Origin of the sequence: Pseudomonas sp. AP19 (genome assembly GCF_001728855.1) — a bacterium.
In the GTDB taxonomy this organism is placed as follows: Bacteria; Pseudomonadota; Gammaproteobacteria; order Pseudomonadales; family Pseudomonadaceae; genus Aquipseudomonas; species Aquipseudomonas fluorescens.
In genome coordinates this window covers 1-96,361 of the sequence record NZ_LXJP01000026.1, presented here as the reverse complement: position 1 = coordinate 96,361, position 96,361 = coordinate 1, and the positions used below count along the sequence as shown (strand labels likewise).

The 96,361-nt window shown below is 60.2% G+C and carries 87 protein-coding genes and 4 pseudogenes; 48 read left to right on the top strand and 43 right to left on the bottom strand.

The window, feature by feature from the left end; genetic code table 11:
- Nucleotides 1-96: 96 nt before the first annotated feature.
- The 11 genes from A7D21_RS18895 (at nt 97) to A7D21_RS18845 (ending at nt 15,061) form a co-directional block, all read left to right on the top strand.
- Entirely contained in the window at nt 97-378 is a 282-nt protein-coding gene (locus tag A7D21_RS18895) for a peptidylprolyl isomerase (RefSeq protein WP_069552349.1), read from the top strand.
- Nucleotides 379-508: 130 nt separating this feature from the next.
- The gene (locus A7D21_RS18890; protein ID WP_069552348.1) at nt 509-2,371 is read left to right on the top strand and encodes an extracellular solute-binding protein; all 1,863 of its coding nucleotides are present in this window, start codon (nt 509-511) and stop codon (nt 2,369-2,371) included.
- Nucleotides 2,371-3,429 carry a microcin C ABC transporter permease YejB gene (locus A7D21_RS18885; RefSeq protein ID WP_053255684.1) on the top strand — a complete coding sequence of 353 codons (1,059 nt, stop codon included), beginning with the start codon at nt 2,371-2,373 and terminating at the stop codon, nt 3,427-3,429. The genes A7D21_RS18890 and A7D21_RS18885 overlap by 1 nt, the downstream gene beginning before the upstream one ends.
- Entirely contained in the window at nt 3,429-4,451 is a 1,023-nt protein-coding gene (locus A7D21_RS18880; RefSeq protein WP_053255683.1) for an ABC transporter permease, read from the top strand. The genes A7D21_RS18885 and A7D21_RS18880 overlap by 1 nt, the downstream gene beginning before the upstream one ends.
- A 10-nt stretch (nt 4,452-4,461) precedes the next feature.
- Nucleotides 4,462-6,033, top strand: a complete 1,572-nt coding sequence (locus tag A7D21_RS18875; RefSeq protein WP_053255682.1) for an ABC transporter ATP-binding protein — start codon at nt 4,462-4,464, stop codon at nt 6,031-6,033.
- Between the two features lie 40 nt (nt 6,034-6,073).
- A complete protein-coding gene (locus A7D21_RS18870) occupies nt 6,074-7,471 on the top strand; it encodes a sigma-54-dependent Fis family transcriptional regulator (protein WP_069552347.1) in 1,398 nt (465 codons plus the stop codon).
- Between the two features lie 297 nt (nt 7,472-7,768).
- Nucleotides 7,769-9,160, top strand: coding sequence for a GntP family permease (locus A7D21_RS18865; protein ID WP_053255680.1), 1,392 nt, complete (start codon nt 7,769-7,771; stop codon nt 9,158-9,160).
- A gap of 7 nt (nt 9,161-9,167) precedes the next feature.
- The gene (locus A7D21_RS18860) at nt 9,168-9,941 is read left to right on the top strand and encodes a 3-hydroxybutyrate dehydrogenase (protein WP_053255679.1); all 774 of its coding nucleotides are present in this window, start codon (nt 9,168-9,170) and stop codon (nt 9,939-9,941) included.
- Nucleotides 9,942-10,109: 168 nt separating this feature from the next.
- Nucleotides 10,110-12,062, top strand: coding sequence for an acetoacetate--CoA ligase (locus A7D21_RS18855; protein WP_069552346.1), 1,953 nt, complete (start codon nt 10,110-10,112; stop codon nt 12,060-12,062).
- 142 nt (nt 12,063-12,204) lie between these two features.
- On the top strand, nt 12,205-14,742 hold the full coding sequence (locus A7D21_RS18850) for a PAS domain-containing protein (protein ID WP_053255677.1): 2,538 nt from the start codon (nt 12,205-12,207) through the stop codon (nt 14,740-14,742).
- Nucleotides 14,743-14,785: 43 nt separating this feature from the next.
- Nucleotides 14,786-15,061, top strand: coding sequence for a peptidylprolyl isomerase (locus A7D21_RS18845; RefSeq protein ID WP_003174397.1), 276 nt, complete (start codon nt 14,786-14,788; stop codon nt 15,059-15,061).
- Between the two features lie 128 nt (nt 15,062-15,189).
- Here A7D21_RS18845 and A7D21_RS18840 read toward each other — a convergent pair whose 3' ends face one another.
- The 8 genes from A7D21_RS18840 to A7D21_RS18805 form a co-directional block, all read right to left on the bottom strand.
- Complete coding sequence (locus A7D21_RS18840) at nt 15,190-16,095, bottom strand: sugar kinase (protein ID WP_069552345.1); 906 nt, start codon at nt 16,093-16,095, stop codon at nt 15,190-15,192.
- 583 nt (nt 16,096-16,678) lie between these two features.
- The gene (locus tag A7D21_RS18835) at nt 16,679-17,887 is read right to left on the bottom strand and encodes an amino acid deaminase (protein ID WP_069552344.1); all 1,209 of its coding nucleotides are present in this window, start codon (nt 17,885-17,887) and stop codon (nt 16,679-16,681) included.
- A gap of 9 nt (nt 17,888-17,896) precedes the next feature.
- Nucleotides 17,897-18,661: an IclR family transcriptional regulator gene (locus A7D21_RS18830; RefSeq protein ID WP_069552343.1), complete on the bottom strand. Its 765-nt coding sequence runs from the start codon at nt 18,659-18,661 to the stop codon at nt 17,897-17,899.
- A gap of 167 nt (nt 18,662-18,828) precedes the next feature.
- Nucleotides 18,829-19,218 carry a RidA family protein gene (locus tag A7D21_RS18825; protein ID WP_069552342.1) on the bottom strand — a complete coding sequence of 130 codons (390 nt, stop codon included), beginning with the start codon at nt 19,216-19,218 and terminating at the stop codon, nt 18,829-18,831.
- A 14-nt stretch (nt 19,219-19,232) separates the two neighbouring features.
- Nucleotides 19,233-20,015: an amino acid ABC transporter ATP-binding protein gene (locus tag A7D21_RS18820; RefSeq protein WP_069552341.1), complete on the bottom strand. Its 783-nt coding sequence runs from the start codon at nt 20,013-20,015 to the stop codon at nt 19,233-19,235.
- Complete coding sequence (locus tag A7D21_RS18815) at nt 20,012-20,674, bottom strand: amino acid ABC transporter permease (RefSeq protein WP_053255671.1); 663 nt, start codon at nt 20,672-20,674, stop codon at nt 20,012-20,014. The genes A7D21_RS18820 and A7D21_RS18815 overlap by 4 nt, the downstream gene beginning before the upstream one ends.
- 11 nt (nt 20,675-20,685) lie before the next feature.
- Entirely contained in the window at nt 20,686-21,348 is a 663-nt protein-coding gene (locus A7D21_RS18810) for an amino acid ABC transporter permease (RefSeq protein ID WP_053255670.1), read from the bottom strand.
- A 52-nt stretch (nt 21,349-21,400) separates the two neighbouring features.
- Nucleotides 21,401-22,249, bottom strand: coding sequence for a transporter substrate-binding domain-containing protein (locus A7D21_RS18805; protein WP_053255669.1), 849 nt, complete (start codon nt 22,247-22,249; stop codon nt 21,401-21,403).
- A gap of 334 nt (nt 22,250-22,583) precedes the next feature.
- Here A7D21_RS18805 and A7D21_RS18800 point away from each other — a divergent pair, with 334 nt between their 5' ends.
- Together A7D21_RS18800 and A7D21_RS18795 are read left to right on the top strand one after the other, a co-directional pair.
- Nucleotides 22,584-22,832: a hypothetical protein gene (locus A7D21_RS18800; RefSeq protein ID WP_053255668.1), complete on the top strand. Its 249-nt coding sequence runs from the start codon at nt 22,584-22,586 to the stop codon at nt 22,830-22,832.
- 93 nt (nt 22,833-22,925) lie between these two features.
- Nucleotides 22,926-23,258, top strand: a complete 333-nt coding sequence (locus A7D21_RS18795) for a thioredoxin domain-containing protein (protein ID WP_053255667.1) — start codon at nt 22,926-22,928, stop codon at nt 23,256-23,258.
- Here A7D21_RS18795 and A7D21_RS18790 read toward each other — a convergent pair.
- The 3 genes from A7D21_RS18790 to rpiB all read right to left on the bottom strand — a co-directional run bounded on the left by A7D21_RS18790 (nt 23,239) and on the right by rpiB (nt 26,683).
- Complete coding sequence (locus A7D21_RS18790; RefSeq protein WP_069552340.1) at nt 23,239-24,804, bottom strand: TerC family protein; 1,566 nt, start codon at nt 24,802-24,804, stop codon at nt 23,239-23,241. The genes A7D21_RS18795 and A7D21_RS18790 overlap by 20 nt on opposite strands.
- Before the next feature lie 373 nt (nt 24,805-25,177).
- Nucleotides 25,178-26,158 carry a sugar-binding transcriptional regulator gene (locus A7D21_RS18785; RefSeq protein ID WP_053255665.1) on the bottom strand — a complete coding sequence of 327 codons (981 nt, stop codon included), beginning with the start codon at nt 26,156-26,158 and terminating at the stop codon, nt 25,178-25,180.
- Nucleotides 26,159-26,221: 63 nt separating this feature from the next.
- The gene (gene rpiB, locus A7D21_RS18780) at nt 26,222-26,683 is read right to left on the bottom strand and encodes a ribose 5-phosphate isomerase B (protein WP_016969738.1); all 462 of its coding nucleotides are present in this window, start codon (nt 26,681-26,683) and stop codon (nt 26,222-26,224) included.
- A gap of 283 nt (nt 26,684-26,966) precedes the next feature.
- Here rpiB and A7D21_RS18775 point away from each other — a divergent pair, with 283 nt between their 5' ends.
- The 7 genes from A7D21_RS18775 (at nt 26,967) to dhaL (ending at nt 34,354) form a co-directional block, all read left to right on the top strand.
- The gene (locus A7D21_RS18775) at nt 26,967-28,454 is read left to right on the top strand and encodes a sugar ABC transporter ATP-binding protein (RefSeq protein WP_053255664.1); all 1,488 of its coding nucleotides are present in this window, start codon (nt 26,967-26,969) and stop codon (nt 28,452-28,454) included.
- Nucleotides 28,451-29,428: an ABC transporter permease gene (locus tag A7D21_RS18770; protein WP_053255663.1), complete on the top strand. Its 978-nt coding sequence runs from the start codon at nt 28,451-28,453 to the stop codon at nt 29,426-29,428. Before A7D21_RS18775 ends, A7D21_RS18770 begins: the two co-directional genes overlap by 4 nt.
- Before the next feature lie 58 nt (nt 29,429-29,486).
- Nucleotides 29,487-30,494, top strand: coding sequence for a substrate-binding domain-containing protein (locus A7D21_RS18765; protein ID WP_053255662.1), 1,008 nt, complete (start codon nt 29,487-29,489; stop codon nt 30,492-30,494).
- 155 nt (nt 30,495-30,649) lie between these two features.
- A complete protein-coding gene (locus tag A7D21_RS18760) occupies nt 30,650-31,405 on the top strand; it encodes an SDR family oxidoreductase (RefSeq protein ID WP_069552339.1) in 756 nt (251 codons plus the stop codon).
- Between the two features lie 26 nt (nt 31,406-31,431).
- Complete coding sequence (locus A7D21_RS18755) at nt 31,432-32,547, top strand: alcohol dehydrogenase catalytic domain-containing protein (protein ID WP_069552338.1); 1,116 nt, start codon at nt 31,432-31,434, stop codon at nt 32,545-32,547.
- A gap of 154 nt (nt 32,548-32,701) precedes the next feature.
- Nucleotides 32,702-33,703: a dihydroxyacetone kinase subunit DhaK gene (locus tag A7D21_RS18750; protein ID WP_069552337.1), complete on the top strand. Its 1,002-nt coding sequence runs from the start codon at nt 32,702-32,704 to the stop codon at nt 33,701-33,703.
- 3 nt (nt 33,704-33,706) lie between these two features.
- Complete coding sequence (dhaL, locus tag A7D21_RS18745) at nt 33,707-34,354, top strand: dihydroxyacetone kinase subunit DhaL (protein WP_069552336.1); 648 nt, start codon at nt 33,707-33,709, stop codon at nt 34,352-34,354.
- On the opposite strand, the gene A7D21_RS18740 is transcribed toward dhaL, so the two are convergent.
- Nucleotides 34,311-35,207 carry a LysR family transcriptional regulator gene (locus A7D21_RS18740; protein WP_069552335.1) on the bottom strand — a complete coding sequence of 299 codons (897 nt, stop codon included), beginning with the start codon at nt 35,205-35,207 and terminating at the stop codon, nt 34,311-34,313. The two genes, dhaL and A7D21_RS18740, sit on opposite strands and share 44 nt — an antisense overlap.
- Before the next feature lie 150 nt (nt 35,208-35,357).
- On the opposite strand from A7D21_RS18740, the gene A7D21_RS18735 reads away from it, so the two are divergent.
- The gene (locus A7D21_RS18735; protein WP_069552334.1) at nt 35,358-36,893 is read left to right on the top strand and encodes an MFS transporter; all 1,536 of its coding nucleotides are present in this window, start codon (nt 35,358-35,360) and stop codon (nt 36,891-36,893) included.
- Nucleotides 36,894-37,007: 114 nt separating this feature from the next.
- On the opposite strand, the gene sohB is transcribed toward A7D21_RS18735, so the two are convergent.
- Nucleotides 37,008-38,033 (bottom strand): protease SohB, encoded by a 1,026-nt coding sequence (sohB, locus tag A7D21_RS18730; protein ID WP_053255655.1) that lies wholly within the window; start codon nt 38,031-38,033, stop codon nt 37,008-37,010.
- A gap of 194 nt (nt 38,034-38,227) precedes the next feature.
- Between sohB and A7D21_RS18725 the strand changes: the two genes are divergently transcribed.
- The 3 genes from A7D21_RS18725 (at nt 38,228) to A7D21_RS18715 (ending at nt 39,868) form a co-directional block, all read left to right on the top strand.
- Entirely contained in the window at nt 38,228-38,938 is a 711-nt protein-coding gene (locus tag A7D21_RS18725) for a histidine phosphatase family protein (protein WP_053255654.1), read from the top strand.
- A 56-nt stretch (nt 38,939-38,994) separates the two neighbouring features.
- Nucleotides 38,995-39,309, top strand: coding sequence for an SCP2 sterol-binding domain-containing protein (locus A7D21_RS18720; protein ID WP_053255653.1), 315 nt, complete (start codon nt 38,995-38,997; stop codon nt 39,307-39,309).
- A 223-nt stretch (nt 39,310-39,532) separates the two neighbouring features.
- Nucleotides 39,533-39,868 (top strand): hypothetical protein, encoded by a 336-nt coding sequence (locus A7D21_RS18715; RefSeq protein ID WP_053255652.1) that lies wholly within the window; start codon nt 39,533-39,535, stop codon nt 39,866-39,868.
- 21 nt (nt 39,869-39,889) lie between these two features.
- Here A7D21_RS18715 and A7D21_RS18710 read toward each other — a convergent pair whose 3' ends face one another.
- Both A7D21_RS18710 and A7D21_RS18705 read right to left on the bottom strand, forming a co-directional pair.
- The gene (locus A7D21_RS18710) at nt 39,890-42,532 is read right to left on the bottom strand and encodes a glucosidase (RefSeq protein WP_069552333.1); all 2,643 of its coding nucleotides are present in this window, start codon (nt 42,530-42,532) and stop codon (nt 39,890-39,892) included.
- Between the two features lie 144 nt (nt 42,533-42,676).
- Entirely contained in the window at nt 42,677-44,086 is a 1,410-nt protein-coding gene (locus A7D21_RS18705) for an OprD family outer membrane porin (protein WP_053255650.1), read from the bottom strand.
- A 287-nt stretch (nt 44,087-44,373) separates the two neighbouring features.
- On the opposite strand from A7D21_RS18705, the gene A7D21_RS18700 reads away from it, so the two are divergent.
- Nucleotides 44,374-45,750, top strand: coding sequence for a VOC family protein (locus A7D21_RS18700; protein WP_053255649.1), 1,377 nt, complete (start codon nt 44,374-44,376; stop codon nt 45,748-45,750).
- Nucleotides 45,751-45,885: 135 nt separating this feature from the next.
- On the opposite strand, the gene A7D21_RS18695 is transcribed toward A7D21_RS18700, so the two are convergent.
- Nucleotides 45,886-46,125, bottom strand: coding sequence for a DUF465 domain-containing protein (locus A7D21_RS18695; RefSeq protein WP_053255648.1), 240 nt, complete (start codon nt 46,123-46,125; stop codon nt 45,886-45,888).
- Nucleotides 46,126-46,300: 175 nt separating this feature from the next.
- Here A7D21_RS18695 and tkt point away from each other — a divergent pair, with 175 nt between their 5' ends.
- Nucleotides 46,301-48,361 carry a transketolase gene (gene tkt / locus A7D21_RS18690; protein ID WP_069552332.1) on the top strand — a complete coding sequence of 687 codons (2,061 nt, stop codon included), beginning with the start codon at nt 46,301-46,303 and terminating at the stop codon, nt 48,359-48,361.
- A 69-nt stretch (nt 48,362-48,430) separates the two neighbouring features.
- Here the strand turns inward: tkt and uvrA are convergent, their stop codons facing one another.
- The 8 genes from uvrA to A7D21_RS18650 all read right to left on the bottom strand — a co-directional run bounded on the left by uvrA (nt 48,431) and on the right by A7D21_RS18650 (nt 60,316).
- Nucleotides 48,431-50,950 (bottom strand): excinuclease ABC subunit UvrA, encoded by a 2,520-nt coding sequence (uvrA, locus tag A7D21_RS18685; RefSeq protein ID WP_069552331.1) that lies wholly within the window; start codon nt 50,948-50,950, stop codon nt 48,431-48,433.
- A complete protein-coding gene (locus A7D21_RS18680; protein ID WP_069552330.1) occupies nt 50,947-52,659 on the bottom strand; it encodes an ATP-binding protein in 1,713 nt (570 codons plus the stop codon). Before A7D21_RS18680 ends, uvrA begins: the two co-directional genes overlap by 4 nt.
- A 120-nt stretch (nt 52,660-52,779) precedes the next feature.
- The gene (locus tag A7D21_RS18675; RefSeq protein ID WP_218188691.1) at nt 52,780-55,872 is read right to left on the bottom strand and encodes an error-prone DNA polymerase; all 3,093 of its coding nucleotides are present in this window, start codon (nt 55,870-55,872) and stop codon (nt 52,780-52,782) included.
- A complete protein-coding gene (locus A7D21_RS18670) occupies nt 55,848-57,263 on the bottom strand; it encodes a DNA polymerase Y family protein (RefSeq protein ID WP_053255643.1) in 1,416 nt (471 codons plus the stop codon). Before A7D21_RS18670 ends, A7D21_RS18675 begins: the two co-directional genes overlap by 25 nt.
- Nucleotides 57,264-57,270: 7 nt before the next feature.
- Nucleotides 57,271-57,885, bottom strand: coding sequence for a translesion DNA synthesis-associated protein ImuA (gene imuA / locus A7D21_RS18665; protein ID WP_053255642.1), 615 nt, complete (start codon nt 57,883-57,885; stop codon nt 57,271-57,273).
- Entirely contained in the window at nt 57,885-58,502 is a 618-nt protein-coding gene (gene lexA / locus A7D21_RS18660) for a transcriptional repressor LexA (RefSeq protein ID WP_053255641.1), read from the bottom strand. The genes imuA and lexA overlap by 1 nt, the downstream gene beginning before the upstream one ends.
- Before the next feature lie 56 nt (nt 58,503-58,558).
- The gene (locus tag A7D21_RS18655; protein WP_141718242.1) at nt 58,559-59,722 is read right to left on the bottom strand and encodes an alpha/beta fold hydrolase; all 1,164 of its coding nucleotides are present in this window, start codon (nt 59,720-59,722) and stop codon (nt 58,559-58,561) included.
- A gap of 6 nt (nt 59,723-59,728) precedes the next feature.
- Nucleotides 59,729-60,316: an NUDIX domain-containing protein gene (locus tag A7D21_RS18650; RefSeq protein ID WP_053255640.1), complete on the bottom strand. Its 588-nt coding sequence runs from the start codon at nt 60,314-60,316 to the stop codon at nt 59,729-59,731.
- A gap of 139 nt (nt 60,317-60,455) precedes the next feature.
- Here A7D21_RS18650 and A7D21_RS18645 point away from each other — a divergent pair, with 139 nt between their 5' ends.
- Nucleotides 60,456-61,607: a diguanylate cyclase gene (locus tag A7D21_RS18645; protein ID WP_053255639.1), complete on the top strand. Its 1,152-nt coding sequence runs from the start codon at nt 60,456-60,458 to the stop codon at nt 61,605-61,607.
- Between the two features lie 86 nt (nt 61,608-61,693).
- On the opposite strand, the pseudogene A7D21_RS36640 reads toward A7D21_RS18645, so the two are convergent.
- A pseudogene (locus A7D21_RS36640) lies at nt 61,694-61,859 on the bottom strand (SDR family NAD(P)-dependent oxidoreductase); the annotation flags it as partial.
- 126 nt (nt 61,860-61,985) lie between these two features.
- Between A7D21_RS36640 and A7D21_RS18640 the strand changes: the two are divergent.
- On the top strand, nt 61,986-62,912 hold the full coding sequence (locus A7D21_RS18640; protein ID WP_053255637.1) for an alpha/beta hydrolase: 927 nt from the start codon (nt 61,986-61,988) through the stop codon (nt 62,910-62,912).
- Nucleotides 62,913-63,104: 192 nt separating this feature from the next.
- On the opposite strand, the gene A7D21_RS18635 is transcribed toward A7D21_RS18640, so the two are convergent.
- Nucleotides 63,105-64,265 (bottom strand): alpha-hydroxy acid oxidase, encoded by a 1,161-nt coding sequence (locus A7D21_RS18635; protein ID WP_069552328.1) that lies wholly within the window; start codon nt 64,263-64,265, stop codon nt 63,105-63,107.
- A 121-nt stretch (nt 64,266-64,386) separates the two neighbouring features.
- Here A7D21_RS18635 and A7D21_RS18630 point away from each other — a divergent pair, with 121 nt between their 5' ends.
- Complete coding sequence (locus A7D21_RS18630; RefSeq protein ID WP_069552327.1) at nt 64,387-65,172, top strand: DeoR/GlpR family DNA-binding transcription regulator; 786 nt, start codon at nt 64,387-64,389, stop codon at nt 65,170-65,172.
- Here the strand turns inward: A7D21_RS18630 and A7D21_RS18625 are convergent.
- Genes A7D21_RS18625 through A7D21_RS18615 form a run of 3 tightly spaced genes read right to left on the bottom strand, consistent with a single transcriptional unit; the run spans nt 65,137 to nt 66,520 of the window.
- Nucleotides 65,137-65,865 (bottom strand): DUF72 domain-containing protein, encoded by a 729-nt coding sequence (locus A7D21_RS18625; protein ID WP_141718241.1) that lies wholly within the window; start codon nt 65,863-65,865, stop codon nt 65,137-65,139. The two genes, A7D21_RS18630 and A7D21_RS18625, sit on opposite strands and share 36 nt — an antisense overlap.
- Complete coding sequence (locus tag A7D21_RS18620) at nt 65,862-66,293, bottom strand: hypothetical protein (protein ID WP_053255634.1); 432 nt, start codon at nt 66,291-66,293, stop codon at nt 65,862-65,864. Before A7D21_RS18620 ends, A7D21_RS18625 begins: the two co-directional genes overlap by 4 nt.
- Nucleotides 66,294-66,295: 2 nt before the next feature.
- A complete protein-coding gene (locus A7D21_RS18615) occupies nt 66,296-66,520 on the bottom strand; it encodes a hypothetical protein (RefSeq protein ID WP_053255633.1) in 225 nt (74 codons plus the stop codon).
- A 202-nt stretch (nt 66,521-66,722) separates the two neighbouring features.
- On the opposite strand from A7D21_RS18615, the gene A7D21_RS18610 reads away from it, so the two are divergent.
- Nucleotides 66,723-67,226 carry a DUF4142 domain-containing protein gene (locus A7D21_RS18610; RefSeq protein WP_069552326.1) on the top strand — a complete coding sequence of 168 codons (504 nt, stop codon included), beginning with the start codon at nt 66,723-66,725 and terminating at the stop codon, nt 67,224-67,226.
- A gap of 26 nt (nt 67,227-67,252) precedes the next feature.
- Nucleotides 67,253-67,813: a type 1 glutamine amidotransferase domain-containing protein gene (locus A7D21_RS18605; protein WP_053255631.1), complete on the top strand. Its 561-nt coding sequence runs from the start codon at nt 67,253-67,255 to the stop codon at nt 67,811-67,813.
- 60 nt (nt 67,814-67,873) lie between these two features.
- Here the strand turns inward: A7D21_RS18605 and A7D21_RS18600 are convergent, their stop codons facing one another.
- Complete coding sequence (locus tag A7D21_RS18600) at nt 67,874-68,080, bottom strand: hypothetical protein (protein ID WP_053255630.1); 207 nt, start codon at nt 68,078-68,080, stop codon at nt 67,874-67,876.
- A 160-nt stretch (nt 68,081-68,240) separates the two neighbouring features.
- On the opposite strand from A7D21_RS18600, the gene A7D21_RS18595 reads away from it, so the two are divergent.
- Both A7D21_RS18595 and A7D21_RS18590 read left to right on the top strand, forming a co-directional pair.
- Complete coding sequence (locus tag A7D21_RS18595) at nt 68,241-68,798, top strand: ATP-dependent Clp protease proteolytic subunit (protein WP_069552325.1); 558 nt, start codon at nt 68,241-68,243, stop codon at nt 68,796-68,798.
- A 220-nt stretch (nt 68,799-69,018) separates the two neighbouring features.
- Entirely contained in the window at nt 69,019-69,321 is a 303-nt protein-coding gene (locus tag A7D21_RS18590) for a hypothetical protein (RefSeq protein WP_069552324.1), read from the top strand.
- A 59-nt stretch (nt 69,322-69,380) separates the two neighbouring features.
- Here the strand turns inward: A7D21_RS18590 and A7D21_RS18585 are convergent, their stop codons facing one another.
- Entirely contained in the window at nt 69,381-70,697 is a 1,317-nt protein-coding gene (locus A7D21_RS18585; RefSeq protein ID WP_069552323.1) for an OprD family porin, read from the bottom strand.
- 203 nt (nt 70,698-70,900) lie between these two features.
- Nucleotides 70,901-71,296 carry a helix-turn-helix domain-containing protein gene (locus A7D21_RS18580; protein WP_053255626.1) on the bottom strand — a complete coding sequence of 132 codons (396 nt, stop codon included), beginning with the start codon at nt 71,294-71,296 and terminating at the stop codon, nt 70,901-70,903.
- A 91-nt stretch (nt 71,297-71,387) separates the two neighbouring features.
- Here A7D21_RS18580 and A7D21_RS18575 point away from each other — a divergent pair, with 91 nt between their 5' ends.
- Nucleotides 71,388-72,302 (top strand): aromatic alcohol reductase, encoded by a 915-nt coding sequence (locus A7D21_RS18575; protein ID WP_069552322.1) that lies wholly within the window; start codon nt 71,388-71,390, stop codon nt 72,300-72,302.
- Here A7D21_RS18575 and A7D21_RS18570 read toward each other — a convergent pair.
- Both A7D21_RS18570 and A7D21_RS18565 read right to left on the bottom strand, forming a co-directional pair.
- On the bottom strand, nt 72,277-72,822 hold the full coding sequence (locus A7D21_RS18570; RefSeq protein WP_069552321.1) for a putative natural product biosynthesis protein: 546 nt from the start codon (nt 72,820-72,822) through the stop codon (nt 72,277-72,279). The genes A7D21_RS18575 and A7D21_RS18570 overlap by 26 nt on opposite strands.
- 62 nt (nt 72,823-72,884) lie before the next feature.
- Complete coding sequence (locus A7D21_RS18565) at nt 72,885-73,268, bottom strand: DUF2946 domain-containing protein (RefSeq protein ID WP_053255623.1); 384 nt, start codon at nt 73,266-73,268, stop codon at nt 72,885-72,887.
- A 194-nt stretch (nt 73,269-73,462) separates the two neighbouring features.
- Here A7D21_RS18565 and A7D21_RS18560 point away from each other — a divergent pair, with 194 nt between their 5' ends.
- Together A7D21_RS18560 and A7D21_RS18555 are read left to right on the top strand one after the other, a co-directional pair.
- Nucleotides 73,463-74,071, top strand: coding sequence for an SCO family protein (locus A7D21_RS18560; RefSeq protein ID WP_053255622.1), 609 nt, complete (start codon nt 73,463-73,465; stop codon nt 74,069-74,071).
- Nucleotides 74,071-74,556 (top strand): copper chaperone PCu(A)C, encoded by a 486-nt coding sequence (locus A7D21_RS18555; protein WP_053255621.1) that lies wholly within the window; start codon nt 74,071-74,073, stop codon nt 74,554-74,556. Before A7D21_RS18560 ends, A7D21_RS18555 begins: the two co-directional genes overlap by 1 nt.
- Before the next feature lie 129 nt (nt 74,557-74,685).
- Here A7D21_RS18555 and A7D21_RS18550 read toward each other — a convergent pair whose 3' ends face one another.
- On the bottom strand, nt 74,686-75,015 hold the full coding sequence (locus A7D21_RS18550) for a DHCW motif cupin fold protein (protein WP_053255620.1): 330 nt from the start codon (nt 75,013-75,015) through the stop codon (nt 74,686-74,688).
- A 140-nt stretch (nt 75,016-75,155) separates the two neighbouring features.
- On the opposite strand from A7D21_RS18550, the gene A7D21_RS18545 reads away from it, so the two are divergent.
- Complete coding sequence (locus A7D21_RS18545) at nt 75,156-75,638, top strand: HIT family protein (RefSeq protein ID WP_069552320.1); 483 nt, start codon at nt 75,156-75,158, stop codon at nt 75,636-75,638.
- 135 nt (nt 75,639-75,773) lie between these two features.
- Here the strand turns inward: A7D21_RS18545 and A7D21_RS18540 are convergent, their stop codons facing one another.
- Together A7D21_RS18540 and A7D21_RS18535 are read right to left on the bottom strand one after the other, a co-directional pair.
- The gene (locus A7D21_RS18540) at nt 75,774-76,247 is read right to left on the bottom strand and encodes a GNAT family N-acetyltransferase (RefSeq protein ID WP_069552319.1); all 474 of its coding nucleotides are present in this window, start codon (nt 76,245-76,247) and stop codon (nt 75,774-75,776) included.
- 12 nt (nt 76,248-76,259) lie between these two features.
- Entirely contained in the window at nt 76,260-76,694 is a 435-nt protein-coding gene (locus tag A7D21_RS18535) for a GNAT family N-acetyltransferase (RefSeq protein ID WP_053255617.1), read from the bottom strand.
- A gap of 611 nt (nt 76,695-77,305) precedes the next feature.
- Here A7D21_RS18535 and A7D21_RS18530 point away from each other — a divergent pair.
- From A7D21_RS18530 to A7D21_RS18510, 5 genes and pseudogenes are all read left to right on the top strand, one after another.
- Nucleotides 77,306-79,993, top strand: a complete 2,688-nt coding sequence (locus tag A7D21_RS18530) for a phosphoenolpyruvate carboxylase (protein WP_069552318.1) — start codon at nt 77,306-77,308, stop codon at nt 79,991-79,993.
- Between the two features lie 64 nt (nt 79,994-80,057).
- Nucleotides 80,058-81,113, top strand: a complete 1,056-nt coding sequence (locus tag A7D21_RS18525; protein WP_069552317.1) for a D-isomer specific 2-hydroxyacid dehydrogenase family protein — start codon at nt 80,058-80,060, stop codon at nt 81,111-81,113.
- 27 nt (nt 81,114-81,140) lie between these two features.
- Complete coding sequence (locus tag A7D21_RS18520; RefSeq protein WP_069552316.1) at nt 81,141-81,794, top strand: RraA family protein; 654 nt, start codon at nt 81,141-81,143, stop codon at nt 81,792-81,794.
- A gap of 38 nt (nt 81,795-81,832) precedes the next feature.
- Nucleotides 81,833-82,216: pseudogene (locus A7D21_RS18515) on the top strand (cytosine permease); the annotation flags it as partial.
- A gap of 502 nt (nt 82,217-82,718) precedes the next feature.
- A complete protein-coding gene (locus tag A7D21_RS18510; RefSeq protein ID WP_069552314.1) occupies nt 82,719-84,062 on the top strand; it encodes a hypothetical protein in 1,344 nt (447 codons plus the stop codon).
- A 199-nt stretch (nt 84,063-84,261) separates the two neighbouring features.
- On the opposite strand, the pseudogene A7D21_RS34480 reads toward A7D21_RS18510, so the two are convergent.
- Together A7D21_RS34480 and A7D21_RS18505 are read right to left on the bottom strand one after the other, a co-directional pair.
- Nucleotides 84,262-84,702: pseudogene (locus A7D21_RS34480) on the bottom strand (transposase); the annotation flags it as partial.
- Nucleotides 84,703-84,868: 166 nt separating this feature from the next.
- The gene (locus A7D21_RS18505) at nt 84,869-87,151 is read right to left on the bottom strand and encodes an NACHT domain-containing NTPase (protein ID WP_141718239.1); all 2,283 of its coding nucleotides are present in this window, start codon (nt 87,149-87,151) and stop codon (nt 84,869-84,871) included.
- 893 nt (nt 87,152-88,044) lie between these two features.
- On the opposite strand from A7D21_RS18505, the gene A7D21_RS18500 reads away from it, so the two are divergent.
- From A7D21_RS18500 to A7D21_RS18485, 4 genes are all read left to right on the top strand, one after another.
- On the top strand, nt 88,045-88,302 hold the full coding sequence (locus A7D21_RS18500) for a hypothetical protein (protein WP_053255609.1): 258 nt from the start codon (nt 88,045-88,047) through the stop codon (nt 88,300-88,302).
- Between the two features lie 233 nt (nt 88,303-88,535).
- On the top strand, nt 88,536-89,027 hold the full coding sequence (locus A7D21_RS18495; RefSeq protein WP_069552312.1) for a GNAT family N-acetyltransferase: 492 nt from the start codon (nt 88,536-88,538) through the stop codon (nt 89,025-89,027).
- A gap of 15 nt (nt 89,028-89,042) precedes the next feature.
- Nucleotides 89,043-89,471 carry an N-acetyltransferase gene (locus A7D21_RS18490; RefSeq protein ID WP_069552311.1) on the top strand — a complete coding sequence of 143 codons (429 nt, stop codon included), beginning with the start codon at nt 89,043-89,045 and terminating at the stop codon, nt 89,469-89,471.
- 74 nt (nt 89,472-89,545) lie between these two features.
- Nucleotides 89,546-90,439, top strand: a complete 894-nt coding sequence (locus A7D21_RS18485; RefSeq protein ID WP_069552310.1) for an AraC family transcriptional regulator — start codon at nt 89,546-89,548, stop codon at nt 90,437-90,439.
- Here the strand turns inward: A7D21_RS18485 and A7D21_RS18480 are convergent.
- Nucleotides 90,381-90,968: a LysE family translocator gene (locus A7D21_RS18480; protein WP_053255605.1), complete on the bottom strand. Its 588-nt coding sequence runs from the start codon at nt 90,966-90,968 to the stop codon at nt 90,381-90,383. The two genes, A7D21_RS18485 and A7D21_RS18480, sit on opposite strands and share 59 nt — an antisense overlap.
- 103 nt (nt 90,969-91,071) lie before the next feature.
- Nucleotides 91,072-91,503, bottom strand: coding sequence for a helix-turn-helix domain-containing protein (locus A7D21_RS18475; protein WP_053255604.1), 432 nt, complete (start codon nt 91,501-91,503; stop codon nt 91,072-91,074).
- A 107-nt stretch (nt 91,504-91,610) separates the two neighbouring features.
- Here A7D21_RS18475 and A7D21_RS18470 point away from each other — a divergent pair, with 107 nt between their 5' ends.
- Complete coding sequence (locus A7D21_RS18470; protein WP_053255603.1) at nt 91,611-92,309, top strand: SDR family oxidoreductase; 699 nt, start codon at nt 91,611-91,613, stop codon at nt 92,307-92,309.
- A 77-nt stretch (nt 92,310-92,386) separates the two neighbouring features.
- On the opposite strand, the gene A7D21_RS18465 is transcribed toward A7D21_RS18470, so the two are convergent.
- The gene (locus A7D21_RS18465) at nt 92,387-93,832 is read right to left on the bottom strand and encodes a mechanosensitive ion channel family protein (RefSeq protein ID WP_069552309.1); all 1,446 of its coding nucleotides are present in this window, start codon (nt 93,830-93,832) and stop codon (nt 92,387-92,389) included.
- A gap of 168 nt (nt 93,833-94,000) precedes the next feature.
- Nucleotides 94,001-94,867 (bottom strand): pirin family protein, encoded by an 867-nt coding sequence (locus tag A7D21_RS18460; RefSeq protein ID WP_069552308.1) that lies wholly within the window; start codon nt 94,865-94,867, stop codon nt 94,001-94,003.
- A 348-nt stretch (nt 94,868-95,215) separates the two neighbouring features.
- On the opposite strand from A7D21_RS18460, the pseudogene A7D21_RS18455 reads away from it, so the two are divergent.
- Nucleotides 95,216-96,361, top strand: a pseudogene (locus A7D21_RS18455) (type IV secretion protein Rhs); the annotation flags it as partial.

Below are 96,361 nucleotides of genomic sequence, written 5' to 3'. Positions count from 1 at the left end.
CTCAACCAACCAACCAACAAATCATTGGAACTTTGCCAGGAAATAACCGCCTGAATCCGGTACGCTCACCCTTTTTACATCAAGGAGTTACTCCCCATGGCCAAAGCCACCGCCCGTCACATCCTCGTTCCCACTGAAGAAAAGTGCAACCAACTCAAAGCCCAGATCGAAGGCGGCGCTGATTTCGCAGAAATCGCCAAAGCCAACTCCAGCTGCCCATCCAGCCGCGACGGCGGCAACCTGGGCTCGTTCGGCCCAGGCCAAATGGTTAAAGAATTCGACACCGTCGTCTTCAGCGCCCCGGTCAACACCGTGCAAGGCCCGGTAAAAACCCAGTTCGGTTACCACCTGCTGGAAGTCACCAGCCGCCAGGACTGATCCAGTCTGCGCTGACGCTCTAAACAACGGCCCGCCTTTTGGCGGGCCGTTGTGCATGTGGTGACGGGCGACGCTTAAGCCGTTAACGTACCCGTCCCTATTCTTCTTCACCTGGCGTTCAAGGCTGATAATGCGATTGGCTTTTTCCCTGAAACTCCTCGGCGCTGCCCTGGGCCTGCTAATGGCCAGCACCGCCGCGACTGCAGCCCCGCAAACTTACTTGACCGTGTACGGCGAACCCGCCAAATACCCCGCCGGTTTCACCCACTTCGACTACGCCAACCCTGACGCCCCCAAAGGCGGCAGCCTGCGACGCTCAGCCATCGAAATCGGGCGTTTCGACCATGTGTTGCCGTATATCGACAAAGGCATCGGCGTCTCCCAGGTCGACGGCTGGCTGTACGCCCCGCTGGCCCAGCGGTCCCTGGATGAGCCCTACACCGTTTACGGCCTGGTTGCAGAGAAGATGGAACGCTCGGACGACGGCCTGTCGCTGCGTTTCTACCTCAACCCCAAGGCGCGTTTTGCCGACGGCAAGCCGATCACCGCCGAAGATGTGCGCTACAGCTTCGACCTGCTGATGACCCAAGGCAGCCTGCGTTTTCGCACCCTGTTCGCCGACGTCAAGCACGTCGAAGTCGAAGGCGAGCGCCAGGTGCGTTTTGACTTTTCCAGCAATGAAAACCGCACCCTGCCCCTGGATATCGCCACCTTGCCGGTATTCCCCGAACACTGGTGGAAGACCCGCGATTTCGCCAATGGCGGCGGCTATGAAGCCCCGCTGGGCAGCGGCCCGTACAAAATCAGCAAGATCGACTCCGGCAGCACCATCACCTTTACCCGCGACCCGGACTGGTGGGGCAAGGACTTGCCCGTCAGCCGTGGCCTGTACAACTTCAATCACTTGAGCCTGGAGTATTTCGGCGATACCGAGGTGGCGCGCCAGGTACTGCGCGGCGGCGCCTACGACTTCAATCGCGAGTTCTCCGCCACCGGTTATTCCATCGGTTACAACGGCCCGGCCCTCGACGACGGCCGCCTGCAACGTGCGCACCTGGCCAAAGAAATGCCGCAACCGGCCCAAGGCTATGTGTTCAACGTACAAAAGCCGATGTTCAAGGACCGCCGGGTGCGTCAGGCGCTGGCGATGCTGTGGGACTTCGAATGGGCCAACCGTCAGATGATGCGCAACCTGTACATTCGCCAGCAAAGCTATTTCTCCAATAGCGAGCTGGCGGCGAGCCAATTGCCGACCAAAGAAGAGCTGGCGATTCTGGAACCCCTGCGTGGGCAGATTCCCGACGAAGCCTTCACCCAGGTGTTCAAGGCGCCGGTCACCGACGGCAGTGGCATGATCCGCGACAAGCAGCTGCAAGCCCTGGCCTTGCTCGAAGCGGCCGGCTGGACACCGGATGGCGACAAGCTGGTGAATGCACAAGGCGAACCGCTGGAGTTCACCTTCCTCAATGCCCAACCCGGCCTGGAACGTCTGTTGCTGCCCTACAAACGCAACCTCGCGCAGATCGGCATTACCCTGAATATCCGCCGCATCGACTCCTCGCAATACGTCAACCGCATGATGGCGCGGGACTACGACATGATCGTGATTGGCTTCCCGGTGACCACCTCGCCCGGCATGGAGCTGTACAACTACTTCGGCTCCCAGGCGGCCTACGACCCCGGTGCCAATAACTACATGGTGTTGAAAGACCCGGCCGTCGACACCCTGATCAACGGCCTGGTCAAGGCCAACACCCACGCCCAGATGCTCACTTACGCCCACGCCCTGGACCGTGTGCTGCAATGGAGCTACCTGTGGATTCCGAATTACTACCCGCCCGGCACTTCCGCCGCGTGGTGGAACCGCTTCGGGCGCCCGGCCATCGAGGCCAAAAACGACGAAGCGCTGGAAACCTGGTGGGAAATCAGCCCCACGCCACTGACGAATGAGCAAATGAACGCCGAGTTGAAAAAACGCGCAGGTGCCCGCTGATGTTTGCCTATATCGTGCGGCGCCTGCTGCTGATCATCCCGACGCTGGTGATCATCCTGCTGGTGAATTTCGTGATCGTCCAGGCCGCGCCCGGCGGGCCGGTCGAACAGGCTATTGCGCACTTGCAAGGGATCGGCGGGGGCGGCATCGGCGGCTCTTCCGGCGAAAGCATCAGCGGCTCGCGGGCCAGCCGTGGCCTCGACCCCAAGCTGATCAAGGACATCGAAAAACAATACGGCTTCGACAAGCCCGCCCCGGAACGCCTGTGGTTGATGCTCAAGAACTACGCCCGGCTGGACTTCGGCAACAGCTTCTTCCGCGGCAAGACTGTGATCGACCTGATCCTGGAAAAGATGCCGGTGACCATTTCCCTGGGTTTATGGGCCACCTTGATTACCTACCTGGTGTCGATCCCCCTGGGCATTCGCAAAGCCGTGCGCCATGGCAGCAGCTTTGACGTGTGGAGCAGCACCGCCATCGTCATCGGCTACGCGATGCCGGCGTTCCTGTTTGCGATGTTCCTGATTGTGCTGTTCGCCGGTGGCACGTCGCTGAACTGGTTCCCGGTGCGCGGGCTGGTGTCGGAGAACTTCGACGAACTGAGCACCGTCGGCAAGATCGCCGACTACTTCTGGCACCTGGTGTTGCCCGTCACCGCGCTGGTGATCGGCGGGTTTGCCACCCTGACAATCCTCACCAAAAACTCATTCTTGAATGAAATCACCCGCCAGTATGTGGTCACGGCCCGCGCCAAAGGCTTGAGCGAACGACGTGTGCTCTATGGCCATGTGTTCCGCAACGCGATGCTGCTGGTGATCTCGGGGATTCCCCAGGCGTTTATCAGCGTGTTTTTCGCCGGTTCCCTGCTCATCGAAGTGATCTTCTCCCTCGATGGCCTGGGCCGCATGAGCTACGAAGCCGCCGTGTCGCGTGACTACCCGGTGGTGTTCGGCTCGCTGTTTATCTTCACGTTGTTCGGCCTGCTGATAAAACTCATCGGGGACCTTTGCTACACCCTGGTGGACCCGCGTATCGACTTCGCGGCGAGGAACGCCTGATGCTTAATCTATCCCCGGTGGCGCGTCGGCGTTTCGAGCGATTCAAGAAAAACCGTCGCGGTTGGTGGTCGCTGTGGCTGTTTATCGGCCTGTTTATCCTGACCCTGGGCGGCGAATTGATCGCCAATGACAAACCGCTGCTGCTCAGTTTCAAGAACGAGCTGTATTTCCCGGTGTTCAAGCGCTACACCGAGCAGCAGTTCGGCGGGCAGCTGCCGTTCCAGGCCGACTACCGCAGTGACTACGTGCAAAAGCTGATCAAGCAGGACGGCGGCTGGATGCTGTTCCCGCCGATCCCGTTCAGCGACGACACCCCCAACTACGAACTGACCCGCCCTGCCCCCAGCCCGCCCTCGGCGGTGAACTGGCTGGGCACTGACGATCAGTCGCGCGATGTGCTGGCGCGGGTGATCTTTGGAGCACGGGTGTCGATCCTGTTTGCACTGGCGTTGACGGCCATCAGCGCCGCCATCGGCATTGCCGCCGGGGCCTTGCAGGGTTACTACGGCGGCTGGGTGGATCTGCTGGGCCAGCGCCTATTGGAAGTCTGGTCCGGATTGCCGGTGCTGTACCTGCTGATCATTCTGTCGGGCTTTGTCGAGCCGAACTTCTGGTGGTTGCTGGGGATCATGGCGCTGTTTTCCTGGCTGGCCCTGGTGGACGTGGTGCGCGCCGAGTTCCTGCGCGGGCGCAACCTGGAGTACGTCAAGGCCGCCCGCGCATTGGGCCTGGGTGACGGCAAGATCATTCGCCGGCATATCCTGCCGAATGCCATGACCGCCACCCTGAGTTACCTGCCGTTTATTTTGACCGGAGCGATCTCCACGTTGAGCGCCCTGGATTTCCTCGGTTTCGGCATGCCGGCGGGCAGCGCGTCGCTGGGCGAGCTGATTGCCCAGGGCAAGCAAAACCTGCAAGCGCCGTGGCTGGGCCTGACGGCATTTTTCACCCTGGCGCTGATCCTGTCGCTGCTGGTCTTTATTGGCGAGGCATTACGTGATGCCTTCGACCCACGTTCATGAGTGACTGCAGATGAACCTGATCGAAATCCGCGACCTCAGCGTCGCCTTCAGCGGCCAGACCGTCGTACGCAACCTGAGCCTGGACGTACGCCCCGGCGAGTGCCTGGCATTGGTGGGCGAGTCGGGCTCGGGCAAGTCGGTGACGGCCCATTCGATTTTGCAATTGCTGCCCGAAGCCGGCACGGCAACCACCGGCTCCGTGAAGTATCGCGGCCAGGAGTTGATCGGCGCGCCAGCCGGCACGTTGCAAAAGCTGCGTGGCAACCGCATTGCGATGATCTTCCAGGAGCCGATGACCTCCCTCAACCCGTTGCACAGCATCGAAAAGCAAATCGGCGAAACCCTGCTGTTGCACAAGGGCCTGGGCGGCAAGGCAGCGCAGGCGCGGATCCTCGAACTGCTTGAACTGGTGGGCATCCAGAAGCCCCAGGAACGGCTCAAGGCGTATCCACACCAGCTCTCCGGCGGCCAGCGCCAGCGCGTGATGATCGCCATGGCCCTGGCCTGCGAGCCGGAACTGCTGATCGCCGACGAACCCACCACCGCGCTGGACGTGACCGTGCAGCGCAAGATCCTGCTGCTGCTCAAGTCCCTGCAACAACGGTTGGGCATGTCGCTGCTGCTGATCAGCCATGACCTCAACCTGGTGCGCAGCATTGCCCAGCGCGTGTGCGTGATGCACGCCGGTGAGATTGTCGAGCAGGCCGATTGCCAGACGCTGTTCACCGCACCGCAGCATCCTTACAGCCGCCTGCTGCTGGATGCCGAGCCTGCCGGTGATGTGCTGTGCAGCGACGAGCGCGAGACGGTGTTGCAGGTCGACAACCTGACCGTGCAGTTCCCCCTCGGCGGCGGGCTGTTCCGGCGCAAAACTTACCTGCGCGCCGTGGACGGCATCAGCCTCAGCGTGCAGCGCGGCAAGACCCTGGGGATTGTCGGCGAGTCCGGTTCAGGCAAGTCGACCCTCGGCCAGGCGATCCTGCGCTTGCTCGACTCCACCGGCAGCATCCGCTTCCAGGGCCACGCCCTCGACCCCCTGAACAACCAGCAAATGCGCCCGTGGCGCAAGCAGATGCAGGTGGTGTTCCAGGACCCGTTCGGCAGCCTCAGCCCGCGCATGTCGGTGCAACAGATCATCAGCGAAGGCCTGGAAGTGCACGCGCCGTGCAGCCTGGCCGACCGCGATGCGCAAGTGATTCAGGTGCTCAAGGACGTGGGCCTCGACCCCGCCAGCCGTCATCGTTACCCCCATGAGTTTTCCGGTGGCCAGCGCCAACGCATCGCTATCGCCCGCGCCTTGGTGCTCAAGCCGGCGCTGATGTTGCTGGACGAACCCACGTCCGCCCTCGACCGCACGGTGCAGAAGCAGGTCGTGGCGTTATTGCGTGAACTGCAGGAAAAATACGCCCTGACCTACCTGTTTATCAGCCATGACCTGGCGGTGGTACGCGCCATGGCCCACGACATGATCGTGATCAAGGATGGCAAGGTGGTGGAGCGCGGCGCGAGCCATGACGTGTTCGAGGCGCCGCAGCACGCGTACACCAAGGAGCTTCTGGCGGCAGCGCATATTCCTTTGTAGGAGCGCGACCCTCTTCATATTTTGTGTTGGCGGCGGGTGCATGAATAGCAACGAAAGCCTCAAGGATTACCAACGGGTGCGCGGCCTGGCCATCCAGTCGCTGTTCGAGATCATCGAGCAGTCCAGCGAAGGCACAGTGATTGTCGACCGTGACGCGACTATCGTCTGGATGAACGAGCGCTATGCCAAGCGCTTCGGCCTCAAAAGCGCCGACGATGCCATTGGCCAGCCGTGTGAGCAGGTGATCGCCAACAGTTTGTTGCGCCAGGTCGTGCGCAACGATCAGCCGATTTTGCTGGATATCCAGGACACGCCCAAGGGCCCACTGGTGGTGATGCGCCTGCCGATTCACGACGATGCCGGCGCGGTGATTGGTGCGATTGGGTTTGCGCTGTTTGATGAGTTGCGCAACCTGTCGCCACTGATCGAGCGCTACCTGAGCATGCAGCAGGAACTGGCCTCCACGCGGTCGTTGCTGCGTTCGCGGCAGAGCAAATACAACTTCGCGCACTTTATCGGCACCAGTGCGGCCAGCCTGGAAGTCAAACGCCGAGCGCGGCGCAGTGCGAGTGCCGAGTCACCGGTGTTGCTGCTGGGCGAAACCGGAACTGGCAAGGAGCTGCTGGCCCAGGCGATCCATGGCGCCTCGCCGCGTGCGCACAAAGCCTTCGTCAGTATCAACAGTGCCGCGATTCCCCACGACCTGCTCGAAGCCGAGTTTTTCGGCACCGCGCCGGGCGCGTTTACCGGGGCCGACCGCAAAGGCCGTCCCGGTAAGTTGCAGATCGCCCACGGCGGCACGCTGTTTCTGGATGAAATCGGTGATATGCCGCTGGCGCTGCAAAGCAAACTGCTGCGGGTGTTGCAGGAGAAGGAATACGAAGCGGTAGGCTCCAACGACATGCTACACAGCGATGTGCGGGTGATTGCCGCGACGTCCATGGACCTCGAAGCGGCGATCAAGCGCGGTGAGTTTCGTGCAGATTTGTATTACCGGCTGAATGTGCTGCCCATCCAGGTGCCGCCCTTGCGGGAGCGACTGGATGATATTCCAGCATTGAGCGAGGCGATTCTGGAAGAGCTGCGCAGCCAGCATGAACTGGACCGCGAGGCCCTCGCGCTGTTGGCACAGCACGCGTGGCCGGGGAACATCCGTGAGTTGCGCAATGTGTTGGAACGCGCGGCGTTGTTGAGTGATGACCTGATGCTGGATGCCAGGGAGATTCGCGCGGCGATTGGGACGTTTAGCCCGGTGACGCGTGGCCCGGTGGAAACCCTCGAGGGTGAGACGTTTGCGGCGGCGCGGGAGCGCTTTGATCGGCAGCTGATTGCAGCGGCGTTGAAGGCCTGTGACGGCAATGTGGTGGACGCGGCCAAGCGGTTGGGGCTGGGCAGATCGACGCTGTACAAGAAAATGGTTGCCCTTGGCATCGCCTAGTCTCAAAACAGAGAAACAATTCTATTTATGAAGACAATCTAATGTTGGAGCGGGCTTGCTCGCGAATGCGGTATTTCAGCCAGCTCATCTAGCACTGACACACCGCTTTCGCGAGCAAGCCCGCTCCCACATTGGGCCTTCACTTGTCTCTAGATAGAGACAAAATTCTGACCCGCCGATCTAAAATCAAATAATATTCTTATATTTCAACACGTTAATGTTTTGGCACACATCTCGCTATAGCCCCTCTCCAAAGCACCACCCCACAACAATAACAATCCGATTTGGAGACACACCATGAGTGTGATCATTGCCCTGGCAGCCCTCGCGCTGTTGATGCTGGCAGCCTACCGTGGCTACAGCGTTATCCTGTTTGCCCCCATCGCCGCCCTCGGCGCTGTGCTCCTCACCGACCCGTCCGCCGTCGCCCCTGCCTTTACCGGGGTGTTCATGGAGAAAATGGTCGGCTTTATCAAATTGTATTTCCCGGTGTTCCTGCTTGGCGCGGTGTTCGGCAAGCTGATCGAGCTGTCGGGCTTTTCGCGCTCGATTGTTGCCGCCGCGATCCGTTTGCTTGGCACACGCCAGGCGATGCTGGTGATCGTGCTGGTCTGCGCCCTGCTCACCTACGGCGGCGTGTCGTTGTTTGTGGTGGTGTTTGCGGTCTACCCGTTCGCAGCGGAGATGTTCCGCCAGAGCAATATCCCCAAGCGCCTGATCCCGGCAACCATCGCCCTTGGCGCGTTCTCGTTCACCATGGACGCCCTGCCCGGCACGCCGCAGATCCAGAACATCATCCCCAGCACCTTCTTCAATACCACCGCGTGGGCTGCGCCGTGGCTGGGCTTGATCGGCACGATCTTCGTGTTCTGCACCGGCATGCTCTACCTGGCGCGCCAGCGCAACAAGGCCCAGCGTGCCGGCGAAGGCTATGGCACCGAGCTGCGTAACGAGCCGGAAACCGCCGAGAACCTCACCTTGCCCAACCCATGGATCGCGCTGTCGCCGCTGATTCTGGTGGGCGTGATGAACCTGCTGTTCACCCACTGGATTCCGCAGTGGTATGGCAAGACCCATAGCCTGAGCCTACCGGGCATGAGCGCGCCGGTGACCACCGAAGTCGCCAAGCTCACGGCAATCTGGGCGGTGCAGGCGGCGTTGCTGGTGGGCATTGTCATGGTGCTGGTGTTCGGCTGGTCGGCGATTCGCGACAAGCTCGCCGAAGGCAGTAAAAGCGCGGTCAGCGGTGCGCTGCTGGCGGCGATGAACACCGCATCGGAATACGGCTTTGGTGCGGTCATCGCCTCACTGCCGGGCTTTCTGGTGCTGGCGGACTGGCTCAAGGGCATCCCCAATCCGCTGGTCAACGAAGCGATCACCGTGACCTTGCTGGCCGGTATCACCGGCTCGGCCTCGGGCGGCATGAGCATCGCCCTGGCGGCGATGTCCGAAAGCTTTATTTCCGCGGCTCATGCGGCCAATATCCCCCTTGAAGTGCTGCACCGGGTAGCGGCCATGGCCAGCGGCGGCATGGACACCCTGCCCCACAACGGCGCGGTGATTACGCTGCTGGCGGTGACCGGGCTGACCCACCGCGAAGCCTACAAGGATATTTTCGGCATCACGATTATCAAGACCCTCGCGGTGTTCGTGGTGATCGGTACTTTCTACGCCACCGGCATTGTGTGAGGTTGACATGACGAACTTGAACGGCAAGACCGCCCTGGTCACCGGCTCCACCAGCGGCATCGGCCTGGGCATAGCGCTCAGCCTGGCCAAGGCCGGCGCCAACCTGATCCTCAACGGCTTCGGCGACGCCAGCGCGGTGATCGCCCAGGTGCAGGCGTTCGGCGGTAAAGTCGGCCATCACCCGGCAGACGTCAGCGACCCGGCGCAGATCGCCGACATGCTGGCCTATGCCGAGCGTGAATTCGGTGGCGTGGATATATTGGTCAACAACGCCGGCATTCAGCACGTGTCGGCGGTGGAGGATTTCCCGGTGGAACGCTGGGATTCGATCATCGCGATCAACCTGTCGTCGGTATTCCACAGCACGCGCTTGAGCCTGCCGGGCATGAAGGCCAAAGGCTGGGGGCGTATCGTCAATATCGCCTCGGTGCACGGCCTGGTCGGTTCGGTGGGCAAGGCCGCGTATGTGGCGGCCAAGCATGGCGTGATCGGCCTGACCAAAGTGGTGGGCCTGGAGACGGCCACCAGCAACGTCACCTGCAACGCCATCTGCCCGGGCTGGGTGCTGACGCCGCTGGTGCAGAAGCAAATTGATGACCGTGCGGCCAACGGCGTTGATCCGCAGCAGGCGCAGCATGATTTGCTCGCGGAGAAACAGCCGTCGCTGGAGTTTGTGACACCGCCGCAGTTGGGTGAGCTGGTGTTGTTTCTGTGCAGCGAGGCCGGTGCCCAGGTGCGCGGCGCGGCGTGGAATATCGATGGCGGCTGGCTGGCGCAGTAAACCCCCGCTATTCCACACGCAGGCGTTTTAAAATGTGGCAGCGGGCTTGCTCGCGAAGGAGGCGCGTCAGCCAGTTTGTAACTGACCCACCGCATTCGCGAGCAAGCCCGCTCGCACATTTGCTCCGTGCTGTTGGGTAGATTTCATCTAAGCACAAGAGATTGCGCAATGTCCGAGATCCTCTGGCAACCTTCCCCCGAACGTATCGCCAACACGCGGATGGACCAGTTCCGTCGCTTCGTCAACGACCGCTACAGCGTGCAACTGCCCGACTACCCGGCCCTGCACCAGTGGAGCATCGACCAGCGCGCCGACTTCTGGCAGGCCATCGTCGGGTTCTTTGACGTGCAATTTCGCAGCCCACCCTCGGTGACGCTGATCGAAGACCGTGAAATGCCCAGCGCCCAGTGGTTTCCCGACGCCACGCTGAACTTTGCCGAACACCTGCTGCGCCGCCGTGATGATCACCCGGCCGTGGTCGCCATCAGCGAGGACGGCCAGCGCGAACAGCTGACTTACGCCGAACTGGCTAGCCACGTCGCCGGCCTGCAACACAGCCTGCGCGCAGCGGGTGTCGGGGTGGGCGACCGCGTGGCCGCGTGCATGCCCAACACCTGGCAAACCCTGGTCGGCATGCTCGCCACCAGCAGCCTCGGGGCGATCTGGTCCTGTTCATCGCCGGACTTCGGCACCCAAGGCGTGATCGACCGTTTCGGCCAGATCGAACCCAAGGTGCTGATCACCTGCGCGGGTTATCGCTACGCCGGCAAGGCCATCGACCAAAGCGCCAAGCTGCATGAAATCCTCGCGCGCCTGCCGTCCCTGCAACAGCTGATCATCGTGCCGTATGCCCGGCCACAGGCGACAGCCGCGGATTATCAGACCCACGCCAAGGTCACGCTGTGGGACGACTTTTACCAACCCGGCGGCGAACCTGAATTTGTCGCAGTGCCGTTCAATCACCCGCTGTACATCCTCTATTCCAGCGGCACCACCGGCGTGCCCAAGTGCATCATCCACGGCACCGGCGGCGTGTTGCTCACGCACCTCAAGGAACACGGCCTGCATGCCGACCTGTCGCGGGATGACTGCCTCTTTTACTACACCACGTGCGGCTGGATGATGTGGAACTGGCTGGTGTCGGTGCTGGCCCTCGGCGCAACCGCCGTGCTGTACGACGGCTCGCCCTTTCACCCCGGCCCCGAACGGCTGATCGACCTGATCGATGCCGAGACAATCAGCGTATTCGGCACCAGCCCGAAATACCTCGTCACCCTGGAAAAAGCCGGCCTGCAACCGCGGCTGAGTCATGATTTGAGCAGTCTCAAAGGGCTGATTTCAACCGGCTCGCCGCTGTCGCCGCAGAGCTACGACTACGTGTACCGCGACATCAAAAGCGAGCTGTGCCTGTCGTCGATGTCGGGCGGCACCGATATCGTCTCCTGCTTTGTGATCGGCAACCCGGTGCTGCCGGTGCGGCGTGGCGAAATGCAGTGCAAGAGCCTGGCGATGGCCATCGAAGTGTGGAACGACCAGGGCCAGCCGCTGATTGGCGAAAAAGGCGAATTGGTCTGCACTCGGCATTTTCCGGCCATGCCGATCGGGCTGTGGAATGACCCGCACCAGCACACGCTGCGCGCGGCGTATTTCAGCCAGTTTCCCGGTGTATGGGCCCAGGGCGACTACGCCGAACAACGCCCCAATGGCAGCCTGCTGATTCATGGGCGCTCCGACGCGGTGCTCAACCCGGGCGGTGTGCGCATCGGCACGGCGGAGATTTATCGCCAGGTGGAAAAGGTCCCGCAGGTCCTGGAAAGCCTGGCCATCGGCCAACGCTGGCAGGACGATGTGCGGGTGGTGCTGTTTGTGCGCCTCAATGAGGGCATTGAACTCGATGACGCCCTGGAGCAACAGATTCGCCAGGTGATTCGCGCCAACACCACGCCGCGCCATGTGCCGGCGAAAATCCTCGCCGTCACCGATATCCCGCGCACCATCAGCGGCAAGATCGTCGAACTGGCGGTGCGCAACGTGGTGCACGGTGAACCGGTGAAGAACACTGACGCGTTGGCAAACCCGGAGGCGCTCGCGCAGTTTCGTGATCGACCGGAGCTGGCATAAACAAGAAAGGTTTCCGCCCTGAAGCACTCAGTTGAAGACAAACCCCCAATGCATGCTATTTTTCGAGGGGTAGTCAGCCGTTCCCGTGTCGCGGGATAATCGGTTTTGTCGTCTTTCAAAGTGTCGGGTTTAGGGTTTTTTCATGAACGTAACATCCACCGGAAGCGAAGCCGCCGCATTGATTGCACGGCTGGACTGGGCGCGAAGCCCCCTCGGTGAATCCAGTGACTGGCCGCAAAGCCTGCGCACCGCCGTCGATATCGTGGTCCACTCACCGATGCCGATGCTGCTGCTGTGGGGCAGCCAGCTCACTCAACTCTACAACGACGGCTTCGCCGCGCTCGCGGGCAACAAACACCCCGGCGCCATGGGCCAACCCGCGCATGAGACCTGGCCGGAGCTGGAAAACTTTACCGCACCGATCTACGACGCCGTCCTCACCGGCCAAGTGCGCACCTTCACCGAACAGCGCTTCGTCCTGCAACGCAACCATCGCGACACCGACATCTGGCTCGACCTGACCTACAGCCCGGTCCGCGATGAAAGCGGCACCGTCGCCGGCATTCTGGTCACCGCCATCGAGACCAACGAGCGCCGCAGCAAAGCCCTCGAACTGCAACAGCGCTCCGATGACAGCCTCAAGGCCCAGCACAGCACCGAACAACGCCTGCAATTGGCCCTGGCCGCCACTGATGCGGTGGGAACCTGGGACTGGGACATCGGCGAAGACCGCTTTATCGCCGACGCCCATTTCGCCTATTTGCATGGCGTCAACCCGAGTGACGCCGGCCTGTTGCCGATCAGCGACTACCTGCAAGGCGTGCACCCCGAAGACCGCGGCATGGTGGCGCGCAGCATCAAACACTGCATCACCTTTGGCACCGAATACGCCGAGGAATACCGCTTGCTGCAAGCCGACGGCCAACTGCGCTGGGTGTTCGCCCGTGGTCGCTGCTACAAGGACCCGCAAGGCCGCCCGGCACGCTTCCTTGGCGCCGCGCTGGACCTGACCGAACGTAAACACACCGAGCACGCGCTGCGCCAAAGCCAGACCGAGCTGCAACTGATCATCAACGCCATGCCGGTGCTGATCGGCTACGTCGACCACGAACAGCGTTTTCGCCTGAACAACAGCGCCTACCTCGACTGGTATGGCATGACGCCCCAGGAGCTGTACGGCAAGACCATCCGTGAGGTCATCGGCGACGAGCTGTATGCCGGGCGCGAAGACAAGATCGCCGCCGCGCTCAAGGGCAAGGCGTGCAGTTTCATGACCGTTACGCCCCATCACGACGGCCGCCCGCGCCACGCGTTGATGAAGTACCTGCCACGCTTCAGCAATGACGGCTCGGTGAACGGCTTCTATATCTTTGTTATCGATGAGACCGAACGCAAACTCACCGAAGAGGCCTTGCGCCACCTCAACGAGAACCTCGAAGAGCGCGTCGCCCAGCGCACACAGGCGCTGGCTGAAGCCAACCAGCGCCTGCAAAACGAAATGTTCGAACGCGAGCGCGCCGAAGACGCGCTGCGTCACGCGCAGAAAATGGAAGCCGTGGGCCAGCTCACCGGCGGCATTGCCCATGATTTCAACAACATGCTGACCGGGATTATCGGCAGCCTGGACTTGATGCAGCGCTACATCAGTGCCGGGCGCAGCGACGAAATCGGCCGCTTTACTGACGCCGCCGTATCGTCCGCCCATCGCGCGGCCGCCCTCACCCATCGGCTGCTGGCGTTCTCACGCCGCCAGTCGCTGGACCGCCGCCCGCTGGACCCCAACCAGCTGGTAGCGTCCCTGGAGGATCTGTTCCAGCGAACCAAAGGCGCGCATATCACGCTCAAAGTGCAACTGGGCCGCGATATCTGGCCCGTGAATACCGATGCCAGCCAGTTGGAAAACGCCCTGCTCAACCTGGTGATCAACGCACGCGACGCCATGCCCGACGGCGGCGAATTGCTGATCGAAACCGCCAACAGCTACCTCGATGGCAGCGACATCACCACCCTGGAACCGGTGAAGGCCGGCGACTACGTGATGCTGGGCGTGTGCGACAACGGCACCGGCATGGCACCGAAAATCCTGGCCAAGGCGTTCGACCCGTTTTTCACCACCAAGCCTATCGGCCAGGGCACAGGCCTTGGGCTGTCGATGATCTATGGGTTTGCCCAGCAATCCGGTGGCCACGTGACGATCCAAAGCGAGCCCGGCCAGGGCACCTGCGTGCGCCTGTACCTGCCGCGCCTGTATGGCACCGCCCTGGAAAGCCACCTGCCGCAGCATTTGAGCGAGGCCCCGTTGGCGCTGGCCGGTGAGTCGGTGGTGGTGGTCGAGGATGACCCGGCGGTGCGCATGCTGGTGGTCAATGTGCTCGATGAGTTGGGTTACACCGCACACCAGGCAGCGGACGCACGCACGGCGCTGCCTTTGCTGGAGTCGGATTTGCGTGTGGACCTGCTGGTGACCGATGTCGGCTTGCCGGGCATGAACGGCCGGCAACTGGCGGAAATCGCCCGTCAGCACCGGCCCGGCCTGCGCGTGTTGTTCATGACCGGTTACGCCGAAAAAGCCGCCGAGCGCCAGGGCTTTCTGGAAGACGGCATGGACATGGTCGCCAAACCGTTTTCCGTTGACCTGCTGGCAACAAAAATCCGCAGCATGATCAGCGTCGACGAATGAGTTCAGGCATAATCGCGCGCCGCCGCACACCTGGTAGAAATCAATGAAAGCCCAAGCCCGTCACATTCTGGTGAAGACCAGCGAAGAAGCCGAACAGCTCAAGCAGCGCATTGCCAAGGGCGAAGCGTTTGATGTGCTGGCCAAGAAATACTCGACCTGCCCGTCCGGCAAGCGCGGCGGTGATTTGGGTGAAGTGCGGCCAGGGCAGATGGTCGGGGCCATTGATGCGGTGATCTTCAAGAAGCCGGTGAAGGTGGTGCATGGGCCGATCAAGAGCAAGTTTGGCTATCACCTGGTGCAGGTGTTTTACCGCGACTGAGGGTTGGGCTTTAGACCGCTTTCGCGAGCAAGCCCGCTCCCACAGTTGACCGAGTTCCTTCAGTTGAAATGCAATCAAATGTGGCAGCGGGCTTGCTCGCGAACCGCCGCGGGCGGCTATTCCACCGACTATCTTGGGATCAGTGCACCCGGCACTTGAATCACCCGGCTCGCCAACCGATGCCCCGCCAAGGCCGCCGCCTCTGGCGAACCACCCGTGAGCCGACTGGCCAAATACGCCGCACTGAACGAATCCCCCGCCGCCGTCGTATCCACCACGTTCTCGACCTGCAACGCCGGCACGGCAAAGCGCTCGCCTGCGCAACGGATCAGACACGCCTGCGCCCCGCGCTTGAGCACCACTTCCGCAATGGCCGGGTACGCCGCAAACACCTGCTCACTGTCGGCGTACCCAAACAGCGCACGCTCGTCATCTTCGGTCAGCAAAGCGATATCCACCTCGGCGAGCACCCGGTGATACGCCGCGCGCGCCGCCTCGACACTGGCCCACAGACGCGGCCGGTAGTTGTTGTCGAAGACCACCTTGCCGCCGCGACGGCGGGTTTCGATCAGGCTTTGCAGTAAGCGTTCACGCCCGATTTCACCCAGCACCGCCAAGGTGATACCGCTGAAATACACCACGTCGTAATCCGGCAAGGCCGCCAGGATCGGTTCGGCGGCCGGCGTGGTGAAGCAATCACGCACGGCGGCTTCATTGCGCCAGTAGAGAAATTTGCGTTCGCCGTTGGCGTCCGTCTGGATGCAATACAACCCCGGCAAACGGCCGGGCAAGCGCTGAACCCTGTCCAGGCCCAAGCCTTCGTCGCGCCACTGTTGGCACATGGCATCGCTGAAACTGTCATCGCCCAAAGCGGTGACGTAGTCGACCGTGCCGACAGCGCCCAGCTCGCGGCGCAGGTACACGGCCGTGTTCAGGGTGTCGCCGCCGAAGCTCTGCTGCAGGCTGCCGTCGGCGCGGTGCTGCAATTCGATCATGCATTCGCCGATCAGGGCGATGCGCGGTTGTGTGTTCATGCCTTTGATCTCTGGTGTGGCTGATGGCTCCTTCGCGAGCAAGCCTGCTCCCACGGTTGACTGCATGCCTTCAGATACAACGCGGTCAATGTGGGAGCTGGCGTGCCTGCGATGGCCGCTAATCTCTGGTGTGGCTGATGGCCCCTTCGCGAGCAAGCCTGCTCCCACAGTTGACTGCATGCCTTCAGATACAACGCGGTCAATGTGGGAGCTGGCTTGCCTGCGATGGCCGCTAATCTCTGGTGTGGCTGATGGCTCCTTCGCGAGCAAGCCCGCTCCCACGGTTGACTGCATGCCTTCAGATACAACGCGGTCAATGTGGGAGCTGGCGTGCCTGCGATGGCCGCTAATCTCTGGTGTGGCTGATGGCTCCTTCGCGAGCAAGCCCGCTCCCACAGTTGACTGCATGCCTTCAGATACAACGCGGTCAATGTGGGAGCTGGCTTGCCTGCGATGGCCGCTAATCTCTGGTGTGGCTGATGGCCCCTTCGCGAGCAAGCCTGCTCCCACGGTTGACTGCATGCCTTCAGATACAACGCGGTCAATGTGGGAGCTGGCTTGCCTGCGATGGCCGCGACTCGGTCTAGAAGCAGGTCTGCAGCGACTCGATCACCTGCAACTGCTCATCCACCAGGCAGCCCACTTGCCACTTGTCGAAGGTCAGGCACGGGTGCGAGGTGCCGAAGGAAATGATGTCGCCGATACGCAGCTCAACCCCTGGTGCCACGCGCATGAACGCGTGCTGGTCCATCACTGCGGTGACTTTGCAGGCGCTCACGTCATCGCCTTCGGCCGGCAGGATACCGGCCTTGTAGCGCTTGAGCGGCACCGGCAACCCGGCGTCGTAGGCCACGTCGCGCTTGCCCAGGGCAATCACCGCAAAGCCGGGCTCGGGCAACGATTGCACGTGCGCCCAGACTTCCAGCGCAGGGCGCAGGCCTTCATTGAGGTCGCTGCGGCGGTCGAGCACGCAGCATTGCGCGTCTTTGTAGATACCGTGGTCGTGGGCCACGTAGCTGCCGGGGCGCAGCACGCTGAGGAAACGGCCGGCGGCGTTTTGCGTCTCGAAGGACTCGGCGATCAGGTCGTACCAGGCCGAACCCGACGCGGTAATGATGGGCTTGGGCAGGTCGAAAGCGCCATTGTTTTGCAGGTCCACGGCCAATCGCACCAGGCTGGCGGCGAACTCGCGGATGCCACTGATAGCGTGTTCGCCGTGGATGACACCTTCGTAGCCTTCGATGCCGGTAAGGGCCAGGGCCGGCTGGGCCTTGATCGCCTTGGCGAGCTCACGCACTTCCTGCTCGCTGCGGCAACCGCAGCGGCCGCCGACCACGCCGTACTCGATCATCACGTTCAGGCGCAGCCCACGGGCGGCGAAGAACAGGCCCAGGTCGGCGACGTTGTCCGGGTGGTCGACCATGCAGTGGAAGTCGAAATCAGGATCGGCCAACAGGTCGGCAATCAACGCCATGTTCGGCGCGCCGACCAGTTGGTTGGCCATCAACACGCGGCGCACGCCACCGGCATAGGCGGCACGGGTCTGCACCGCATTGGCCAGGGTAATGCCCCAGGCGCCTTGGGCGAGCTGGCGCTGGAACAGTGCGGGCATCATGCTGGTTTTGCCGTGGGGCGCGAGTTCTGCGCCGCTGTTGCTGACAAACGCTTGCATCCAGCGAATGTTGTGTTCCAGGGCGTCACGGTGCAGCACCAGGGCCGGCAGGCTGACGTCGCGGACCAAGTGGGCGCCAATCGCGGCGGCGCCTTTTTCAACGGCGTTGAAGGCAGACATGGAAAACTCCTATTCGTTGATGCGGCGGGCCAGGTGGTTGGCGCTGTCGATCAACACCCGGCGATAGTCGTTGTAATTTTTAATCGCGTCGGCCCGTGGGGCGACGATGCACAAGGTCGCAATGCTGATGCCTTGCGCGTCGCGAACCGGGGCAGCGAAGCAATGGGTAAAGGTGTCGGCCACGCTGTCGAAGGAGAAGAACCCATCGAGCGTGGCCTGGCGGATCTGCGCCAGGAAGGTGTCCAGCGCCAGGCGCTGGCCGTCCGGCAGGATGAAATCGTCGTCGTCGATCAGGTCGATGATTTGCTGGTCGCTCAAGTGCCCCAGCAACAGGCGCCCGGAGGCGGTCCACGGAATCGGCGCGTTTTCGCCGATGTCCGACGAAATACGGAAATGCCGCTCACCTTCGCGCATCAGCGCCACCGTGTATTTGCGCCCGTTGAGCAGGCACATCTGTGCGGTTTCGTGGGTTTGGCTGACGATTTCCTGCAAGGCGTGGTCGGCCTCGCGGGTCAAGTCGAAATGGCGCAGGTGCGCCTGGCCGAGGAAGTACAACTGGCGGCCGAGGTAGACGTGGCCGTCCTTGCCCACCGTTTCCAGAATGCGCCGTTCCAGCAGCGACGCGACCAACTCATAGACGGTGGATTTGGGGCTGCCGATGCCGCTGGCAATATCATTCGGGCGCAGGGGCTGGCCGATTTCCTTGAGAAAATCGAGGATATCAAAAGCACGGTCCAGGCCTTTGGCGCGGCGTTTGATGGTGTCTTCGGTCATGGCAGTAATCGGTCCCGTCAAATGTGGGTGCTGCACAGTGATCCCCTGTGGGAACGGGCTTGCCCGTGATTGCGGTGGGTCAGTGCCAGATGGGCTGGCTGACACGCCGTCATCGCGGGCAAGCCCGCTCCCACATGGGATCTCCTATGGTTTCAAGCATGGGGCATTTAGCCTTTTTTCTTGTAGGCCACGCAATCAATCTCGACCTTGCAGTCCACCATCATGTTGGCCTGCACACAGGCGCGCGCCGGGGCGTGTTCCGGGGTGAAGTATTCGCCGAAGACCTTGTTGAAGCTCCAGAAGTCCCGTGGGTCTTCCAGCCACACACCCACGCGCACCACGTCTTTGAGTTCGTAGCCAGCCTCTTCCAGAATCGCCACCACATTGCGCATGGTCTGGCGGGTCTGCTCGATGATGCCGCCGTTGATGATTTCACCGTCCACCGCTGGCACCTGGCCCGAGACGTAGAGCCAGCCGTCCGCTTCCACCGCACGGGCGAAAGGACGTGGCTGGCCACCGCCGGCGGTGCTGCCGGTGCCGTAACGAGTAATGGTCATAACGTTGCTCCTGATTAAAAACGAATGTTCTTCAAAAATTCCGCCAGGCGCGGCGATTGCGGACGCTCGAAGATCTCCTTCGAGGTGCCCTGCTCTTCAATACGGCCCTGGTTCATGAATACGATCTTGTCCGACACTTCATAGGCAAAACGCATTTCGTGGGTGACCAGCAACATGGTCATGCCCTCCTCCGCCAGGCCCTTGATCACGCTCAGCACCTCGCCAACCAGTTCCGGGTCGAGGGCCGAGGTGACTTCGTCGAACAGCATCAAGCTGGGGTTCATCGCGATTGCACGAGCAATCGCCACACGCTGTTGCTGGCCGCCGGACAATTGCCCGGGGAAGTGGTTGCGCCGCTCCAGCAGGCCGACACGGTCGAGCCATTTTTCGGCCAGGGCCACGGCTTCGTCCTTGCCCATTTTCTTCACCTTGAGCAGGCCCAGAGTGACGTTTTGCAACGCCGTCAGGTGCGGAAACAGGTTGAACTGCTGGAACGCCATGCCGGTCATCGCGCGGTGCTGGGCAATCACCCGCTCAGGGTGACGCACACGCTTGCCGGCGATTTCGCTGTAACCGATCGACTCGCCATCCAGGGTGATCTGGCCGCCCTGGAATTCTTCGAGCAAGTTGACGCAACGCAGCAGCGTGGTCTTGCCCGAGCCGCTGGAGCCGATCAAGGTCACCACGTTGCCGCGCTGCATGGACAGGTCGACGCCTTTGAGCACTTCCACCTGACCGTATTGTTTGCGCAGGCCGCGAATGTTCAGCAGCGGTGAGGGGGTATGTGGTTGGTTCATGGCAAGGCCACCCGCTTTTCAATGTAGCGCCCGAATAATTCGATGGCGTAGTTGATGACAAAGAACAGAAACCCGGCGAACAGGTAGAACTCCAGGGTCATGAACGTACGCGCGATCACTTGCTGGGTGCTCAGCAGTAACTCAGCCACGCCAATCACCGAGAGCAAGGTCGAAGCCTTGACGATTTCCGTGGAGGAATTGACCCAGGTCGGCAGGATCTGGCGCAGCGCCTGAGGCAACAGCACGTAACCCAGGGACTGGTAGAACGTCAGGCCAATCGCCTTGCCCGCTTCCAGTTGCCCACGGGGGATGGCTTGCAACGCGCCGCGCACGATTTCCGAGACGTGCGAGCCGCAGAACAACGTCAGCCCGACCGCCCCGGCCTGGAACGCGGTGATCTGCCAACCGAGCGCCGGCAGCATGTAGAAACACGCCAGCACCAACACAAACACAGGCGTGCCACGGATCAGGTCCACGTACAGACGAAACGGCGCACGCATCCAGAATTTGCCGTAGGTCAGGATCAACCCCGCGAAGATACCGATCAGCGTGCCAAAGATAATCGCCAGCACCGAGCAATAAATACTGGTCTGAAACCCCGCCCAAAGGGTATCCCGGGCGATCCACAACTCATGCAGCCAGCTGGGGGACTCGTACATGGAAACCCTCCTTAACGACGGATCGCCAGACGCTGTTCCAGGTAACGGAGCAGCATGGCGATGAAATAACAGGCGGCCACGTAGAGCGCGGTCGTGACCATCCAGGTTTCAATCACCCGGTAGCTTTCGACGTTGATCTTGCGGGCGTAATAGGTCAGCTCCGGCACCGCGATAGCGGCGGCCAACGAGGTGTCCTTGAACAGCGAAATAAAGTTGTTCGACAACGCTGGCAACACGTTGCGCAGCATCACCGGCACGGTGATGTAGGCACGAATGCGCCACTCGCCCAGGCCAATGGCCAAGCCGGCTTCACGCAAGCCCTTGGGAATATTCAACAGCCCGGCACGGAACACTTCGGTCAGGTAGGCACCGGCATACAGCGACAGGGTGATGATGAAGGACGGGATTTTGTCGAGACGAACCCCCAGCGACGGCAGGGCAAAGTAGATCAACAGGATCAGCACGAGGATCGGCGTATTGCGGATCACCGTCACGTACACCGAGGCGAAGACGCGCAACGCCCGGTGCCTGGACAGCATGGCAAATGCCATCATCAAGCCGATCACACAGCCAATCGCGATCGACAGCAATGCCAGCTCAAGGCCCAGACCGAGCCCCGCCAGCAAGCTGGGGAAATCACGCCACACGGCGGCAAAGTTCAACTGATAGTTCATGGTCGGCAGTACCTGAAGCGGGGCGCAACACGCTGCGCCCCCGGTTTACACATCACTTGAATTCAACAGGGAAACCAATCGCAGGCTCTGGCAGGTCCACACCGAACCACTGCTTGAACGACGCTTTGTAGGTCGGGAATTCCACGCCGGTCATGGCCTCATGCAACGCCGTGTTGACGAAGTTCAGCCAGTCCTGGTCGCCACGCTTGACGGCGCACGCGTAGGTTTGCGGGCTCCAGGCGTAGGTCGGGCTGCGGTAGCGGCCCGGGTTCTGCACCATCAGGTACTTGACCGAGGATTGGTCGGTGGCGGCAGCATCGGCGCGACCGGAGTTCACGGCCTGGTACATCAGGTCAACGCTGTCGTACTGATCGACCTTGGCTTTGGGCAGCGCCTGGTGCACCAGCTCTTCGGCGTAGACGTTTTGCAGCACGGCCACGGTGACGCTGTCGCCTGCGGCTTGCAGGTCTTCGATTTCTTTGTATTTGCTGTTGTTCGGCAGCAGCAGGCCCACGCCTTCGCGGTAGTACGGCAAGGTAAAGGCAACCTGCTGGGCACGGCTGGCGGTGACGGTGATGAACTGGCAACTCATGTCGACCTTGTTGGTCAGCAGGTTGGGAATGCGTGCGTCGGACGACTGCACCACAAATTCGACCTTGCTTGGATCGTTGAACAATCCTTTGGCCACGATGCGGCCGATGTCGATATCAAAACCTTGCAACTTGCCATCCGCTCCCTGGAAGTGCCACGGCGCATTGGTACTGCCTGTACCCACGATGAGATGCCCACGCTTGAGCACATCATCGAGTTTGCTGTCCGCCGCATGCACGACGCTTGCGAGGGAAGCCGATGCGGCGAAGAGAAAAACACACGCTTTAAACACGGAAGGTCGGTGATGCATGACAAGCACTCCAGGAGTTGTGTATTCCGCTATACCGGAACCTAGTATGTAACAACGGAATAGACAGCAGAAAGTGTGCCACACGCAGTAACAGGAAAATATGCCGAGGATAAATTCGTTATAAATCAGAAAGATAATTTCTGATGAGCTGTACAGCGGGATGCCATCATGCGCAATCAGATTGCTACCCAAGGCCCCACACCACCGTGACAGGCCCCAACCGGGTGCACCACCACAGTGTTACCGCGCACCCTTGCGGCGCGGGCGCACCCTGCAAAAATCTCCAGGCTGGACTAGCCTTGGCACATCCAAGCCAACACGGACGACCTCTGCGATGAAGCTCAGCCTCACTCTGGTTTTGCTGTCATGCCTAGCAGCCGGCAGCGCCTCGGCGGCTAACGACCGCCGCGAATGCACGGAACAACTGCGCAAACTCAAGGAAGCTTTCAATACCAACTACACCAGCCAGAACCACCATGACTATCGGCGGGCAAAGGCGTCCAGGGACAATGAGGAATACCAGAAATGCGCGAATCAGGCGCGCAAGGCCCGGGAACGCATGGAGCGCACCGACGATGCGTGAGCGGCGTCACCTGTGAAGGTTGACAGTAGACGGTGGTGATCTCGCGATTTAGCGTACCCGCAACCATTCGGCCGGGCTCGCAAGGAGATCATCATGGGCGTTGCAAAAACGGTTATTCACGCGCACAACGAATACCAACGAATCCTGAATGAACACCCGCTGGTTATTGTGTTGTTCACGTCCCCCTACTGTCAGGCGTGCTTAGGGGCTGACCTGCGCTTTAATCGCATCGCCGACAAATACGCCGGGCGTGTAAAAAGCATGCTCCTGGACACCACCCAAACCCCGCCGATTGACGGGGTTAGCGGCACCCCAACGCTGGTGGTCTACAAAAATGCCCTTGAGGTCGAAAACCTCAAGGGCATCGGTGCCCCCCATGAACAGGAAGCCGTCCTGGAAGACGTGTTTAAAGACTACGCGCCCTAGGCGTCAGCAGCACTTGCGTCACCCGCCGCTCTTCCACCGCCGCCACGGTCAGGCGCCAGCCTTCATGCTCAAGGCTGTCACCGACCATCGGCAGGCGATCCAGCAGGCTCATCACCAAGCCTGCCAGGGTCTGATAATCCTCGGTGGCAAGCGCATTGAAACCGGTACGCTGACGAACCCGATTGAGGTTCAAGGCGCCATTGACGCGAAACCCCTCGCCCTCCTCGACACTATCCGGCCCCTCGATTTCGCTGGCGTCCGGCAACTCACCGGCGATCGACTCGAGAATGTCGGTCATGCTCAACACGCCCATGAAATCCCCGAATTCGTTGATCACGAAGGCGATGTGGGTCGACTCCTGGCGCATCTGTTCCAGGGCGTTGAGGATCGAAAAGCTCTCCAGCAGGTTGATCGCCCGTCGCGCCAGGTGCTCCAGGTTCGGCTCGTTGCCCGCCAGGTATTCCTTAAGCAATTCTTTTTTGTGCACGAAACCCAGTGGCTCATCCACCGCGCCGTTACGGATCAACGGCAGGCGCGAGTAGGACGAATGCATCAGTGTGCGGCGGATCGTCTCGGGATCGTCCGCCAGATCGATACAGTCCACCTTGGCCCGTGGCGTCATCAAGGTGCGAATCGGCCGCTCGGCCAGTTGCAGCACGCCACTGATCATCACGCGCTCGCGGCGATCAAACAGCGGACCCTGGGTTGCATCCGGTTCGCCCAGCAAGTCGGCGACGTCGTCACCCACCTCTTCCACCGCCAGGCTTCGGCCGCCGAGCAAGCGCATCACCGCATGAGCGGTACGCTCACGCACCGGCAACACGCCTTGCGCCGACTTCTTGCGACGGGCACGGGCAATCTGGTTGAACAGCTCGATCAGAATCGAGAAACCAATCGCCGCGTACAGGTAGCCCTTGGGAATATGGAAGCCCAGGCCTTCGGCGGTCAGCGCGAAACCAATCATCATCAAAAAGCCCAGGCACAACATGATGACCGTCGGGTGCGCGTTGACGAAACGGGTCAGCGGCTTGCTCGCCACGATCATCAGGCCGATGGACACGATCACCGCGATCATCATCACGGCCAGCTCATCCACCATGCCCACGGCGGTAATCACCGCGTCGAGGGAGAACACCGCGTCGAGCACCACGATCTGCGCTACGATCGGCCAGAACATGGCGTAAGCCACATTGCCCGTGCGCTGCGCCACGTGGCCTTCAAGGCGCTCGTGCAACTCCATGGTGGCCTTGAACAACAGGAACACACCACCAAACAACATGATCAGGTCACGGCCAGAGAAGCTCTTGTCGAACACCTCGAACAGCGGCTGCGTGAGCGTCACCAACCAGGAAATACTCGCCAGCAGGCCCAGACGCATCAGCAACGCCAGCGACAAACCGATCAACCGCGCGCGGTCGCGCTGCTCCGGCGGTAACTTGTCCGCCAGGATCGCGATAAACACCAAGTTGTCGATGCCCAGCACCAGTTCCAGCACAATCAAGGTCAACAGGCCGAGCCAGGCCGTTGGATCCGCTAACCATTCCATTTAATAGAGTCTCTTTAAAGGTTTCAGAACGCCGGACACGGCAAGGCGCGGTCAGTGGACCGGGACAAGGTTAGCAGTCGGAATACAGGGTGTTTCAGCGGGAACAGCGACAGCGGATGTCTTGGGGAAAGACGACTGGGAGGCTCCGAGAGGGTGTTCATGCAGGTCCTGCAATAAGAAAAGGACTTGAATCGTACAGGCGAAACCCAAACTTCCTACAACGCAAAATTATTACAAAATCTGTCCCCAAGCACACACAAAACCAATGTGGGAGCGGGCTTGCTCGCGAATGCGGAGGTTCAGTCAATCCACATGTCGACTGACACACCGCCTTTGCGAGCAAGCCCGCTCCCACATTTTGACCTGCGCAATATCAGGTTTTGCGTGTCGCATCATCCAGCGCCAGGATGGTGTGGGCATTCGTTACCGTGGTCGCCAACGTATTGATCACCCCCGAGCGCAACGCGCCAAGCGTTGCCGCCGCCTTGGTGTTCTCACTGGCAATCGCCACCACATCCGGGATGCGGAACAACTCCTGCACCGTCAGCCCGATCACCCGGCCTTGAATTGCGTTGACCGCCGGCTGGCCGTGAATATCGATAAAGTCATACCCCATCATGTCGCCCACGGTGCCGGACAACCGCGCCTGCGCGATCTCCTGCGGCGAAAACCAGCCCATGCGCACCATGTTGCTGTTCTCGCTCATGTCGCCAATGCCAATCAGCGCAATGTCCGCGCGCCGTGCGCGATCCAGGGTCGAGCGCACGGTGTCGTTGTTGATCAACACGCCGCGTAACTCGGGGTTCGCCACCAACGCCGGGGCGTACAGGCTTTCGCTCTCGCCACCAAAACGCAGGGCCAGGCGTCGGCAAATATGATCGGGGTTCATGTATTCGCCAGCCTTGAGCGAACCGCCGATGGCGCAGACAAACGTGCAATTGCGCGTCACCGGCAAAAACACGTTATCCGCCACGGCACCGACGTTACGGCCCATGCCCACGGCGACAATCATGCCGTCGCTGAGCGTCTTGTTCAGGTAATTCGCCACCAGGCTGGCGACAGCCGAGCGCTGGGTGTCGGGGTCGCTGTGGTCGACCGCAATCAAAGCGCGGTCCAGCTTGAAGCGCTCCACCAATGCCCGCTCCAGCTCGTTGTTCATCGCCGGGTGCTGCAACACGCGCACCTCGACAATCCCTTCATCGCGCGCACGTTTGAGCAAGCGGCTGACTTTCGCCCGCGACAGGTCGAAGCGTTTGGCGATGGCTTCCTGAGTGACGTTCTCAAGGTAATAGAGCATCGCCACTTCGGTCATCTGATCGATATCGCTGGCAATGCGCTGGGTACTGTCACTCATGGGGACGGGCTTCCGTTTCGGCGTCAAAGGCGCATTCTCCCGACTCTTGCCCCGTTACGTCCACTACTGATGCCCATCGCGCTCGATCGCATTGATCCGCTCGACCTTGGCCCCTGAACGCGCGGCCTCGAACTCCGACTCCAGGAACGACTTGACGATACTTTTGGCCAATTCGGCGCCGATCACCCGCGCGCCGATCGACAGAATTTGCGCATCGTTGCTCTTGCGCGCGCGCTCCGCCGAATAGGTGTCATGGGCCTGGGCCGCACGAATGCCCAGCACCTTGTTGGCCGAGATCGCCATGCCGATCCCGGTGCCGCATACCAGCACACCCAGGCGTTGCTGCCCGGCATTGATGGCGGTAGCCACCGCCAGGGCGATGTCCGGGTACAGCACCGGCGCCGTGGAATGCGTGCCGAAGTCGGTCACCGGATAACCCAACGCCTCGATATGGCGCTTCAACAGCTCTTTGAGCTCAAAACCCGCTTCATCGCATCCGATAGCCACCGGGAAAGGTGTGTTCATGGCATCTGGCTCCACTGCCGAGAGGGCACTTAAGATCGATCAAATGATCAGTCACTGAAATTTCTATCAGTCATTTCTCAGGCAATAAGCCCTTTCTGTCAAGTGAGTTTTAACTGACTCGCCAGTCAAAGCCCTATTACAGGGCGCTATTAATACGCATGGTGGGATTCATAGGTTTTAAGTGAAAGAGATTGACTGATCAGAATTTCATTTGGTACACATATGATCACAGCGAAACATGACTGTGCGACCTAATAAGAATTCACAGCACGAGGACACGCCGATGGCCACGCCATTACTGCTCCAGGCTGAACACGTCGCCAAGGCTTACGCCGGGGTGCCTGCCCTGCGTGACGGGCGCCTCTCTCTACGGGCCGGCAGCGTGCATGCGTTGTGTGGCGGCAATGGCGCCGGCAAGTCGACGTTCCTGAGCATCCTGATGGGCATTACCCAACGCGACGCCGGCAGCATTGCGCTCAACGGCGCCCCGGTTCAGTTCAGCCGCCCCAGTGAAGCCCTGGCAGCGGGGATCGCGATGATCACCCAGGAACTGGAACCCATCCCCTACATGACCGTCGCCGAAAATATCTGGCTGGGCCGCGAACCGCGCCACGCCGGCTGCATCGTCGACAGCAAGACCCTCAACCGCCGCACCCGCGAGCTGCTCGAAAGCCTGGAGTTCGACGTCGACGCCACCCGCCCCATGCACCGCCTGAGCGTGGCGCAGATCCAGTTGGTGGAAATCGCCAAGGCGTTCAGCCACGACTGCCAGGTGATGATCATGGACGAACCCACCTCGGCCATCGGCGAGCACGAGGCGCAAACCCTGTTCAAAGCCATCCGCCGTCTCACCGCGCGCGGCGCCGGCATCATCTATGTATCGCATCGCCTGAGCGAACTGGCACAGATCGCCGATGACTACAGCATCTTTCGCGATGGCGCCTTTGTCGAAAGCGGACGCATGGCCGATATCGACCGCAACCACCTGGTGCGGGGCATCGTCGGCCAGGAGCTGACGCGCATTGACCACAAGGTCGGCCGCGAATGCGCGCCCACGACCTGCCTGCAAGTTGACAACCTGAGCCGCAACGGCGAATTCCACGACATCAGCCTGCAACTGCGCCAGGGTGAAATCCTCGGCATTTACGGCCTGATGGGGTCGGGGCGCAGCGAATTCCTCAACTGCATCTACGGCCTGACGGTTGCGGATTCCGGCAGCGTGACCCTGCAAGGCAAGCCCATGCCGATCGGCTTGCCCAAAGCCACGATCAACGCCGGCATGTCGCTGGTCACCGAGGACCGCAAAGACAGCGGCCTGGTGCTCACCGGCAGCATTCTTTCCAACATTGCGCTGTCGGCCTACAAACGCCTGTCGCGCTGGTCGCTGATCAATGCGCGCAAGGAAACCCAACTGGCCCAGGACATGGTCAAGCGCCTGCAGATCAAAACCACCTCCCTGGAACTGCCGGTGGCCTCCATGAGCGGTGGCAATCAGCAAAAAGTGGTGCTCGCCAAATGCCTGTCGACCGAACCGGTGTGCCTGTTATGCGATGAACCGACCCGGGGCATTGATGAAGGTGCCAAGCAGGAGATTTACCACCTGCTCGACCAGTTCGTGCGCGCCGGTGGCGCCGCCATTGTGGTGTCGTCCGAAGCCCCTGAGCTGCTGCACCTGAGTGATCGCATCGCCGTATTCAAGGGCGGCCGGCTGGTGACTATCAGCACCGACACCGCCCTTTCCCAGGAAGCCTTGTTGAGTCTTGCCTCATGAACGCCAAAACCATCGCTGCCCCCATGACTGCCGCGCCGCGCAATCGACTGCGTTTATCCCTCGACCGCTTCGGCCTGCCGCTGGTGTTTATCCTGCTGTGCGTGGTGATGGCGTTTTCCAGCGAATATTTCATGACCTGGCGCAACTGGATGGACATCCTGCGCCAGACCTCGATCAACGGCATCCTCGCCGTGGGCATGACCTACGTGATCCTGACCAAGGGCATCGACTTGTCGGTGGGCTCGATCCTGGCCTTCGCCGGGCTGTGCAGCGCAATGGTCGCGACTCAAGGCTACGGCCTGCTGGCGGCGGTCAGTGCCGGGATGTTTGCCGGGGCCATGCTCGGCGTGGTCAACGGCTTTATGGTCGCCAACCTGTCGATCCCGCCGTTCGTGGCCACCCTCGGCATGCTCAGCATCGCGCGGGGCATGACCTTCATTCTCAACGATGGCAGCCCCATCACGGACCTGCCCGACGCCTACCTGGCGCTGGGCATTGGCAAGGTCGGGCCGATTGGCGTGCCCATCGTCATCTTCGCCGTGGTCGCGCTGATCTTCTGGATGGTGCTGCGCTACACCACTTACGGCCGCTATGTGTACGCCGTGGGCGGCAATGAAAAGAGCGCACGCACCTCCGGCATCGGCGTGCGCAAGGTGATGTTTTCGGTGTACGTGGTGTCCGGCCTGCTCGCCGGGTTGGCCGGCGTGGTGCTGTCGGCCCGCACCACTTCCGCCCTGCCCCAGGCCGGGGTTTCCTATGAGCTGGATGCGATTGCCGCTGTGGTTATCGGCGGCACCAGCTTGTCGGGCGGCACCGGCAGCATTGTCGGCACGCTGTTTGGTGCGTTGTTGATCGGGGTGATCAACAACGGGCTGAACCTGCTCGGCGTGTCGTCCTATTACCAGCAGGTCGCCAAGGGCCTGATCATCGTGTTCGCCGTGCTGATCGACGTGTGGCGCAAGAAAAAACGCTAATCGCTTTCCCTCCCAACAATGAACTGAACGACCTACAACAATAAGCGGAGTTCTCACCATGAAACCTGGAATGACGTTGGCCGCCGTTGCGGCTCTCTCCCTGCTCGCCAGCAGTATTGCGCTGGCCGCCGATGGCAAGACCTACAAAGTCGGCGCCGCCGTGTACGGCCTCAAGGGCCAGTTCATGCAGAACTGGGTCCGCGAGCTGAAGGAACACCCGGCGGTCAAGGACGGCACCGTGCAGTTGACCGTGTTCGACGGCAACTACGACGCCCTGACCCAAAACAACCAGATCGAAAACATGGTCACCCAGCACTACGACGCCATCCTGTTCGTGCCCATCGACACCAAGGCCGGCGTAGGCACGGTAAAACAAGCCATGAGCAACGACGTGGTCGTCATCGCCTCCAATACGAAAGTAGCCGATGCCGCCGTGCCTTATGTGGGTAACGACGATGTGGAAGGCGGCCGCCTGCAAGCCCAGGCCATGGTCGACAAACTTAACGGCCGCGGCAACGTCGTGATCATCCAGGGCCCGATTGGCCAGTCGGCGCAGATCGACCGGGAAAAAGGCGAACTGGAAGTGCTGGGCAAACACCCCGACATCAAGATCATCGAGAAAAAAACGGCCAACTGGGACCGCGCCCAGGCCCTCACCCTCACCGAAGACTGGCTGAACGCGCACCCCAAAGGCATTAACGGTGTGATCGCCCAGAACGACGACATGGCCCTCGGTGCCGTGCAGGCGCTGAAATCCCATGGTTTGTCATCCAAAGACGTGCCGGTGACCTCGATCGACGGCATGCCGGATGCGATCCAGGCGGCGAAGAAAGACGAAGTCACGACCTTCCTGCAAGACGCCCAGGCCCAGTCTCAAGGCGCACTGGACGTGGCATTGCGCGCACTCGCCGGCAAGGACTACAAGCCGCAATCGGTGATCTGGGAACGCTATGCCAAGGACGTGAAATGGGCCGACGGCACCGCCAAGAACTACATCCTGCCGTGGGTGCCGGTGACCAATGCGAACGCGGATGCGCTGTACAAACAGGTCAGCGGCGGTAAGTAACGGTTTCGACCTGTGAATGCATTCCAACTGTGGGAGCGGGCTTGCTCGCGAAGGCGGTGTGTCAGTCAGCACATCCGTCAGCTGATCCACCGCTTTCGCGAGCAAGCCCGCTCCCACATTGGATCTCCACCGTTTTCAAAAATGGAGTTAATCGTATGTCTGGATTCTGGAACCAAGCCTTCGACCTCACCGGCCGTTGCGCGGTGATTACCGGTGGCGCCGCCGGCATCGGCCTGGCCTGCGCCAGCCTGCTGGCGGAACGCGGAGCACGCGTGGCGTTACTGGACCGTGACCCGGCCGTGGTGGACGTCGCCGCACGCCTGGGCGCCGAGCATCTGGGCATTGCCGTCGATCTGGGTCAGATCGGCCAGATACAACCCACCATCGACCACGTATTCGAACACTTCCAGCGCCTGGATTACCTGATCAACAGCGCCGGCATCGTGCTGCTCGACAAGGCCGTCGATGTCAGTGAAAGCGCCTGGGACAACACCCTGGACATCAACCTCAAAGCCAGCTTCTTCGTGGCCCAGGCCTGCGCCCGACACATGCTCGCCAACGGCGGCGGGCGCATCGTCAACCTCGCCTCCCAGGCCGCCGTGATCGGCCTGGACCGCCACGTCGCCTACTGCGCCAGCAAGGCCGCCATCGTCGGCATGACCAAGGTGTTGGCCATGGAATGGGCGCCGCAGATCAACGTCAACGCCATCTCCCCGACCATTGTCGAGACCGCCCTGGGCAAGAAAGCCTGGGCCGGTGAAGTGGGTGACAAGGCCAAATTGCAGATCCCGGCCGGCCGTTTTGCCCAGCCGGAAGAGATCGCCGGGCTGGCGCTGTACCTGCTCAGCGATGCCGCGCAGATGATCACCGGCGCCAACATGGTGATCGACGGCGGCTACAGCATTCAGTAATTCATTTTTTGTCGTGAGGTTTTGTCATGTCCACCGTCACCGAACGCACAGCTGAACAGCTCTCCCCCAGCATCCCGAAAACTATGCAGGCCGTGGTCTGCCATGGCCCGGAAGACTATCGACTGGAAACCGTCGATGTGCCCACGCCCGGCCCCGATGAGATCCTCACCAAGGTCGAGCTGTGCGGCATTTGCATGGGTGACATCAAGACGTATCGCGGCGCGCCGTCGTTCTGGGGCGATGCCGAACAGCCGCGCTACGTGAAACCGCCGATGATTCCCGGGCATGAGTTCGTCTGTCGCGTGGTTGCCCTGGGCCCAGGCGCCGAGAAGCGTGGGGTAAAGGTGGGCGACCGGGTGATCTCCGAGCAGATCGTGCCGTGCTGGGGCTGCCGCTTCTGCAACCACGGCCAGTACTGGATGTGCCAGAAACACGACCTTTATGGCTTCCAGAACAACGTGCAGGGCGCCATGGCCCAGTACATGATTTTCACCAAGGAAGGCATCATCCACAAAGTGCCGGAATCCATCGCCCCCGATGAAGCGATCCTGATCGAACCGCTGGCCTGCTCGCTGCATGCCGCCGAGCGCGCCAATGTCGACCATGACGACGTGGTGGTGGTAGCCGGAGCCGGCACCCTGGGCCTCGGCATCATCGGCGCCGTGCGCCTGCGCAACCCGAAAAAGCTGATCGTGCTGGACATGAAACCCGAACGCGCCGCCCTCGCCCTGCGCATGGGCGCCGACGAAGTATGGAACCCGGCCGACGTCGACGTCATGGCAAAGATCCGCGCGATCACCGACGGTTATGGCTGCGACATTTATATCGAAGCCACCGGGCATCACAAGGCGGTGAACCAGGGCCTGGCGATGCTGCGCAAGCTGGGGCGCTTCGTCGAGTTCAGCGTATTTAATGACGAGGCCACGGTAGATTGGTCGATCATCGGCGACCGCAAGGAACTGGACATCCTGGGTTCGCACCTGGGGCCGTACATGTACCCGCGCGCCATCGACTTTATTGGCAACCGCAAGATCGACATGCGCGACGTGGTGACCCACAAATTCGCCCTGGCGGATTTCAAGGAAGCGTTTGCGGTGATGGAGCGCGGGGACAAATCGCTCAAAGTTGTACTCGAGCCTTAAGAACGCCACCTATCAAACTGTGGGAGCGGGCTTGCTCGCGAAAGCGGAGTGCCAGGCAACACATGCATCAACTGAACCACCGCTTTCGCGAGCAAGCCCGCTCCCACATTGAATTGTTGTTGCCCCTAAGAACAAGAACACAGGAACCCGCGTTATGAATCGAGTCATCAACGATCCGGACCACGTGGTCGAGGACATGTTGCACGGCATTCTGGTCGCCCACCCCGAACTGCGCCAATACGAGAGCAACCCTCGGGTCATCGTCAAAGCCAGGCCATCGGGGCAAGGCCGGGTTGGCATCGTGACCGGCGGCGGCTCGGGCCATGAGCCGGCGTTTCTGGGCTACGTCGGCCCCGGTCTGGTGGACGCCGTGGCCGTCGGCGAGATTTTCTCCTCGCCCACCGCCAAAAGCTTTTTCGACGCGTTCCGCGCCGCCGACCATGGCGCTGGCGTAGCCTGCCTGTACGGCAACTATGCCGGCGACAACATGAACGTGAAGCTGGCAATGAAAATGGCCGCCAGCAAAGACATGCGCATCCGTACCGTGGTCGCCAACGACGATGTGGCCTCCGCCCCCAAGGACGATATCGCCAAGCGGCGCGGCGTGGCCGGGGAGATCTTCATGTGGAAGATCGGCGGTGCGGCAGCGGCCCAGCATTACGACCTCGATGGCGTGATTCGCGTCGCCCAGAAAACCGTCGATCACTGCCGCTCAATTGGCATCGGCCTCACCCCGTGCACCATTGCGGCGGTGGGCAAGCCAAACTTCCAGATCCCCGACGGCCAGATGGAACTGGGCATCGGCCATCACGGCGAACCGGGCATTGAAGTTGTGCCCATCGAGCCCGCCGCCGCCATGGCCGAACGCATGCTCGCACCGATCCTGGCTGACCGTGATTTCAGCCACGATGACAGCGTGGTGGTGCTGGTCTCGGGCCTGGGCGCCACGCCGGTGATGGAGCTGTACATTTTTTACGCCGAGGTCGAGCGACAGCTCAAGGCCAAGGGCTTGAAGATTCACCGTTGCTACGTGGGCAATTACTTCACCTCCCTGGAGATGATGGGCGTCACCCTCACCCTGCTCGGCCTCGACGCCGAGCTGAAAACCTTGATCGACCAACCGTGCCGCTCCATCGGCATGACCCAGGCGGAGTGAACCATGAGCCAGCATTTTTCCACCCGCGACGGCAGCGCTATCGTCGCCGACCTGGTCAGCGTGATCGTGGCCAACCGTGAATACCTCAGCGAAGTCGACGGCGCGATTGGCGACGGCGACCACGGCATCAATATGGCCAAGGGTTTCGCCCACTGCGGCCGCATGATCGAAGGCCGCCAACTGACGTTGGCCCAGGCCCTGGATGAGCTGACCCTGAGCCTGATGGAAGGCATCGGCGGCTCCATGGGGCCGTTGTATGGCAGCCTGTTTATCGGCATGGCCGACGAAGTGCGCAGCAGCGAGGCTATCGACGCCGCCACCTTTGCTCGTTTGCTGCGCGGCGGTTTGACCTCGCTGCAGGACATCACCGAAGCGGGCGTGGGTGACAAGTGTTTGATGGACACGCTGATCCCGGCGGTTGAAGCCTTCGAACGTGCGCAGGAACAAGGCGCGGGTTTCAGCGCTGCGCTGGAGGCGATGAAAGCCGCCGCGTCCCAAGGCCGCGATTCAACCAAAGACCTGGTCGCCAAAATCGGCCGGGCCAGCCGTTTGGGCGAGCGCTCCCTCGGCGTACTGGATGCCGGCGCCGTGTCGTGCTGCCTGATCCTCACGCGCCTGGCGGACTCGGTGCAGCCGCGACTGAGCGTTTGACTTGTTGGATATACCGCGCCACTGCCGGCGCTTGCTCAAAGCGCCGGTAAATCAACGACAGCCAGGACGCCGCCTCGCAGCCATGGAGAGTGCGGTAGACCACGCCCGGCAAGCTCACATGCCCGACCATCGACGCCGGCACCACCGCCACGCCCTGCCCTAGCGACACCAACGCCACCACCGCGACCAAGCCGCCCGGTTGCGGCCCGAGGCGCGGCGCATAACCACCCTGCGCCGCGACGTGCAACGTGCCGCTGATTTGCTCCGGCAAGATAAAGGTTTCGTTTTGCAGGTGTTCACAACCAATCGCCTTGAGCCCCAGCAGCCAGGAATCCTGCGGCAGCGCCAGCACGAAACCTTCACTGTCGAGGCGCACCGCCTCTACCCCATCGGGCAGCGTCATTGGCGAGCGGATGTAGCCGATGTCATAGCGCCCGTCTGCCACCGCCGTCGGCAATGTGGCCATCGCGCATTCGCGCACATTCACGCTCACCTCCGGAAACGCCTGGCTGAACGCCTGCATTTGCCGCTGCAGCAGCCCGGTGTATACCGCCGAGGCCACGTAGCCCAGTTCGACATGCCCGATCTCCCCACGGCCGGCGCGCTGGGCGCTGCGCTGGGCAAACTCGAACTGGCGCACCGTGGCTTGCGCCTCGGTCAGTAACGCCGCGCCCGCTTCGGTGAGGCTGACTTCGCGCTGCTGACGGATAAACAGACGCGTGCCCAACGCAGTTTCCATGTCCTGGATCTGACGGCTCAAGGTGGGCGGCGCGATACCCAATTGCTCGGCGGCGCGGGTGAAGTTGCGCTGGCGGGCGACCGCCAGGAAATAGCGGAAATGGCGGATTTCCATCGCAGGATTAGCTCAAAGGTAATGAAGTGCTTCAGCCCAGCTAACAACGCAAGCAAGTGCCAGGGATAAGCTCACGAAACATCAACACTAGAGAGCCCTTGCGATGTACGTCAACTGTCTTTTCCGTATTGCCTGTAAGGTAATTCAGCCATGAACCGGGTCAGCCCACGCTTGACGCTGCTCACCGCTTGCGGCGTTTGTTCGCTGATCGTGCTCGACACTAATATCGTCGCCGTGACGCTACCGAGCATCGCGCGCGACCTGGGCGCCAACTTCGCCGATATCGAGTGGGTGGTCAGCGCCTATATGCTCGCGTTCGCCGCACTGCTGTTACCGGCCGGCAGCATCGCCGACCGCTTTGGGCGCAAGAAGACCCTGGTCTGGGGCTTGAGCGTTTTCATCCTGGCGTCCATCGGTTGTGGCGTCGCGCCGAATGCAGTGTTTCTGGACATTGCCCGCGCCGTCAAAGGTGTCGGCGCAGCCTTACTGCTGACTTCGGCCCTGGCCGCCATCGGCCATACCTTTCACGATGACGTGGAGCGTGCCAAAGCCTGGGCGTTCTGGGGCGCGTGCATGGGCGTGGCAATGACCGCCGCGCCGACATTGGGCGGGCTGATTACCCAATACCTGGGCTGGCGTTGGATTTTCTACCTCAACCTGCCCGTCGGCCTGGGCTTGATGGCGCTGGTGCTGCGTGCGATTCCAGAGTCCCGCGATACCCAGTCAGCACGCCTTGATCCGTGGGGCAGCCTGGCATTCAGTGCCAGCCTGTTGTGCCTGATCTGGGGGCTGATCGAGGCCAACCGCATCGGTTGGGACAGCCCGTTAACCTCTGCGCGCCTGATCGGCGGGGCTGTGTTGCTGGGGGTGTTTGTGCTGGTCGAACGCGCGCAACAACGGCCCATGGTCGACCTGCAACTGTTGCGACACCCACGGTTTATCGGCGCCTTGCTCGGGATGTTCGCCTATGCCGGCTGCGCCCAGGTGATGATGACGTTGCTGCCGTTCTACCTGCAAAACGGCCTGGGCTTCTCGGCCATTGCTTCGGGCCTGGGCATGTTGCCGTTTGCCCTGACTATGCTGATTTGCCCACGCATCGGTGCACGCCTGGCGGTGCGCTTTGCGCCCGCGACGATGATGGCCGCGGGGTTGACCCTGGTCGGCGGCGGCAACCTGTTGAGCGCCTGGGCGGTCGATGTTGGCAGTTACCTGCCCTTCGCGTTGGCGATTGCCGTCACGGGCGCCGGGGCCGGCCTGCTCAATGGCGATACGCAGAAAAACATCATGGCCTGCGTGCCACGCGACCGGGCGGGGATGGCGTCAGGCATCAGCACCACCATGCGCTTCAGCGCAATCATGTTGGCCATTGGTGTGTATGGGGCATTACTGAGCAGCCACAGTGAGCAGTTGCTGCGCGCGCGTATCGACACACAATGGCAGGCCCAAGCGACGGGTATCGCTTCGCGGGTCGTGGCCGGGGATATGCCGGCGGCGATGGGCTTGTTGCCGCAGGCGGCACGGGAATTAACTCAGCCGCTGGCGCGGCAGGCGTTTGTGGGCGGGTTCAGCACGGTGTTGTGGGTGGCGGGATTGTTGGGGCTGCTGGGGGCGTTGGTGGTGGGGATGTTGATGCGAAAACCAATTCCCTCAGTACAACAACAGTCTTCCAGACTGACTCAGAACTAAATGTGGGAGCGGGCTTGCCCGCGATGGCGGCGGGTCAGTCGGTAGATGTATCGACTGGGACATCGCTATCGCGGGCAAGCCCGCTCCCACATTGGGATCGGCTACATTCTGGACTTACCAGAAACGCTGCTGGGTCAACCGGCTCCACCACGTCAACAGCACACGGTCTACCGAGCCACTGGCCGCCAGGCCGACCCGCTCCTGCAGGCTTTTACGCTCGGCATAGTGCAGGTGGAACACCTCGGCGGTCTTGGCCTTGGTGGCCAGGTACTCGTCGCTGGTTTGCAGTTCGTCGACCAGTTGTTTGTCGAGGGCAGCAACACCCAGCCACACTTCACCGGTCGCGACGTCATCGATTGCCAGCTGTGGGCGATAGCGCGACACGAAATTCTTGAACAACTGATGCGTGATATCCAGGTCTTCCTGGAATTTCTCGCGGCCCTTCTCGGTGTTTTCGCCAAACACGGTGAGGGTGCGTTTGTATTCACCGGCGGTCAGCACTTCGAAGTCGATGTCGTGCTTTTTCAGCAGGCGATTAACGTTAGGCAACTGCGCCACCACGCCAATGGAGCCGAGGATGGCGAACGGCGCGCTGATGATCTTCTCACCGATGCACGCCATCATATAGCCGCCGCTGGCCGCGACCTTGTCGATGCACACGGTCAACGGCACGCCGGCCTGACGGATACGCGCCAGTTGCGAAGAGGCCAAGCCGTAGCTGTGTACCATGCCGCCGCCGCTTTCGAGGCGCAGCACCACTTCGTCCTTCGGCGTGGCCAGGCTCAGCAGCGCGGTGATTTCATGGCGCAGGCTCTCGGTGGCCGAAGCTTTGATGTCGCCGTCAAAATCCAGCACGAACACCCGTGGCTTGGCCTCGGGTTTCTGCTTGCCTTTCTTCTTTTCGGTTTTGCTTTCGGACTTGCGCAGGGCCTTGAGCTGGTCCTTGTCGAGCAGGCTCGACTCCAGGCGCTCACGCAGGCCTTTATAGAAGTCATTGAGCTTGCTGACCTGCAATTGGCCGGCGGATTTGCGACGCCCCTTGCTGCGCAACGCCGCGAAGCTGATCAATACCACCAGAATAGCGACCACCAAAGTGACGGTCTTCGCCAGAAAACTCGCGTATTCGGCCAGAAAATCCATGTGACTCCTTACAAGTTGCAGTGCGCCGGGCGCGGATGGTCTCAGCATACCGATGGCACTGCCTTCGGACCAGTGCTCAAACCGCCAGCAGCGGCCCTCTAACGCGCTTTTAAAACAAGCGTATGTTTTTTCATTGACAGCTCGCGGGCATCCTCATAACCTCGCCAGACTTTCAACGTACCGGGAAAACGGACGTGGGCAGCATTTATTTGATTCGACATGGCCAGGCCTCCTTCGGTGCAGACGACTATGACGTCCTGTCGCCCGTCGGCGTGGAACAAGCGCAAGTGCTCGGTCGCCACCTGGCGGACCTGGGCATTACGTTTGACCGCTGTGTCTCCGGTGACCTGCGTCGCCAGCAACACACCGCCACTGCCGCATTCGATCAATACAGCGCCCTCGGCCACCCCATTCCACCGCTGGAAATCGACACCGCCTTCAACGAATTCGACGGTGAAGCGATCATCCGCGCCCTGCTGCCTGACTTGCTCGCCAGCGAGCCCCACGCTGTGGACGTGCTGCGCAACGGCGCGCAGAACCGCAGCGAATTCCAACGCATTTTCGCACTGATCATCGAGCGCTGGCTGGCAGGCACCTATGATCCACCCGGGCTGGAGAGCTGGCTGGGGTTTGTCGAACGTGTACAAGGTGGCCTGCAACGCATTCTTGAAGCGGCCGATAACACGCACAAGATCGCCGTGTTTACCTCCGGCGGCACCATCACTGCCCTGCTCCACCTGATTACCCGGATGCCTGCCGCCCAGGCCTTCGAATTGAACTGGCAAATTGTTAACACTTCGCTCAACCACCTGAAATTCCGTGGTCGCGAGGTGGCACTGGCTTCCTTCAACAGTCATACCCACTTGCAACTGTTGAAGGCGCCGCAGCTCATCACTTTCCGATGAATTGCGGCCAACCGTGACCCCAAGGTCACTGGACTCACCCATAAAGGATCGAAACCATGACTGACGTAGCCAAAGCTGTAGAAGCAATGAAAGCCAAATTCAACCCAGCCGCTGCCGACGGCCTGGACCTGGTGTTCGGTTTCCGTATCGACGACACCCAGAACTTCTCGCTGGTGGTCAAGAACAACACCTGCGAACTGCTGGAAGGCGAAAACCCGGACGCCCAGGTGACCCTGGTGATGGACGGCGAAACCATGAAAGGCATCGTTGACGGTTCCACCGACGGCATGCAGGCCTTCATGGGCGGCAAACTGCGCACCGAAGGCGACATGATGCTGGCCATGAAGCTGAGCGACCTGTTCCCGGCTTGATTCAAGGGCAGCCTTGAATACCGATCCCGCCTTTGCCGGCGGGATTTTTTTACATTGCGAAAATGTACCGAGCGTACACGGTGACTTCAGAAAGCGCTTATCCGCCCATAAAAATCAATGGATCTATCGCAAAAAATTTTGAATCACTAGTATTTCTGACAGTAGTCGTTGATCACTCATACCGGCACATTGAAACCCTCCGAAACTAAAGAGGGTAGTCAGCATGGAAAGCCAATCCGACGATTTTGGGAATGTGACGGTATCAATCAATCCTGAAGAGCAGGTCACTCTAACGACGCAAAATAACCTGACGATAACGACCAGGATCATTGCCTTGAGCGAAGACGGAACGTGCCTTGTCACCGATTCAGGAGAGAGCATTCAAATTGATCAGATCGCCGACATCTCACCGCCAGTGGCACTGCGTACAGCGAGATTTATCAGCGGAATAACCTTGGCTGCGGGCAGTCTTGCAACCACCGTCTCCGGAGGCAGCGTTAACAAGCCCCCTCCTCTGACGTTCACATACATCAATGGAATCAGAGTGCCACTCAAATAACGCTGCGTTGCTGCAGCTCTGTCAGGGGCTACTCTTGGGCTGCAGCAGCAACGCCACCAACGCACTCCAGCCAGTCTGGTGTGACGCGCCCAACCCACGCCCGGTTTCACCATGGAAATACTCATGGAACAACACCAGGTCACGGCTGGCCGGGTCCGCTTCCAGCTGCGCATAGCCTGCCATCGACGGCCGCAGCCCGTCTTCATTCCTTAGAAACAATCGGGTCAGACGCTGGCTCAGGCTGTCGGCGACCTCCTCCAGAGACGCCAGATAACCACTGCCGGTCGGGTACTCCACCGAGAAGTTGTCCGCGTAGTAGCGGTGAAATTCGCGCAACGATTCGATCAGCATGTAATTCACCGGCATCCACAATGGCCCGCGCCAATTGGAGTTGCCGCCATACAAGCGTGAGTCGGACTCGCCAGGCTGATAGCGCGCGCACAACGTGTCGCCGTTCATCTTCAGCGCCAGCGGCTGCTCGGCAAAGGCCTTGGACAAGGAGCGCACGCCAAAGGCCGACAAAAACTCCGTGTCATCGAGCATGCGCCGCAGCAAATCCTTGGTGCGCTCGCCGCGCAACAACGCCAGCAGCAGGCGATTGCCCTGCCCCGGTTCGTTCCAGCGCGACACCAGTTTGGCCAAATCCGGCCGGTGCTTCATGAACCCCAGCAGCCGTTCACGCAACCCCGCAAGGCCTTCATGTTCGCGCTGCTCCAGCACCAGCACGGCGAACAACGGCATCAGGCCGACGATGGAGCGCAGGCGCACCGGCTCGTTCTGGCCGTCGGGGCGGTGCAGCACGTCGTAGAAGAACTGGTCGTGCTCATCCCACAAGCCCTCGGCGCTGTCGTCAACGCGGTTGATCGCCCCGGCGATATACAGGAAATGCTCGAAAAACTTCACCGCGATATCGACGTAGACCCCATTGCGTTTGGCCAGCTCCAGACCGATGCGCATCAGGTCCAGTGCATAAGCGGCGACCCACGCCGTGCCGTCGGCCTGATCCAGCTGGTAGCCCGGCGGCAAGGCAGCGGAGCGGTCGAACAAGGCAATGTTGTCCAGGCCCAGGAACCCGCCCTGGAACAGGTTGCGGCCCTCGGCGTCTTTGCGGTTGACCCACCAGGAAAAATTCAGCAGCAACTTGTGGAAAATGCGCTCAAGGAAATCCATGTCGCCGACCCCGGTCAGCGCCTTGTCCTGCTGATACACCCGCCAACTGGCCCAGGCATGCACCGGCGGGTTGGCGTCGTCGAAACGCCATTCATACGCCGGCAGTTGGCCATTGGGGTGCATAAAGCGGTCTTTCACCAACAGCAATAATTGTTGCTTGGCATACTCCGGATCAATCAGCGCCATCGCGACCGCCTGGAAGCCCTGGTCCCAGGAGGCGTACCACGGGTATTCCCAGGTGTCAGGCATGGAGAGAATGTCGAAGTTGGACAGGTGCCGCCAATGGGTATTGCGGATATGCAGGCGCTCGGGCGGCGGCGCAGGTTGGGCCGGGTCGCCGTCGAGCCACTGGTTTACGTCAAAATAGTACAGCTGTTTGGACCACAGTAAGCCGGCGAGCGCCTGGCGCTGTACGTTGCGCGCATCTTCATCGGTGATCCCCTGTTGCAGGGCCGCATAGAAGTCATCAGCCTCTTGCCGGCGAAGCTCAAACAGCTTGCGCGCGTTGACCGCAGGTGCGTCCGTGGGCGCAAACCGCAGGTACAGGGTTTTGCTCTCCAGGCCCGCCAGTTCAAGGCTGAAGCGCGCGGCGACTTTGGTGCCCGCGTCCCGGCGAATCGCCGACTGAACGCCGTCCACCAGGTAATCATTGATGCCATCCTTGAACGGCCCAGGCGCCGGCTGCCCATCCAATCGGGGAATATTGCTCTCGTTTTCGCAGAACAGCCACTCGAGCCCGTCCTGCCCCCAGGCGCTGAGACAGCGATCGGGCAGTTCATGATGGAAGGCCAGCACCTGCTCGCCGTCCAGCCGCAATTGCGGCTTGGGCGCGTCAACGGTCCAGCTCCAGTCATTGCGCGCCCACAACTGGGGCAGCACGTGCAGCTGCGTCGGCTGATCCGAACGGTTATGCACGGTGACCCGCATGAAAATATCGTCGGGATGGTGCTTGGCGTATTCGACGCTGATGTCGCAATAGCGGTTGTCTTCAAACACGCCGGTGTCGAGGATTTCGTACTCGGCATCTTCAAGCCCGCGGCGGGCGTTCTCGGCGATCAGGTCCGCATAAGGAAACGCGGCATGCGGGTATTTGTAGAGCATGCGCATATAGGCATGGCTCGGTACGCCATCGACGAAAAAGTACAGTTCCTTGACGTCTTCACCGTGGTTGCCCTCGGCGTTATTCAAACCGAACAGGCGCTCCTTGATGATCGTGTCGCGCCCGTTCCAAAGCGCCAGGCCCAGGCACCAGCGTTGAGCCTTGTCGCTGAACCCGGCCAACCCGTCCTCACCCCAACGGTAGGCGCGGCTGCGGGCATGTTCATGGGGGAAGTAGGTCCAGGCATCGCCATCGGCGCTGTAGTCTTCGCGCACCGTGCCCCATTGGCGTTCACTCAAGTAAGGGCCCCAGTCGCGCCAACGTTCGGGCGCTTCGGTTGCCAGGCGCTGGCCTTCAATCGTTGCGAGGATGTTGGTTGCAGGCGTGGCCGTCATCGGGTCCTCCATCACTGACACAGTGAGGGGCAGTGTAGAACCGCTCCACGCCCGGATGCACATGAAGTCTTATCCACCCGCGCAAAAAAAGAGGCCGCTGATTAGGCGGCCTCTTTTTTCGACGCTGCAAAAGCGCGCGGGTTCTTAGAAGATCGCGTAGGTATAGTTGAAGATCAGACGCGTTTGGTCCTGGTCCGCCGTGCCGGTGTTATGCCCTTTGTAGGTACCGGTACGGAAGGTGGTACCAAAGCCTTTGAGCGGGCCTTCCTGCACAACGTAGTCCAGGCGGAAGTCGGTTTCGTTTTCTTTCTGGTCAGCGCCGCCGGCGACTTTGGACTTGATGCCCGTGCCGTCCAGATAAGCCACGGACGCTTTCAGGCCAGGTACGAAGGCCTTGAAGTCATAGGAGTACTGACCAAAATTGACCTGCTCGCCCGCACGGGAGAACTGGCCCACCACGGCATCGGTAAACAGGTAGAAGTCGCTGCCGCCCGCGCCCTGTGCGTTTGGATCGGCGATGCTGCCCTGGTTGACCCAGACGAAGCCGCCGTCGTCGCTGACGCCGATGTGGCCAAGCATCAGGCTGCTGCCGCCCAACTGGTAGGTGAACGCGGCGCTGTAGGTTTTGTTATCCACTTCGCCAGCGTGTTTGGCGTAGCCACCGTTGTTGTTGAACTGGTAGCCGGCCTCACCGTTTTTGCCATCGCTGCTGCTGTCGAAGTAACGCAGGTCAGTCTTGAACGACTGGTCGTTGCCCAGCGGCAGAACGTGAACCAGGCCGAAGTAGTTCTGTTTGTAGAAGTCCTGCAGGTTGGCGTAGTAGTACTGCAACGTCAGGTTTTTCGCGATGGCGTTGTCAGACGAGCCGAACGGTTTGTAGTCCACACCGCCGAACTTGAAGCTGTCGCTGTCGCGGGTACCGCCAGCGACGCTCAACCCGGTGGAGTTGCTGGAAGCACGGCCTTCGGCCTTGTTCAGCTCACCACCGGTAAAGGTCACGTTAGGAATGTCACTGGACGTGAGGATGCCGCCGTCAAAAGTCTGCGGTGCAACACGGCTGTCGTTGGAGACCAGGATAGGCAGCACCGGGGCCAAGGCACCGCCGACGTGCAACTCTGTCTGGGAAATGCGAAATTTCACGTTACCCGCAGCACGGCCGAAACTGTCGGCAGGCTCGGTGCCGTTGTTTTTGGTCGGGAAGAAGCTGTTGCCGTTACCGGACAGGCCTGGGCCTGCGGCGTGGCCATCGCCACCGTCCAGGCGCAGGGCACCGAAAGCCATCACATCGAAACCGACGCCAAGGGTGCCTTGGGTGTAGCCGGATTTGTAGTCGAAGCGCAGCAATGTCGCGGCTTCGCGCAGATCGTTGCTGGTCCCCGAACGGTTGTCCGCACTGTAGTACATCGTCCGCGAACTGACCGCTGCGTGGCTGTCTTCAAGAAAGCCACTGTGCCCCGTGCCTGTGCCCAGTGCGCCGAGCCCGAAATCGTCCGCGCAAGCCTGTTGCGCGAGCAGTGCAGCGGTGATGGATAACGCCAGTGTAGAAATTTTCATGTGTCGCAGCCCCTAAACATTTTTTTATGTGCGTTGTGTGCAAACGGCGTTTTCATCCCTACAAACGTGACGATTGTTTCATGAGGACCGGGGCGCGCCTCGTGAAGAATTTGTTAGGAAAACCGCCGAAAAATGAAATTTTTCAGCCGTGCATTTTTGTCATATTCGCGTCATATCATTCATTTGCAGAATGAAGTCCTGAGGATTCTTCGTTTGCAAGCCAAGCGCCAGCCCAACAAAATCCTGAAAAATGCCAAGCCTCCTTTACAGTGTTCAGGAATTTTTCTATGCCAAGCGCCGCCTATGTCAGCCCTGACGAAATACGCAAAGACTTCTCCAGGGCCATGTCCGACATGTACCGAGATGAAGTTCCACTGTATGGCGCGCTGATGGCGCTGGTAGCAGAGACCAATGCGCAGGTATTGGACAGTGACTCACGCTTGGCCGGGCAGTTGCGACGCACGGGCGAAATTGCTCGCCTGGACATGGAACGTCACGGCGCCATTCGCCTGGGCACTGCCCTTGAGCTGGCAACCATCAGCCGCCTGTTTGCGGTGATGGGCATGCAACCGGTGGGCTATTACGACCTGACCCCGGCCGGCGTGCCCGTGCACTCCACCGCTTTTCGCGCGGTGCATGAACGTGCGTTGCAGGCCAGCCCGTTCCGGGTGTTTACCTCACTGTTACGCCTGGAACTGATCGAAAACCTCGAACTGCGCGCCTTCGCCGAAAGCGCCCTAGCCAAGCGCTCGATCTTCACCCCCGGGGCGCTGGCGCTGATCGAACAAGCAGAACGCGACGGCGGCCTGAGCGCCGCAGATGCCGCGGCATTTATCCAGCAGGCCCTGGAAACCTTTCGCTGGCACCACACCGCCACCGTCACGGGCGCGCAGTACCAGCAATTGAGCGACCAGCATCGCCTGGTCGCCGACGTGGTGGCGTTCAAAGGCCCACACATCAACCACCTGACACCGCGCACCCTGGACATCGACCACGTGCAGGCCGCCATGCCGGGCAAAGGCATCACCCCCAAGGCAGTGATCGAAGGCCCGCCACGCCGCGAGTGCCCGATCCTGCTGCGCCAGACCAGCTTCAAGGCCCTCGACGAGCCCATCGCCTTCACCGACGCCCAAGGCAGCCACAGCGCACGCTTCGGCGAAATTGAACAGCGCGGTGTGGCACTGACCCCCAAAGGCCGCGCCCTGTACGACCAACTGCTGAACGCGGCGCGCGACGAACTGGGCGCGTTGCCGAATGAGGGCAACGCGGCACGTTATGTGACGCTGATGGAGCAACACTTCCAGGCCTTCCCCGATAACCACGCGCAAATGCGTGAACAGGGCCTCGCGTACTTCCGCTACTTCGCCACTGCACAAGGCTTGGCGGCACGCGGCCAGGCCGACCAACCGCGAACGCTGGAGGCGTTGATTGCTGCCGGGCACGTGGATGTCGAGCCGTTGGTGTATGAAGACTTTCTGCCGGTGAGTGCGGCGGGGATCTTCCAGTCGAACCTGGGCGATGCCGCGCAAAGTCACTATGCAGCCACATCGAATCAGGCTGAGTTCGAAACGGCACTGGGCCGCCAGACGATTGATGAATTGAAGCTGTATGGCGAGACGCAGCAACGCTCGATGGATGAATGCATGCAAGCACTGGGGGTATGAGGCCGGTGTGAAACAGGTTGCCCACCCGGCTCAGCAGCGCAATCCTTGCGCCGCAACAGTCCCCAGAGCCGGGTGGACGGCGGGCATCATAGTCAGTGAAGCGCCGCCTGTCCCTCAGACAATTCTGAACAAATATTACCGCCCCGATGTAGGAGCGAGTTGCAGCACAATCTTGTCTTTGACCAACAGGCGTTTCTTCTTCAGTTTCTCCAGTTCGTCGTCCGCTCCGCCTGACGACTCGAAAACGAGTACCTCCTTGTCGGCGGCATCGTATTGTTCGAGCAGCGAATTCAAGCGGTCATCGCTCCTCCTGCGTTCGTGAACAACTTCCTTGCTCAAACCCAAATCCTGATACAGGTCGTGTTTCACTGGCATGGAGTACCTCCGCAAGTTGATCAATGGCCTACCCTGTTGAAGCTAGCCCATTCCAAGGGGTCTTGTCATGTCTTGGGTCAATGCGTCCCCGTTCGTCGCAACGCGACCGATGGGATCAAACCTTTGCCACCCCCTGCCCTCCACTGTAGATCGCCACCTGAGGGAGAACGGTTTCATGACTCATGCTGCCACTGCTGTCGACACCCAATGCATCAACACCATTCGCACCCTGGCCATGGACGCTGTGCAGAAGGCCAACTCCGGCCACCCCGGCACGCCCATGGGCCTGGCGCCGGTGGGGTACACGCTGTGGAGTCGGTTCCTGCGCTATCACCCGCACCATCCCGACTGGCCCAACCGCGATCGGTTTGTCTTGTCGGTGGGGCATGCGTCGATGCTCCTGTATTCGCTGCTGCACCTGGCCGGCGTGGTGGAGATTGATGCCCACGGCAAACGCTCGGGCCAACCGGCGATCAGCCTGGACGATATCAAGCAGTTCCGGCAGATGAGCTCCAAGACCCCGGGCCACCCCGAATACCGCATGACCACCGGGGTAGAAACCACCACGGGCCCGCTCGGCCAGGGTTGCGCCAACAGCGTGGGCATGGCCATGGCCGAGCGCTGGCTGGGCAAGCGTTTCAACCGCGATGACAACGTGCTGTTCGATTACAACGTCTACACCCTGTGCGGTGACGGCGACATGATGGAAGGCATCAGCAGCGAAGCCGCGTCCATTGCCGGGCATTTGAAGCTGGATAACCTCTGCTGGATCTACGACAACAACACCATCAGCATCGAGGGCCACACCGAGCTGGCGTTCAGTGAAGACGTGACCAAGCGCTTCCAGGCCTATGGCTGGCATACCCTGCATGTCACCGACGCCAATGACCTGCAGGCCTTGAGCGCCGCACTGGAGACCTTCAAGACCAACACCGGCGCGCCGACCCTGATTGTGGTCGACAGTGTGATCGGCTACGGCTCGCCCCACAAACACAACACCGCCGCCGCCCACGGCGAACCGTTGGGCGTTGAGGAAATCCGCCTGACCAAAGCCGCTTACGGCTGGCCGCAGGACTCCAGCTTCCTGGTGCCCGATGAAACCCGCACGGTGCTGCGCGATGCGCTGCTGGAGCGCAGCCAGCCGCTGTATGAAGAATGGAACCGACACTTGTCGCAGTTGGCACAGTACGAGCCTGAACTGGCGGATGAGTTGAGCCGCATGCGCGCCGGCGAAATGCCGGAGCATTGGCAGGATCAGTTGCCCACCTTCAACACCGACGCCAAAGGCGTGGCCAGCCGTGCCGCCGGTGGCGAGGTGCTCAATGCCTTTGCCGAGCAAATCCCCTGGCTGCTGGGCGGCTCGGCGGATCTGTCACCGTCGACCAAGACCAACCTCACCTTCGACGGGGCCGGGCGTTTCAGTGCTGACGACTACAGCGGGCGCAACCTGCACTTTGGCATCCGCGAGCACGCCATGGGCGCCATCGCCAATGGCATGGCGCTGTCGTACCTGCGCCCGTATACCTCGACGTTCCTGGTGTTCAGCGACTACATGAAACCGCCCATACGCCTCGCGGCGATCATGGAGTTGCCGGTGGTATTCGTGTTTACCCATGACTCGATTGGTGTGGGTGAGGATGGGCCGACGCACCAACCCATCGAGCACCTGACTCAACTGCGTGCTACGCCGGGGCTGCTGACCCTGCGCCCGGGCGATGCCAATGAAACCCTGGAACTGTGGAAAGTCGCCCTGGCGCAAACCCATCGGCCAAGTTGCATCGTGCTGTCACGCCAGGCGTTGCCGACTCTGGACCGTACCCAGTATGCGGCCGCCTCCGGTGCCGCCAAAGGCGCCTACGTGTTGGCCGGCGCTGACAAACCTGAAGTGCTGCTGTTGGCGACGGGCAGTGAAGTCAGCCTCGCAGTGGCAGCGTACGAACAGCTGACAGCCGAAGGGATTGCCGCACAGGTGGTCTCGATGCCGAGCTGGGAGCTGTTTGAGGAACAGGACGCGGCTTACCGCGACAGCGTGTTGCCGCCAGCCGTCAAGGCGCGCGTGGTGGTAGAACAGGCGGGTCCCTTGGGTTGGGACCGCTATGTCGGCCAGACGGGCGCCAAAGTGGTGATGAACAGCTTTGGCGCGTCGGCGCCACTGGCCAAGTTGCAGGAGAAGTTTGGGTTTACCCCTGAAAACGTGGTGAAGCTGGCCAAGCAACAGCTGGCTGAACACGGGTAATCCGCTGGGAGCGCGCTTGCTCGCGAATGCGCGAGCAAGCGCGCGCCCACTGTTGATCGGCGTTGATGCTCAGGGCAGCTCTCGTGCCAGAAACGGCGCGGTCCGGCTGGCCTTGCTTTTCGCCACTTTTTGCGGCGTACCACAGGCCACCACCTTGCCGCCCAAATCCCCGGCCCCTGGCCCGATATCAATCACCCAGTCACTCTGGGCGACCACGCGCATTTCGTGTTCCACCACCACTACCGTGTGCCCCGCGTCCACCAGTTGATTGAGCTGGCTGAGCAAGCGGTCCACATCCCGTGGGTGCAAGCCGGTCGTCGGCTCATCCAGCACGTACAGGGTGGCGCCCCGCGCGTTGCGCTGCAATTCGGTGGCGAGCTTGATCCGCTGCGCCTCGCCGCCGGACAGTTCGGTCGCCGGCTGGCCCAGGCGCAAATACCCCAGGCCGATATCGCGCAGCACCTGCAACGAACGCAACACAGCGGGCTGTTCGGCAAACACTTCCACCGCCTGCTCCACCGTCAGCCCCAGCACCTGGGCGATGCTCAGGCCTTGCCAGGTGACCGCCAATGTCTCGGGGTTATAGCGCGCACCGTGGCAGGTCGGGCATGGCGCATACACGCTGGGCATGAACAGCAATTCAACACTGACAAACCCTTCCCCCTCGCAATTGGGGCAGCGCCCCTTGGCGACGTTGAAGGAGAACTGCCCGGCGTCATAGTGACGTTTCTTCGCCGCGGGTGTGGCAGCGAAGAGTTTGCGCACGTTGTCGAACAGCCCGGTGTAGGTCGCGAGGTTGGAGCGCGGCGTGCGGCCGATGGGTTTCTGGTCCACCTGCACCAGACGGCGGATATGCTCCAGCCCACTGCTGATCCGCCCGCCACTGCTTTGCGGGGCGGCGTCTTCCAGGCTCGGTTCTTCGTCGCTTTGCAGCACACGGCCCAGGCCGGTGCCCACCAGTTCCAGCAGCGCCTGGCTGACCAGGCTGGATTTACCCGAGCCGGAGATACCGGTCACCGAGGTAAAGCAGCCCAGCGCAAAGTCCACACGCAAGTCATTGAGATTATTGCGCGTCACGCCTTCGAGCTTCAGCCAGCCAGTGGGCTCACGTCGCGCCGGCGGCGATGGGCGCCGCTCAGCGAACAAATACTCGCGCGTCTGCGACGCCTGCACATCCGCCAAACCGGCTGGCGGCCCACTGTAGAGAATTTGCCCGCCGTGCTCACCGGCCGCCGGCCCGACGTCGATCAGCCAGTCGGCGCGGCGCATGGTTTCCAGGTCATGCTCGACCACAAATAATGAATTGCCTGCGGCTTTCAATCGATCAAGCGCGGTGAACAGGGCCTCACCATCGGCCGGGTGCAGGCCTGCGGACGGCTCATCCAGTACGTAAATCACCCCGAACAGCTGCGAGCCCAATTGCGTCGCCAGGCGCAGGCGCTGCAACTCCCCGGAGGACAACGTCGGCGTGCTGCGCTCCAGGGACAAATAGCCCAGGCCCAACTCGGTCAGCGTGCTGACGCGCTCAAGCAGATCCTGGGCAATACGCTGGGCAGCGAGGCGCTTTTCCACCGACAGTTTCATGCTGTCCTGCCCCGCCGCCACCGGACGCAACAACTCGGCCAGTTGCGCCAATGACAGCTGCGACAACTCACCGATATCCACCCCGGCAAACGTCACCGACAGCGCCGCCTGGTTCAAGCGCTTGCCCTCACACGTCGGGCAGGCGCTGCCCTGCATGAATTGCGAGACGCGCTTTTTCATCAGCGCACTTTGGGTATGGGTGAAGGTGTGCAGGATATAGCGCCGCGCGCCACTGAACGTGCCCTGGTAGCTCGGCTCCAACTTGCGTTTCAACGCATCGCGGGTCTGCTCGGGGGTGAAGCCTGCGTACACCGGTACGGTCGGGGTTTCCTCGGTGAAGAGGATCCAGTCACGCTGCTTTTTCGGCAGGTCGCGCCAGGGGATATCCACGTCATACCCGAGGGTCACGAGGATGTCGCGCAGGTTCTGCCCTTGCCATGCCAACGGCCAGGACGCCACCGCACGTTGGCGAATGGTCAAGGAAGGGTCGGGCACCATCAGCGCCTCGGTCACTTCATACACACGACCCAAGCCATGGCATTGCGGGCAGGCCCCTTGGGGCAGGTTCGGCGAAAAGTCCTCGGCATACAGCATCGCCTGCCCCGGCGGGTAGCTGCCGGCACGCGAGTACAGCATGCGAATCAGGCTCGACAAGGTGGTGACGCTGCCCACCGAAGAACGCGCACTGGGCGTACCGCGCTGCTGTTGCAGGGCCACGGCCGGGGGCAGGCCTTCGATGGAGTCCACATCGGGCACGCCCACCTGGTCGATCAGGCGCCGTGCATAGGGTGCCACCGATTCGAAATAGCGGCGCTGGGCTTCGGCATACACCGTCGAAAATGCCAGGGACGATTTGCCGGAACCGGAGACACCGGTGAACACCACGAGGGCATCCCGGGGAATGTCCACGTCAACGTTACGCAAGTTATGTTCGCGGGCACCGCGCACGCGGACAAACCCGAGGTGGTGTGCCGTGATCGGGGGGATGTTGCGTTGTGAAGTCATGGGCAACCTTGTCTTGCGGTGAGCACGCTGTGCACCCTCTGTGTCAGCGCTTCGGGGCTGTAGGGTTTGCTCAGCAGATGAATGTCGGGGCTTAACAGGTGATTGGTGGAAAGCATGTCGCGGGTGTGGCCGGAGGTGAACAGCACCGCGACAGGTGGCTGCTGCACGCGCGCCCAGTCGGCCAGGTCGGTACTTTTGACCCGACCCGGCATCACCACGTCGGTAAAGATCAGGTCCGGCTGCACCCCGTTTTGCAAGGCTTGCATCGCGCGATCACCGTCCTCGGCCGTGAGTACGGTGTAGCCCGATTGCTCCAGCAGCTCGACAACGGTCAAGCGTACGCCCTCATTGTCTTCAACCACCAGAATGGTTTCCTGACCACCGCTGTGGGGCGCCAGCTCGCTGTGCTCGTCGAAACATTCCGGTTCCAGGCTACGCGGAAAATACATCTGTACCACCGAACCGCTGCCCTCCTCGCTCCACACCTCCACATGCCCGCCACTTTGCCGCACAAAGCCGAACACCATGCTCAGGCCCAGGCCGGTGCCGTGGCCTTCACGCTTGGTGGTAAAAAACGGCTCGAAGGCGCGCTTGAGCACCTCCGACGTCATACCGACGCCCGTGTCGGTCACCGCCAGACGCACGTATTCACCCGGCTTGATACTTTTACCGATGCAATCGCCAGGGTTGAGAATGATGTTTTCGCCGTTGATGCGAATCACGCCCTCGCCTTTCATGGCATCCCGGGCATTGATTGCCAGGTTGAGCAGCGCGTTTTCCAGTTGATTGCGGTCGACATTGATGCACCAGGAATCCTGAGGCAGTTGCACGTCGATATGAATGGTTTCGCCCAGTGCCCGTTGCAGCAGTTCACCCAACCCAGCATAGATGCGTTGGGGGTTGTACACCGCCGGCGACAACGGTTGGCGCCGGGCAAAAGCCAGCAGCTGCGATGATAATTTGGCCCCACGCTCCACCGCGGCAATGGCCGCTGAGACACGCCGCTGCACCTGGGCATTGTCCGGTTCATGCCGGGCCAGCAAGTGCAAGTTGCCGGCGATCACTTGCAGCAGGTTATTGAAGTCATGGGCCACGCCGCCAGTCAGGCCGCCGATGGCTTCGAGCTTTTGCGACTGGCGCAGCTGGTCTTCGGCGGCGGAACGCGCCTGCACTTCGGCGGCCACGCGCTGTTCGAGGTTGTGGGTCAGCTCCTGACGCAGACGCTCGGACTTCACGTGCTCAGTGGTCTCGGTCACGATCACCAGGACCCCGGCCGGTTGCTGGTTATCATCGGCCACGGGACTGTAGGTCAGGTCCATCCAGACTTCTTCCGGCATACCGTTACGCAGCAACTCCAACGGAAAGTCGCGGTACGACAAGGTGCCACCCGCCAGGCACGTGTCGAGTACATTGCGGTTGAAATCAGCGACTTCCGGCCAGCCCAGTTCCACAGGTGTGCCCAACAGGTACGGGTGCCGGCCACCGGCAAACACCGAATAACTGTCGTTGTAAATCATGTACCCCAACGGCCCCCAGAGCATCACCATCGGCATGGGCGATGCCAGCAGCATCTGTACGGCGCAGCTCAAGCTATGGGGCCACGCGTCAATGGGCCCCAACGCGGTGGATGACCAATCGAACGCGCGGATCCGCTGGGCCATTTCACCGCCCCAGCCTTCGCAGCCATGAGTATTGGACAAAAAATGCATCGGTTGGCTCTTGGCGAACAAAGGGGTGGGTAAGTGGCACAGTTCCACTGATAAAAGCTTGGAGCCTGGCGGCAATAAATCGTTTCATTGCATATAGCTTATCCATGGAGACATGGGCAACTAGTGAAAATCCCGACTGCGCACATTGATCCCTTCCAGCAACGCTGTCAGGTCAGTCAAACGCCCGGCGATCAGGTGCCGTACTTCGCCCACCGCCTCCCAGCGCCCGTCGACTTTCAGCAGCCGCGAACCGACCAGGGCCTGACGCTGACGCTCAGCCAGGTCGCGCCAGACGACCACATTGAGGTTGCCGAACTCATCCTCCAGAGTGACAAAGGTGACGCCACTGGCGGTGCCTGGGCGTTGCCGGCCGGTGACCAAGCCGGCAACGCTGACATTGCGCCCATGCGCCACCGCCATCAACTCCACGGAGCTGCGACAGCGCCGCTTACGCAGTTCATCGCGCAACAACGCCAACGGGTGCGGGCCAAGGGTGGTACCGAGTGTAGCGTAGTCAGCCTGCAGGTCTTCGCCGACCGTGGGGGCCGGCAGCGCCACCGTCGCCTCGTCAGGACTGGGCAGGCCGGCAAACAGCCCGAGTTGCTTGTGCACGCCGGCGACCTCCCAGCGCGCGGCGTGTCGATTACCGGCCAACGCGCGCAACGCACCGGCATCGGCCAGCAACGCTTGGGCCCGGGCATCCAGCCCGGCACGCGCGTCCAGGTCGGCGATGTCGCTGAAGGCCCGGTGTTGGCGCGCCCCTTCGATACGTCGCCCGTCCTCTTCGCGAAACCCCGCGATCATGCGCAAGCCCATGCGAATCGCCGGTTGCTGGCCGTCGATGGGCTCCAGGCTGCAATCCCAGTCACTGGCCAGCACATCCACCGGGCGCACCTGCAACCGATGGCGCCGCGCGTCCTGCAGGATCTGGTCCGGGCTGTAGAAGCCCATGGGCCAGCTGTTGATCAACGCACAGGCGAAGGCCGCCGGCTCATGGCATTTGAGCCAGCAACTGGCATAGGTCAACAAGGCGAAACTGGCCGCGTGGGACTCGGGAAAACCATAGCTGCCAAAGCCTTTGATCTGCTCGAAGATCTGCGCGGCAAAGGCCTCGCTGTAGCCGTTTTTCAACATGCCGGTGCGCAGGCGTTCCTGATGCGGTTCAAGCCCGCCATGGCGTTTCCAGGCGGCCATCGAGCGCCGCAACTGGTCGGCCTCGCCGGGGCCGTAGTCGGCGGCCACCATGGCGATTTGCATCACCTGTTCCTGAAACAGCGGCACGCCCAAGGTGCGCTCCAGCACCGCCTTGAGCTGCGCAGAAGGATAGGTGGTGGGCTCTTCCTTGTTTCGCCGACGCAGATACGGATGCACCATGCCACCCTGGATCGGCCCGGGCCGCACGATGGCGACCTCAATCACCAGGTCGTAGAAGGTTTGCGGGCGCAGCCTCGGCAACATCGACATCTGCGCCCGCGACTCGATCTGGAACACGCCGATGGTGTCGGCCTTGCTGATCATCGCGTAGGTGGCGGCATCTTCCTTGGGGATGTCCGCCAGTGACAGGTTCAGGTTGCGATGGCGGCGCAGCAAATCGAAGCAGCGACGGATCGCGCTGAGCATGCCCAGCGCCAGGATATCCACCTTGAGCAGGCCGACGGCGTCGAGGTCGTCCTTGTCCCACTGGATGATGGTGCGCTCGGCCATGGCGGCGTTTTCCACCGGCACCAGAGTGTCCAGCGGGTATTCGGAAATCACAAAACCGCCGGGGTGCTGGGACAGGTGCCGAGGGAAGCCGATCAATTGCTGGGTCAGCGTAAGCACCCGGCGCAGGATCGGGCTTTGCGGGTCGAAGCCACCTTCACGCAGGCGTTCAAGGGGCGGCGCATCTTCGCTCCAGCGCCCGCAGCACTCGGCCAGGGCATTGATCTGATCCGGCGGCAAGCCAAGGGCCTTGGCCACATCGCGCACCGCACCGGCCGCGTGGTAACAGCTGACCACCGCCGTCAATGCCGCGCGGGTGCGGCCGTAGCGCTGGAACACGTACTGCAGCACTTCTTCGCGGCGTTCGTGTTCAAAATCGACATCGATATCCGGCGGCTCGTTGCGCTCCCTGGACAGGAAGCGCTCGAACAGCATGTTCATCAGGCTTGGGTTGATCTCGGTGATACCCAAGGCAAAACACACCGCCGAGTTGGCCGCCGAGCCCCGGCCCTGGCACAGGATCGAGCGGCTGCGGGCGAAGCGCACAATGTCATGCACCGTGAGGAAATAGCTTTCGTAGCCCAGCTCGCTGATCAACTCCAGTTCATGGTTGATCTGCTGCAAGGTCTTCGCATCGACGCCCTGCGGCCAACGCTGCGCGATGCCTTCTTCGGTCACGGCGCGCAACCAGGATTTTGCGTTATGCCCTTCGGGCACCAGCTCGCGCGGGTAGTGGTAGCGCAACTGGCTCAAATCGAAGGTGCAGCGACGCGCGATGGCCAAGGTCTCGTCAAGCAAGGCTTGCGGGTACAACGCGGCCAGGGCCTCCAGGCTGCGCAAATGCCGCTCGCCATTGGGGTGTAAACGCGTACCGGCTTCGGCCACCGACACGTGATGCCGGATAGCGGTCATGGTGTCTTGCAGGGCGCGGCGGCCACGCGCATGCATGTGCACATCGCCGCACGCCACCGCCGGAATCTGCAGGCTGGCGGCCAGGTGCAAGCGCTGCTCCAGATGGCGCGTATCGTCCTGGCCGCAGTGCAGGTGCACCGCCAGCCACAGGCGCTCGGCGAAGGTGCGGCGCACCCATTGGATCGAGGCCTGGGTGTCGCTGTCTTCGGCCACCCACAGCGCCAGCAGGCCCGGCAGCGGTTGATCGAAGTCCTCTTGCAGCAGGCGATAGCGGCCTTTTTCGGCGCGGCGGCGAGCCACGGTAATCAAGCGGCACAGGTGCTGGTAGCCGGTCAGGTTTTCCACCAGCAACACCAGTTTCGGGCCGTTCTCGATGCGCATCTCGCTGCCGATGATCAACGGCAAGTCCACCGCCTTCGCCGCCTGCCAGGCACGCACGATGCCCGACAAGGTGCATTCGTCGGTGATCGCCAGGGCGCTGTAGCCCTGACGCCTGGCGCGCTCGAACAACTCCAGCGCACTCGAGGCGCCGCGCTGAAAACTGAAATTGGACAGGCAATGCAGCTCGGCGTAGCTCATGCAAACCAGCCTTGCAGCCACAGCCCATCGCTTTGCCCCACCGTGCGGTAGGCCCAGCCTTGCTGACCGGCGCGGGTCTGGATCAGGTAATAGTCGCGGCGGATATCGGCGCCATCCCACCAGCCCGATTCGATGCGTTCCGGGCCCATCAAAATCTGTACGCCGTGCTCGGCCAGCAAGGTCGGTTCGGGCAACAACCAACCGGGGCGTTGCACCTTGTTCAAGGTCGGGCACGCGCGGTTATCGGCGGCCGCTTGCCAGGCGCATTCAGGGCGGTGGTCGGCGTGAAAGCGCAGGCCTTGCACCGCCTCGTCCCCCAGACGCGCACGCAGGCGTTCGCGCAGTTGCGCCCAGGGCAAGGTCTGTTGCGGGCGGTCGTCGAACAGGTCCTGGCGTTGCGGCACAAATACCGGCAAGTCCTGGGCCACCAAACGAAAGCCGCGTACCGGCGCGGTGACGTGCACCTGCTCCAGGCGCCCGCGGGCCAGCTCGAACAGCATCGCCGGTTCGCGTTCGGCGCTGAGCAGGCCGACCTTGATCACGCTGTCGGGCGCCTGGGCGTGTTCCAGGTGCAGGTCAAAGCGCTGCACGCCGCTGTCACGCCCACACAGGAAGGCGGATAGGTCGCCCGTTAAACGACGCAAGGGGAACAGCAGCGCCTGGTGGGATTGCACATCGAAATTCAACTCGATGCGCACATCGAAGCGATCCGGCGGCTGATAGAACGCCAGGGCCAACGGCCGCTGCCCGCTCAGCGCATCCAGGTGCTTGAGCAACTCCGCGTCAAAGCGCCGTGCCAGGGTATGCCGAGGCAACGCCTGCACCTGGGCCAACGTACGCAGGCCCATACGCGACAAAGCCGTCGCGGCTTGCGGGTCAAGGCCCGCGCGGTCGACAGGCAATGGCGCCAACGCCTGCATCAAGGCGTGATCATCGGCCACGGCCAGACCATCGTAGATATTCGCCAGCACCCGCGCCGCCGCCGGGTTGGGCGCCGCGACGATACGGTGGCGAAACCCCAGTTCGGTCAGCTCCTGGCGCAAACGCGCCTCAAGCTGCGGCCACGGCCCGAACAAACCAAGGCTCGATTCGATCTCGAACAGCAAGGCGCGCGGGTAATACACGCTGACCTGGGAACTGAAACGGTAGGCCCAGGCCGCGAGAAACTGCTGCCAACGCTCGATCTCTGCGGGGTCGTATTCGGCGCAGGCAAAGGTCTTGGCCAGGGCATGCGCCGCCGTCAGGGATTGGCCGGGGCGTAACCCCAAGGCGCGCGCGGCGTCATTGACGGTTTGCAACACACGACGCTGCGGCGTACCGGCCAGCAGCGCCAGCGGTTGGTCGGGTTCGGGATGCAGACGCTGCACCCCGTCCAGCGCCAATTGCGGGAAGACAATACACACCCAGCGCATGGCAACCTCAGTGCCCCGCCAGGGCAATCGGCGCCGGATGGGCCAGCCCACCACGGCACTTGAGCACGCGCACCTGGGCCGGCCTGGCTTCGACCGCCAGGCGCAAGGCGGCGGGCGAAGCGTTGACCGCCTCATTCAAGGATCGCCAGGCAAACGCCAGGGTCTGTCCGGTTTCCGCCGCCACCTGCAAGCGGCGCAAGGCCCGGTCATCGGCCTTGCGCGGCCAGCACAACACCGCGCCGCAACTGCCCGAACGCAGGCACTGCTCCACCGCCCACAAGGCATCGCGTTCGTCGGCCTGGATCACCGAGAGCTGACGCAAATCCACCCCGGCGTTCTGCCAGGCGTGAGGGTACGGAGTATAGGGCGGTGCCACCAGCACAATGCGCTCGCCTGCCGCCGACAACCGCGCCAGAGTCGGCAGTACCAATTGCAGTTCGCCAACGCCCTCCTTGGCGATCAGGATTTCACTCAAGGCCGACTCTGGCCAGCCGCCGCTGGGCAGCACCGCATCCAGCGCCGCAAGCCCTGTGGGATGCACGCTGGCCGCTGGTGCGGCAGGCCGGCCCTTCCAGACTCGGCCGCCATTGAACAGCGAGTCCAGGGCAACGACGGCGCCCATCAGCCTTGCCTCACCAGGCCGCAGAACACCCCTTCAATGGCCAGGTCCTGATCGGGGCCTACCACGATGGGTTGATACGCGGGGTTGCGTGGCAGCAGGCGTACATGCTCGCCGTGACGCTCGAAGCGTTTGATGGTGACTTCGCCGTCCAGGCGCGCCACGACGATTTGTCCGTTCAAGGCCTCGGCGCTGCGGCGTACGCCCACCAGGTCGCCATCGAGAATGCCGTCTTCGATCATTGAGTCGCCCTGCACGCGCAGCAGGTAGTCAGGGGTTTTCGCGAAGGTGCCAGGGTCGAGTTGCAGACGGCTGTGCACCTCAGCATCGGCGCCGATGGGCAAGCCTGCCGCGACGCGGCCGAGGACGGGGACGTCCAGCCATTCGGGGCGTGCCGGTTGGTTGAGCAGACGGATACCACGCGCCTGATTGGGGTTGACCTCAATGAAGCCGGCTTCGGTCAGCGCCACCACATGCTTGCGAGCCACACTGCGCGAGGCGAAGCCAAACGCCTCGGCGATCTCGGCGAGGCTGGGGGGCTGGCCTTGTTGCGCGATACGCTCGCGGATAAAGGTCAGGATGGCAGTGCGGCGGGGAGTTAGAGTCGTCATGGAGTACATTTGTACTCTTGTGGGAAAATTCTGACAATAGCCGGTAGTCGGGAGGTCGACACCTATCAGCGCCCACAATTGCCGCCAATCACCGCCCCCGCAAACGCGCGCCGAACAAACCCGCTCGAATCGCCCAAAGACCCATTAACAGTCGCGGAGTGATCCAGCTCCGGATAAAAATGCCATTCAACCCGGTCCCCAACCTTGCACGCATCCCGCACCAACGCCTTCTGCCCCGGCACAAACACATCGCGGTCCTTGCCGCCGGTCCCCAAAAACAGCGGAATGTCGGTTTTCAACGAGGGATAAGCCGACGCCCGATTGACCCGATCCAGCGCCGCCTTGGGTGACCGCTTGAAGCTGTTGTTAAAGGTCAACCCGTGCGCCACCACCCGCTGCTCGATGGCATGCAGACACTCCTCCTGACTGGCTTTGAACGCTGGCAGCGCCTGCTCGGCCAAGTAATCGGCCGGCACAAAGGCGGGGTCCAGCAAACTGGCCGTGCTCAGCCGCAAGAGGTTATAGGCAAACGTGGGCACCACCGAGCGGCGGGCATTTTCAAGCTCCGGGTTTTGGCCTTGCGCATGCGCGGTGGCATACGGCGTCCCCGTCGCCACCACGCCCACAATATCCAGCTCCGGCGCATAGCCTTTGGCCGATACCGCCGTGGCAAACGCCGCCCGGCCGCCCTGGGACTGCCCGAATACCACCACGCGCCTGGACAGGTTGAAATCCGCGGCACCGACTGCACGAATACTGTCCAGCACGCCATAGGCCAGCGGCCGAGTGAGCCCGTAAGGGTGCAGGCCCGGCGTGCCCAACCCCTGATAATCGGTGGCCACAATCGCGTAGCCCTGGTCGAGCCAATAATTGAGGTAGCGCGTATCCCGTGGGCTGCGCTCGTTAAGCGACGGTGCACAACGGTCAGCACTGCCGACCGTGCCATGGGCCCAGGCCATCAGCGGCCAGCCACCCACTGGCGGTGTGCCCTTGGGCACGAACAGCGCACCGGACACCGCAATGGGTGTGGTGCCGTCGAGCCCATCAGTGGAGGTGTACAAAATCCGCAGGTTCTGCGCGGCCGAGGCGAGGCTTTGCTGCGGTGTGAGTGCTTCGCTGCGCAACAGTGTGCCCGGTGCAGACGGCGCAGGCTCGGCCCAGGTGTAGAACGTATCGCCGGCCTGGCTACTGCCCGCCACCAGTACACACCACAATGCACACCAGCGCATCAGGCATCACCACCCTTCTTTCAACATGCGCAATTCAAGGTACTGCAACAACATGATGGTTTTGCCATCCACAATCTCACCGCTCTGCACCATCGCCAGCGCCTGTTCAAAGCTGCGTTCCAGCACCTCGATGTCTTCGCCCTCCGCCTCCAGGCCACCCCCCGCGCCGACCTGATCCGCCGGCTGGTATTCGCCGATAAAGAAGTGAATCCGCTCGGTCACCGACCCCGGACTCATGAACGCCGAATAGATCTTTTCCACATGGCCCACGCGGTAGCCGGTCTCTTCTTCGGCTTCCAGGCGAATGCGCTCTTCGGGGCTGGCGTTATCCAGCAAACCGGCAGCGGTTTCGATCAAGTAACCCGGGTAATCATTGACGAAGGTGGGCATGCGAAACTGCCGAATCAGCAGCACCGTGCGCCGCTCACGGTTGTACAACAGGATGGTCGCCCCGTTGCCTCGGTCATACACTTCACGGGTCTGGGCTTGCCAAGTGCCATCCCGGCGGCGCAAGTCAAACGTGTATTTTTTCAAAAGGTACCAGTTGTCCGAGAGCGTCTCTTCGGCGGTGATGCGAACGGGGCTGCTGTGCATGGTCGGGCCTTTGCTCAAAGGAACAGGAGGATGTCGCGCCGGCCTTGTCAGCGTCAAGTTGGCGATGACCTCACTGGCTGTCGCGGATACGGCTACAATCGCGCCCCAAGAAGGATCTCTCTGCGCCGGGTTCAAGGAAATGATGCTGCACATCCCGACACTCCTGATAGTGGCCGTGTTCGTATTCTGCCTGATGGGCCTGCTCACGGCGCATGCCTGGAGCCGTGGCCGCGAGCCGACCCTGGGCTACCTGAGCATCATGCTGCTGCTCGCCTCCCTGGGCACGGGGCTGATCGTCGTGCGCGGCATGGGCATGGACTTCGTTGCGCTGATCATCGGCAACGTGGTGCTGTTGCTCAGCGCCGCGATGAACTGGACCGCCATGCGTGCCTTCGTGCAAAACACGCCCAGTGTGCCGGGCATCTTTGCCGGTGCCGGGCTGTGGCTATTGATGTGCCTGGTGCCGCCGTTCTATGCCTCGTTGTCGGCGCGGGTCACCTTGTATTCGCTGCTGGCGGCAGGGTATGGGGTGCTCTCGGCCCTGGAGCTGTGGCGCAAACGCGACAGCCTGGAAGTGGCCTATGTACCCGCGCTGGTACTGACCCTGTGGCACACCGGCTTCTATGCCATTCGCGCCTTTACCGACCCCGGCCTGCCCATCAAGAGCGCCCAGCAATCGGGCAGCGAAGGCGTTCCGTTTTTCTCGTTCATGTTGTTTGAGTCCATGCTGTACGCCATCGGCATCGCCTACGTCACGCTGGCGATGGTCAAGGAGCGCGCCGAGCTGCGCTTCAAGGCCGCCGCCTTCAGTGACGCGCTGACCGGTGTCGGCAACCGCCGCGCGTTTATGCTCACGGGTGACAAGCTGTTGGCCGACAGCGCCCGCCGCCGCCAGTGCGTGAGCCTGTTGCTGTGCGACCTGGACCACTTCAAACGCCTGAATGACACGTTCGGCCACCCGATGGGCGACCAGGCGTTGATCGCGTTCAGCCGGGTCACCGAGGCGACCTTGCGCAGCAGCGATGTGTTCGCGCGCATTGGCGGCGAAGAGTTCGCCTGCCTGCTTGCCGACAGCGATGAAGCCGGCGCGTTTGAAGTGGCCGAACGGATTCGCCAGGCGTTTGCCCAGCTCGACCTGCTGACCCCCGGTTTCCTGAGCGTCAGCATCGGCATCGTCACCACCGATGCGGCAGGCTACGACCTTTCACACTTGCTTTCCCAGGCCGACCAGAGGCTGTACCAGGCCAAGTCACGCGGGCGCAATCGGGTTCAGGGGATGGCGACAGCCTGAGGCGATTGCTTGATACGCGGCCATGCGGCGGCGACTTCATCGGCGCTGCCCGCCGTGATTCGCGCAAGATCGCACGGGTAATCCACCCCGGCGTTATCGGCGCCACTCATCACTGATCACTAGCCGGGCGCCGCCCGCTGCCAACGCCCGTGCATAGCTGAGACCCAGCCCGCGCGCGCCACCGGTGATGATGGCCGTTTTAGCGGTGAAATTCCTGTGCGTACGCGCCTGTTCGGCCGCCGCCCCTAACAACCCGCGCCCCCGCTGTTCAATGCGGTAACACTTTGCAAGCAAACCTCTGGGTCGACTGTCGAATTAATTCCTGCGGCCTTGCACCATCTGGTAAAACGCGTGCTTCGCCTTTGTCCTGGAACCTTCATGCCATCTCGTTTGCTGTCTCGCCTGGGCCTGCGCTGGTTTCCCCTGCTGTGCATGGCCATTGTGATCATCGGTCTGCCGGTGGGCTGCGCGGTGCTGCAACACAAGGAACGCGAGCTGGTGTTTCGCATCGAGCCGGGCACCGCCGGTTGGTACACCGGCCTGCCCAAGGCCGTACAGGAATTCGATATCAAGCCCGCCAGTTTCAAACCTGGGCAGAACCTTCACGGCTGGTGGTACCCGGCGGACAACAAAGATGCGCCGGCGATCCTCTACCTGCACGGCGTGCGCTGGAACCTCACCGGGCAATTGTTTCGCATTGAGCAATTGCACGCGCTGGGCTTCTCGGTGCTGGCCATCGACTACCGTGGTTTTGGCCAAAGCCACGGTGACTTGCCTTCGGAAACCACCGTGTATGAAGACGCGCGCATTGCCTGGGAGCGCTTTCAGGTGTTGCAGCCCGACCCCGACAAACGCCTGATCTACGGGCACTCACTGGGCGGTGCGGTCGCCATCGACCTGGCCGCGCAGTTGAGTCAACACACCCCGGTTCCCGTGCGTGGGCTGGTCATCGAGTCCACTTTCACGTCACTCGGGGACGCGGCCGCCGCCGTGGCCAATACCTCGCTGCCGGTGCGCTGGTTGCTGTCGCAGAAGTTCGACTCCATCGACAAGATTGCCGACGTGCACATGCCCCTGCTGGTTGTGCATGGCCTCGCCGACCAGTACGTGCCACCGCGTTTCAGCCAACAATTGTTTGACGCCGCCCAGGGACCCAAGCGGTTATTGCTGGTGCCCGGCGCCACCCATAACAACAGCATGAGCCTGGCCGGCCGCAGTTATGGCCAGGCGCTGGACAACCTGATGCGATCAAGGGGGCCGGCGCAGGTCGTCACGCATTCCACAGGCCGTGGTGACGACTCATAAAAGTGCTTTTCGGCACTGGGTTCGCGCTTGGCTGTCAAGCGCCAACCCTGCCCATACTGGCCCGCGCCGAAAGTTGATCAAATATTAACCGAGGGTTAAATCGCCAACCCTGCCGGGCCTTCGCAAAGTTATCCACAGAGATACCCACGGTTTTCGTGGACAACTCTTTTTACTTTTTTACGATTTTTTTGCTCAATAAACGCCGGTGGGAAAAGAACCCGGCAGCAAAATCTCGCGATTCACATCGCGTATATCGTTATAGCCGCACAGCGCCATCGACACATCCAACTCACGGGCGATGATGTCAAGGGCCTTGGTCACGCCCGCCTCGCCCATCGCCCCCAACCCATACAAATGCGCGCGGCCGATCAGGGTGCCTTTTGCGCCCAATGCCATGGCTTTAAGTACGTCCTGGCCAGAGCGAATGCCGCCGTCGAGCCACACTTCAATCTGATTACCCACCGCCTCGACAATCGCCGGTAACTGGCTGATGCTCGACGGCGCCCCATCCAACTGACGGCCACCGTGGTTACTCACCACCAACGCATCCGCGCCGGAATTGGCCGCCAGGCGCGCGTCTTCCACATCAAGGATGCCCTTGATGATCAGCTTGCCGCCCCAGCATTTCTTGATCCACTCCACATCATCCCAACTCAGGCGCGGGTCAAATTGCTGGGCAGTCCACGACGACAGCGAACTCATGTCCGCCACGCCTTTTACATGCCCGACAATATTGCCGAAGCCGCGACGCTGGGTGCCGAGCATGCCCATCACCCAACGCGGTTTGGTCATCATATTGAGAATATTCGGCAGGGTCAGTTTGGGTGGCGCCGACAGACCGTTGATCAAGTCCTTGTGGCGCTGCCCGAGAATCTGCAAGTCGAGGGTCAACACCAGGGCGTCCACCCCGGCGGCCTTGGCACGCTCGATCAACTGTTCGATAAACCCGCGATCACGCATCACATACAGTTGGAACCAAAACGGCTGGCCGACGTGTTCGGCAATGTCTTCCAACGAGCAGATGCTCATGGTCGACAAGGTATAACGCAGGCCGAACGCAGCGGCGGCGCGGGCGGTCAGGATTTCGCCATCGGCATGCTGCATGCCCGCCAGGCCGGTGGGTGCGAGGGCGACAGGCATGGCCATGTTCTGGCCGATCAGGGTGGCGCGGATCGAGCGCTCATCGATATTGCGCGCCACCCGCTGGCGGAATTTGATGCGGGCAAAATCGCTTTCATTCGCCCGGTAGGTACTTTCAGTCCAGGAGCCGGAATCGGCGTAATCGTAAAACATCCGGGGGACACGTTTTTGCGCCAGTTTGCGTAAGTCTTCGATGGTTGTGATCAACGACATCTGGGTCACCTCTCCCTGAACTGAGCGCAGAGAGTAACCGCCCATCGGCTGCGCAACCAGCCATTGCGTTTACTTCGACAGATGATTAACCTCGCACAAACCCGCAAAAAGAAGCACAAACATGCACAACACTCACCACGCCATCGACCTGCCTTCTTTGCGCAAACAAAAGATCCTGTTGCTGCTGGAGCGCGACGGTAAAGTCACCGCGTCAGAGCTGGTTGAACACTTTGCCGTGTCCCAGGACACCATTCGCCGCGACCTCGGTGAACTCGCCGCCGCCGGCTTGTTGCAACGCGTGCACGGCGGTGCCCTGCCCCGGCCCAAAGACACCGGCAAGGACTTCTTCACCCGCGTCGGCGAAACCAACGAGGTCAAACGCCACCTTGCGCAGCTGGCGGCCGAGCGTGTCGAGGATGGCCAGATCGTGCTGTTCGATTCCGGCTCCACCACGCTGCAGATTGCCCAGTCGTTACCGCGCTCGATCCACCTGACCGTGGTCACGCCGTCGCCGATGATCGCCATCGCCCTGGCGGATCATCCCGAGGTAAAAGTGATCCTCGCCGGTGGCCAGCTCAACCCCGCCACCTTGTCCACCGGCGGCCAGGATGCTGTGCGCCTGATCCAGAGCATCAAGGCCGACCTGCTGTTTACCGGCGTGTGCGCGTTGCATCCACAGGTCGGTATCACCTCGCTGCATTTCGATGAAGTGGCGGTCAAACAGGCCTTGCTCGACAGCGCATCCCATGTCGTGGCCGTAACCATGGCCGATAAGCTCGGCGCGGTGGAACCCTTTGTGGTCGGGCCGTGCAACCGAATCCATACACTCATCACGGAGTGGCATGTGCCGAGTGTCGAGGCGTATGAGCAGTTAGGCTTGGAAGTGCTGCGCGTGGAAGTCGAGTAGCCACAACCCATCGGTCACTGCGTGGCCGCTGGCGGTGTTATCGAAGATGCACCAGGTGGGAATGCCGGACGCGACCGCCTGGTTCAACTGTCGCGCGAACGCTTGCACCCGTTGCGGGCCGTAGGCGCTGTGGTAGATACGCGGCGAACCGTGCAGGCGCCAATAGCCCAAGCCCTGCCAACCCGCGCCCGCGTCGATCACCGCAGGGTCGGCGACCACGCGAGCAACCCGCCAATCCACCAACAACGCTTGCGCCTCACGCCATGTGGCATGACGCGGTTCGAGCACCACAGCACCGGCAAAGCGCTCGCGCAATGCACTGAAAAAACCCGCCGCTACAACCGGTTCATAACGCAGCGAAGGCGGTAGTTGAACCAGCAGGCAGCCAAGCTTTTCGCCCAGATGCAGGCACTGCCCGAGGAACTCATCCAGCGCCGTCTCGCAGTGCTGCAAACGCAGTGTATGGGTGATGCGCTTGGGCAGCTTGACCGAGAACCGGAACCCCGGCGGCACCGATTCTGCCCAGCGCTGGTAAGTCCTGGGCAGGTGCGGACGGTAAAACGAGCTGTTGATTTCCACCGCATTGAAACGCGCGGCATAACGCTGCAAATGCGTGCCCTGCTCGGCAAAATCCGGCCAGCGTTCACGGGGCAAACGCCAGCCGGCACACCCCACAGACAGCAGTGCCGTCAAAACAGCACCGTGGCCGCGTCGCGCATGAAAATCTCGATAGTCTTGGGCCCGACCCCATCGAATTCGCCCAGGCGCTTTTCAAAGGCCTGCCGGTCCTCGCTGGCACTGCGGATTTGGCTGATCTTGCCGGCGTACTCGGCGTTCAATTTGGCGCTGAGGTCGAGCAAGCGCTGCGCCGTGGTTTCGTCGTAACGCACGTAATGGGCGCGCCCGAGCATGCTCACCAATTCACGCGAGGTGCAGTGCTGCAACTTGCGCGCAGTGTCACGGCCCTGCTCTTCCACAATCACCTTGTAAGCCTGCGCCGCAATGGGCGCCTGGATACGCTTGCCCATCAGGAAGCTGGCAATGAACCATCTGAACAGGCTGGCGTCATCCCCGGGCTTGAGCTCGATGCCCAGTTCAGACGCGGTAATCGACCGAGCCATGCTCAGTGACCCAGCTTGCGCTCAGCCTTGGCGGCTTGCTCGTTGATGGCATCGGTCTGGCGCTCGATGTCCTTGATCGAGGTGGGCGTCAGCACCTTGTCCACGGTTTCGGTATGCGGGTTCGCACGCTCCAGCGTCTGCCCCTTGGCCGGTTTTTCGGTGCCTTTCTGCGCGTCTTCCGAGCTGATGGGCGATGGGGTTTTATCGACGGTGTTGTGATCGGTCACGGTGTATCTCCAGGCAGTTGAAGGCCCACCTGAATCAGCAGGCACTTATGCAGCAGAGCCCTGCGAATGGGGTTAGTTCAAGGAAATTGCCGTGCAGTGCCACCGGCGAAATAACTGCGAATTAATTTAAACCTTTTGCACCAGCACTCGCTCAACCAACAGGTACGGCATCACGCCATTATCGATTTCAAGGAGCTTCACCATGACTACGCTGCTGATCAAACAAATGGGCCTGACCGTTGTGCTGGTTGCGGGTTCGATCACCACGGCCATGGCCGCTACGTCCAACAGTTTTGTCGACGACGCCGCCCAAGGCGGTATCACCGAGGTCGAAGCCGGCAAGCTGGCGCTGGAAAAAAGCAGCGCGAGCGACGTGAAGACCTTCGCCCAACACATGGTCACCGACCACACCAAAGCCAACCAGGCACTGGCGGCACTGGCGAAGAAGCTCGACATCGAAGTCCCTGATGACGCCGCGCTGACCGACCGAGCCAAGAAGGCCATCCTGGAACTGCGCGACGAATCGTTCGACAAGGCCTATGCCAACAACCAAGTGGCGGCCCACGAAAAAACCGTCGAACTGTTCAAGAAAGAAGCCGCCTCTTCGGACAACGCCGAGTTGAAGGCCTTCGCCACCAAGACCCTGCCAACCCTTGAAGCCCACCTGAAAATGGCCAAGGAACTGCAAGCCAATCACGCCCACTGATCCGTCCCTGACTAAGGAGCCCAACCATGCGTTCGCAACTCAACGGCAAGCACATCCTCATCATCACCTCTAACACCGGTATCGAGCGCGATGAGTTGCTCAAGCCGCTGCAAGCCCTGCGCGCCTACGGCGCGACCGTCACGCACGCCTCAAGCAAAGGCGGCACGACGCAGACCTTCGTCGGCGACACCGAGAAGGATCAAACCGTGGAATCCGACGTGCAACTCTCGGCGGTCGTCAGCAGCGACTTTGACGCGCTGGTCATCCCTGGCGGCACCGTCAATGCCGATACCCTGCGTCAGGATGCGGCTGCGTTGAAACTGATCAACGACTTCGTCAAGGCCGGCAAAACCATCGCAGCGATCTGTCACGGCCCCTGGACGCTGATTGACGCCGGGGTGATCAAGGGCAAGACCTTGACCTCCTACAAGAGCGTACGCATCGACCTTGAAAATGCCGGCGCTGCCGGCTGGGTCGACGCCGAAGTCAAAGCGTGCACCGCCAATGGCTGGACCTTGATTACCTCGCGCACACCGGATGACTTGCCGGCGTTCAACGAGGCGATTGCCAAGACCGTGGCAGGTTAACCCCAGCCCTGGAACGCAAACAGGCGCCCCATGGGCGCCTGTTTTCAGTCCGGTTCAGCTTCAGTTTTTACGCACTTCAGGCATCTCGCGTTTCGGCCCGAACATCGCCCAGGCGATCAGCCCGAACAGCGGCACGAAGATCAGAATGATCAACCACAACCCTTTGGTCTCCCAGCCACCGGTGCTGCGCAGAACGACGTTGATCGCCCACAATTCCAGGACCAGCAGAACCACTGCCAAAATGATCCAGATATATTCTAATTGCATGAGTCACCTCCTGAGGTCTATGCGTTAGGTCAAGCAGATGGCGTCAGGGTTCCATCTGATTTTCCGCCAACACTCACGCCCAATCATTGCGGCGCATCCTGAGCAACCTTCTAGACTCAACCTCAGTTACCGCTTTTGCGTTGGATTACGGAGGTTCAGGATGACCGAGCACGTTATTCACTTTCACTGCCAGATCGACCAGGGCACCAGCGAACGCTTTCGCGACTGTTGCCTGGATGCAATTGACGAAGGCGCCAGTTCCCTGCTGCTGAACCTTTCGACCACCGGTGGCAGCAGCAATTTCGGCTTTACCCTCTACACCTTCCTCAAGGCGCTGCCGGTGCCGTTGTGCGCGATTAACGCGGGCAATATCGAATCCATGGGCATCATCATGTTCCTGGCGGCCAACCGTCGCATCACCACACCGCACTCACGTTTTTTGATCCACCCGATGAATTGGCATTTCAGCCAAAGCTCGGTGGACCACCAGCGCCTGCGCGAGTACCTGTCGAGCCTGGATAACGATTTGGCGCGCTATGTGAAAATCTATGAGTTGGAGACCCTCCAGGCCGACACCCAGCTGGATATTTTCAAATGCCTGTCGGCCGAGGAAAAAGTCATCGCCGCCCATGAATCACTGGCTTACGGGATCGCTCATGAGGTCAAGCAGGTGGTGTTTGCCGAAGACACCAAGCATTGGAAAGTCAGCGGCGGGTAACCACCGCTCGTCGCAGGCTCGCGAACTTTTTCAAACTTTGATTGGCACGGCGCATTCCCAATTAAGCCACACCATGGAATGGATTCACTCATTGATGAGGCATTGGGAAATGGCTACCAACGGAAACACCCCGCCAGGTGCAGGCGGCAGCCAGCCTTGACTGATAGACCACCGGCGCCCGGGAGTTGCCGGGCTTCGGCCTGATCAAGGAGACAGCGTCATGCGTACTGCCCAAAGGATTTTGCTTATCGTCGGTTTGACTGCCGTGCTGGCAAGCCCAGCCTTCGCCGCCTTTGGCGATAACGTCGCCCCGGCCAACGCGCTGAACAGCGACAGTGCCGCCGGTTCCGCACTGCCTCCTGGCACTTACCCCAGCAGCCCGGCGGACAGTAGCCGTGGCGGCGACAGCGGCAAGAAAGCCACCCGCGACAGTGAAAAGCGCCCGCCCACGCCAGCCAATGGCAACCAGCCCTCCCCGGACAAGCACAAACGCGCTCACGGCAAACAACGCTCAGGCCAATGAAGGCTCGTCCGTCACGCCCGGCGCTCGAAAAACAGCGTGCCGCTGCGCCTCTGCGCCCCTTACATCAGCGGGATGCTGTAGCTGACGATCAGCCGCGTTTCATCCTTGTCGGCCGTGTCATTACCGCGCAGCACCGCACTGCGCCACGTCAGGCCAAGCCCCTTGAAGGTGCCGGTGGGAATCACGTAGTCGACGCGCACATCGCGCTCCCACTCACGGTTGTCCCCACGCGCCGCACGGATGTTGCTGCCGTGGATATACGTCACGCTCGACCGCAGGCCCGGTATACCAAGGCCGGTGAAGTCATAGGCGTAACTGCCCACCGTGGCCTGCTCCCCGGCATTGATGAACTTCAGTGATTGCGCATTGGTGATCAGGTACAGCGAACGGCCCTGCCCCTGGTTGATATGAGGAAAATCACTTGCGCCAGTGGTCTTCTGATACCCCAGGCTCACGGCATGCCCGGACAGCGCATAGGTAAACAACGCACTCCACAGGCGGTTGTCGACCTTGCCCGAATTGACACCCGCCCCGTAATACCCCGAGCTGACATAGCCTTCGCCTCGCCCGCTGGCACGGGCGTTCTTGCCGTCGGCGGTGCTGTAGAAATAACGCAGGTCGGTCTTCAATTGCCCTACCGGCAACTGCCAGTTGTGCACCAGGCCGACAAAATGCTGCTGGTAAAAATTTTCCAGACTGGCGTAGTAGTACTGCACTTGCAGCGGCTTGCTGACGGTGTAATCCACCCCGCCGTAGTAGAACTGATGGCTGAACGCGCCTTTGACCGGGTCGTTGGCACCGCCAATGGACATGCCCTGGCTGTTGCTGGAGTTGCGGTCCAGCACCTGCTCGATTTTACCGGCGACCAGGTTGACGTCCTTGAGGTCCTTGGAGTCCACCTGATAGCCACGAAACGTCTGCGGTAACAGGCGGCCGTCTTCGGACATCAGCACGGGCATCTTGGGCAGCAAGGTGCCGACTTTCAGTTGGGTCTGGGACAGGCGCACCTTGCCGGTGGCGCCGACCTTGCTGAAGTCGTTCGCGGCCTTGCCATCGGACAGCGGGAATACGCTGCCGGGGGTAGTGTCCTCACCGGCCTTGCCGGCGCGCCCGGAGGCGTCCAGACGCAGGCCATACAGGGCTTGCAGGTCCAGGCCGAGGCCGACCGGCCCTTGGGTAAAACCCGACTGGTAGTTGAACATGAACGCCTGGCCCCATTCTTTATCCGAGGCGGCTTTGGTGTTACGCGTGTCCTGGTTGTAATAGAAGTTGCGCAGGTCGAGGTTGGCTTTGCTGTCATCGATAAAACCCGACGCAGCCGCCTGCTGCGCGACGCCGAGGGAAACGGCGAGCGCCAGGCAAGTGGTGTGATTCATGAAGGCTCCGAGAAGTCATTGAGGCAACCCCGTCACAGCCCAACCCTGTTCTGTGTAAGCCGGGTGGTGCTGCTATCGACGGGTGCGCGCACGGTATAGCGTTGGGCTGCCGGGAAACAGCCGCTAAAACCGCCAATCACTGTTTCAGTTTTCGTAACAATCCAATGCCTTGGGTAACCACGACGGGGCGAACCCTGGGTTGATCACGTGTTGTCGAAGCGCTCCCGCGCCTGGCGAAACCCTTCACCGTTTTCCACCACCCAGGTCCACAGCGGAATCATGTGCACCAGCAGTTCAGTCCCCAGGGCCGAGAGCGCGTATTCGACCCTGGGCGGCACTTCCTGAAAATCATGACGCAGCACCAGGCCGTCCCGTTCCAGCTGGCGCAACGTGCGCGTCAGCATGCGCTGGGTGACCCCCTGCAGGCGGCGGCCGATCTCGGCGTGGCGCAAGCGTCCGGATACGCCCAATACATGCACGATACCCAATGACCAGCGGTTGCCCGCATGGGTCAACACCTCACGCTTGAGGCCATCATCGTCAGCGCTCAGGGCATCGCACGCCTCTTGCGAGCGGCGGATGATCTCGTCGTTATCCATAGGGGGCTCTCGGTATCACGGGTGTGCCTTCTTATGCGCGGCAATTAATTCTGCAAGCATGCCACGACTTTCATCACCGACGGAGAACCCTATGACTGCCTCTTCCATGCTGGTACTCGGTGCCGGCGAATTGGGCATGGCCGTGCTGCGCGAGTTGGTTGTATTGGCCGCGCCGCATAACACACGCATCGCGGTGTTACTGCGCCCCGCCAGCCTGCAATCGGCTGCGGCGCAGACCTTGCGCGAGCAGGGTGTCGAGGTGTTGGCCGGCGATCTGCAGAACGACAGCCAAAGCACCCTCGCCGCGCTCTTTTCGGGCTTCGCCACGGTTATCTGCTGCACCGGTTTCGCCGCCGGCCCCGGCACACAAACCAAACTCGCACGGGCCGCCATCGAAGGTGGCGTGCAACGTTATATACCGTGGCAGTTCGGCGTGGATTACGACGTGATCGGGCGCGGCAGCCCGCAGGATACGTTCGATGAACAGCTGGACGTACGCGACCTGTTGCGCGGGCAACAAGCCACCCATTGGCTGATCATCTCCACGGGCATGTTCACCAGCTTTCTGTTTGAACCGTCGTTCGGCGTGGTCGACCTGACGCAACACCGCATGCACGCCCTGGGCGACTGGGACACTGCGGTCACCGTGACCACGCCGCAAGACATCGGCAGGTTGACCGCACGCATCGTGTTTGCCGAACCCGCGCTCGGTAACCAAGTGGTGTACACCGCAGGCGATACCCTGACTTATCGGCAACTGGCCGACACCGTCGATGCCGTGCTCGGTATCACGCTCAAGCGCGCGTGCTGGTCAGTGCCAACGTTGCTCGCGCAGCTGGCAAGAACCCCGGACGACAACCTGCAGAAGTACCGCGCAGTATTTGCCCAGGGCAACGGCGTGGCCTGGGACCCCGCCGTGACCTTCAACGCTCAGCAGCAGATCGCCGTGACCAGCGTCGCGCAGTGGGTTCGCCTTAACCTCACGGCACCGACAACCAGCCGCTGAAGCCCTCTTTTTGCGTCAGCGGGCACCAGGCAAAATCGCCGGTCGGGGCCGGCAGTCGCTGCTGTTCGACGCCGACCACCGCCGCGCCCTTCCAATCGAAAACCGTTGAATCGCGCCAGGCGAGGACCACGCCCTGGGCCTGGCTTTGATCGGTATTGATCCAGCGTGCTGCCGCTGCCGCCATGAACGCCTCGATGGGCTCGTCGTCGATCTGCACTCGATACGACGACGTGAGCAGCCAGCGGCAGACATTCAGGTGATAGGTCCAATCCTGCGGTGTCTGGTTGCGGTAGGCCCAGGTCATGAAGCTGCGAAACAGGTTCAAGCCCTCCGGCGGATCAAGCTTGAGCAGTGCCGGGCAGATATCGAACAAGGTGTGCCAATGCGGCAACAGGCGTGCATCCAAATGCACGAAGCAGCGGGAATTGCTGGGGTATTCGGGCCGCAACGGCTCGGCGCGCAAGCGCCGGGACGCGTTGCTGACCAGGCGGCTGGCGCCGGCAGGCAATAGATGGTTCATGGAACGCACTCACAGTCGTGACGATAGAACGCCTCCTGATCACAGGAAGCCCAAGGCACACGTCAGAATGCGGGGGAAGCGCGCGGGTTGGCCGAGGGCCAGGCGTAGCGCGGCGGGGCTTTGTTGCGGCGCTCGTGGGCCGGGCGCGGGGTTTGCTTGAGGCTCAGCAACCAGGCCAGGCCGATGAGGAACACGATAGCCACGGTCACGGCAGCGCACACCGGGCAGGCAAAGTAGTTCGAGATGTTGCTGGAGGCCGGGATACCTGACCCTTGGTCGGAAACTGGCGCCTGGCTACCGTCCACCGAACAGAACGCCCCGCCGATGCCATTGAGCTGCTGGCCCAACATTTGCCCATGCCCCAAACCGCAGGCGAACACGTTCATCAGCACGCAAAAGTACAGGGCCCAGGCGATCAGCGAACGGTCAGGGTGGCTCAATTTCATGGCGGCGACTTTACCATCGAAGCCGCAAAGGGATGAAGCACCACGCGCCCCTGTGGCAGAACGTCGCAGATTCCGCCGACTGGCCAGGGTTGGTAGACTGGGCGCCCTCCTCGTTTCTACCTTTCAAAGCCTGGCTTTCGCAGCCTGATGTGTAGATCCAGAGCAATGCAGGCGTTTCACAGGATGCACAGTTGATGAGTACGTTATTCACCCGCCGCAAAGTGCTGACCGGTATGGGCCTGCTGGGCCTCGGCAGTTTGCTGGGCGGTTGTGACTACAGTCCCAAGCTGAACTTCAAGTACGGCAAGGACCTCAGTGACAAGATCATGGGCCGCACCTTCAAGCTCAAGAACACTGATGGCGAAACCGTCACCCTGAGCTCGTTCCGTGGCCTCATGCCCGTGGTGTTCTTCGGTTTCACCCAGTGCCCGGCCGTGTGCCCGACGACCCTGGCCCGCGCCGCCCAGGCCAAGAAGCTGATGGGCCGCGACGGCGAGATCATGCAAGTGGTGTTTATCACCCTCGACCCCGAGCGCGACACACCGGAACTGCTCGACCGCTACGTCAAGGCCTTCGACCCCAGCTTCGAAGCGCTGTACGGCACCCCGGAAGAAATCGCCGTGGCCGCCAAGGAATTCGGGATCTTTTATGAAAAGATCCCCGCCGGTGACACCTACACCCTGTCCCACACGTCCACCAGTTTCGTCTTCGACACCCGCGGCAATCTGCGCCTGGGCCTGTCGGCATCCCTTACCGCTAAAGAGTGCGCAGAAGACCTGCTCACCGTCATGGAGGTCTGCTAATGACTGCCGTTCAACACCTCAAGCGCATCACCTTCGGCCTGACCCTGCTGGGCCTCGCGGCGCACGCCAGCGCCCAGGTACACGTGAGCGACGCGTGGGTCCGCGCGACCGTGGCGGGCCAACCGTCCAGCGGCGCGTTCATGACCCTCACCGCCGACAGCGACAGCCAATTGCTCAGCGTTGCGTCACCGGTGGCCAAGGACGTGCAGATCCATGAAATGAGCATGAAAGACGACGTGATGCGCATGGGCCCGGTGAAGTCGGTCGCCCTGCCCGCCGGCAAAGCAGTCAAGCTCGACCCGGACGGTTACCACGTAATGCTGATGGGCCTGACCGGCCAGATCAAGGAAGGCGACCAGGTGCCGCTGACCCTGACCGTGGAAAACGCCAAGGGCGAGAAACAGTCGATTGAAGTGAAAGCGCCGGCCCGCGCCTTGAATGACATGGGCGACATGGGCGGCATGGACCACAGCAAGATGCATTGAGCCGCACCCGTCAGCACACGCCCGGCACCGCGCCTGGGCCCTGAATGATTAGCTCAACAGCGAATTTGCGTACGCCGCAAATTCGCTTTTTTGTGGGCGCTGGGTGGGGTGTTTCGCCAGGGGTGAGGCTCAATCCACAATAAACAGCTTCGCCCCCGTGCGGGTGGAGGAGCGATGCCCTTCCATGTCGTTGCCCACCTGGTAACTCATCCCGGCCGTCAGCGTGAACTGGCGGCCATCCTCCAACTCGGTGTGTAACTCGCCCTCAAGGCACAGCAGGACGTGCCCGCGCCAACACCAGTGGTCGGCCAGGTAGCCGGGGGTGTACTCGACCATGCGCACACGGGTGGTGCCAAACTGGCAAGTGCGCCACACCGCATTGCCGGTAACGCCGGGATGCGTCACGGGGTCGAGGCTGGACCAGTCGGTGATGCCAAACGGGACGGCGGTCAGTTCCATGGTGGGCTCGCAGATCAGTGAACGGGGCCCAACACTATCCACCCGGCAGACGCTGGGGTAGACACAGATCGCGCGCTTTTGCGCGATACAGGCGCCCGTGCTTGTTATCCTGCCCGCCCTGCTCTCATGGACGCGTGCTTATGCAGATCGACCCCGCTTTCATCCTTGCTGAAACCGAGCACTGGTTGCTCAACCATCACCTGGCCTCAAAACTGCCGGGTTATCTGATGCTCGGCGCCAAAGCCCCCATCGACAGCCTCGCCGACATGCCCGAGGCCGCACTCGCGGAGCTGGGGGGCTTACTGGCTCGCACTCAACGGGTGATGGAGGCACAGCTGCGGCCGAAATGGCTGTATATCAGCCGCTATGGGCATATGCCGGGCTTTCCACTGCATTTTCATTTCATCCCGGTGTATGACTGGGTGGAGCAGGCGTTTTGGCGGGATCAGCGGTATCGGGTGCTACAGGGTTTTGGCGCACAGGAACAGGCGTTTACCGATGGGGCGGAGTTGACGTTGTTTGTGTGGCGCGAGTTTGGCGAGAGCCTGACGCCGCCAATGATTCAGGGGGCTTCGGTCGAGCAGGTGATTGAGCGGCTGCGTGCGGCCTTCAGCGCCGCGTGAAGAGCAAGTGTGGGAGCTGCCGAGCTTTAGCGAGGCTGCGATAGCGGTGTATCAGGCGACACCTATTTTGACAGTGCCACCGCCATCGCAGCCTCGCCGGGGCTCGATAGCTCCCACAGGGTTCGGCGGTGTTCGTTACACCGCCGACAGCCGCTTTACCATCGGGATGCACGCCAAGGTTAACCCCGACGGCGAGTGATACACCGCCTGCTCATTGCCCACATACCCGCACGCTCGGTAAAAGCTCGCCGCGTTCAACGTGGCGTCCAGCACCACCTGTTCAATCGCTGATGCCCGCGCGAGCTTTTCCAAGTGCTCCAGCATGTGTTTGCCGTACCCACGGCCGGTGAACGCCGGCAGTACAAACAGCGCTCCCACTTCATTGTTGTCGAGGTCGAGCATGCCGGTGGCGACCGGTTCACCCTGTACCCAGCCCAGGTAAAACGGTTTGCCCATCAGCACGCTGTAGCCGTCCTCAGCGCTGCCTCGCGTCCACAGCGCCATTTGCTCAGCGGTGTAGGCGCCGATGCATTGGCTGCGAATGGCTTCGCGGCGGATGTGAAACGCAGCGTTGGCGTCATCAGGGGTGGCCCGTTTGATCTCGAGCATTGCGTGGTCCTTTCATGCGTTTTCATGGCCCTCGCGGGTGAATGAATAACGGTCGATATCCGTTCGTAGCGTCCAGCCCTGGCCTTGCCAATACTGAGCCGCGTGGGTGTTGGTCTTGAACACGTCGAGGTGGCATTTGTGGATGCCCTGCTGCTCCAGCGCGGTGAGGCAACGCTCGACCAGCGTTTGCGCGATGCCCTGACGGCGAAAGCCCGGCAGCACCAGCAAGTGCTGCAAATACCCGCGCCGCCCATCATGGCCGCACATCACACAGCCGATCAACCGGCCTGCGGCTTCGGCGACAAAACTCATCTGCGGGTTACGCGCCAGATAACGCTGCGTGGCCTCGCGGCCGTCGGCATCGCGCAGGGAAATGCCGGGGGTGTTTTGCATCAGTTCGAGCACAGCGTCGTAGTCGGTTGGGGTCATGACGCGGATCGTAGGCATGGCATGAAACCTTGTGGGAGCGGGCTTGCCCGCGATGGCGGTGGGTCAGGGTAAAAACGGTAAAACGGGGTCAGACCACCCTAATTTTTAGTGCCAAAGCGCGCACGCCTTGGGTAAGACGCTCAATGCGAAAAATAACTCTAAAGGGCTGGCAATAAGCCTGCTCTGCTTTTTCCATACATTCGAGTTTATGAAGAATTGTTTAGGTTGCGCTCGCAGGCCGTGGCTACGCGAGATTCTTCCTTGGGCAAGCGTTTTTTGAACGAGTGAATTTAATGTCGAAGAATCAGGGTTTTAGAAATCAGCGCGGCACTGAAACAGCACTCAGCGTTGGTTTTTTTATTAGCCCCCTATCATTTTTTCCTAGCGTTCTATTCCAAAAAGGTCTTTGGTCGACAAATTCGGCGCATGTTTTATTTCGCGCAGATGTAACAAGTTGTTTCATTTTTTTGCCGTTTTTCGGTACCGACAAGGGGGGCTTTCTGTCGGCGAACAGGTGAGTGCCGTTCGTTACGACGCGGTGGGTTAAGCCTGGGACATTGATGATTTTGCGTGTGCCTGTTCGGCGCACTGCAAACAAGGGATTTGTACAATTATCGAGGCTCGAACCCATGAATCATGTGATCAATTCCATACTGGAAAATGCATCAACTCGCCCGTCACTGCGCCATACCAACCCCGCGTTACTGCATGACGTTCTATGGCGAGCACTGGAGCACGCACTCAAGGCCAACACAGATGACGCTTCCCAAACCCCGCACACCCGAGCCTGCCTGAGGATCTACGCCGAAATCGATACGCTGTCGTATCTGGACAAGGCTGATGCGAAATTGGCGGCGGCGTTGGGCAAGGCGTTCTTCGAGTCCCGCTCCAGCAAAGACGTCGAGGCGTTCTGGAAGTTGTTGCTGATCAAGCAGCTGCTGTTCGAATTGTCAGTCAGAAGCGTGGCGACCCAGATTGCTTCGCAAGCCAGCCTGCCCCGTCAGTTGCTCACGCTCGACTCGCAGTTGATGGCGGCGCCGGCCGGGGTAAATATCAGCCTGGGGCTGCTGTGCAAAGAGACCGACCAGCTCAAGCATTCCGTCGTGCTGGCCTTGCAGAAACTGGCGCAGCACGTCGAAGACCGTGGTCTCAAAAAGCCCCACGTCACTGCGCAGCTGTTGCTGGAGTTGTACAACGCCGTGTGGTCGGGCAGTAATGGCACCGATATCGAGTCGCAGATTTTTTACGCCGACAGTGTGTATGACGCGCTGCCCGACGTGCATCACGCCCTGGGCCTGGCGACGCAGGAAAAATGGCTGAGCTTGTTTACCTGGTTATACGGCGACAAGGATGGCCGCCCCTATGACACCAACCAGCACACCGAAACCCTGGTCGTGGCGCTGGAAACCGCGCTGCGCAACCGCTACATCGCTGATATCGACAGCCTGATCAAGGCCGGTGGCGCACAGCATCGCCTGGAAGAGATTCGGGCACGCCTGGGCAAGGATCACCCCGCGCATTTCGAGCAGCCCGCTGAGCTGATCGAGGCACTGGGCAGCATCCGTTTTACCCAGCCGGCGGCCATCGACCGCCTGCTGCTGCGGGTGCATGCGTTTGGCTTTCACTACCTGGATATCGAGTTTCGTGAAAACGCCGAGATGTTCGCCAGCGTGGTCGATGAAATTCTGTCCAGCCAATGGCTGGAATCCATCGGCCTGGGCCAGGGCCTGCACTATCGCGAGCTGGATGAACGTGCGCGTCAAGCTGCGCTTGAGGTCGCGCTGGAAGGCGAGGCGGCCCAGACACCCGCGGCCCTGTGGCAAGGATATCTGCAACGCACCACGCCGATTTATACCAGGAAAGCCCAGCAATACGCCGGCCAGGATTACATTGCGCTGATGGAGCAGGACCCGAGCTATATCCGCATGCACGATGCGCGCAATGCGATCGAGCGGTTTGAAATGCTCGACCGTTATCGCGACAGGATGAAAATCCACGGGATCGCCGAGTACACCTCAGCCCTCAGCACGCTGGAGGTGCTGTTCTTGATGAAGGCGGCCCAAGTGCGCGACGGGATCGACATCGCCCTGCAACCCGAAGACCTCGCCGGTGCCGAGCGCACGCTTGCCACGGTGCATGAGGTGTACGAAAACCCGGTGTACCGCCAGCACCTGGCAACACGCGGCAACCGCCAATACATCACGTTTGGCCCCAGCGACACGGGCAAGCAAGGCGGCAAGGCCATGCACAAACTGAATATGGCGATTGCCAACCAGCACAAGTCGATTGCGGCCCGCTACGGCATCGAAGTGGTCGTCCACGTCATCATGGGTGGCGAACACGCGCGGTGTAACGGGGTGATCGCCGAGACCTTGCAGGAGTTCGGTGCGCTGGAGGGTCCGGAAACCCGGTTCATGCTGGCCGGGTGCGCAGAGATGCGCGCTCATCTGCTGACCCGCAACCAGTCCGTCAACTTTCTCAGCCAGTTGTACCGTATGCACGCCGAGCCCCAGCCACAACCGTCCGAGGCAGTCATCGCCGACAGAATTCAACGTTGGGGGGACGTGGTGCGCCGCTACCAGGCGACGTTCTTCGAGCACCCGGCACTGCCCGCTCTGCTGCGCGACCTGGCGCGATTTGACGTGGTCAGGGCCACCGCCAAGGGCACCCGGCCGCCTTCGCGTATCTTCAACATCAAGGTGTTCGAGTCGCGCCCCGATGCCATTCGTGCGATTCCCTGGACCCGCGCCTTGCTGGCCGGTGGGTTGCACAGCGAACTGATCGGCGTCGGGCAGTTCGCGCAAGAGCCGGCCACGCAGTTGGCGAAGGCCTTCAACGAGGATGAGAGCTTTCACACCTACGTCAAAGGCATGGCCTACGCCATTGCGCGAACCGACCTCAAATGCGCCTGGCTGACCTTGACCGGCAGCATCCCGGAAAAGGCCCACATCCTGGCGCTGGCGCAAGCCTTGAAGACCGAAGCCGTCGGCACGGCCGAGCAACTGCTTGCCAGCCTGCACCTGGAAGTCATTGAAGGTAAGCGCTTTGTCCACAAAGCCACCACCGGCACCGAGCCGGCGGACCCGTGGAAAATCAAGGAAAGCAGCTTGCTCAATCTGTGGCCGAGCCTCAAGGCAGAGGTCTACCGCAAGGAAAAGAACCTGCGAATCTATCGGTTGTTTCTTATCTACGCCAAGCGCAATCCCGAGTTCATCCAGTGTTCATCGCTGAATGATTTCTACAGCGGGTTCCTCGCGGCCGTGAGTACCGACGCGGGCCTGGTCGATCCCGCAAGCGCGCACCATTTCACCTGGTGATTAACCCCGATACCCAGGGCAACCTGGGTATCGGCAGGCGCTACCCTCCAAGAGGAACAACTGTATGGCATTTACCACCCTGATAGTCGATGCCCCCGGGCCGCCGTTACTGTTTGAGGAAGTCGATCGCTTTCTTGAGCTGGGCCTGGTCGTCACCCTCAACCTGCACTACTTCGCCGACAAAGACCGCATCCGGCAGCACTACGCCACGCGCATTCACTATGCCGAGATCAACTGCCATGACGAGCCTGCCTTTATTGCCGCGGTGACTCAGGCCGGGGGGTATAGCGTGTTCAAGACGCGCCTGAACATCCCCTTCGGCGCCAGCCTGATCCGCGCCGCCACCTCGCCCGCGCTGGCCACACCCCTGCGCGCCATTGCGCAGGCCGGCACCGGGGTTAACCATATTGATCGGCTGGCGTGCGAGCAGTGTGGCGTGGCGATACTCAACACGCCAGGTTCCAACGCGGCCGCTGTTGCCGAATACGTCGTGGCCCAGGCGCTGTTTCTGTCGCGCGACCTGGATGACTACAACACCGCAACGCACAGCGGCCATTGGGCAAAAGGCAGCTTGGCACCTGCCCGCGAATACGCCGAACTGACGCTTGGGCTGGTGGGCACCGGCAGCATTGCCCGGCAGGTGGCGCGCAAAGCTGCGGCGCTGGGCATCAAGGTGATCGCCACCGGGTCCGAGCGGTTTACCGAACCGGTGGCGCGCAGCCTTGAGCTTGAACGACGAGCAAGCCTGGAACAGTTACTGGCCGAGGCGGACCTCGTCTCGATCCACGTACCGCTCACCCCGCAGACCCGCAGCTTGTTCGGCACTGCCGAGTTCCAGCAGATGCGCCAGGGTTCAATCCTCATCAATACCGCTCGCGGCGGGATCGTCGACGAGCACCAGTTGGCAGCCTTCATGCGCCAGTTTCCCAGGCATATCAAGGCGGTCGCCATCGATACCTTTGCCCTGGAAAAAGACCGGTTCGACTCGCCACTGACCGGCATTCCCAACGCGCAACTGACGCCACACATCGCCGGCAATACCACCACGGCAATCAGGACGGCGTCGCGCCAGATCGTCGACAAGATCCACGCATTCAGTGCTGCCGCCAGCGCGCGTTAACCTACCGGACACAAGGAAGGCCACATCATGCAGACCTCTATTTTTTCTCGTCTCAACGCCCTGAGTTGCACCGACCTCAGCGATGCGATGGACCGCCTGAAAATCGTTTGCCAGTGCACCGACATCATGCCTCTGGACCGCTCGTTCAACCTCACAGGCAAAGCCTGGACCCTGCGCTACGGCCCTATTGGCCTGGACGGCGGCTCGGTGGGTGACTACATCGACGACCTTGAGGCCGGCCAAGTGGTAGTGATCGACAACCAGGCGCGGCTCGACACCACCGTGTGGGGCGATTTACTGACCTCCACCGCCGCCCGCAAGCAGTTGGCCGGGACGGTGATTGACGGTATCTGCCGCGATGTCGACCGTGCGCTGGCGCTTAACTACCCGATCTTTGCCCGGGGTAACTGGATGCGCACCGGCAAGGATCGTGTGCGAGTCGAAGCGATCCAGGCGCCCGTTACGCTGGGCGGCGTACGAGTACAGCCCGACGATTGGTTGCGCGGCGACGGTGATGGCCTGGTAGTGATTCCGGCCGGTTCACTGAGCGAAGTGCTGGCGGTGGCCGAAGAAATCCACCAGGCCGAAGCGCATATTCGTGCGGCTATCGAGGCGGGCGTTCCTTTACGCAAAGCCCGCGCCGATTACGGCTACCACGCCTTGCAGACCCCGCGCCGCTGACGGGCCGACGACTGAAGCCGCAGCGGGTGCGGCTTCAGTTGATGCCGGTGCTGTTTATGCTCAGCGTAATCAGCCACAACGCCCTCAACCTGTAAGGCGCGGCCCTGTGGATCATCACCTTGGTACAGACCTTCGCGTATTGCTGGATTCCAACCGCCAAAAGCCGCGCGGTGATCTCCATCCTCGTACTCGCCGCCTGCGCGATTGCAGCCGTGTTCGCCGGCAAAGACTTCATCGGCCACTTCGTCGACATGGTGCTGGCATATGCAGTGGGGATTGCGGTGCAGATTGCGTTTATGAACACGCCGCTGTATGTGGAGCCGATTTCCGAACGCATTAACGGGGCGGATTTGTCTTGGGTGGTGGGGTTGGTGGTGACGTCGCCGTTGTATTTTTGGTTGGCGAGTCGGGGTAGTGCTTAAAAGCGACGGATGGATAGGGGAAGTTGGTGGGTGGGGTTTGAGTGAACCGAATGTAGTGTCTTGAGAGTGATGGGTGGAACCATCCATATCGTGGCTTTGCGGCTGGGGTGTGGGTGGTTTTTTTGTTTTGGAGCTAGGCTGCGGGAGCGCTCGGTGCGAGTAATCTTTTTCGGCTATGGCAACAGCTCGCAAATTGTCTACCTGTAACTTATGGCCAAGAAGATTGCAGTGGTGCAACGCACGCCTGGAGATGCACCAAACAATAGTTTAGACGTCTTAATCAAGATGGTGACTCTGTCGAAATCATTACTTACTAGTAGGTTAATTACAACACTGCAAAAATAGCCACCAGCAGGTCGCTATCTCACTACCTCAATTAAAACCAACCAACCCTTTTTTGAAAATCATTGCCCTACGATGTGATTGAATCTACATAGGTATGACTTCTACCGGCAATGAGATATCATACCTATAGAAAACCATACTTCGCCAAAGGAACTGCATGAAAAATAAATCCTTCAAAATCAGAACTGGGGTACACATTAAAACCCAGCTAAATTCAATAACCACCGCCATTCCAAAAATAAATATCAACAGCTTCCTAATGAAGTTATGGGACAGATTTAACGATTCCCTTGGGAATGTTGGATGTGTGCATTACTATAGACCCACGCCGAATCCAGAAATTTATGAATACAGAATACATTGGTCTGACACAAACTTATCTTTCGAGGCTGAACTGCACTTTTTCAATCATACAGCAAAAGGAATAATAGAGATCGATTTTGGAGCAATAGATAATAACTCCCAACAAAAGGACACCCTCGTCGAGCAGAAAATCAAAAAGGCTATTACAGATGTTCTTATGATGGATCTCACAGAGAGCCATTCCATACAAGCTTATATTTGCGTGCCATTTCAAACCAAAAAAAAACTAGCTGGGAATTACCATTTAGCTGAATCCGACCTATTAATAACAAAGGTGGATGATGAGGAAGGCTGTACAGGTCATCTATTCTTCCCAATAGTATCAACTAACACTTCAGACCTCATTAGAGAGGTTGAAGACAAAGCCATAAAAATCTGTACAAGACTTACTACAATTACTCAAAATCTATTTATCGCAAAGCTTGATCTTCCACGTGGAAAATTTACGGCAGCTGAGTTCTGCAGCATAGTTTCGAGATACCCCTCTTGCGATATATTTATTGACGACTCAGGCTTTTTAAAATTTAAAAACATAGCACCTAACACACCTATCACCAATGAAATAATCGAAGCTAGCGACTGCATAATAAATTCGCATATAGCGCTGCCGAAACAAGCCGATTTTATTATGCAAAAAATCTCAACCAAAGACGATCTCCAACAATCCTGCGCACGATTTGCAGAAGGGCTATACTTAAGAGATCTTATTAATCTTCAACAGCTACCTCTGCAGTCAATTTCGTACGAACTTATTGCATACACGGCAACCATTGAAGCCTTACTTGACTCAGAAAAAACCACCAACGAAATCAAGTGCCCAAATTGCGACACCACCCTATTGAAAGAGGAATGGAAAATCAGCGAAAAATATAAGTCTTTCATAGTCAAACTATGCATTGACGATTATTTATACAAAAAATATTTTCGCCCTTTATACGAAGACAGATCTAAATTCGTTCATACGGGTAAAGACCTATACGACTTCACAGCCAGAAGGCAAGGTCGCCCAGCACTGTTACTTGGGAAAAGGATAGCCACTAGCAGCCCAGAATATTACGATAATATTCACGACCTTACCGGCTGGCTGCTAAGAAAGCACCTATACATTAGCGCCTCTTGTGAAAAATCTGAGCGTTAATACAAAATTTTCAAATCCTACTCGCATTCAATCATAGCGAGCTTTTCACAAGCATATCAAAGCCTATAGAGATGCAGTAGCTCTATCTTAACATTACGAATCGTTGGCCAATATTATGTGATATCAGTATTTAGATCCTTCATAAAACCTGAATAAAACGGGGCAGAACGGGGTCAGACCCTGAGGGACCCCCACAAATTTACCCTAAGCTCTGCGCTTGATGGCACACCTCATCACGCAGAGCCCGCTCCACTATTTCCACGTGTCCTCGGCCTCCAAAATCTGTGCAGCTTCGCCAGTATTCCAAGCCTAGTCGCCACAATGAGAGCACTTGCTTTTCTTTGACGCTGTTGCTTTGGTAGCGTCGTTCCAAACCGCTTTCTCGTGCCAGCAGCCCTGTTAAAAAGAGAAGGTAGTTGGCCAATGCAGCAATGAACAACAACACCTCAATGCGCTTTGGACAATGGCTTCGATGCAGATTCAGGCCTAATCCCAGGTGCTCACTTTTTACATCTCGGAAGCCTTCTTCGATCTGCATACGGCGTTTATAAATCGCCACGATTTTTGCTGGGTTACACTCGCTTTTCGACAAATTACTGGCAAGCAACCACGGCTCGCGCTCACGTCTGGCGGACTGGCGGACTGGCGGACTGGCGGCTTAGCTTGCTTTGCTCAGACTACGATTCTAAAACAACCATAAAGGGATCTATACCTTATTATGCAAAAGCAATCACTTTTCCAGAATAAAACGGGTAGCTTGAAAGCCCCGTCGCTCAAAATCAGTCGTCTCTCTCATGGTTTATAGATTAAATAGTTAAGTTTTTTCTGTCTTTTATTGGCTTGTCTTGAAGCTCTAAGAAGTAGCTCTTGAGGTTCATATTGCCTTTCAATGATTTGGTGAGTTTTTTATGCATTTGCTTCGTAGCCGAATTTATAAACTCAGCATCTTGAGCCGAAAAATCAATCCCCAATCTTATGGTCCAATTCAAAGAGTTTCCATGCTTTTCAACTAGAGATATGAAGGCTTGATCATCACCGAGGTTGGCTAAAACCGAATCGATAAAAAAAAGCAATACATTACGCTCATCATCCAAAAGACTCGTATCAATTTCAGCTAAGATTTTTGCCTCGTGAAGCGCGGGAAGGAAAAAGTCATACGAGTATGATTTTTTCACGGCAGTAGTAAGCATGCATAGTAGTTGAAGTTCAGGAAGCTGATTAAGCCAAGTTTCTTCTTTTTTAGAAACGATTTTGTTATAAAGAATAGCTGCGTCGACAAACGTTCGGCTTAACGCCGCCTCTATCTCTTTATAAGGAGTTTGATATGCCGCCAACAGGAAGTCGGAAAACGATGATAACTTAACTAAAGACTCAAGCTCATTTTCTGGAACAAGTCGGCTGATTTGGTCGATCCGCAAAGGCGCATCTTTTATAATGCCCAAGTAAAAATATTCTATTCCTTGCCAGTATAGATCAAAAGGTTTCTTAATTGGGGCCTCTATCCCCTTTTGTTGAAACTGTAGTGTGGCATAGAAAAACTCTTTGAATGTTTTGTGCTTAAAGAAAATAGCGTTTTTTTCGGGATCAAAACCAATGATTTCTGTTTTATTAATGAATGACCTCATCAGTGCATGGGCATCCTGCCCTGTTCGCCTTATTTTCAAATAATCGACAAAAATCGTTTCAAGTTCGCGCAGCCCTAAAAATTCAAAATCATTATCAGTCATATATCCAGCCACGAACGATATTATTCTTTGTATTGTTTCATATTCTTTTTCAGAGCCATTACCCTTTTGAATATCCCATCGACCCAATACAAGCTCGGTGTATTTTGAGTAAAGTTCAGGTAACGTAGATGGAAGCTCTTTCACATTCTCAGCCAATAGCCTTCCAAGCAATATAGCGCTAAGTGGCGTTCTGGGTAATGCCTTCATTAATGATGAATTTTGCAGGTCATCTTTAAACTTATTGTTAATTTTAAAGTTTTCGCACATTGACTCTATAAAGCTTATTATCACATTGTAAGACAGATCGCAAATATTAAACCTATCAAAGTGTTTTTCTATTTTTTGTTGCTGCTTTTCCTGCTGTATCAGTCTAGATGTGACGACCATCTTTACATGGCTCATAGCTGATATGGATGTGGCCGAACTACAAATAAAATCGATTTTTTCTTCTAGATCTTCATCGGTTTCATCTAAGCCATCGATGAAAAGAATTATAGTTTTCGTATTGTCATCTAGCTCGCGCTCGATAGTTGAAATGATTGAGCAAATATCCGTCTCGGCTGACTTTAGCTCTCTAAAAGTAGTGAAATATGGGATTATCGTAAAATTATCTAAGGTTTGTTGTTCGCAAAGTTTCTTAGCAGTAGCTCTGATTAGTTCGGACTTTCCAGCCCCCATACTACCCTGTATGTAAATAAACCTATTTCGTTTTATCTCGTCTAATAGTGTGACAGGCTTTTGCGCTTTCCTCTGAAATTTTTTGTTGGAATCAGGCGGAACCCTAACGATCTGCTGCAATATTTCTATGTGGCCAAATTTCTGCGGCGTAAGTGAATGGCTTCCACTGTATAGCTCAATTTGATTTAGTTGTTTTGCAACGTATTGATTTACATTGAAGTTCGTGAAGTCCCAATAGCCAGGATAGAATCTGTCGAGCAACTTAACTATTTTTTCCGAGTCAAAGAATTTTATTTTCGTATTTCTGTGCTCATGATGAATGCTGTCTTGAGCAGATCGAGTTATGTCTTGACTTGTCACAATCCATATTTCATTGAGAAATACGTCTTTCTTCCCATTTTCAATGGGCCGAGACTGCTCGCACTCTCTAATTTGTCTGCGAACATCTTCGTGATTTTGCTTGATCGAAGTTGACTTCACGATCACGCCTACATAGTCTTGTTCCATGAGTGCATCATCGTATTTAGTAAGTACGAAGTCAGCCCCCACTTCCCTATTGCCTTGAGTGTAATTTACTTCTGTGATACTTGGCATGCAACGAAACAGTTCTCGAAGAACGGGATGTAAATCTTTAACTTCGTCAGTTAGGCCTTTGACTTTATCTAGTTTCCAGTTGGGTGTCATATATATCCCTATTTTAATCGTCTAACGGAGTTTTTCCGACATTAGCTGGAAAAGTGGATAAGCGCCACAGAGAAACTGAATGTAAGAGAAAAATGCGCCCGGCATGCCGAAGGGGCACGAGATCTATCCGTCCCAGCTCATGTAGACGTCGGATGACCGCTTTTGGCCGAGGCTGTGTACAAACGTTTTTGAGCGCGCCAAGTGTTCAAAACCGGACTGGAAATCGCGCTTCTACGCGAAACCCACCTCTGCAGACGTGGCGATAAATTTCAGATTGAACGTAGACGCGCGCACTTCAATTTTGACGAAGCGTTTTTACACACTCTGGGCCGTTTGCTGCCACTCACGTTGCACGGTTCCCAGCTATCTGCAGCCCGTTACGCCAGGCTGTGATCGGCCTTTGTCTACCAGTCGCATATGCAAACTGACTGGTACACACGATGCAAACGACTGGCCAGCCCGAACGCAAATGGACGAGCAGGCATGTGAACCCAACCAACCCCTCCTAAAAATCAGTCAGAAACATCTCACAAAGCCGAAAGACGTATCCACTTTGCCAAACCCTCCTCAAGCACGTATCGCCTTTAAACATGCGGCCTGGAATGCTTAAACGCAGATTCAACCAGGCTCCCAAAAGAGTCGCAGGTTCCGCAAACCATCCCAGCAACCGCACAGCCCACCGTTGCCTCGCCAAAATCAGCCCTCTATAGTCCGTTCCGTCGTCAGCTTGATCGACGATGGGATTCGCAGCCCTAAAAAGGAATTACACCAAAAACCGTTAAACCCGACAGAGCCGATTTCCGGTGATGTTTTGTTCTACGGCTGTTCGATATTTTTCTTTCTTAGGGATTTCTACCTTGAAAATTCAACACCCGCCCCGCCGCTTCACCCCCATGTCCCAAACCGCAACCGAATACCCTGTCCTCCTCATCGACAGCGACGCCCCGCTCAGCGAGCTTCACGCTTGCGCCAGCGAACGTCTCAACGCCGCCCTCGCCTACCTGCACCTGATGGCGTGCTCCAATGTCTCCGACTATGCCGAGCACGACATCAATACGGTCGCCAATACCGCTCGAATCATGGTGCAGGATGTGGCGGATGTGTTTACGGTGATGGAGCGGCGCGGGTTTGATGTGGCTGCTGTGAGTTGATGTGATGTGAGCTGTGTGGAAACCCGCTTTGGCGGGTTTTCTGGTTTTTGGTGAACTTAAACAGGGGGGCTGAGCTGGCTTTGAGAGTGCCTGTACCGCCGCCTTCGCAGCCTCGCCGGGGCTCTACAGCTCCCACCGTTTGATCTTTGTTCGACGCTGCCGGTGCGGCGATGGCGAGTGTTTGGGCGTGCCGCTATGATGTGGCCTTTCGTTTAACGCCCCAGGAAACGCCCATGCCCGCCCTCACCTTCCGCAACGCCCGCCCCGACGATGCCGGCCGTTGCTTTGACATCGAAATCAGCGCTTACGAAGGCGATGAAGCCGCGACGCTGGAAAAGATCGCCACGCGCATTGCGCAGTACCCCGAGGGCTTTTTGATTCTGGAGGCGGATGGTGCGGTGGTGGGTTTTATCAACGGCGGCTGCGCGCATCAGGTGGTGATGTCGGATGAGGCGTTCAAGGAGTTGGTGGGGCATGCGGCCGAGGCGCCGAATGTGGTGATTATGTCGGTGGTGGTTGACCCGGCGCAGCAGGGCAAGGGCTATTCCAGGCTGTTGATGACTGAGTTTGTGCAGCGCATGCAGGCAATGGGCAAGCAGACGATTCATTTGATGTGCAAGGAGCAGCATGTGCCGTTGTACACGCGCATGGGCTACACCTATGTGCAGCCTTCGCCGTCGGAACATGGCGGGATGGCGTGGCATGAGATGGTGATGGCGCTCTAACCGAGGAAACGTTCCGTGACGACTGCAGCGCAGATTGAAATCAGCGACCAAGCCCACCCCGATGCCGAGCGCCTGCTCGGCAACGGCCTGGCTGCGTTCAATGCAGCCATCACCGGTTGCAACGATCGCCTGCCGCTGACGGTGCTGCTCAAAGACCCTGACACCCGGCAGATTCTCGGCGGCATTACCGGCAAAACGTCCCTGGGCATGGCCTTCCTCGACCTGTTCCACCTGCCCGACGCCCTGCGCGGCTCCGGCCTGGGCAGCCAGTTGCTGCAGGCCTTTGAACACGAGGCGCGGCGGCGCGGTTGCCGCAACGCGGTGCTGTACACCCTGAGCTTTCAGGCGCCGGGCTTTTACGAGAAACACGGCTGGCTGCGGTTTGGCGAAATACCCTGTGAACCTGAAGGCAGCAGCCGGGTGTTTTTGTCTAAAGTGCTTTGATCAACGGCCATGGCGATGCAGCACCGAGCTGTGTAATGATCCCTGCTCGTTCCTCAAGGGATGGGGCCACCGCCATGACGCTGAACACCTCCGCTCACCCCGCGCAAGCGCCGCGCTTCTGGCGTGACGAGTGCTTGCCGTTCATTGAGGCGCGCACCATCGCCGACGGGCGCAAGGTGACGTATACCCGCCACTCCCACGAGCACTTTTCCATCGGCGCGATCACCACCGGGCGCAGTTATTACCACTACGGCGCGCAGACGTTTGAGATCAGCGCCGGCACGGTGGTGTTGATGAACCCGGGCGATGTGCATGCGTGCAACCCGATCTACGATCAGCCGTGGTCGTATCACATGCTGTACCTCGACACGCCGTGGCTGACTGACCTGCAATACCAGCTGGGTTTCAGTACCGACCAGGGTTATCGGCCGTTCAACACGCCGCACACCCGCGACGGCGTGCTGTACAACGGTTTGATCGAGCTCTACGCACTGCTGTTGGATGAGCAGGCCGAGTTGCTGCAAAAGCAAAGCGCGCTGGTGAGTTATTTCACCGAGGTGCAGCAGCGTTTGAACCCTTCGCTGACGCCGGTGCGGGAGGTCAACCACAAGCTGGAGCGCGCCGCCGAGTACATCCGCGCGCACTGCACCGAGGCGTTGAAGCTGGAAGATATTTGCCTGGCGGCCGAGTTGTCGCCGTCCTACCTGATCCGCGCGTTCAAACAGTATTACGGGCTCACGCCGCATGCGTTTCTGGTCAACCGGCGCATTCAGTTTGCGCGCACCCAGTTGCGCAACGGCGCGTTGATCGCAGACGTGGCGCTGGCGGCCGGTTTTGCCGACCAGGCGCATTTCCAACGCACCTTCAAACAGCATTTCGCCGCCACGCCCGGGCAGTACCGCGACTTGCTCAAGCCATCAGCAAATAACCCACACTGGCCACCAGCAACGCGGCCATTGAGCGGTTGAACAGGCGCACGCCGTGGGGGTTGCTCAGGTAGCGCCGCAGGAAGGTGCCGGCATACGCCCAGCACGCCACCGACAGGTAGCAGATCACCAGGTACAGCGCCGCGAACAGCCAGACTTGGCGCGCATCGCCATCGGCCACAAACAAGCCCATGCCCGCCACGCACGCCAGCCACGCCTTGGGGTTGAGCCATTGCATGATGGCGCCGTAGAGCATCGACGGCGCAGTGGCGGTGCCCTCGGCGTCGAGCCGGCCATCGTCCACCGCGAGTTTCCAGGCCATGTACAGCAAGAAGGCCACCCCGCCCCACTGAATCAATTGGGTGAGGAGCGGCCAGCGCACCAGCACTTCATGCAGGCCCAGGCCGATCAGCACCAACAGCAAGGTGAAGCCGACGGCGGCGCCGACTACGTGTTTCTGGCTGGCAACAAAGCCAAAGCGCGCGCCGGCGCTGAGCGCGACCACATTGACCGGGCCCGGTGTGATGGAGGTGGCCAGGGCGAAGGCCGCCATGGAAATGATCAGGCTCATTGCAGTTCCTTTTGATGATGCCGCGTGAAGATGGCATCACGGTAAAGGGCTGAGCGCGCGGGGTATTGAAGAAAATGCCCCTGGGTTCGTGGGCACGTTCCGTTCAGGCGGGTAGCTGGGTGAAGATGTCTTCGAGGCCCAGCACGCGGCCGTCTTCGGACAGGACCTCGACTTTGCGCAGCGGCTTGAGCGCCTGCGCGTCCAGCAAGCGGGTGCTGCCAGCCGCCGGCTCGGTGAAGGCTTCGCCCCATTGGGCCAGCGTCACCAGCACCGGCATCAGCGCGCGGCCTTTGTCGGTGAGTTGATATTCACTGCGCGCGCCGATTTCGCTGGTGTGCAGCAGGCCTTGCTCGACCATGTCCTTGAGGCGGGTGGCGAGGATGTTTTTCGCCACGCCCAGGTGCTTCTGGAAATCCCCGAAGCGCGTCACGCCAGCGTATGCGTCGCGAATGATCAACAGGGTCCACCAGTCGCCCACCACATCCAGCGCACGAGCAACCGGGCAGCAGTCGCCTTCCAGGCATTTGCGTTTCATCGTCGGGCCTCCCGGCAGTCAGAACTATTAGGTTGCATTATAGGACCAACAGGCTCAGGATAAAAACGGTTTCATCATTAAACCTAATTCGTCGCCTGGAGTTCATCATGGATATTCGTGGAAAAGTCGTACTGGTCACCGGCGCCAACCGTGGCCTGGGCAAAGCATTCGTCACCGCGCTGCTGGCAGCCGGCGCCGCCAAGGTGTACGCCGGCGCGCGCGACCCGGCCAGTGTCGATATTCCCGGCAGCACGCCGGTCGCGCTGGACATTACCGACCCGGCCAGCGTGCAGCGCGCCGCCGAGCAGTGCACTGATGTGAGTGTGTTGATCAACAACGCGGGCTGGCTCAAATACGGCTCGTTGCTGGCCGCAGACAGTGTTGAGAACCTGCAGCAACACTTTGACGTGAACACCTTCGGCACCCTGCGCGTGAGCCGCGCCTTCGCGCCGATCCTGGCCAAGCACGGCGGCGGCGCGCTGATTAATATCCTCTCGGTCTTGAGCTGGCTGAGCCCGCCCGGCACCGGCGGCTACAGCACCTCGAAAGCCGCCCAGTGGGGCCTGACCAACGGCCTGCGCGGCGAGCTGCGCGAACAGAACACCCTGGTGATCGGCGTGCACCCGGCCTACATCGATACCGACATGGTCGCCGAGGTGCAGGCACCGAAGAGCACGCCTCAGGAAGTGGTCGCCATCACCCTCAAAGCCCTGAGCGAAGACCGCGAGGAGGCCTTGATTTCCGACATGACTCACGCGGTAAAAGCCTCACTGTCGACCGACAGCCCGGTTTACCTCGCTCAGTGATCAACGAACCGTGCGCGCCCACCGCGGCGCGCACGTCAGTGATCCGCACGACGTTCGGGTTTTCCCGCAATGACCAGCTACAGCCCGCGATTGCGCAGCCACTGCAAAAAGCCTTTCTTGACCGGCACCGCCGGCGTTTCCCGGGTCAGGGCCTGCGCCGTGTGCACACGAAAATCCAGCAGCGCCTTCATGGCTTCGCTGATGTCATGCCGCGCATCCAGGCAAGGTTTGAGGTATTCCCTTTCGATGCGGTACAGCGTGCAGAAGGTCTTGGCCGAGAAATCCGCCAGCGTCGCCTCATCCGACAAAATCCCCGCCTCGCCAATCACCTCGCCCGGCCCCATGCGCCCGGCTTCGAACTTGTGGCCACCCTTGACCAACATCACCGAGACCACGCCGGACTCGACGATGAACAAATGGTCGCTGACCTCGCCCGCCGGCAAGATCATCTCGCCAGCGCGGTAGGTGTGCAGGGTCATGTTCTGGCTGAAGGTGTCTTTCTCTTCCTGGCGCAGGGTGGAGAAAATCGACGAGCGCTCCAGCAAGGCCCGCGCAGCGGACATCGCCGGTGGCACGCTGCTTTCGGTGGCGGACAACAGGCCTACGCCCGCCGCTTGCAGGTGCCGGAACGCCAAATCGTAAAGCTGGTTGCGTACTTCGCGTTTGAGGCCCATGGCCGGTACAAACCCACTGATCTCATAGTCGACGCCGCCACTGGCCGAGGTCTTGAACGCCACGCTGGGCGCGGGTTTGGCCAGCAGGGGTCGGCAACCTTGCATGGCGCGCTCCAGCGCCTCGATCACGGTTTGCGGGCGTGCGTGGGGGCTGACTTGCAGGCTCACCGCCAGGCCGAACATGTCCGCCGGGCGTGAGAAGTTGATGATCTTGGCTTTGGCCGCCAGCGAGTTGGGGATCACCGCCATGCTGCCCTGGGAAGTCTCCAGGCGTGTGGCGCGCCAGTCGATGTCGGTGACGCGGCCTTCGGTGCCGTCGATAGAAATCCAGTCATCGACCTGATAGGGCTTGGTGGTATTGAGGACGATCCCGGAAAACACATCGCTCAAGGTGCTTTGCAACGCCAGGCCGACGATGATCGCCACGGCGCCGGAGGTGGCGAGCACGCCCTTGACGGGCAGGTCGAGCACATAAGCCATGGCGGCAATGATCGCGATCAGGAAAATCACTGCGCCGATCAGGTCCTGCAACAACCGCCCGCCGTGCCCGACCCGATTCATCATCACCGTGCCGAGCAACACCGTGAGGGTGCGCGCAGCGAACAGCCACCAGCCGATCTGCAACCCCGTGGCGGCCAGGTGCAAGGCGGTGTTGTCGGCATACGGCGCGAGTTGCATGGGGTTCATGCCGTCGTTGAACAACACGGCGCTGTAAACGGCAAAAATCGCCAAGCGCGCTGCGAGTTTCCAGTTGGCGAGGTTGGCGGAAATAAGGCGCCACACAGCGATATCGATAAAGATTAGCGCCACGGCGCACAACATCGGGTGATCAGCGATAAATGAGGGCATCCAGGCGACTCCAGAGCGAATGCCGAGAAGATCGCATGAAACAGGAACGCTGGAAAACAAAATGTGGGAGCGGGCTTGCCTGCGATAGCATCACCTCGGTGCAACGGATACACCGAGGTGCCTGCATCGCAGGCAAGCCTGCTCCCACAGGGGTATTGCGCCAGGCAATCAGCCCGCCATCTGCCCGAAACGCCCCGACTGGAAGTCGGCAAACGCCTGATGGATTTCCTGCTCGGTGTTCATCACGAACGGGCCGTGGCCGACGATAGGCTCGTCAATCGGCTCGCCGCTGAGCAGCAACACTTTAGCGTCATCGTTGGCCTCCAGCGTGAGCTGATCACCCTCGCGCTCGAGCAACGCCAATTGCCCTTGGCGCGCCACTTCTTCGCCATTGACCAGCACCGTGCCGCGCAGAATCACCAGCGCAGTATTGCGCCCGGCGTGCAGGTCCAGCGTCACCGCTTTACCGGCATTCAGGCGCACGTCCCACACGTCAATTGGCGTAAAGGTGCGCGCAGGGCCATGAGTACCGGCGAATTCACCGGCGATCAGGCGCAGTTGCCCGGCGTCGTTGGCCAGCGGCAGCACAGGGATGTCACCGTCGACAATGGTCTGGTAACCGGCGTCGGCCATTTTGTCCTTGGCTGGCAGGTTGACCCACAGTTGCACCATTTCCAACGCCCCGCCGCTACGGGCAAAGGCTTCGGAATGGAACTCTTCATGGATGATGCCTTTCGCGGCTGTCATCCATTGCACATCGCCGGGGCCGATCTTGCCACCGGCGCCGGTGGAATCCCGGTGTTCAACTTCGCCGTCATACACGATGGTCACGGTTTCAAAGCCGCGATGCGGGTGTTGGCCGACGCCGCGACGTTGATCGGTGGGCGTGAAATCGGCGGGGCCAGCGTGGTCCAGCAACAGAAATGGGCTGATGTGCTTGCCCATCGAGTCGTAGGAAAACAGCGTGCGCACCGGGAAGCCGTCGCCGACCCAATGGGCGCGAGGGCTGGTGTAGATGCCGATGAGTTTTTTCATGGTGTACCTCCAAAGTACGACCACCATAAGGCTGCTGGCGTTTGAGCACTAGCCGGCAAACGTGGCCTTATTCGTTCTATACATAGGACAGTGCTTTGTCCGCGGGCTGGCGCCGAGGCCTTGCCGTATACGGGCGGCAAGGCCTTGACTGACAGCGTTAACCCGCCGCGCTATGCCGTCTGGTGTTTCGGCGGAAGAGGACAAAGCCGTTGAAACTTCCCACGTAACAGCCGGACAAGCTCTACAGATCTCTCCTTAAAACCTCTGCAAAGTCCTTCGCCTGACTCAACAGTGCGAGGGATTGCGGATGGTTTTCTTTGTTAGGGCGCCGGGTGACGGTGCCTACCCATGATTCCGGTCATTGCCAGGTTTGTCCTGGCCCCCATGGATGCCAAAGCACCGGATGTTGAAAGCGTCTTCCGTGATTTTCGAGAGTGCCTGAACACTTTTGACCAATGGGCCGAGAGCTTCTGGAGTGGTTCGGCGCTGGAAGTGGAGCAGGTGTTCAAGGTTGGAGAAGACGTCGCACTGGTAGCGCCGGTCTCTTCCAAAGCGCCAAGCCCCACAGTTGCGATGTGCAAGGCCCAGGGTTCCTTGACCCTGGTGCATATGTTCGAAAGCACGCAGTTCGTGCCGATCGGCAATACGCCGGTGATGCTGCAAGCCATTGCCGTAGATGGCAGCCCGACAGGGCCGCCCATCCATCACACCATCGGCCCCAGCGGCATTCTTGAAGTCAGAGAATGCACACGTGATCAGCAATACCAAATTACGTTTTACCCCAACGTTTCCAAAGATCACGTCAAGGCGTTGTATGCGTCTTATCAGTCGGTGATTGCGGAGTTGGAAGTTCGCCTGCGCGATGAGTGGACGAAGACCTCAAGCGCCCAATGGACCGACTTTGCAAACGCCACGCCTATTGAGCGTAGCGCGATGCAAGGCGTGGCATTTGCCAGTGGGATCAGCCAAGCGTTCTACAACCTGTGGGACAACTTTACGCAACTGTATGACCTGCTGGCGGATATCAGAACCAACAGCCAAAAGTTGCTGCAATACATCTCCCAAACCGAACTTGACGATCTGCTGAAACTGGGCAAGGACGCGATTGCGCAGGGTCTGCTGGTACTCAGCGACGAACCGCTGTTGTTCATCTATCTGTCAGCCATGGTCGGCTGGATACGCATGCTTCCACCGCCAGACATGTATGAGCTGCTGGGAGAGGTCACCGGCGAAGTATTGATCAATTTGTTTCTGATCTGGGCGACCCGGGGTATGGGCGTGCAACTTCGGCTGGGTGCTCAGGTATTGGGCCCTATCAAATCAAGGCGGGTGCGCAACTGGTTGCAGACGCTGGCGGGTCAGTTGGTGGGGCCGATATTGGAGCCGCATCTGGCAGCGGTTAAGCCCTTGATGCTCGGTGGCCCTGCCACACAGATCAAGACCGTGCCGCTTGTGTCGTTGAAGGCTGGGGATCAGTTGGTTTCCAACCCGGTA

What these genes read in the sequence shown, in the direction of transcription:
- A7D21_RS18895 (WP_069552349.1), top strand. Translation starts at nt 97, where the DNA reads ATGGCCAAAGCCACCGCCCGTCACATCCTCGTTCCCACTGAAGAAAAG.
- A7D21_RS18890 (WP_069552348.1), top strand. Translation starts at nt 509, where the DNA reads ATGCGATTGGCTTTTTCCCTGAAACTCCTCGGCGCTGCCCTGGGCCTG.
- A7D21_RS18885 (WP_053255684.1), top strand. Translation starts at nt 2,371, where the DNA reads ATGTTTGCCTATATCGTGCGGCGCCTGCTGCTGATCATCCCGACGCTG.
- A7D21_RS18880 (WP_053255683.1), top strand. Translation starts at nt 3,429, where the DNA reads ATGCTTAATCTATCCCCGGTGGCGCGTCGGCGTTTCGAGCGATTCAAG.
- A7D21_RS18875 (WP_053255682.1), top strand. Translation starts at nt 4,462, where the DNA reads ATGAACCTGATCGAAATCCGCGACCTCAGCGTCGCCTTCAGCGGCCAG.
- A7D21_RS18870 (WP_069552347.1), top strand. Translation starts at nt 6,074, where the DNA reads ATGAATAGCAACGAAAGCCTCAAGGATTACCAACGGGTGCGCGGCCTG.
- A7D21_RS18865 (WP_053255680.1), top strand. Translation starts at nt 7,769, where the DNA reads ATGAGTGTGATCATTGCCCTGGCAGCCCTCGCGCTGTTGATGCTGGCA.
- A7D21_RS18860 (WP_053255679.1), top strand. Translation starts at nt 9,168, where the DNA reads ATGACGAACTTGAACGGCAAGACCGCCCTGGTCACCGGCTCCACCAGC.
- A7D21_RS18855 (WP_069552346.1), top strand. Translation starts at nt 10,110, where the DNA reads ATGTCCGAGATCCTCTGGCAACCTTCCCCCGAACGTATCGCCAACACG.
- A7D21_RS18850 (WP_053255677.1), top strand. Translation starts at nt 12,205, where the DNA reads ATGAACGTAACATCCACCGGAAGCGAAGCCGCCGCATTGATTGCACGG.
- A7D21_RS18845 (WP_003174397.1), top strand. Translation starts at nt 14,786, where the DNA reads ATGAAAGCCCAAGCCCGTCACATTCTGGTGAAGACCAGCGAAGAAGCC.
- A7D21_RS18840 (WP_069552345.1), bottom strand. Translation starts at nt 16,095, where the DNA reads ATGAACACACAACCGCGCATCGCCCTGATCGGCGAATGCATGATCGAA.
- A7D21_RS18835 (WP_069552344.1), bottom strand. Translation starts at nt 17,887, where the DNA reads ATGTCTGCCTTCAACGCCGTTGAAAAAGGCGCCGCCGCGATTGGCGCC.
- A7D21_RS18830 (WP_069552343.1), bottom strand. Translation starts at nt 18,661, where the DNA reads ATGACCGAAGACACCATCAAACGCCGCGCCAAAGGCCTGGACCGTGCT.
- A7D21_RS18825 (WP_069552342.1), bottom strand. Translation starts at nt 19,218, where the DNA reads ATGACCATTACTCGTTACGGCACCGGCAGCACCGCCGGCGGTGGCCAG.
- A7D21_RS18820 (WP_069552341.1), bottom strand. Translation starts at nt 20,015, where the DNA reads ATGAACCAACCACATACCCCCTCACCGCTGCTGAACATTCGCGGCCTG.
- A7D21_RS18815 (WP_053255671.1), bottom strand. Translation starts at nt 20,674, where the DNA reads ATGTACGAGTCCCCCAGCTGGCTGCATGAGTTGTGGATCGCCCGGGAT.
- A7D21_RS18810 (WP_053255670.1), bottom strand. Translation starts at nt 21,348, where the DNA reads ATGAACTATCAGTTGAACTTTGCCGCCGTGTGGCGTGATTTCCCCAGC.
- A7D21_RS18805 (WP_053255669.1), bottom strand. Translation starts at nt 22,249, where the DNA reads ATGCATCACCGACCTTCCGTGTTTAAAGCGTGTGTTTTTCTCTTCGCC.
- A7D21_RS18800 (WP_053255668.1), top strand. Translation starts at nt 22,584, where the DNA reads ATGAAGCTCAGCCTCACTCTGGTTTTGCTGTCATGCCTAGCAGCCGGC.
- A7D21_RS18795 (WP_053255667.1), top strand. Translation starts at nt 22,926, where the DNA reads ATGGGCGTTGCAAAAACGGTTATTCACGCGCACAACGAATACCAACGA.
- A7D21_RS18790 (WP_069552340.1), bottom strand. Translation starts at nt 24,804, where the DNA reads ATGGAATGGTTAGCGGATCCAACGGCCTGGCTCGGCCTGTTGACCTTG.
- A7D21_RS18785 (WP_053255665.1), bottom strand. Translation starts at nt 26,158, where the DNA reads ATGAGTGACAGTACCCAGCGCATTGCCAGCGATATCGATCAGATGACC.
- rpiB (WP_016969738.1), bottom strand. Translation starts at nt 26,683, where the DNA reads ATGAACACACCTTTCCCGGTGGCTATCGGATGCGATGAAGCGGGTTTT.
- A7D21_RS18775 (WP_053255664.1), top strand. Translation starts at nt 26,967, where the DNA reads ATGGCCACGCCATTACTGCTCCAGGCTGAACACGTCGCCAAGGCTTAC.
- A7D21_RS18770 (WP_053255663.1), top strand. Translation starts at nt 28,451, where the DNA reads ATGAACGCCAAAACCATCGCTGCCCCCATGACTGCCGCGCCGCGCAAT.
- A7D21_RS18765 (WP_053255662.1), top strand. Translation starts at nt 29,487, where the DNA reads ATGAAACCTGGAATGACGTTGGCCGCCGTTGCGGCTCTCTCCCTGCTC.
- A7D21_RS18760 (WP_069552339.1), top strand. Translation starts at nt 30,650, where the DNA reads ATGTCTGGATTCTGGAACCAAGCCTTCGACCTCACCGGCCGTTGCGCG.
- A7D21_RS18755 (WP_069552338.1), top strand. Translation starts at nt 31,432, where the DNA reads ATGTCCACCGTCACCGAACGCACAGCTGAACAGCTCTCCCCCAGCATC.
- A7D21_RS18750 (WP_069552337.1), top strand. Translation starts at nt 32,702, where the DNA reads ATGAATCGAGTCATCAACGATCCGGACCACGTGGTCGAGGACATGTTG.
- dhaL (WP_069552336.1), top strand. Translation starts at nt 33,707, where the DNA reads ATGAGCCAGCATTTTTCCACCCGCGACGGCAGCGCTATCGTCGCCGAC.
- A7D21_RS18740 (WP_069552335.1), bottom strand. Translation starts at nt 35,207, where the DNA reads ATGGAAATCCGCCATTTCCGCTATTTCCTGGCGGTCGCCCGCCAGCGC.
- A7D21_RS18735 (WP_069552334.1), top strand. Translation starts at nt 35,358, where the DNA reads ATGAACCGGGTCAGCCCACGCTTGACGCTGCTCACCGCTTGCGGCGTT.
- sohB (WP_053255655.1), bottom strand. Translation starts at nt 38,033, where the DNA reads ATGGATTTTCTGGCCGAATACGCGAGTTTTCTGGCGAAGACCGTCACT.
- A7D21_RS18720 (WP_053255653.1), top strand. Translation starts at nt 38,995, where the DNA reads ATGACTGACGTAGCCAAAGCTGTAGAAGCAATGAAAGCCAAATTCAAC.
- A7D21_RS18715 (WP_053255652.1), top strand. Translation starts at nt 39,533, where the DNA reads ATGGAAAGCCAATCCGACGATTTTGGGAATGTGACGGTATCAATCAAT.
- A7D21_RS18710 (WP_069552333.1), bottom strand. Translation starts at nt 42,532, where the DNA reads ATGACGGCCACGCCTGCAACCAACATCCTCGCAACGATTGAAGGCCAG.
- A7D21_RS18705 (WP_053255650.1), bottom strand. Translation starts at nt 44,086, where the DNA reads ATGAAAATTTCTACACTGGCGTTATCCATCACCGCTGCACTGCTCGCG.
- A7D21_RS18700 (WP_053255649.1), top strand. Translation starts at nt 44,374, where the DNA reads ATGCCAAGCGCCGCCTATGTCAGCCCTGACGAAATACGCAAAGACTTC.
- A7D21_RS18695 (WP_053255648.1), bottom strand. Translation starts at nt 46,125, where the DNA reads ATGCCAGTGAAACACGACCTGTATCAGGATTTGGGTTTGAGCAAGGAA.
- tkt (WP_069552332.1), top strand. Translation starts at nt 46,301, where the DNA reads ATGACTCATGCTGCCACTGCTGTCGACACCCAATGCATCAACACCATT.
- uvrA (WP_069552331.1), bottom strand. Translation starts at nt 50,950, where the DNA reads ATGACTTCACAACGCAACATCCCCCCGATCACGGCACACCACCTCGGG.
- A7D21_RS18680 (WP_069552330.1), bottom strand. Translation starts at nt 52,659, where the DNA reads ATGCATTTTTTGTCCAATACTCATGGCTGCGAAGGCTGGGGCGGTGAA.
- A7D21_RS18670 (WP_053255643.1), bottom strand. Translation starts at nt 57,263, where the DNA reads ATGCGCTGGGTGTGTATTGTCTTCCCGCAATTGGCGCTGGACGGGGTG.
- imuA (WP_053255642.1), bottom strand. Translation starts at nt 57,885, where the DNA reads ATGGGCGCCGTCGTTGCCCTGGACTCGCTGTTCAATGGCGGCCGAGTC.
- lexA (WP_053255641.1), bottom strand. Translation starts at nt 58,502, where the DNA reads ATGTACTCCATGACGACTCTAACTCCCCGCCGCACTGCCATCCTGACC.
- A7D21_RS18655 (WP_141718242.1), bottom strand. Translation starts at nt 59,722, where the DNA reads ATGCGCTGGTGTGCATTGTGGTGTGTACTGGTGGCGGGCAGTAGCCAG.
- A7D21_RS18650 (WP_053255640.1), bottom strand. Translation starts at nt 60,316, where the DNA reads ATGCACAGCAGCCCCGTTCGCATCACCGCCGAAGAGACGCTCTCGGAC.
- A7D21_RS18645 (WP_053255639.1), top strand. Translation starts at nt 60,456, where the DNA reads ATGATGCTGCACATCCCGACACTCCTGATAGTGGCCGTGTTCGTATTC.
- A7D21_RS18640 (WP_053255637.1), top strand. Translation starts at nt 61,986, where the DNA reads ATGCCATCTCGTTTGCTGTCTCGCCTGGGCCTGCGCTGGTTTCCCCTG.
- A7D21_RS18635 (WP_069552328.1), bottom strand. Translation starts at nt 64,265, where the DNA reads ATGTCGTTGATCACAACCATCGAAGACTTACGCAAACTGGCGCAAAAA.
- A7D21_RS18630 (WP_069552327.1), top strand. Translation starts at nt 64,387, where the DNA reads ATGCACAACACTCACCACGCCATCGACCTGCCTTCTTTGCGCAAACAA.
- A7D21_RS18620 (WP_053255634.1), bottom strand. Translation starts at nt 66,293, where the DNA reads ATGGCTCGGTCGATTACCGCGTCTGAACTGGGCATCGAGCTCAAGCCC.
- A7D21_RS18610 (WP_069552326.1), top strand. Translation starts at nt 66,723, where the DNA reads ATGACTACGCTGCTGATCAAACAAATGGGCCTGACCGTTGTGCTGGTT.
- A7D21_RS18605 (WP_053255631.1), top strand. Translation starts at nt 67,253, where the DNA reads ATGCGTTCGCAACTCAACGGCAAGCACATCCTCATCATCACCTCTAAC.
- A7D21_RS18600 (WP_053255630.1), bottom strand. Translation starts at nt 68,080, where the DNA reads ATGCAATTAGAATATATCTGGATCATTTTGGCAGTGGTTCTGCTGGTC.
- A7D21_RS18595 (WP_069552325.1), top strand. Translation starts at nt 68,241, where the DNA reads ATGACCGAGCACGTTATTCACTTTCACTGCCAGATCGACCAGGGCACC.
- A7D21_RS18590 (WP_069552324.1), top strand. Translation starts at nt 69,019, where the DNA reads ATGCGTACTGCCCAAAGGATTTTGCTTATCGTCGGTTTGACTGCCGTG.
- A7D21_RS18585 (WP_069552323.1), bottom strand. Translation starts at nt 70,697, where the DNA reads ATGAATCACACCACTTGCCTGGCGCTCGCCGTTTCCCTCGGCGTCGCG.
- A7D21_RS18580 (WP_053255626.1), bottom strand. Translation starts at nt 71,296, where the DNA reads ATGGATAACGACGAGATCATCCGCCGCTCGCAAGAGGCGTGCGATGCC.
- A7D21_RS18575 (WP_069552322.1), top strand. Translation starts at nt 71,388, where the DNA reads ATGACTGCCTCTTCCATGCTGGTACTCGGTGCCGGCGAATTGGGCATG.
- A7D21_RS18570 (WP_069552321.1), bottom strand. Translation starts at nt 72,822, where the DNA reads ATGAACCATCTATTGCCTGCCGGCGCCAGCCGCCTGGTCAGCAACGCG.
- A7D21_RS18565 (WP_053255623.1), bottom strand. Translation starts at nt 73,268, where the DNA reads ATGAAATTGAGCCACCCTGACCGTTCGCTGATCGCCTGGGCCCTGTAC.
- A7D21_RS18560 (WP_053255622.1), top strand. Translation starts at nt 73,463, where the DNA reads ATGAGTACGTTATTCACCCGCCGCAAAGTGCTGACCGGTATGGGCCTG.
- A7D21_RS18555 (WP_053255621.1), top strand. Translation starts at nt 74,071, where the DNA reads ATGACTGCCGTTCAACACCTCAAGCGCATCACCTTCGGCCTGACCCTG.
- A7D21_RS18550 (WP_053255620.1), bottom strand. Translation starts at nt 75,015, where the DNA reads ATGGAACTGACCGCCGTCCCGTTTGGCATCACCGACTGGTCCAGCCTC.
- A7D21_RS18545 (WP_069552320.1), top strand. Translation starts at nt 75,156, where the DNA reads ATGCAGATCGACCCCGCTTTCATCCTTGCTGAAACCGAGCACTGGTTG.
- A7D21_RS18540 (WP_069552319.1), bottom strand. Translation starts at nt 76,247, where the DNA reads ATGCTCGAGATCAAACGGGCCACCCCTGATGACGCCAACGCTGCGTTT.
- A7D21_RS18535 (WP_053255617.1), bottom strand. Translation starts at nt 76,694, where the DNA reads ATGCCTACGATCCGCGTCATGACCCCAACCGACTACGACGCTGTGCTC.
- A7D21_RS18530 (WP_069552318.1), top strand. Translation starts at nt 77,306, where the DNA reads ATGAATCATGTGATCAATTCCATACTGGAAAATGCATCAACTCGCCCG.
- A7D21_RS18525 (WP_069552317.1), top strand. Translation starts at nt 80,058, where the DNA reads ATGGCATTTACCACCCTGATAGTCGATGCCCCCGGGCCGCCGTTACTG.
- A7D21_RS18520 (WP_069552316.1), top strand. Translation starts at nt 81,141, where the DNA reads ATGCAGACCTCTATTTTTTCTCGTCTCAACGCCCTGAGTTGCACCGAC.
- A7D21_RS18510 (WP_069552314.1), top strand. Translation starts at nt 82,719, where the DNA reads ATGAAAAATAAATCCTTCAAAATCAGAACTGGGGTACACATTAAAACC.
- A7D21_RS18505 (WP_141718239.1), bottom strand. Translation starts at nt 87,151, where the DNA reads ATGACACCCAACTGGAAACTAGATAAAGTCAAAGGCCTAACTGACGAA.
- A7D21_RS18500 (WP_053255609.1), top strand. Translation starts at nt 88,045, where the DNA reads ATGTCCCAAACCGCAACCGAATACCCTGTCCTCCTCATCGACAGCGAC.
- A7D21_RS18495 (WP_069552312.1), top strand. Translation starts at nt 88,536, where the DNA reads ATGCCCGCCCTCACCTTCCGCAACGCCCGCCCCGACGATGCCGGCCGT.
- A7D21_RS18485 (WP_069552310.1), top strand. Translation starts at nt 89,546, where the DNA reads ATGACGCTGAACACCTCCGCTCACCCCGCGCAAGCGCCGCGCTTCTGG.
- A7D21_RS18480 (WP_053255605.1), bottom strand. Translation starts at nt 90,968, where the DNA reads ATGAGCCTGATCATTTCCATGGCGGCCTTCGCCCTGGCCACCTCCATC.
- A7D21_RS18475 (WP_053255604.1), bottom strand. Translation starts at nt 91,503, where the DNA reads ATGAAACGCAAATGCCTGGAAGGCGACTGCTGCCCGGTTGCTCGTGCG.
- A7D21_RS18470 (WP_053255603.1), top strand. Translation starts at nt 91,611, where the DNA reads ATGGATATTCGTGGAAAAGTCGTACTGGTCACCGGCGCCAACCGTGGC.
- A7D21_RS18465 (WP_069552309.1), bottom strand. Translation starts at nt 93,832, where the DNA reads ATGCCCTCATTTATCGCTGATCACCCGATGTTGTGCGCCGTGGCGCTA.
- A7D21_RS18460 (WP_069552308.1), bottom strand. Translation starts at nt 94,867, where the DNA reads ATGAAAAAACTCATCGGCATCTACACCAGCCCTCGCGCCCATTGGGTC.